The sequence below is a fragment of the Pedobacter foliorum genome (genome assembly GCF_013266735.1).
In the GTDB taxonomy this organism is placed as follows: Bacteria; Bacteroidota; Bacteroidia; order Sphingobacteriales; family Sphingobacteriaceae; genus Pedobacter; species Pedobacter foliorum.
On sequence record NZ_JABSNU010000002.1, the window covers coordinates 57,672 to 173,014 of the forward strand.

Here is a 115,343-nt window from a genome sequence, read left to right on the forward strand (position 1 = left end):
TTGGAGTAGTTATTGTATGAGGGGGAAATGTTATGCTAACTGTGTAATCGCCAGCAGCCAGGTTTTCTGGAACAATAATGTCATAACCTCCGTTATAGTTAAAGTTAATTTCAGCACTGGTACTTCCAATTTTTGCAGTAACTGGAGTTGTATCGTAGGGCGGTAAATTAGGTCCTGAGATATAGAATGAACCTCCAGGTAAGGTGACTTCTGTTGACATTACAGTAATTTCAGGAGGTAGAATTGTAAACTCTCCGGGTAAATCAATCTTTTTATTGTCTACCATGACAGATATTTTTGATGTTACCTTGTCTGTGGATGGTGCAAATATGAAAAGCGTACCCGAATATTGTGGATTTACAGGGTGTTCACCAAAAAATAAGTTAATATAATTTGAGTAACTGTATGGGTCCGATAGGTTATCTCCCGAAAAAGCAATATACGTTCCTATTGGTCCCGATTTTGGTGAAAAATCTTTAACATTAGCTAATATTGTAAAGCCATTTGAGGTAGATACTCTTTGGCCGGCAATAATTACTTCTACATTAAGTCCATAACCATTTGGAGCTGGAATCCCTTGAGGAACTTCAGCTATTATTTCTGTATCAGAAACAGATATTACTTTTGCTTTCGTATTATGAAACATAACAGTTACCGAACTATCGGATTCAGCATAAAATTTCCCTGAAATTTTAACAAGATCCCCTGATTTTCCTGAAGTAGGTGTAATGTTTCCAGCTTGTTGACTAGGTAAAGTGATCTGTATTAGTTTTCCTAGTGCGGTTCCTTTTTCGTCAGTTATGTATGCTCTAACATAAACAATTGGTGAATAGTAGGGACTACTTGTACTGAGGTTGCGAACTTCCTTTGTAAATTCACCCTGTGGTATGTTTTTACCTAAAGATATTTTTGTCCCCTTTCCTTCGCTAACATCAGACGTTAAGCTGTATATAAAACCATAGTCAAATGGGTTAAAATTGCCTTTGTTTACAATGCTACCTGTAAAAGTTGCTGCATTAGGTGCCAGTGCAGTAGCAGATAATGTTTGAATTTCAGGACCTGAAAGGTTGTCTTTTTTACAACTCTGTAGCTGAAAAAAAACGAATAGAGCTGTCGCAATTAATAATACATTCTTTTTCATATTGAGAACGATAATTAAAATGAATAACCAACACGAACACCATTTATTAGTGTCGGGCCAAATGTCGATGCCGATTTTTTGCCGGTATCATTGAAGTTGCTATTCGGTTGGCCTGTATTTGGATTTTGACCTGTAGATATTACCTCGATGTTTTTATATTCCGTTTTCGATATATTGAAGTTAAATTCATAACCAATAAAGAAATCCTTGGCAACATAAAAATCAAAACCTGCAATTAAGTTTAAGCCATAACGTGTGTATGCATTTTCTTGTAGCTGATTATAATAGTTTGGACTGTTCGGTATGTAAATAGTTTCGAGCCAACCATTTTTAATAGAGGTAGAAGAACCATTATCCTTAATTTCCTGACTTGATGATCTACTGCTTATTGAAAAGTCGGCTGCAACATAAGGAGACAATCGTTTGGTACCTTTAAAGTGCTTTTCTACACCAAAGTTAAATCCAATTAAAGTACTTTTTCTTTCATTGTTAATGAAAACACTTTGTGTACCATAAGGGTTGTTAAAATTTGCGGTAGAGTCTTTTTTGCTGACATTAAAACCTAATCTTAAAGCTATGTCGGGGCTAATAAAATATCTTACTTTAATTTGATTAAGAGAGTTGTTTAAACTTAAGTTTCCTTTGAAAGGATTGAAATTTAGCTCAGTAACTATAGAGCCTGTACTTGGTTTGAAAGGTTGTTGAGCTTTGTCAATTTTTTTTGATATTGTATCAACATTAATTTGTGAGGTTTGGGCATAGCATGCCGTGCTAGCAATTGCAAGTGCAATTGAAAAGAGCGTTTTCTTCATGTCGTTAATTTTTTTGCCAAATGTAGAAAAGAATTTATTCATAATTATTCTCAGAAGCTATTTAATTTAATTGTAAACTTTTGTGGTTGATAGCCAATTTTCGTAAAACAGTTGCGTAGTATAAGTAATAATCGTATCTTTGCCTCGCAAATAGTAACTCATAAATTATTTGCTATGCAACTCGATCCCAATAAATTTATCGCCGAAGGACTAACATACGATGACGTATTATTAGTACCTGCTTATTCTGAAGTTCTGCCACGTGACGTGGATACCGGAAGTTTCCTTACAAAAAAAATACGCATTAATGTTCCTGTAGTTTCTGCTGCTATGGATACTGTAACTGAATCTGGTTTGGCTATTGCCATTGCTCAGGCAGGTGGTATCGGTATGCTACATAAAAATATGAGCATCGAGCGTCAGGCAGAGGAGGTTAGAAAAGTAAAACGCTCAGAAAGCGGAATGATCCAGGATCCAGTTACTTTAAGTAAAGATGCTAAAGTTGCCGATGCTTTCCAGATTATGAAAGAATTTAAAATAGGTGGAATTCCTGTTATAGATTCTGATGGTAAACTGGTTGGTATCATTACCAATAGAGATTTACGCTTCCAAAAAGATATGCAACGTAAAGTTTCTGAAGTGATGACCAGCGAAAATCTGATCACCGCTGCTGAAGGTACAACCCTTTTACAGGCTGAAGAAATTTTACAAGATTATAAAATTGAAAAGCTTCCTGTAATCAGTAAAGATGGTAAACTGGCAGGATTAATCACTTTTAAGGACATTCAAAAATATAAAAACTACCCTAAAGCTTGTAAAGACGAACGTGGTAGATTACGTGTAGGTGCTGCTGTAGGTGTAGCTGCTGATAACATTGATCGCGTTGCTGCATTGGTACAAGCAGGAGTTGATGTGGTTACAGTTGATACTGCTCACGGTCACTCTAAAGGCGTTATCGATATGGTTAAGGCCATTAAAGCTAAATTCCCAGATCTACAGGTTATTGCAGGTAATATTGCAACTGCAGACGCCGCAAGAGCATTAGCTGAAGCCGGAGCTGACGCAGTAAAAGTTGGTATCGGTCCAGGTTCTATCTGTACTACCAGAATCATTGCAGGTGTTGGTGTACCTCAGTTATACGCAGTTTTTGAATGTGCACAAGCATTAATTGGCACAGGAATCCCTGTAATTGCTGATGGTGGTATCAAACAAACAGGAGATATTGTTAAAGCTATTGCAGCTGGAGCAAGCTCTATCATGGCAGGATCTTTATTCGCAGGAGTAGAGGAGTCGCCAGGTGAAACCATCATTTACGAAGGACGTAAGTTTAAATCGTACCGTGGTATGGGTTCTGTTGAAGCAATGCAACAGGGTTCTAAAGACCGTTATTTCCAGGACGAAGAAGACGTAGTTACCAAATTAGTACCAGAAGGTATTGTTGGTCGTGTACCTTATAAAGGAACATTGGCTGAGGTGATTTATCAATATGTAGGTGGTCTAAGAGCAGGTATGCACTACTGTGGTGCTGCTACGATTGAAGACTTGCAGAAAGCTAAATTTGTACGTATCACTGCAGCCGGAATGAGAGAGAGTCATCCACATGATATTTCAATCACTAAAGAAGCTCCAAATTATTCACGTTAATAATTTGATAACATAATTTAAAAAGCGTCTTGATCAATATTGATCAAGACGCTTTTTTTGTACACCACGTCATCCTGAATTTATTTCAGAACCTCTCGCCAACTATTCGAAACATGCTCAAGAGAGGTCCTGAAATAAATTCAGGATGACGACAGTCTCTTATTGTTTAGCCTGTTAACTGTCTGTTTCTCGTGCCAAATCAAACTCAACTTTGACAATAGTCTAACAGAGTCTGAGTTGAGCCTGAGGAGAGTCTGAGTTGAGTCTGACATGTTAACCACACTAAGCAATTTCTAATACCGATTTTATAGAAATTCGTCTGGCCCCAATTCCCAGGTCCACGGCTTTTTAAAATTCGAAAAATTCTTAAGCGTTTTAAACGTTAAATTCTGCTCAATAATCTCGTTTGCTGAATCTGTATTGCTCATTTTCCCGATAGTGATAATTCGCTTTTTGTTTACAAAATCATACTTTTTGCTATTCATATCCCCAGATCCACTATGGTAAGAGTAATTGCTTGCTTTGGTAAGTTGCCAGTCTTTGTCCTGATATTTAAAGCTGTAAGTGAGTTTCCATCTCCAATTTCCACCGCCTTCAAAAGCGAGGTTAAGTATATTGTCGGTAATTGCCAGCGGACGTAAAGGATCGCCCATAGCACCACCTTCTTCGGATCTTAAAACGAAATCATTGTTTTGGGTAACCAACTTATAGTTTCTGCCCGATTTAAAATAGACAGCAAGCATTCTGGGTCTTTGTGTTTCGGTAATGAGTTCGGTAGTATTATCTCCATATGCCCTGTTTTCTTTAACGGCAGCATAAAACTCATAGATCAAGGCTAAATCTTCAACCTTATCATTGTTTAAATCTCCGTAAACGGAATCTATAACTTTCCACTGTGCGGGAATGAGTGATTTTATTGTTTTTCCTTGTGGATTAAGAGCCGGATACTTAAAAGATTGAGCATACGTAGCAGAATAACAAAACAATAAAAGCGCAATTAGTCTTATTCTCATATTTCTATACAACGATTAAATATGATGATTTATTCTAATTATCGATTTAATAAAAAGCACAAAAGCCGGAATCCTCCGGCTTTTATGGGTATTAGCTATATTTGTATCGTGATTTATTGAACCACTTTACCGTCTTTGTCGATCTTAAGAGATCCTGATTCTTCACCTTTTTTAACGTTAATCAGATAATACTGAGACTTGTCTGCGTTAGTAACAAGAAACGCTGCAGTTGGCGTCCATTCTTTAGCCGGTTCAGCTTGTAAAGTTTTTTGAACCGCTTCTGGAAGGTCTTTCAATTCAACTGGAGTTTTTGTAGTACTATCTTGTCTTACAGCAACTTCTACTGAGTTTTTAATGTCGCTTGCTTTTACTGTTGTTAATCCGGCTACTGCTAAAAATGCTGCTGATAAAATGATCTTTTTCATAATACTTATTTTAAATTTTCAATTAAATATTCTTGTTAATTATGATTAAACTATGCTACATAATAGTGCCTGAATAGCGGTTTTTTGGCACGGAGCTGATTTTCAGTAGTTTATTTTGTTGAGGCTTTAGAAAAGTTGTGGAGTTCTTCTACAGTTTGTTGAACAAGGAAGCAGGTTAAGCCAAATAATTCTACCTTTGCATAAAAAAAGACCATGTCAATTACCTCAAACGAAGAACTTTTAGGAATGCAACAGATCAGTAATGCTGTAGCGGAAACCCTTAAACAGATGAGGGCTCGTGCTACTCCGGGTATGACTGCTAAAGAATTGGATGATTTTGGAGGAGCAATTTTAAATTCATTGGGCGCAAAGTCGGCACCAAAGCTTACTTACGATTTCCCCGGGTGGACGTGCATTAGTATAAACAATGAGATTGCACACGGTATTCCAACAGACGATAAAGTTTTAAAAGAGGGCGACCTTATTAATATTGATGTATCTGCGGAGTTAAATGGCTTTTGGGCAGATAATGGTGGATCTTTTATTTTAGGGGAAGATTTAAATGACCTTCAGCCGCTTGTAGATGCTTCTAAGCAAATATTGCGTAAAGCTATAAATCAGATCAAGGGAGGGGTAAAGATTGCAGATATCGGCAAATTAATTGAAACCGAAGCTCGTAAATCTGGTTATAAGGTGATCAAAAATCTTGCTGGACACGGTGTTGGCAGAAGTTTACACGAAGAACCACACGATATTTTGAACTGTTATGATAGATTCAATAATACCCGATTCAGAAAAAATTCTGTTGTAGCTATTGAAACGTTTATTGCCACTGCGTCAACTTATGCAGATCAGGAAGAAGACGGTTGGACATTGGTTGGGAATAAAGGGGGGTATGTAGCACAGCATGAACATACCATAATAGTTACTGACGGTAAGCCAGTTATACTTACCTCAGTAAATAACATTTGGGAATAAATTCGGGATGACGATATTATATAGCTAATCCTTTTTTACAAAGGATTAGCACCAACACCTTCGAAAGTAATCTTTACAGGTTTTATCAAACCGTTTTCATCAAATTCCATTTTTTCTATACAAGTAGCCCTGTGATTACCATGGGTTTCTCCTAATGGACGACGGTGGTATATAATGTAATAGTCGCCTGTTTTAGGATTTTTAATCACTGAATGGTGACCAGCGCCAGTAGCAATAGATGGATCTTGTTTTAATATCTTATCAATACGTGTGAATGGGCCTAATGGTGAGTCTGCTATTGCATAAGCTACAGAATAATCCGGACCAGTCCATCCGCCTTCAGACCACATGAAATAGTATTTTCCGTTTCTGATAAACATAAAAGGACCTTCAACATACCCCTTTGGAGTTACTTCTTTATAAGTTGTTCCATCAGGAAAAGGCACTATGCTTTTAAAGTCATCGCTCAATTTTACAACATTGCAATGCGACCAGCCACCATAAAATAAATAGTACTGTCCGTCTTTATCTTTAAAAACATATTGGTCAATTGGTTGTGCTCCGTTGTGAAATTTATCGATTAGTGGTTTTCCTATAAGGTCTTTAAACGGGCCATTTGGTTTATTTGAAACAGCAACTCCTATACCACCTAATTCATTATTGTTTTGAATATCGTTAGCACCAAAAAACAAATAATACTTGTTTCCTTTTTTGGTTATTGATGGCGCCCATACTGCTTTTTTAGCCCATTTAACGTTACTTGTGTCAAGAATATGTGGGTGTTTTTTCCACGTAACTAAATCCTTTGAGCTGTAAGCATCCATATAGGTTTGTGCTTCATATTTATCTGAGTAGGTGGGGTAAATCCAGTATTCTTTACCAAAAATTGCGCCTTCAGGATCTGCATACCAGCCTGGAAATAATGGGTTACCAGAAGTTTCTTTTGATTTTTTTTGTGCGGATAAGGAAAATGCTATGAACGAAAGGCAGAGCAAAAGGTAGTACTTCTTCATTTTAGTGTGTTAGGATAGTGTAATTGGTTCAATTTTAATTAGAACCTAAGGTATCATTTTATATCCTTTTTCACTAATACTCTATTAAATCCATAGATTTTATTTGTTTTTTAAATAAATGCAGTTACATTTGCTTTCAATTGATAAGAAACACAAACCAAACAATGGAAAAATTTTTACACTTAAAAAAAGAAATTGCGCTCTGCAGTCTAAATCAATTGAGATATTCTTCTCACTGTTGTTGCTGTTCCATGCAATAGCATTTCACGCTATAAATTATTAATAAAGACAGGATTAGCATCCTGCCTTTATCAGGGCACTCAGTACGCAACGCCAATCACTTACTGAAATGCCAACTCGTTTCAACCAATAGAATTTTATTAATTAAAACTTTTTAAAGTTATGCAAAATTTTAAAAAGGGTAGGCATTTCTATAGTGCTTATTCCTTGTTAAAAAAGACGCTGCTATTGAACAGCAGTATCGTGGTATTATTTCTGTTACCACTTATTTCTTTTTCACAAATCCAACCCCTTATTAACTCTACACTGAAAGGTCAGGTAGTAGATGCAGCCACCAAGCAGGGAATACCTGGAGTTAGCGTCCATATTATTGGAACAACACACACTGTACAAACGGATAACGACGGTAGATTCGATTTTGTAACAGGACAGAAGTTTCCATATACCTTAGAAATCCGATATATCGGTTACGAAAAAAAAGAAGTCGTGGCCAACGGAAGTCCGATTTTTATAGAGCTTAAAGAAGCCTCAAGTCAGCTTAATGATGTAGTAATTGTTGGTTATGGCAAGCAGGATAAGAAGGATCTGATCGGTTCAGTTTCAAAAATCGATCTAACCGGTGCTAAAACAATACCTGAGGCTAGTTTTGATGCTCAGTTACAAGGAAAAGGTGCGGGAGTACAGATTAACACAAATACAGGTGTTCCCGGTTCTGATGTATTTATTAGAGTAAGGGGAGCAACTTCTATTAACGCAGGTAATGATCCTTTATACGTGGTTGATGGTGTGTTTATTAATAACACAAGTCTTCAGAGTATTGCACAGGACAGGGCAACATCTCCGCTCGCGGATATAAATCCATCAGATATAGAGAGTATAGAAGTGTTAAAAGATGCAAGTGCAATTGCCATATACGGTTCCAGAGGGGCTAATGGGGTAATAATTGTAACCACAAAGCATGGCGACTATGGCCGTAAATCTAAAATTGATTTTAATGCATCTGAAGGAAGGGGCTGGGCACCAGAAGACCGAATCTGGAAAACAACAACCGGAGTTGAGCATGCACAACTGGTAAACGAATACAATAAGAATATGGGTAATGCACTCCCGTTCAGACCTGCCACTGAGATTATTAATGGTGTTCCTGGTCGTGGACTTCCGGAGCAGCAACCTACATACGATAGAATGAGCTATTTGAACAGAACAGCTGATCTACGTAATTATGATCTATCTGTCCAAGGAGGTTCTGAAAAAACAAGATATTATTTAGGTGGAGGTTATACTTATCAGGAGTCCATCTGGAAACCAATGTCGTTTGATAGGGCTAGTTTTAAGGTCAATATCGATCAGAAATTAAATGATAAAGTTACCATAGGAACCAGCAATACACTTTCTAAAAGCCACAGAGATCAGGCTCGTCCTGCAAATGGAGGTAATGGAACACTTTTGCAAGCTTCGCTAAACATACCAACCTATCTGCCCATTTTTGCAGCTGATGGAACCCCTCTTAAATGGGTGAATTTTGATAACATTGATGTATTGACCAGTAAGGTAAACCTTTGGTCGAACAGCTACCATTACATTGGAAACACTTATTTGGATATAGATATCCTTGAGAATTTAAAGTTTCACTCTAGTGTTGGTGTAGATTATAACAATTATGAAGAAAATGAGTATTGGGACACCCGAACTATTTTAGGGGCTTCGGGAGGTCGCGGTACGCAGGCAATAACGCAATCAAGCACTTTAATTAATGAGCAGACTTTATCTTATAATACTCAATTGGGCAAGCACGGTATTGGTGCATTAATTGGTAACACCTTACAAGGTGTTGAGATTAAAAATGTTTCGGCAACCGGAACCAATTTCCCAAATAACTCTTACACACAAATATCATCAGCAGCTACACAAACAGCAGCACAGTTTAGAACTAAAAGTGCATTGGCATCCTTCTTTTCGAGGTTAAACTACAACTATGATAAAAAGTACTATGCAGAATTTACAGTGCGTGCCGACGGTTCATCGAGATTTGGAAAGAATAATAAATGGGGTTATTTCCCTGCTATAGGTGCTGCCTGGAGAATTAATCAGGAGAATTTCCTGAAAAATGTATCAGAGATTAGCAACCTTAAATTTAGAATCAGCTATGGCCTTACCGGTAACCAAAGTGGTATTGATGATTTCGCTTCCCAAGGATTATGGAACGGAGGATATGGATATTCGGATAAGCTTGGTAGTAGTGAAGGACCTGGTATTGCACCATTGCAAATTGCGAATCCGAACTTAAAGTGGGAAAAAACAGCGCAGTTCAGTACAGGTTTAGATTTAGGCTTGTTTAAAGACAGACTATCGTTTGAATTTAATTACTACAATAAATACACAACAGATGTATTGCTTCAGATTGCGACACCAGCCACAACAGGTTTTTCATCTTACCTGACCAATTACGGAGAGATTAGTAACAAAGGGTTTGAACTGGTTATAAACTCTACTAATATTCAGACTACTGATTTTACCTGGAAAACCGATTTTAATGTATCCCAGAATATCAATAGGATCGAGAAAATACCAGCGGATATTCCATTTGCAGGTAGAGATCTGATCAGGTTACAGCAGGGAAGTTCTTTGTACTCATACTGGGTTTATAAACAACTTTACGTTGATAAAAACACTGGAGATGCAGTATTTGAGGACAAAAATGGTGATGGAAAAATTACTGCTGATGACAGACAAATTGTAGGCAATACCTGGCCTAAATTTTTTGGTGGATTTAATAATACGCTAAACTATAAAGGTTTTGATCTGGGTATTTTCTTTACCTACTCATATGGTAATAAAATCTGGAACCACAATAGAATGCTTGGCGAAACAGGAGGTACTCTTGATGCTAACAGGGTTTTATTAGCAAGTCAGCTAGATAGATGGACAACACCCGGACAGGTAACCAATACACCAAGATTAACTGCAGCTAATTATTCCAGACAAGAAAATAGTCGCTTCCTGGAAGATGGCTCATTCTTAAGATTGCGTGCACTTACAGTTGGTTATGTACTGCCAAAAGCACTTACAAAAAAGGCGAAAATAGATAAGTTAAGGATTTACCTAACAGGAAGCAATCTGTTATTATTTACCAAATATACAGGTGCCGATCCAGAGTCGAACCTTGGCACAGGTAACATTCAGGGTTATGATTATGGTACACCACCACAACCTCGTACCATTCAGCTTGGTTTAAACTTAACTCTATAATCGAACATTAAAATTATATACTGATGAAAAATTTAAAATACATTATAGTTTTACTAACTGCGGCATCAACTCTCATCTCCTGCAAGAAATTTTTAACCATAGATCCTATTAATGCAGTATCAGATGAGAACCCAATATTTGATAAAACATCAAGCGAAACAGCGCTAAGAGGGGTTTACAGACAATTGGCCTCAGCAGGTTATTATGGCGAAGGCTATGTTACACTAGGCTATTTTCCAAGTGGAGATATCAAAAACCTTACTACAGGAGGCGCGGCAAATCTTGTAAACGTAAATTTCAGAGCAGATGATACGAATTTCAATACTGCATGGTCCGCTATTTACATCACCATAAACAGAGCAAACAATGTAATTAGTAGAGTGCCTAAAGTACAGGATCCACTACTTACCCAACAATTAAAAGATCAATATGTTGGAGAAGCAAAGTTCATCCGTGCCTTAGCCTATTTTGATTTGGCAAGAGCTTGGGGTGGGGTGCAAATTGTACTTGAGCCTACTACTTCGTTAGAAAATCGCAGAGAAGTAAAGCGAAGTACATTGAATGAAACCTATGCACAAGTACTGAAAGATCTTGAAGATGCAGAGCAGTTATTGCCGAATACCCTTAACAGAATAAGAGCGACTAAACGCACAGTATGGGCATTAAGAGCCAGACTTCATTTGTATAAAAAAGAATGGGCATTGGCAGAAGAGTACGCTACAAAACTGATCAATCTTTCGTCTGACTATACTTTAATTAAACCGTATAGCGCGTGGTTTGCAGGTAATGCGCTAGGCACTTCAGAATCCGTATTTGAATTGGAGTATAGTGCAATTAATCCGAGTGCTATCAGGGCTCAAATGCAACACCCAACAAATGGGGGTACTTACAGGTATGCTCCTAATGATCGTTTTGTTCAATTACTTAATGATCCAAATATTTCTGGTGGTAGAAAAGCACTGATCGGTAGTGTAACACAAGGTGGAACCACCATTTGGTTCGGTAATTTATATTACAGATTACCCGCTACAGATCCTGCCTACATATTCAGGATTGCAGAGCTTTATTTGATAAGAGCAGAAGCAAGGGCTCATCTGGATAACTTGTCGGCTACAACAGGTGCTTTATTTGACCTGAATAAAGTGAGAGAACGTGCAGAAATACTTCCTTCAACTGCTGTAACGCAGGCGGATATTTTGTTGGCAATAGAGAATGAACGAAGAATAGAGTTTGCTTTCGAAGCACATCGTTGGTTCGATTTGGCAAGAACAGGAAGGGCAAAGGCTGTATTGGAAGCATTAGATCAAAATACACATGTAGAGGATTATGAGTACTTGTTCCCAATCCCGATAACCCAAATACAGTTGGATCATAGTTTAGATCCGAATCCAGGCTATTCGGGTAAATAATTTATTGTTAGACAGATAAACCATACATCATGAGTTTTTTTAATACAAATAATTCACAATGGTCCGGCAAGGAAAAGATTGTGTTGCGTTTCTTTATCCTCTATTTTATTATCCAGGTAGTTCCACTCGATTGGAAGTTTTACAGAGATCTTTTTTCTATAAATCCGATAGAGTTTTCTTTTTACGATCTGTTTAAACTTACTAAATATGCGCCTCAGTTCTTTTCCCTTACGGGATATGCCAACTGGGGTGTGGCAACTGTTCTAGCGGCCATAGGTACGTTAATTTGGGGCAATATAAAAAGAGAGTTTGATTACAATAGCCTTTATTATGGCTTAAGAGTAATACTGCGTTACAGATTGGCTATCGGAATAATTGCTTATGGATTTATCAAGCTTTTTCCATTGCAGATGCCGTATCCATCGTTAAGTAACCTGCACACCAATTATGGAGATTTCTTTGCATGGAAGATCTATTTTCATACAGTAGGTATAGCACAACCTTATGAAGTGTTTTTAGGTTTTGTAGAAATTCTTGCCGGACTGCTTCTTTTCTTCAGAAGAACGGTAACGTTTGGCAGTGGTTTAATTCTTGGTTTTATTGGAAATGTATTTGTTGCCAATATTGCCTATGATGCAGGTGAGCAGGTTTATAGTCTTTATTTGGTAATTATCGCAGCATTTCTTTTTGCTTACGATGCGCCACGTTTATATAGTTTACTTGCATTAGAGCGCCAAACTATAGCCAATAAGTTTACACCGTTATTTGCAACTAAAGGCATCCGTAACCTGAGGGTAGTTTTAAAAACAGCCTTTGTTGCATTTGTAATCTTGTTAGGAGGGACTACTTATGCCAATTATAGTAAAGAACCCTATAAAATACCCAAAAGCAAAGGACTGGCAGGAACGTACGGATATTATAACGTTAGAGAATTCCGGTTCAACAACCAGTTGATCCCTTATTCTACAACAGATCCAAACAGGTGGCAAAATGTGGTTTTCGAGAAATGGGCAACCGTCAGTATTAAAATAGCACGACCAATTAAGCTGGATCCATCAACTGGTGATGGGTATTTTGATAATGATATCGATAGGAATTATGAGTCGGCAGGAGTAGGAGGAAGGCAGTATTTTGCTTATACATCAGATACTGTCAATAAGAAAATTGTACTTAGGAATAAGAATAAAAACTATGCTGGAGAAGGTTTTACACTTGAGTATAAACAGCTAAATGATTCAACAATTGTTTTAACTGGGGTAAATGAAAAACGAGACTCAGTATCTGCAATTCTGGATAAGATAAATAGAAAGTATATGTTGTTTGAGGGTAGAAGAAAACCTGTTAAACTTTAAATCCCTCAAAAATGACTGTATTAGAAAATAACATACAAACATGGAATGGCTACGAAAAGTTCTCTTTTCGTGTAGCCTTCATATTTTTCTTTTTATTGGTAGTGCCATTAGATGCCGATTATTATCAACAATGGTTTACAACAGATTGGTCGCATCTACACATTCGTGATATTGGGAAGTTGAGCGGATCATCGTTTAGCCCAATTAAGGTTCAGCCCGCTCAACCGGGGTCTGGCGATCTTGGCTCTATTCAAGATTCGTCACTAGATTTTTTGAAGATCAGTGCAGAGAGTGCCAATTTTGGAATAGCAAGCTATATTAACTGGGGATTGGCATTTGTACTCGGGCTAATAGGAGCCGTGATTTGGTCATTGCTCGATAGAAAAACTACAAATTATCGAACCCTATATTATTTCCTAGTTGTTGCGGTAAGCTATTCTATGCTGATTAAACTACAAGGACTTACGTTTTCCAAAGTATTTCCAACGCAAATGCCAAATCTGGCACTTACACAATTAAATACCCCTTTAGGTGATTTTACCCATCAGAAGTTGTATTGGATACAGTTTAGCTTTGTTCATGGTTATGAGGTGTTTGCAGGATTAGCAGAACTTCTAATCATGTTGCTGTTGTTTTTCAGACAAACAAGAGCGGTAGGAGCTGCACTGGCAATTGCCATGGTTGGAAATATTGCAATTTCTAACCATACCTACGATGGAGGAATTCATTTGGCCGCCGCATTTTATGCATTAGGTGGTGCCTTTGTATTGTGGCGTTATCTGCCGAACATCTGGAATTTAGTGGTTAATGAAAAAGATACGAATCCTGCTATTTACCATTATCCGTTTGAAAAGAAATGGCAAAAATACTTCAGGCTTGCTTTTAAGTCATTTGTATTCCTGATGTTTTTTGTTTTAAGTGCCTACTTACACTGGCAAAATTACACCTACGATTCTTATAAGGTTCCTGCTCAGAAAGGCTTAACAAATTCGAGAGGTTTTTATGAAGTGACAGAGTTTAAACTGAACAACAAAACAGTACCATATTCTCCTGTCGACTCATTAAGATGGCAAAATGTAACATTCGAAAAATGGTCTACCATCTCGTTTACAGTCTTCAATACTTTTATGATTCATGGCGAGGCTGGTAGAGGCAAGCAATTTAAAGATGTAGATAGAACTTATGAGTCCGCCGGAACAGGTGGTGGAAGAAGACATTTTTACTACAAGGCTGATACCATAAACCATGTGCTTTATTTAGAAAACAAGAACAAGGTTTATAAGAATCAAAAGTTAAAGCTTAACTACTCAAGGCCAACAGATTCCAGGATCATCTTGTCAGGTTTAAACGAATATCAGGATTCCATTTATGTAGTGTTGGATAAGAAAGATAAAACATATCCACTTTATCAAAGTCGCAGGCAACCTGTTGTCTGGAATCCTTAACTAACCATTTATTAAAATAGTAAATCAAATGGAAGAAGAACCAATTATAGCAGAACCATCATATATATCCTATATTCAGGAGGTACCTCACGATCATAACGATTGGACCGAACTCCAAAAAGTAGCTTTTCGCATTGCATTTATCTACTTCGGACTGTTTTCAATTCCGCTTGATTTAGGGTTTTATCAGATGCTGATCAATATGGATTATGCGCATCTTAATTACAGACACCTTACCGAAATTGTCGCCTTTTTTAATCCTCAATTCATTAACATATTCTCTGAAAGTGGCTTTTTCGGGCCAGCTAGTTATATTAATTTACCCTTTGTACTTTTAATTGCTTTGCTTGGGGGCTTTATCTGGACAAAGCTTGATAAAGATAGAAAGGAATACCGATCCTTGTATTACTGGCTACGGGTTGTAGCTAGGTATAGAGTTGCATATGCAGGTATAGGTTGGGGTTATAAAAAGCTGTTTGTAATGCAGATGCCTACTCAAAATGAAGGATTATGGAATACTGAATTGATCGATTTCTTTGCTAAGCGACTTTATTGGGAGGTAATCAGTGTATCGCCAAGCTACGAAGTGTTTCTAGGCTTTGCAGAATTCATTGGAGGATTTCTATTGTTATTCAGACGCACCACAGGTATTGGTGCAGCCATTACTTTTGTGGTATTTGGAAACATAGCAATTTCTAATCATGCTTATGATATAGGGGAACAGGTGCCAAGTGCAGGTATGGCAATGCTGTCAATTTTTATTTTATGGTATGACATACCTGGGATATGGAGTCTGATTGTGAAAGAACAAGACTCAAGAATTGTACATTTTTACCCCGAGCTAAAAACAAAATGGCAGAAATACACAAAACGTTTCATCAAATATGCCTTTAACTTTGTTTTCGTTTTCCTGTTTTTTGTTTTTGAGGTGTATGCCTATACACATAACGACTTCTACAAAATTCCGAATACACCGGGCTTACCTAAATCAAGGGGCTATTATGAGGTTACAGAGTTCAAGCTAAATAATAAAATGCTCCCTTATTCACCTTTTGATCCTGTTCGCTGGCAGGATGTAACTTTCGAAGATTGGTCGTCTATGAGCTTTAAAGTTGCAGACAGGCCGCAGGATATTGAAATGTTTGCTGCAGGAAGTTATCCTGGAAACGAGGAGGTATACGACGGAAAATGGAGGATAGATTGGAGAGGAGATATTAGAAGATATGGCAAGCCTCACAAACGTAAAAAGCATGATGATTCAGTAAGAGACATTAATGTTACCTGGGAATTATCGGGTATAAGTGGAAGAATTTGGTATTATTACAAGGCCGATACCATTAATAATGTATTGTATCTGCAGAATAAAAACAAGTCAGACAGAGCACAGAAGCAGGTTTTGCATTACAGTCGTCCTACAGCAAACAGAATTATTTTGCAGGGCACCAATGAGTTTAAAGATTCTATTTATGTAGTGTTAGATAGGTCTGATAAAAAGTATCCATTATTGCAAAGGAGAAAAGGTAACTCGGAACAATAATTATATATTCCTACCTTCACAATGCAGTAATAAGACAGTTAAGTTAGAATAAATTATCAATAAGAAAGACATATAATATAGTGGGAAAACCAGATTTTGATGCAGTAGTTGTTGGTTCAGGACCAAATGGTTTAGCAGCAGCTATTGCACTGCAACAACAAGGACTATCGGTATTGATTATAGAAGGAAAGGATGAGATTGGTGGTGGATTAAGATCTGCAGAACTGACTTTGCCAGGCTTTGTACATGATGTTTGCTCAGCAATTCATCCTCTTGCAATTGGCTCTCCATTTTTTAATACGCTTCCACTTCAGGATCATGGCCTGTCATATGTTTTTCCCGATCTGGCAGCCGCCCATCCATTTGATGATGGTACTGCTGCTGTACTTGGCAGTTCTATTGAAGAAACGGCAAGGTTACTCGGTACCGATGAACAGGCTTATCTTAAATTGTTAAAGCCACTCGTTAAAGACTGGCCAAATATTGCAGCTGATGTTCTAGGGCCTTTGCATTTCCCTAAGCACCCTATTGCTATGGCCAAATTTGGCTTAAATGCACTTACCTCTGCTACTTTTTTAGCTAAACGATTTACCACTAAGGAAGCAAGAGGATTATGGGCAGGGATGGCTGCACACTCAATTCAACCGCTCTCTAATCTAACAACCTCAGCAATAGGATTAGTATTGATGGCTGCGGCACATTTAAAAGGCTGGGCTATTCCTGTGGGAGGCTCTAAAGAAATAGCTAATGCACTAGCTTCTTATTTTATCTCTTTAGGCGGTAAAATTGAAACAGGACGCTTTATAAAATCTTTAGATGAGTTACCATCTTCTAAAGCGGTACTTTTTGATGTAACACCTAAGCAATTATTACAGATAGCTGGTCATAAGTTTTCTGCCCTTTATAAATGGCAATTAGAAAGGTATCGCTACGGAATGGGAGTTTTTAAAGTGGATTGGGCATTAGATGAAGCCATTCCCTTTACTGCCAAAGAGGCAAGAAGAGCCGGAACAGTCCATATTGGCAATACCCTCGAAGAAATTACTTTGTCTGAAAAGCTTAGCTGGCAGGGCAAGCATGCAGAAAAGCCATTTGTATTGCTTGCACAGCAAAGCTTATTTGATACATCAAGAGCTCCAGAGGGTAAGCATACTGCTTGGGCTTATTGTCATGTGCCAAATGGTTCAGTAACAGATATGACCGAAACTATTGAGAAACAAATAGAACGTTTTGCTCCCGGTTTTAGAGAACGGATACTGGCAAAACATACCATGAATACCGCACAGGTTGAGGCTTACAATCCAAATTATATTGGTGGTGATATCAATGGTGGTGTAATTGATCTGGGACAGATTTTTACTCGACCGGCTTTGCGTAGTTCACCTTACCGTACTTCTGCAAAGGGTTTATATCTTTGCTCCTCATCAACGCCTCCGGGGGGAGGGGTACATGGAATGTGTGGTTATCATGCTGCAAAACGTGCTTTAAAAGACGTTTTTTCAATCTCAATTTAATATTTAATACAAAACAAAAACAATACACAAATCAAACTAAATTCTAATGTCAGAAACTAAAAAACTAAACATTCATGAAGACTGGGTAGTTGTTATCCTTGGAGCGCTAACAATTATTTTAACCCTTTCCGGACTCCTATTGCCAGTCCCGGTATTTAACTGGGCAAGCGTTGCGGATCTTTCATCATCAGTACTCTCTGTGTCTAATCTTGAGTATATCGGATTACAATTTATATTGGTAATTATCATTGCCGCATTGGGCGCTTTTTTAACTGGTAAATCTGTTAAAAGTGCTGTGATAACTTTCCCATCTGTTTACATTTTAACGATGGTTGCACTTGTGCTTGCTGGTAACAGTCAGGTTAAAGCATTGAATTTAGAAGCTGTGATTTTTAGTTTGGCTATTGGTTTAGCCATCAGTAACTTTTTTACTTTGCCGGAATGGTTTAAATCATCTTTATCTACAGAGCTATTTGTTAAAATAGGATTGGTACTATTGGGTACTAGCGTTATTTTCTCAGATGTATTAAAAGCAGGCTCTTTAGGCTTAATTCAAGCTTTGGTAGTGGTATTGTCTGTATGGTATTTTGCCTTTTGGTTATGTAAAAAACTAAAGATCGATGATGAATTAACTATGATGATCTCCAGTGCAGTTTCCATTTGTGGAGTATCTGCAGCAATTGCTACATCTGGAGCAATTAAAGGTGATTCAAAAAAACTATCGTATGTGATCTCTATGGTGCTGATTACTGCAATTCCTATGATGATTTTTATGCCTTATATTGCGGCCTATTTTCATTTTCCTCAGGCGGTTACGGGCGCATGGTTAGGTGGTAGTATTGATACTACGGGAGCTGTTGTTGCATCAGGATCATTGGTAGGAGAGGAAGCCTTAAAAATTAGTACAATTGTTAAATTCTCTCAAAATGTATTATTAGGAATCGCGGCATTTGCCATTTCAATATACTGGACCTATACACAAAATCCTGCCGGAAAAGACAAGGAAACTAAACCAACGCTTAAAGTGATCTGGGAACGTTTCCCGAAATTTGTAATCGGTTTTATTGGAGCTTCTTTACTGTTTTCATTCTTCATTACCCCAGAGGTAAATGCCGAAGTTAAAGGTAGCTTAAAGAACTTGCAGGGGCTTTGGTTTGTATTGGCATTTACCAGTATAGGGTTAGAGACCAATTTTGCAGATCTATTTGGTAAAAACAGCAAGAAGCCTTTCTATGCGTTTTTAATTGCTCAAGGTTTTAATATCATTATTACTTTGATTATTGCATTTATACTTTTTAAATAGAATAACAAGACATTGTTTCCGAGGCAGAGTTTTTACTCTGCCTCATTATTTACCAAGTGTTTTGATCCCGCATATTCAGAAGGGGTCATTCCGAACTGTTTAACAAAACATCTTCCAAATTGTGCCTGCGAGTTAAACCCAGTCAGGGAAGCAATCTTTAATATTTTATAATTCCCTTCAACTAGTAATTCAGCAGCCTTTTTTAGTCTGGTTATATTAATCAATTCATGAGGTGAAAGATTAGAGATAACCTTTATCTTTCTGTACAGCGTTGGCCTACTCATGTTCATAGCATCTGCAAGCAGATCTACGTCAAGCGATTTATTGTCAATATTTTTATTAATGATTTCATTTAACTTTTCAAGAAATGCTTCATCTGCTTTATTGTAGGCCATGCTTTTAATATGAACCAGAGGCGAACTTGCAAAGTAATTCTTAATCTTATCACGACTGGCAAGCAGGTTTGAAATCTGAGTAAACAAATGATCAGGAGAAAATGGTTTTTCCAGGTAAGCATCCGCACCAACTTCTAGCCCCTCTATTTTAGATTGTAGTGTGTTTTTTGCTGTTAGCAGGATAATCGGGATATGAGTATATTCCAGGTTATCTTTAACTGCCTTGCACAATTCATATCCATCCATTACTGGCATCATAATGTCACTAATAATTAAATGGATGCTTTTTTCTTTTAAGATGTTTAAAGCTTCCATTCCGTTGTCAGTCTGAATCACCTGAAAATCCTTAATTAATTTATCAGCTATAAACTCCCTGATCTCAATGTTATCCTCAACTAGCAAAATAACCGGGGATTCTATGTTCTTATTTTCATAGACAACCTCTTTAACTCCTAGAATTTCGTCTTGCAAGTCGGCATTTATTTTAAATTCCCTTTCATGATGTTTAGGTAAAACAAGCGTGAAGGTATTCCAAATGCCATCGTCAGTTTTAAGCTGCAATGTTCCTTCATGCAGTTCAGCTAATGAACGAGCTAAAGGCAAGCCTATTCCGGTGCCTCTTTGGTCTTTGTTACTTTGCATTCTATAGAATGGCTCAAAGATTTTTTTATGTAGGTTAAAAGGAATAAGATCTCCATCACTTTTTACTTCAATTTTAAAGGTATGTAAATCTGAGTTTAAAGCAATTGCAATCTGACCTGAAGAATATTTTACTGCATTGTCAATCAAATTACTTAGTATTTTATTTAGCGCTTCGGGATCTGCATAAGCATAAAATGGTTTCTCTGGTAAATTAACGCTTAACATGAGTCCCTTTTGTTCCATAGCAGATTTATATCTTAAGTAGTTTTCTTCCAACAACCTGCTTACATTAATGTTTACGAAATTGAGGTTAAAGCCTTTAATCTCTGTTTTTCTGAAGTCCAGTAGTTGGTCTGTTAGCTCAATTAACCTATTGGTATTCTTCTTCATTATTACCAGGTCTTCTGTAATAGCAGGTACTTCCTCAGCTTTTTTCATTACTTCCTCTAAGGGGCCTTTAATTAAGGTTAATGGGGTCCGAATCTCATGAGTAACATAGGTGAAAAACTCAATTTTAGCATGATACAGTTCTTTCTCTTTTTTTGATTCCCATAACTCAATTTTACGTTTATTTTTATTGCTTATGCGCTGATGATAATAGCGGATAGCATAATATATTCCAATTGCAATTGTTACTGCATAAAATAAAAAAGCAAGTGGGCTGGCCCATAGAGGAGGTTTTATAATGATTTTTAGCTCGGTAACTTTGTTGCTCCACACGCCACTGCTGTTTGTTGCTTTTAATTTGAATACATAAGTGCCCGGAAGCAAGTTTGTAAAATATACCTTCCTGTTAGTTTTTAAATAGGTCCAGCTTTTATCTAGCCCTTCCATTTTAAAGGTATACTCTGTCATTTCCGGTGCAGTATATCCCAATGCGGCAAAGTCTATGCTAAAAGTGGATTGATCATGAGCTAGCTCAATCTGGTCTGTAAAGTTAATTGAGCGGCTTAGCGGAGAATTCTTTTTATTAATTTCAATCTCTTTATTATAAATCTGAAAACCGGTAATGTAAACCGGTGAGACAAAATTATTCTCTCTGAACTGATCTGGAAAGTAACTAATTAACCCCTTTACGCTGCCGAAATACATTTTTCCGGTAGTGTCTTTAAATGCAGAGCTATAATTGAATTGGTCGCTCAGCAATCCATTTGCCTTTGTGTATGATTTAATTCGATTAGAGGCAGGGTTAAAGCATACAAGACCTCTTGAGGTACTTATCCAAAGATTTCCATTTCGGTCTTCGAGAATTTTATAGAATACATTACTTAAAAAGCCGTTTTTGCTGTTATATCTTTTAAAGTTTCTTTCCTTTTCGTTAAACTGGTTTAAACCATTCTCCGTGGCCACCCACAATCCTCCTTTTGCATCTACAAACGTGCTATTTACAGCATTAGAACTTAAACTTTTTTTGTTGTTTTCTTCGTATTTATAGTAGCCAGAGGTTTTCTGTTTCGGATTATAAAAGTATAATCCATCTCGTAGGGAACTTGCCCAGATAGTGCCTTGGTTATCTTCAATCAAATTTGAATAATGTAGATTGCCAGGCACTTCATTTAACAAAGTGAAATCATTGTGTGTTCTATTATAGCGGTACAAGCCAAATGAGGTGCCCACCAAAATTTCTCCTGACCGGGTTTTGAGCAGACTTTCAATAAAATTGCTTTTCAATTCATTTGGGGCATGCCCAGCACTATAATGTCTGATAACCTTCGAAGTTTTTATATTCATCACGTCCAGACCACGCTCAAAAGTACCAATCCATAGCTCATCATCTACAACAAGTAACCCGTGAATGTTTGTATGTGAAACGCTCGTCTTATCTCCTGTAGGTTTAAAATGCTCAAAATGACCTGTACTATGATTTAATTTATTTAGCCCTCCATCTTCAGTACCAATCCAGATGTTACCTTCTTTGTCATTACAGATTTCTCTAACAGCATATCCACTTAAAGTATTGCTTCCACCTTGTGGGAAAAATTTTTCGAAGGAAATGTATTGATTAGGATAGTAGTTTACACCGCCAAAATAAGTCCCAGCCCATATTCCACCTTCTTTATCTTTGGCTAAGGTATATACTGCATTGTCCGAAATTGAGTAAGGATCGTTAAACTGATTACGCAGATTGCTGTACTTGTCTGTTTTTACGTTGTAAATGAATAAACCGGATTCTGTAGCTATCCAATATTCATCATCATTTTTAGCAATAAAATCTCTTGCATAAATAGCAGTTTGATCTGAATTCGCAACTAAAATATCCTTGTAAGTTAGTGTGCTGGTATCAAAAGATTTTACACCTTGATTAGATGTCCCAATTAAAAAGAAACCTTTTCCAGTATCATACAGCTTCTCTATCCAGGCAGAGATGGTCGGTTTGGAATTGCTAAACACGTTATAGCTTTCAAACCTATCCTTTAAGTCGTTATATTTTTGGATAAAACCATCAGTTGTCGAAACCCATACCTCGTCGTTTGCACTAATACTTAATGATGTAGCTCCAGAATGTACCCTTGATTCAAAAGTATTTAACTTTTTGGTTTGTTCATTATACTTGCAGAGCATTAGCCCGGCAATGTACCAGATATTGCCTTTGCTATCTAGCTTAATGTCTCGTATATCTCTGTTTTTTGTTGGGGTTATAAGGTCAAAACTTTCATTTAAAGGATTGTATTTATATAGACCAAGTAGCGTGCCTACCCAAATGTTCTCATTTTTATCCTCGTACAGGCTATGTATAAAATTATTACCAATGCTTTTAGGGTTGTCGGGATCATTTCTAAAGATTTTAAACGTGTAACCATCAAATCTGTTTAGACCATCTTTAGTTCCAAACCATAAGAATCCTTTTCTATCCTGTAAACTGCAGATCACAGAATTATAAGATAAGCCGTTTTCGACTTGGTAATGTCTGAAGGTATAAGATTGTGAGAATGCTGAAATCAGCATACCCATGAGTAAGGATAATATCAATAAAAACTTGTTCAAGGCTATTTAATATTGGTTAACATAAAGATAGACCGAAAAAACCGGCAATAAGGAATCTAAATTCCCTATTCCTACTATTCTAGTGCCATTTGAGACAAATTGAACAATGTTTGATCAGTAAGATCAAATGTTAATTCCTCAATTAGCATAACAATTCATGGCGCTATGCAGTGAATTGAACCAACCAAATATAAATTATAAATGAGCATGAAAAAAAAATTACACTTTAGCAAAGAGTTAAAGCTCTGCTTTATTCTTAGTTCATTATTTATCCTCTGTTGTCAAGCTGTATTTGCACAGAGTAACGTAACCGGAACAGTATCTGATAAGTCCGGGCCATTAGTAGGTGTTGGGGTGCAGGTAAAGGGAGCGTCTGCATCTACGACAACAAATCAGAATGGCGTTTATACTATTTCCGTACCTAATGCAGGAAATGCTGTTCTTGTGTTTTCTTACATCGGTTTTACGACCCAGGAAGTTGCCGTTAACGGTCGGTCTACTGTTAATGCATCCTTAGTCGAGTCAGCATCTGATTTAAATGAGATAGTTGTTGTTGGTTATGGAACGCAGAAAAAGAAAGACCTTACAGGAGCTATCTCTATTGTAAAAGCTGCTGACGTTCAGAAGAGGCAAGGAACCACTGTTGCTGAATCATTACAGGGCTTAGCTACCGGAATAAAGGTAAGGGGAGGTGGGCAACCCGGATCAGAAGCCCAGATACAGATCAGAGGGTTAAAAAACTTTGGAGATAACAATCCATTATATGTAATTGATGGATTGGTTACCAGTGCAAACCGAGATTTTAATCCTGCAGATATTGAATCTATTCAAATTCTTAAGGATGCATCTGCTGCGGCTATTTATGGTTCAAGAGCAGCAAATGGCGTAATTATCATCACTACGAAAAAAGGTCTTGATGGTCCAATGAAAATAGAGTTTTCAGGAAAAAGTAGTGTGCAGACAATGCCTAGGTATGATGTTGCCGGGACTGAAGAGTTTTCCAGACTAAATTTTATGGCTTATGATAATGCCAAGGTTAAACGTCAGGAGCTAGATCTAAATACAAATACCGACTGGCAGGATGTTGCATTTAGAACAGGAAATGTACAAGATTACAATTTAAGTTTCTCGGGAGGAAGTAAAGATGCTTCTTATTTTGTTTCGGGAGGATATTTTGGGAATAAAGGAACTGTAATCAGTACCGATTTTGATCGGCTTAGTTTTAGAGTAAATACAAAGGGAACCAAAGGTATATTTACAATAGGAGAGAATTTGGCTATTAGTAGTTCTAAAGTCAACGAGATGTCAGGTAACCCAATAATCGATGTGATTCGTATGTTACCTACCATACCGGTTTACGATGCAAGTCACCCTGGAGGATATGGTTATGGAGATGAGTCAAAAGCCAGAACCTTTGGAACTAATCCGCTCGCTATAGCTAATCTTGAAGATCGTGTTAATCAAAACTTAAGAATCAGAGGTAATTTATTTGCCGAGCTGCAGTTGCTTAAGCCTTTAAAATTCAGATCAAGTCTTGGTTATGAAACCAGCAGAGATCATTACACCTATTTAAAAAAAGACGGATTCTGGACACTTAACCAGGCTTACGATCCCGCAATACTAAATGAGAATAGAGGAGAATCATCAACAGTTCTCATAGAAAACACACTTACTTTCAATAAAGAGTTCGGTAAGCATTCATTAACAGTTATCGGAGGACAATCTTATCAAAAGGATAATTATGCAATGATGTGGGGTACAAAACGTAATATTTTGCAGAACTCAACAACAGGTCATTATTACGATGTTTTAGATCAGGGGAATGAAGCGCTTACCGGTGGCTATAGGAACCGCTCAGATCTGATTTCTTACTTTGGTAGGTTAGAATATAATTATGCTGATAAGTATTTGCTAAATGCAGTTATCAGAACTGATGGTGTCTCTCGATTCGGTCCTGACTATAAATTTGGGAGTTTTCCATCTGTATCAGGCGCATGGCGCATTAGTAGAGAAGATTTTTTCAAATCATCATGGATTGATGACCTGAAAATAAGAGCTAATTATGGAACTTTAGGAAGTAGTGATATTGGTGCTTATGAGTACATGGCTTTTGTTAATACTTTCTCTGCAATTCCAATGGGGCCAAATCAAAACCTTCAGTCAGGTTCAACACAGGTACAGCTTGCAAACCGTGATTTGCATTGGGAAGAAGTAACCCAACAAAATTATGGTATTGATGCTGCTTTTCTTAATAATAAACTTTCAATTAGTGGTGAGTATTTTATCTCAAAAACAAAAGGAGTATTAATTCGTTACCCTTTGCTTATTTCAACAGGTAATGATGGTGGCAATCCTTTTGTAAATGGTGGTATATTGGGTAATAGAGGGTTTGAATTAACCGCAACTTATGCAGAAAGTTCAACTGAGTTTAAATACAATGTTACTGCAAACTTAACTACCCTGAATAATAAAGTTTTAGGCTTGGGTTACAACAAGAATAAAACATTTGTTGGGAATACAGTTACAGAAGTTGGTGAGCCAATTGGAATGTGGTATGTTTTGCAAACAGATGGATTATTCCAGAATCTTGATGATGTAAAAAATTATAAAAATTCTAAGGGAAAAATAATCCAACCCGGAGCACAGCCAGGAGATATTCGCTATAAGGACAATGATGGTGACGGCGAAATCACCAATAAGGATAAAGTAGTTGTTGGAAGCCCGTGGGCTAATTATGAATTGGGTTTAAACATAGGTGCATCGTATAAAGGGTTTGAATTTTCTATGGATTGGTTCGGCTCTTTTGGAGCAAAGGTATTTAACGGGCCAAGGAGTGTAATGGATAATTTCTCTGACAATTCTAATTACCGTGCGGGAGTTCAACCATGGACACCAGAAAACCCAAATACAACTGTTCCTCGTGCTTTTTATAGCAGTACAATCAATGCAAGGGGAGATACCGATCGGTGGCTTGAGAATGGAAGTTTTGCACGCATGAAATACATCGGTATTTCTTACAACATTCCAAATAAACTGTTAAAAAGAATAGGGTTTAACAATGCGAAGGTGATCCTTTCCGGACAAAACCTTATCACAATTACTAAGTACACTGGGCTTGATCCTGAATTTAGCAATAAAAGTGTTTTTGAAAAGGGATTTGACTATGGTGCATTTCCAAATTTAAGAACTGTATCTCTTGGTTTAAACTTCGGATTTTAATATTAGAAACATGAAAAAGATAATTTCAAAAATATTTGTGCTTAGTGCACTAGTCCTGATGTTCTCCTGTAAAAAGGATTTGCTAAACCAGGATAATCCAAATACATTAACTGTCGACCAGTTTTGGAAAACTGAAGGTGATGCCCAGAAAGGGGTAAATGCAGCTTATGCTATGTTTTACCAAAATGGTGGATGGAACAGATGGATATATTTTAGGCTTGATTTAACATCTGATGAAGGATGGAGTAATAGCCCATGGACTGAACTGGGCGATTGGACTCGTTTCCAGTACATTAATTATAATTTCTGGGAAGGGAATGTGAATACTTACAGAGACACCTACAAGGCGATTTTCAGATGCAATCAGGTGCTAACGTATGTGCCCGATATTCCTTTTACAGATGCTAAAAAGAAGGCTGAAATACTTGCGCAGGCTAAATTTTTGAGAGGTTTTTACTACTACTATGCGGCCATATTATGGGAGAACTTTCCTATTGTAACCACTCTTCAAAAACCAACTGATTTGCCTCAGCAAAGTTCTTTAGCTCAGGTTTGGGCACAAGTAGAAAAGGACCTTACAGAGGCCAGTGCTGATTTGCCTGAACAATGGACAGGAAATGAAATCGGAAGGGCTACAAAAGGAGCTGCGCAGGCATTATTAGGGAAAGCATTAATGCAACAACACAAGTGGTCTGATGCTAAAACCGCATTTGACTATCTTGTTACCGGCGCAGGTAAAAATTATTATGATCTTGTTGATTATAAAGATAACTTCAGGGCAGAAAACGAAAATAACAAAGAGTCTGTTTTTGAAATTCAGTTTTCTGATGTCAACAAAAATGCGGAAGGTGATGGTCCAAGTGCAAATGTGGGCAGTAACCGAGCTCAGTTTTTTGCACCCAGGAGTATTGGATGGTCAGATGGACAGGCCAGATTCTGGTTGGTCAATGAGTTTAAAAAAGAAAAAACTGTTGATAATAAAATTGATCCAAGATTAAGATATACATTGTTTTATCCTGGTCTTGAAGCTGATTTTGGCGATAAGATTTACGGTAGAAGTTGGGAGTGGGGAGCCGATGAAGCTTGGTTCAAAAAATACTCGAGAGATTATATGCGTAATAATGAAGATTATTTTAATCAGGTTAACAATAGGGTAATTCGTTATGCCGATGTTTTATTAATGTATGCTGAAGCATTAAATGAGCTAGGGCAAACAGCCGATGCTTATCAATACGTAAATCGTGTACGCACCCGAGCAAACATGGCCGCTTTGGCTACTGCTTACCCCACAATTGGAAATGATAAAGATCTATTCAGAGATCGATTGAAGGTTGAAAGGAGTTTAGAACTTTGTGGTGAAAGCGTTAGATGGGCGGATTTAAAGCGTTGGGGTGATCTTGATACTAAAGTGAATGTAGATAAAGTGGCATTACGCGATCCTGACTTTAAGAACTTTGTTGTAGGAAAACATATCAGATTACCATTGCCTCAGGTTGAAGTAGATAATAACACAAATCTTTCACAGAACCCTAATTATTAATTCAAAAACTATGTTTTTAAGAAGTGTAACCGTTATTCTACTATTGCAAGCTGTAATTGGTTGTAGCAAGAGCCAGAAAAAGTCTGAACCGAATATAGATAAGCCAGCACCTGTTATAACTACATTCACAAATCCTTTGCTTAGTAGTGGCCCCGATCCTTGGGTTATCCAAAAGGACGGGTATTACTATTACATGAATACCCAGGGAAGCCAGGTTTCTATACTTAAAACAAAAACGCTTTCGCAGTTAAATAGGGCAGAGGTTACAGTGGCCTATAAGGCACCAGCTACAGGTGCCGATTCAAAGAATATATGGGCACCGGAACTACATTTCCTGAACAATAAATGGTACATCTATTATACTGCAGGATCCTCAGGAGATTTAGCTACCCAGCGTATGTTTGTTCTCGAAAACAGTAGTGCCGATCCGACAAAAGGCGCCTGGGTTGTAAAGGGACAAATAAAGGATAATAATGCTGATTTCTTTGCTATAGATGCTACTGTATTTTCCAGTGATGGTAAAAATTACATCATCTGGAGCGGGCATATTTCGGCTTCTGATAATACACAGCGATTGTATATTGCTCAGTTAGCTAATGAACCATGGAAGATGGCAACAGCAAGAGTCGAGATTTCTACTCCTACATACGATTGGGAAAAGATAGGGTTGCCTTATGTAAACGAAGGCCCTGAAATTCTGAAGAACCAGAAAGGAAAAACTTTTCTTATCTTTTCTGCCAGTGGTTGCTGGACCGATGATTATTCTTTGGGGATGATTACTTTAAAAGATAATGGCGATCCATTGAAACCAATTGATTGGACAAAAACAGATAAGCCAGTGTTTACTAAAAAACCAGAAAATGGAGCTTATGGCCCTGGTCATAATAGCTTTTTCAAATCACCCGATGGAACGGAAGATTGGATACTTTATCATGCTAATCCCAGAGGGGGATTAGCATGTTCTAACGACCGTAGTCCGAGGATGCAGAAGTTTACCTGGAATGCCGATGGAACACCAAATTTTGGTGAACCTGTAAAAATTGATACGCCAATCTTAAAACCATCGGGTGAATGAGGGCTGTAATTCAAATTTTCGCGGCGGCACAGTTCTGCCTATTTTTATCTTTTGGATGTGGTAAAAAGAATGAAACGGTTGTTGCTCCGCAAAAATTATCTGTCAATAGTCATATCGAATGGGATTATAGCACCTTAAAAAAAGTTTCATCATCTGCCGCAGGCGAAAGGTATTGCGGGTATGCAAGGATGATTCAATTGCACGATCAATCGTTGTTAGCCGTTTATGAGGCAAGTGGAAATATTGTCAGCGTAAAAAGTACTGATCTTGGAGCTACCTGGTCGGCACCTGTTTCTGTTGCCCAACGTGCTGATGGAACAAATATGTCTGTGCCGGATATATTGGAGTTAAAAGACCACTCCTTACTTGCTTGTTATAATCCAAGACCATACGATATTTCCCCTGCCAGAAAGTTCGGTATTCGTACGAAGAAAAGCTATGATGGCGGATTAACATGGAAAGACGAGAAGCTGCTTTATGAAGCCGGTTATGAATTTAAGAATGGATGTTGGGAACCATCTGCAATACAATTACCTGATGGAGAGATTCAGCTATACTTTGCTAACGAAGGAGATTATCTCAATTCTGACGAGCAAAATATCTCTATGCTACGTTCCAGTGATAACGGATTAACATGGACTAAAAAAGCTGAGATTGTAAGTTTCAGAGCAGGGAAACGGGATGGTATGCCTGTACCTTTATTGCTTAATAATGGAAAAGAAATTGTTTTTGCTATAGAAGACAATGGCTTTGATGCTTTTAAACCTTACATCATCAGAAATTCTATAAAAGACAATTGGGCAAGTACAGTAGATGCCAACAGTACTAACCGAAGCTATGCACTAGCAGATAAAATTGACGACAAAATTTATGCCGGTGCGCCTTATTTAAGGCAATTAAAAAGTGGAGAAACTATCCTTTCCTATCAAGGTACAGAAGGCCGTACCAATAAAATGGAATTTGCAGACATGAAGGTTGTTGTTGGAGATGATCAAGCTCGTAATTTTAATAGAAAATCTACACCATTTATTATTCCTGCAAACAAATCTTGCCTATGGAGTAGCGTAACTGTTTTAAATGATAACACCATAGTAGCAGTAACCAGTACAAATGCTTATTCCAACCAATCTGAAATCTGGATGGTAAAGGGGCGTCTGGTGCAAGATCCAATAGCACTTGCGGATCCTACTATATTTTTGGACAATGGTACTTACTATCTCTACGGTACAAGCAGTGATAAGGGATTTGAGGTTTACGAATCATCGGATTTAAAAAGCTGGAAAGGGCCGGTTGGTAAAAACAACGGTTTAGCTCTTGTAAAGGGAGAATCTTTTGGTAGTAAGGGCTTTTGGGCTCCACAAGTTTTTAAGCATAAAAACAGCTATTACATGGCATATACAGCTGATGAACAAATAGCCATAGCAAAAAGTGATAGTCCACTCGGCCCTTTTAAGCAAGAACAGATAAAATCTCTTTCAGGCATTGGCAAACAGATTGATCCTTTTGTGTTTTTTGATACTGATGGTAAAACGTATATGTATCATGTGAAACTTAAGGAAGGCAATAGGATTTTTGTTTCCGAAATGAAGGCTGATCTTTCAGATGTAATACAACAAACCACCAAAGAATGTATTAATGGAGAGCTACCATGGGAAAATACAGAGAAAACAGATTGGCCAGTTACTGAAGGCCCAACAGTAATAAAACATAAAAATCTTTATTATATGATCTATTCTGCAAATGATTTTCGCAATAAGGATTATGCAGTAGGTTATGCGACTTCAACTTCCCCTATAGGACCGTGGAAAAAATATGCCGGTAGTCCAATTATAAGTAGAGAAAAGCTAAAGTATAATGGAACGGGGCATGGCGATTTGTTTACTGACAAAGACGGGAATTACAAGTACGTAATGCATACTCATCATTCTTCTGTAAAGGTATCACCACGGTCGACCGGAATTATAGACGTAAAGTTTGCCAATGAAAAAGGGAGCGAAACCGATGTGTTGGAAGCTGATAAATCAACATTTAAGCTTCTTTATACTAGCGCTGCTGCCAAATAATTGCACCAAATTTAATAACCATATACAATGAACAAATTACTAAATTTTAACTAGAACCACTTAAAATGAGAAACCTAAAAAACTATTACTTAGCATTATGCCTGCTTGCACTCACGTTTCAGTCATGCGTGCAAAAACAAGCTGAACAAACATCGCAAACAGAACAAAAACCCAGAGAAATATGGACTGTTGAACAGGCCAATAAATGGTACGAACAATGGGGATGGTTAAGAGGTAGCGATTTTATACCTAGTACCGCAATTAATCAATTAGAAATGTGGCAAAAAGAAACTTTTGATCCTACAACTATTGATAAAGAATTAGGTTATGCAGAGGGAATTGGCATGAATTCAATGCGCGTTTACTTGCACCATGCAGCTTGGCAACAGGACAAAGCGGGGTTTAAAGATAGGGTAAAACAGTATCTTGATATCGCAGATAAACATCACATGTCGACATTGTTTGTGCTATTTGATGATTGCTGGAACCCAACCTTTAAAACCGGAAAACAGCCTGAACCAAAAGTTGGAATCCACAACTCTGGCTGGGTAAGAGACCCGGGAGATTTGTATTATCAGGATTCAACCTTGGTTGATTCCCTTGAAACTTATGTTAAAGATGTATTAACGACATTTAAAGATGACAAGCGCATTGTGCTTTGGGATCTTTATAATGAACCTGGAAACTCAGGATACGGAAACAAGAGTATGGATCTGCTGAAAAAAGTATTTGAATGGGGACGTACAGTTAACCCTAGTCAACCACTTTCTGTGGGTGTATGGAAGCTTGATCTGAAAGAATTGTCAGATTATCAGATTCAAAATTCTGATGTTACCACTTACCATAATTATGGAGATGTAAAAGACCACCAAAAGTGGATTGATACGCTTAGAAGTGTTTCTAAACGCCCTCTTATTTGTACTGAATACATGGCCAGATCAAGAAATAGCTTGTTTAGTAACATTATGCCCATCCTTAAAAAGGAAAATATTGGGGCTTACAACTGGGGCCTAGTTGCCGGAAAAACCAATACTATTTATGCATGGGATAGTCCAATGCCTGACGGAAAAGAACCTAAACTTTGGTTTCATGATATTTTCAGAAAAGATGGTAGTCCATATAAAAAAGCAGAAGTTGATTCTATAAAAATGCTTACAGGTAAACAGTAAGTACAGAAAACGTAGTTTTTCTTAAAATTACAGTAAAAGAGGGCATCCAAAAAGGCGTGATCGTAATTCTGATTTTATTTCAGAATCTCGCAAATACTATTCGAAACCTGCTTGAATGAGGTTCTGAAATAAATTCAGAATGACGATGAGTAGTATCAAATAGTAATTAAGCCTTTTTGGACACCCTCTTTTTGTTTTAAGTAAATTGGGGTTGTAGTTGGCCCTTGTTGTTCCCTGATGCACACCTTGACCGCACCTCACGCGTAGCTTCTGCGGGCTTTCTGCGGGAAAAAGTCCCTTTTTGTGCACCAGGTCCGCAGAAGCTGCGCAGAAGTTACGCAGAAGCCCGAAGCGAAGTATTATAAAAGGTCTTTAAGAACTGGAAAATAAATGCAACTAAAAAGTATAAATTATTGTATGTTCATTGATGAAAAATCAGCATACTTTGTAAATGGGGCCATTTGATATAGATAATCAAACTTTAAATGATCTGGAGATATTTGAAAGTGCTTCAAATGAGAAGAGCATTTTCTCTTTTTTTGATTTTACATCAACAATAGGTGGGAAAGAGAAATTAAGAAGTCTTTTTAATCATCCCCAAACTGATATTCAGATTATTGAAGAGAGAAAAAGTCTAATTGGATATCTAATGAAGTGTGATAAAACTATAGCATTCAATAAAGAATCTCTTGATTTTATTGAATATTATTTACGACAAAATGATAAGCCACGGCAGGCAGCAACTTTGGATATTATTGGGGTTACTACCAGATTTTTCCTAAAGAATAATCAAGAACAATATTTAAGGCAGCGCGGTGCTCAGGAAGTATTAGAACTGATTCACTTATTGTACGATTTTTGCAGTGAATTAATTATCGACGTAGCTCCTAAATTACTACAGACACTCAACGAAAGAGTTCACGGAATTATAAACAGACAAGCCGATATTAAGCGTCACAATCAATTAAGACCTAAAACATTTAAACTCTTTGAATTGGAGAAATATGATTTTCTAATAAGAAATTCAGAGGTTTTAGAAATTAAGGAATTGCTTGAAATTTGTTATTCACTAGATGCTTACTTATCAGTAGCAAAATCTGCAAAAACTTATAACTTATCATTTCCTTTATTTATAAAATCAAATGATAGATCAATTGAAATAAAGGGGGTATTTCATCTTTTTGTGAAACATCCAGTACCTAATGATATCTATTTTAATACTGATAAGAATATTTGTTTTATTACAGGAGTAAATATGGCAGGCAAGTCTACACTCCTCAAATCTGTTGCAATATCCATATATCTGGCCCATTTGGGCTTTCCTGTTCCAGCTGAAAGCATGGAAACAAGTATTTTTGATGGCTTAATTACTACGATCAATCTTTCAGATAATTTGAATCAAGGATATAGTCATTTTTACAATGAGGTATTAAGAGTAAAACATGTTGCTCAAAAAGTAACTGCATCAAAAAATATGATGGTTATATTTGATGAGTTGTTTAGAGGGACAAATGTAAAGGATGCATACGATGCTTCACTCTCAATTATAACAGCATTTAGCCAAATCAGAAATAGTTTTTTTATCATTTCTACACATATTGTTGAAGTGGCTAAAGAGCTTAATAAAAACAATAATATTAACTTTTGTTTTCTGGAAACCTCAATGGTTGATGGAAAACCGATGTTTACGCATAAATTAAAAGAAGGCATTACTGATGAGCGAATGGGTATGTGGATAATAGAAAATGAGGGGATAATGGAAATATTGAACGGTAAAAGCATATCGTAGTAAATAAATGCCTGCCAGATTTAAGTATTTATGGTAATTTTGTGCAATTACAATTAATAAGGAAGTAACTCGGTGAGTTTAAAACAACACACCGTTAAATATAAATTTAAAGTGAATATGAAAAGAGTAGTAGTAACAGGTTTGGGCGCTGTAACCCCTGTGGGAAATACAGTAAATGAATTTTGGGACAATATAGTTGCCGGCAAAAGCGGCGCAGCTAAAATTACAAAATTTGATACCTCAAAATTCAAAACCAATTTTGCTGCTGAAGTGAAAAACTTTGATGCCGAAGCCTACATTGATAAAAAGGAAATTAAAAAATATGACCTGTATACCCAATACGCTATTGCAGCAAGTGATCAGGCTATTAAAGATTCAGGATTAGATTTTACTACAATGCCTGAGACTGAACGCTATGAAGTTGGTGTGATCTGGGCATCAGGAAATGGTGGTATTGGTACTTTTGAAGAACAATTAAAAGAGTATCACCTGGGTGATGGTACCCCTAGATTTAGCCCATACTTTATTCCAAAAATGATTGTTGATATTGCAGCTGGTGTAATTTCTATACGTCATAAACTTCATGGGCCTAATTATGCTACGGTTTCGGCCTGTGCATCTTCTAATACCGCAATTATCAGTGCTTTTGATACCATTCGTTTAGGTAAAGCCAATGTTATGGTTGCTGGTGGATCTGAGGCAGGTATTACTGAGTCTTCAGTAGGTGGTTTCAATTCAGCACATGCGCTATCAAAAAGAAATGATGATCCGGAAACGGCTTCACGTCCGTTTGATGTTGACAGAGATGGTTTTGTAATAGGTGAAGGTGCTGGTGCTTTGATTTTAGAAGAACTGGAACATGCTCAAAAAAGAGGCGCACATATTTATGCGGAAATTGTTGGCGGAGGTATGGCAGCAGATGCTTATCACCTTACCGGTACTCCTCCGGATGGCTTAGGCGCATCTTTAGGTATATCTAAAGCACTTGCTGATGCAGGAATAACTCCTGATAAAATCGATTACATTAACGCACACGCAACTTCTACAGGCTTAGGAGATTCTGGAGAGTTAAGCGGGATTAAAAAGATATTTGGCGATTTGCCTGTTAAAATTAGTGCGACTAAATCTATGACCGGGCATTTGCTTGGTGGTGCTGGCGCAATAGAAAGTGTAATTAGCATACTTGCCATTAGAGATGGTATTATTCCTGGAACTATCAATACTAAAAACCTTGACCCTGCGATTCCGCAAGGATTAAATATTGTGTTGGGTAAATCTATTCATCAGCCAGTTAATTACGTGCTGAATAATACATTTGGTTTCGGTGGTCACACTGCAACTTCGGTGTTTAAAAAATATGAAGCATAGTAGGTAGCTAATTGTTTAGGTAGGATTTTTATCTAAATACGTTATGTATTTACGTAGGGTCGTCATCCTGAATTCATTTCAGGATCCCGTTTGAGCAGGTTTTGAATAGCATGTGTGGGATCCTGAAATGAATTCAGGATGACGACTTTATCATTTTAACACGGCATTATACCAAAGCCCGAATTGGTCTTTTGTTCTCCTAAAAATAAAGATATAACTTGGGCGCATAAATATAACTTAGTCGTAAGAATTTAACTTGGCTACATGAATATAGAATTCAATAAGAATGAAGATGTTAACAAACAGTCGGTTTATGAATTAAAAACACGGCTGAGAAAGATATATAAAGGTGGAGGGGAGAAGAATGCAGCTAAACAAAAGGACAAGGGGAAACTATTGGCAAGAGAGCGTATCTCTTACCTAATAGATAAAGAAAGCGAGTTTTTAGAAATCGGAGCTTTTGCTGCCGATGAAATGTATGCTGAGCAAGGTGGCTGTCCATCTGCAGGTGTGGTATGCGGTATTGGCTATGTGTCGGGTAGACAATGCATGATTGTTGCCAATGATGCAACTGTAAAAGCAGGTGCTTGGTTTCCTATGACTGCTAAGAAAAATCTTAGAGCGCAGGAAATTGCCATGGAAAACAGGTTGCCTGTAATCTATTTGGTAGACAGTGCAGGGGTTTATTTACCGATGCAAGATGAGATTTTTCCCGATAAAGAACATTTTGGTAGGATGTTCAGAAACAACGCCTTAATGTCCTCTGATGGGATTGTACAAATTGCTGCAATAATGGGTTCTTGTGTAGCAGGAGGTGCTTATCTACCGATTATGAGCGATGAGGCGATGATTGTTGATGGCACAGGTTCTGTGTTTTTAGCTGGATCTTACCTCGTTAAATCGGCAATTGGCGAAGATGTAGATAATGAAACTTTGGGTGGTGCTACTACTCATTGCGAAATTTCTGGTGTTACCGACTATAAGCATCCTAATGATCAGGCTTGTTTGGATAGTATTCGCAACATCATGAGTATGTTAGGTGCGCCTCAGGTAGCAGGATTTGATAGAATTAAACCTGTATTGCCAAAGCTTGATCCCGAAGAAATTTATGGCATACTACCCGAAAACAGGGAAAAACCTTATGATATGCTCGAGGTAATTCATCGTTTGGTAGATAACTCTGATTTTGAAGAATATAAGCAGTTATATGGACAAAGCATCATATGTGGATTAGGAAGGATTGATGGCTGGGCGGTTGGTATAGTTGCGAATCAGCGTAAAGTTGTTAAATCTAAAAAAGGAGAAATGCAGTTTGGTGGAGTAATTTACTCTGACAGTGCTGATAAAGCTACACGGTTTATCATGAACTGCAATCAGAAGAAAATTCCTTTGGTGTTTTTACAGGATGTTACCGGTTTTATGGTCGGTAGCAGATCTGAACATGGAGGCATCATTAAAGATGGTGCTAAAATGGTAAATGCTGTTGCAAACTCTGTTGTGCCTAAGTTTACCATTGTGGTAGGAAACTCTTATGGTGCAGGTAATTATGCAATGTGTGGTAAAGCTTACGATCCTCGATTGATTTATGCATGGCCAAGTGCTAAGATTGCGGTAATGGGTGGCTCACAGGCCGCTAAAGTGTTGTTGCAAATTCAAGAGGCATCACTAAAAGCCAAAGGAGAGGTAATTACACCGGAAAAAGAAGCAGAGTTGTTAAAGGAGATCACCGATAGGTATGACAGTCAGACTACACCATATTATGCTGCGGCAAGGTTATGGGTAGATGGGGTTATTGATCCTTCAGAAACCAGAAAAGTAATTTCTATGGGGATAGAGGCTGCTAATCAATCGCCTATAAAGAAGCAGTTTAGTGTAGGTGTAATACAGACCTGATCGGATTTATAATTTAGAAATCACAATGTTGCACTTGTTGTGTACTACCGTTTGATGGATAGCAGGATAAAGCGTAATTTTGTATTTTAATAAGAAAGAAACATATATGTCAGAAGAAATAGAACACGTTAAATGTTTAATTATAGGTTCAGGCCCTGCAGGATATACTGCTGCTATTTATGCAGCTCGTGCAGATCTTAAACCGGTTATGTATACTGGTATGGAGCCGGGTGGTCAATTAACTCAGACTACCGATGTTGATAATTTCCCGGGTTACCCTGGTGGTATAATGGGCCCTGAGATGATGGAAGATTTCCGTAAGCAAGCTGAGCGTTTTGGAACTGATATCCGTTTTGGATATGTAAGTTCTGTAGACTTTTCATCTTTGCCTCATAAAGTAGTAGTTGATGAGATTAAAACCATCACTGCTGATACTGTAATTATCTCGACAGGTGCTACAGCCAAATGGCTTGGTTTACCTAGTGAACAACAATATAATGGATTCGGTGTATCGGCATGTGCGGTATGTGACGGCTTTTTCTTTAAAGGACAGGACGTAGCTATAGTTGGTGCCGGTGATACTGCTGCTGAAGAAGCTACTTACTTAGCTAAACTTTGTAAGAAAGTATACATGATTGTGCGTAGAGATGAATTCAGAGCTTCAAAAGCGATGGTACATAGAGTATTAAATACGCCAAATATTGAAGTAATCTATAACTCAGAGACTAAAGAGATTTTGGGTAATGGTAAAAATGTAACTGCCGTAAGAATCGCAAACAATCAAACAGGTGTAGAAACTGACTTGCCTGTTGAAGGTTTCTTCGTAGCAATTGGTCATAAACCAAATACGGATATCTTTAAAGGATGGCTGGATATGGATGAAACTGGCTATTTGAAAACTATCCCTGGAACTACTTTAACGAATATTGAAGGTGTTTTTGCTAGTGGAGATGTTCAGGATCATTATTACAGACAAGCGGTTACAGCTGCCGGTTCAGGTTGTATGGCTGCTCTGGATGCAGAGCGCTTCCTTGCTGCTAAAGAACATGAAGTGAAAGAAGTGATATAATTAACACTTTAATAAATATATAGGCAGAATCATACGATTCTGCCTTTTTTTTGCTCATCTTTTTATAAGATTTTTTATCTTGGGGCTTGATTTAAAATAAATTATTTAACCTAACACATGAAGAAACTATTATCAGTTGCTCTAGTGGCATTTATGTCTGTTGGTGCTTTTGCACAAACGGATGCCAACATGGGCATTATTCCGGCACCAGTATCTGTGAAAAAGAAAAGTGGGTCGTTTAAGCTGGATAAAACCGTTGTATTGATGTCTGCAGATGCAGCCAATGCAAAGATGGCAGATTTACTAAATGCCTCCATTACCACCAAGGCAGGATTTGCACTGAGAGAGACAAAAGCTTTAAAAGCTAATGAAAGAGCAATTGTGTTAACTTCGGCAGGTGCTGATAAATTACCGGCAGAAGGTTATACTATTGACATCACTGATAAAAAGATCACTGTAACAGGTAAAGAGGCTGGTTTATTCTATGCGGTTCAGTCGATGATCCAATTGATGCCGGAAAAGAAAAACAATGAGGTAACAATCGGTGCCGCAGAAATTAATGATTATCCTCGCTTTAAATACAGAGGAATGCACCTTGATGTAGGTCGTCATATGTTTCCGCTAGCCTTAATTAAAAAGTACATCGATTTGATGTCTCAATACAAATTGAACAATTTCCACTGGCATTTAACCGACGACCAGGGATGGAGAATTGAGATTAAGAAATATCCTAAATTAACAACTCTTGGTGCAACCAGAAGTGGTACCATTATCGGTCATCACCCGGGTGTTGGTACAGATAATAAAGAGTACAAAGGCTTTTATACTCAACAAGAAGCTAAAGAAGTTATTGCATATGCAGCAGCAAGATTTATTAATGTAATCCCTGAAATTGAAATGCCAGGACATGCTTCTGCGGCTATCGCAGCTTATCCTGAATTGAGCTGTTTCCCTGACAGAGATACTTTTGTTGATGCAAAAACACCTTGGTCAGGTTCTAGAAAAGGAAAACAAGTACAACAACAATGGGGTGTATTTGATGATGTTTTTGTTCCTAGCGACAATACCTTCAAATTTTTAGAAGATGTAGTGGATGAGGTAATGGCAATTTTCCCATCTAAATATATTCACATTGGTGGTGATGAAAGCCCTAAAGAATACTGGAAAGAAAGTGAGTTCTGCCAGAACTTAATTAAAAAACTTGGTTTAAAGGATGAGCATGAATTGCAAAGTTATTTCATCCAAAGAATTGAAAAACACATTAATGCAAAGGGTCGTTCTATCATTGGATGGGATGAAATTCTTGAAGGTGGTTTAGCACCTAACGCTACCGTAATGTCTTGGAGAGGTACTGAAGGTGGTATTGCAGCTGCAAAACAAAACCATGATGTGATCATGACCCCAGGTGGGCCAATTGGACTTTATTTTGATCATAAACAATCAAACTCTGTTGATGAGCCAACAAATATTGGTGGTTTAGCACCGTATTCTTTGGCTTATGCTTATGATCCAATGCCAAAGGAATTAACTGCAGATCAGCAGAAACATGTTGTTGGTGTACAAGCTAACCTTTGGACTGAGTACATCGAGACTCCGGCAAAAGTTGAGTATATGGTTTTACCAAGAATGTTCTCATTAGCGGAGATTGCATGGAGTAAGCCTGATCGTAAAGATTTTAAAAATTTCTCTGAGGAGCGTATTCCTGTACATTTGGCTAGATTAGATAAAACCAATACTAACTACTGGGTTCCAACTCCACTAGGATTAACAGCTGATAAAGTAGTGAATGGTGAAGATTTCAGTATTGAGCTGAAAGCACCAATACCAGGCTCAAAAATCTACTATACTTTAGATCTTACTCGTCCATCTGAAACAGCTAATTTAGTTGATAGTCCAGTTAAGGTGATTGTTCCAAAAGGAGAAAAACGTGTTTTAAAAACCATTGTAATTGCTCCAAGTGGTAAACGTAGTGTTGTTACTGAAACAATTTTGAACAATGGTGCTCCGGATGTAAAAACTAAATAGTAGTTTGCATTGTAAAACTTTGTATTTACATTAAAAAGTAAACGATGAAATTGATGAAATACTTAATAAAGCAGTCCCTTTTATTTTCGGGGCTGCTTTTATTAGCTTCCTGTGGTGATTCTACTAAGAAAGATGAAACTGTAAAGCAAAATAATACAGCTGTAGAAAAGCCAAAAGGTCAGTTCGCCTTTTATAAGGATATAGAAATAAGACCGGGTATCAATTTTGAGGTGGTAAGTTGGGGTAAAGGAGTTGATAGCCTAGGAGGTTACCTTATACTAAGGTCAGACTCTCTTAAAAACAGTTATAAGTCATTATCTAATGAGCGTAAAGGTATTATAACCGATTCCTGGAACATGGATCTGGATAATGATGGTAATCCTGAGATTTACATCGAATTGTTGAGTAAGAAAAATGTTCTGGACCTCAATGTTTACGAATATGCTGATGGTGGTTTTAACAAAATCAGCTTCCCGGGATTAAGTGATAATGCAAAAAAGAAATATGCCGGAAATGATAAGTTTGTGATTAAGGACGGTAATCTTTTCCGCACTTTTCCTATTGTAAATTCAAAGGACAGTACTGAAAAAGACGGTACTTTAAAAACGCTTCAATACCGACTTAGCGGTAATAGCTTCTCAGTTTCTGAGGTAAAAGAATAAGTCTATATTAATTTATTGGTTTTGGCCACATTTATGGCGTCAGCTTTCGAGTTGACGTCTAACTTAATGTAAATGTTCTTTACATGAGTTTTAACAGTTTCTACATCAATAAACAATTGATTAGCTATCTGTCCTCTATCTTTTCCTTCTGCTATTAATTCCAGTATCTGTGTTTCTCTTTTAGTAAGTGGCGAGTGTTGGTTCTTTTGAAGCGACATGATAACCTTCTTTGAAACATCAGGACTCATAGGGCCTCCACCATGCATTACCTCTTTAATGGCGTCAATTATTTTTGATGAAGGAGTGTTTTTAGTGAAATATCCAGAAGCTCCATTTGCCAAAGCATCAAGTATTATTTTTTCGGTTTCATAAACGGTAAGCATAATGATGTAAACATTGGGTAGCATCTTTTTTAACAGAGGCAAAGCATCAATTCCATTTGTTCCTGGTAGTTGTATATCTAGTATGATCACATCTGGATTGTCTTTTGCAATCTTAAGCTTTGCCACATCAAATGAAGCATATGCATTTACTACCGTATATGGAGAGGTGTTGTCAATTAGGTAGTGATAACCTTCTCTAATGGTTTTATCATCCTCAATAATTACAATTCTTGCGGCTTCCTGGTTATGCATTTTTAAAATGTTTTAGAGTCGAAAAATTAACAAGTAAAAGTACATTCGTTCCCTTGTCATTAGAAGTAATATTTAAATCAGCATTAATTCTCTTAGCTCTCACATACATATTGTTCATTCCATGCCCATCTTTAGCGTGTTCTATATCAAAACCAATTCCATCATCCCGAAGTGTAATTAACAGCATTCCATTGTTTAGTCTGGCTTCAAAATTAATTTGTTTTGCTTTAGCGTGTTTCAGTGCATTATGGATTGACTCTTTGAATATCATCAATATGTTTCTGCTCATATCTAGTGATAGCTTTGTGTCTTTATTGTTGAGGTTAATATCATATTTAAATAGGATAGGAGTCTCATTAACCATCTCCTGACCAAAATCTTTGATGTGGTTTAAAACCTGACTTAATGAATCGTTTTTGGGATTAAGTGACCACAAGATATCTTTAGTTCCGTTGTACAACTCATCCACATTGCATCTGATTTTTTTTAGAATGTTTCTTTTTTCTGTGTCGTCATTATCAATCATACTTCCCAATACCTCTGATAGCACTGTAATTCGGGTTAGTTTGTTGCCTAAGTCATCATGGAAATCTTCCGCGGTCTGCTTTCTGATCTTAAATTGTTCTTCCAGCTTTATCTGTAGTCTTAATTTACGTTTACGTTCATTGAGGGTCAGGATTATATATACCGCCAACAGGATTAATAAGAGAATAAATACGATAATGAAAAATTTAAAAATAGGGGTTTGGTAGTATGGCATCAGTATTTCAAAAGAAACTGATGCTGTATTAACTGATGAAAGTCCGTCTTTCGTTACCGCCTTTACTTCGAAAGTATATTTTCCAGGTGGGATTGCGGTAAAATTCATTGAAGAATTGTTGCTTGGCTGGCTGTACTTATTATCTAAGCCAATTAATCGGTATTTATACATTACAGCACTAGGGTTACTTAGGTAAATACCGGTGTAATTGATATTGATGTGGTTGTGGTAGTAAGGCAGTGTAAGTACACCCTTAACGTATTCTTGCTTGTAATTAGGCGATACGTTTATAGAATTGATGTAAATGTAGGGATTAACTTTTTTCTCAGAGCTTGGGTTTATTCCATAAACAATAACGCCTTTGGTAGTGCCAATCCACACATTGTTGTCGTGCTGAAGTATCGCATTTTGGTTGCATTCAACTAACAGTTCATCTTGGTTATTTGGTTGTATGATAGAAAAATCTTTACTATTAATTCTATCAATACCTCTTCCGGTTCCTAACCATATTGTCCCTCTTTTATCTTCTAATATACTATAGATATGATCGGAGGCAAGTCCTGATTTTGTATTAATGAACCTGGTTGTTCCGGTTTTAACATTCCAGACTAATAACCCATAATCAGCAGTTCCAAAAAGTACGTAATCTTTGTGCTTAAGCATACAAAGTATGCTGGAGCCTGATAATCCCTTAATGTTTAATGGAGTAATTGTTTTTTTGTTGACGATTAACCATGCTCCATCTTGAGTGCCTGCAACTATTGAGTCGCGCCCAAGTTCCATTAATCCACCTCCAAATTGTTTGGTTACTCTATTGAATTTTCTGCTTTTAACATCAAAGGTTAAGCATCCATAACTGGTTGATAGCCATATTGTGCCGCTGCTATCCTCAATCATCGCATTGTAAGCCACATGTTCCTTTTCAGTATCCATACGCTCCATTCGCTGGCCATTGTGCATCCAAAGCCCGCCACCCGGAGTACCTATCCATACATTGCCTTTATGATCGTTGTATAAGAAATTAATGCGGTATGAATCGGGATTTTCTGAAGGGATTTTTATGCTTTTAATTTTTTGATTCTGCTTGTATTCATATAAGCCACCATATGAACCTAACCATATTGTTCCGGGAGTTGGACCATTGGCAATTGACATCACAATTCTACTATCTATTCCTTGTGTTTCATCAAATGTTACGTAGCTATTATTGGTAAATCTAAATAATCCCGAACCATCTGTTCCCAGCCAAATGTTGTTCTCTATATCTTTAAATATTTCATTAACAATATTGTCGGTAAATCCATTGTTAGAGTTGAAATGGAAAAGGTTGGTGGGAGTGATGCAGTAAGCTCCGCTGTTTGTACCTATCCATACCGAACCTTTGCTATCTTGAGCTATAGAGTTGCATTTGGTTGTGATTTCATTGTAAGCTTTGCTAATGATGTTGTTCTGCGCAATATAGATGCCTTTTGGAGTTAATAGCCATAGTTTTCCTACATTAAGTTGGTCTACTAAAATATCTGTAACGATTAGGTCTTTAATTTTATCATTTAAAGGCGAGCGCAACCATTTGCCTTTTTCCAAATGATATATTCCCTTGCCGTAAATGGCTACCCAAATATTGCCGGAATAATCTGTTTTAAGGGCAGTAACTACTTCGGAGGTATCATTTGAAATAGCTATTGGTTCATCCTTTTCGGCATTAATTAAACGCTTGCCTTTTAGGCCGTAGACAATCCCATTCTGATCTGTGGCTAATACATTTACCCATTTTTTAGTATCAGCATAATTGCTGAAGCTATTGCCATTGTATTTTGAAAGGCCTCTGGCAGATCCTATCCATATTTCGTTGTTTTTCCCTGCTGCTAAAGAAAGAATGAAGTTGCTGCTTAGTCCACTTGTTTTAGTGTAATTGATAAACTGTTTGCCATTAAAACAGCTGAGCCCACCAAGTGTTGAAATCCACAATCGACGCTTGCTATCCTGCGTAATGGCAGTTACCTGTGATTGCGTAAGTCCATCCTCTATGTCATATTGTTCGAAATTGTAACGCTGAGAAAAACCATCGAAACAATAGATGAAAAGGATGAGAAAAAGTATTAATAGCTTTTTGCCCACTGGATATAGAAATAGTAAGTTAATCTGACTGTAAATATATTTATCAATATACTATTAAAAAATCACCCTTGAAGGGGTATTTTTTTCATTTACCTCAATATACCCCTTTAGGGGTGAAAAGAAACACGATATCCCGGTTTAATTTTGACTAGAAACTTTGATCATAGAAGTTGATTAATTGGAGCGTTTGATGATGATTTAAGGATTTGAATTTGAGTTGTATACGTTAATTTAATTGTGATGGATAGTAAGAAAATACTTGTTGGTAATAATGAAATTAGAAGCGAAACTTCTTATAATACCAGCTTCACCGGCCTAACTGGAAAGTACTCCATCAATATGGTATTTAATGGGGCGGCTGACTATAAATTGGGTAAAAGAGATTTACGGTTGCATCCGGAGAATTTCATCTTTTTAAACAGTAACACCAATTACTCCAGCAGGATTGATTCGACAACACAAGTAAATTCACTTTCTATATTTTTTGATCCTTATTTTGTAAGGGATTTTGAGTACTCCTTGAACGATGAAAGGCTATTATTGGATAGTCCGTTTAACTTTAAGTATGAATCCCCGGTTTTTGTAGAGTCTATTTATCCGTTGCAGGGTGGGTTAAAAGATAACCTGATAAATTTAGGCTCACTTATCAATAGTAATTCAACTAACCAATTGCTTCTAAATGATTGTCTTCATAACTGCTTGCTTAATTATTATAGTATTTACAACGCTGAGGTAGTAAATAGAACAGCCTCATTAAAGTTTCATAGCTATATTACCAAATCTGAGATATTAAGGCGGTTGTCTATTGCCAAAGATTATATCATTAGCAATTACAATAAAAACATCCGGCTGGATGATATTGCACAAATGGCTTGTTTGTCTGTAAACCATTTGCTACGAACTTTTAAGCAAGCATATCAACAGTCGCCTCATCAGTTTTTAACAGCAATCAGATTACAGCAAGCTAAATACTATCTAAAGAATACAGACTACCCAGTTAGTGAGATTGTGGATATGGTGGGCTTTGAATGCCCAAGTTCGTTTATCAGACTATTTAGAAATTCATTTAAAGTTACTCCCGGCCAGTATAGATAACCTGTGCCGTATTTTAAGGTGCTTTTATAGCACTTCACAAATGTTTAATTGAAAAGAATAAAAAAAAGATCATGAAAAGGAAAATCCTATTGTGTGTGGCGATACTCAGTATCTCCTTCACTTCTGCATTTGCTGATAATGGTAAACCAGCAGCAAGTGTGAATTTAAAATCAAGCTCTGTAATAGAGGCTTACATTGATGCGAATGTGCACTGTAATGCCGCATTGCTTAATCAGGTGATGCATAATGAGGCTGTGTTAAAAATAACCAGGCAAGGCAAAATTGTTGAGCAAACTAAAAAAGAATTGGTAGATTTTTACAAAAAAAGAGGTGACATTACATTGAATTGTACCCCAAATTTCGAAATCTTATCAAGTTGTGATTGCGTCGTTATGGTAAGGGTAGACTTTAAATATCCTCTGTTTACACAACAAAACTATGTAACTATTGTAAAAGATGAGGAAGGCGTTTGGAAAATAAGTCAGATCAACAGATTTAATGGATAAAGAAACTTGGTGATTTTCGCTTATCCTTAATAAAGTACCCGTCTTATATTTGAATCAGGAAGCCCACTAGTAAATTTGGATAGATTTAAATTTGGGTTAGTTAATAATAGAAGTCATCCCTTAGGTAGGATGACTTTTTTTATGCCTGTTCTTTAAATTGACTACTAATACGTTCGAATTTCTCAATCAGAAGATCTAAACGTTCTTTCTCCCTTTTTAAATATGCTTTGCGCAAAAAGGTTGCACATAGTGCCATCCAAAAAATTGTAAAGGCAGATATTCCGATTTGAAACCAAAGGTCCAGATTGTTAAGCATCTCGTAGAAATAAAGTATAAAGCCAAGACACAAGGCTGCGGCATAAAACCAATACAGCTTATTGTAGATCGAGAACTTATTTAACTGGTAAATCTTTAGTTGTGATAGGAATTCTTTTGGATGTTGAGTGAAATCATTCCGTGATATTATTTTGTAATCTTTATATAAAATAAAGGTAGATACAGCTATAGCAATAATGATGATGCTTAAACCGGCCTGTGTTGTCCATGAAGTGAATGGGAAGAATATCAAGAGTGCAACGAGCGCTGCAAATGAGATAATCATTCCAAAAATGTTCAATAGAGACCTCGTTTTAATGCCTGATACCTCTTTTTTTGCTTGCGAAAGCATTTCCTCAGATGAGATTTTTACCTCAACCGAATGCGACTGCCAAAGCGATTGTATATGATCAAATTCCTGCATGCTGATTGTATAATTCTGTAAGTTTTTGTTTAATGCGATGAATTTTTACTCTAAGATTCCCTTCACTGATACCAGATATGTCTGCTATTTCATTATAAGGTAATTCATCGAGTACCATTGTAATTATGAGGCGATCGTTTTCTTCTAATTTTGATATTGATTTATAAAGCAGCGCAACCTGTTCGTTTTTTTCTGAGAATTCCTCCGGACGGTTTTCTATAATATTGTCTGTAAGTTCATCTTTAGCCTGCCTTTTTTCCGACCTTAAGTAGGTTAAGCAGGTATTAACAGCAATACGATAGATCCACGTCGAAATCAAAGATTTATTACGGAACTTGTCTAAATTTTGCCAAACTTTTAAAAACGTTTCCTGAAGTAGGTCATTGGCAGAGTCTTCATCGCCAGTATAACCATAACATAAATGGAATATTTTCTTGGAGTTTGTGTCGAAAATTTGTTTAAATAACTGGTCCTTTTGTTCCACTAAAATTAAGTTGATAACCCTTAGAGGTTATTTATGGTTGATTGTTACTACTAAAATGCGAATTTAATTGGTTTATCAACAAACTTTATGGAATAATTTAATTGTTGTAGTTTTACACCCACAGAAAACATTAATTTAAGATAGATGTCTAAAAACAACGGATTAACATTCTTTATCTTTTTAGCTTTAGTATTGGGAGTTGCTCTTGGATACTATTTAAATGTGAGTTCATTCGGTACTTTCAATGATAATATTGCTAATGCGGATAACAGAGTTAAAGCTATAGATGCTCAGATTATCAAAATTAAAGACTCTACTGCAACAGCTTTTCTTGAATTAAATACGGAGAAAGTTGCACTAGAGAAGGTTCGTCATGAAAATGAAGTTTTACGGGAAAAGAAGCTGGAGCCACTTACACTGTTAAGTGATATTTTTCTTCGTCTTATTAAGATGATTGTTGCTCCTCTTGTTTTTTCTACGCTTGTAGTTGGCGTTGCAAAGGTTGGCGACATAAAAGCTGTAGGTAGGATAGGAGGAAAAACCATGCTTTGGTTTTTGAGCGCTTCTCTTTTGTCGCTAGTGCTTGGATTAATCATGGTTAATATTTTTAAGCCTGGTGAAGCTATGAATTTACCATTGCCTCCAAGCAATATAGATACAGGTATTCATAAAGTTGCATTATCCTTAAAGGATTTCATCTCTCATATTTTTCCGAAAAGTATGGCAGAAGCAATGGCTACCAATGAAATTCTTCAGATAGTAGTATTTTCATTGTTCTTTGGTGTAGCTACAGCTGCAATTGGAGAAAAGGGGCAAATCATTATCAAGTTTTTTGATGCTGTGGCACATGTGATTTTAAAAGTTACTGGCTATGTAATGAACTTTGCACCATTTGCGGTATTTGGAGCGATGGCAGCAATTGTGGCAAAACAAGGTTTAACCGTATTGTCTACCTATGCATTGTTTATCGGAGAATTTTATTCTACTATGTTATTGCTATGGGTGGTGTTGATCATAATTGGATTTTTTATTCTTAAGTCGAGGGTATTTAACCTGATGAGCAGGATGAAAGAACCTGTTCTTGTAGCTTTTAGCACAGCTAGTAGTGAGGCTGCTTACCCAAAAACGATGCTTCAATTGGAACGCTTTGGGTGTAAAGATAAAATTGTAAGCTTTGTTTTGCCTTTAGGGTATTCTTTTAATCTTGATGGATCGATGTTGTATATGACCTTCGCCTCATTATTTATAGCGCAGTCATATGGTATACATTTGTCTTTTGAACAGCAGATAACCATGCTTTTGATTCTGATGCTGACAAGTAAGGGAATAGCGGGTGTTCCAAGAGCATCTTTAGTAGTAATTGCAGGTACCATTGCAACTTTTAATATTCCGGAAGCCGGATTGGCTCTTTTGATAGGTATAGATCCATTGTTGGATATGGGAAGGTCTGCAACCAATGTTATAGGAAATAGCTTGGCTACAGCCGTTGTGAGTAAGTGGGAGGGTGACCTTACCGAACCATTAGATTAAGTAACAAATAATAAAAAACGATTAATATGACTTCCAAAGGGAAAAAGATTTTTTTAGCGCTAAGTATAGTAGTGCCTTTCCTAATTTATTGCATTGTGTATTATACCCCAATGATAAAAAATGCACCTTTCAGATCAGCCGATTTTGTTTCGTTTGAATATAAATGGGGAGTAGGGAAGACCCTTGCCAATAGTTATAATTCTGCTACCGGTGATTATCAATACCTAAACGACAAGGATTCTTTAGTTAAGACTCATGTGAAGCTTAGAAAGAACGATATGATCTATTTGCACAGTAAGGCAAATGAGTTGGGCTTGTGGAATTTCCCTGATGTAATTGCAAATAGCGGATCTGATTTGAATTCGCCAAAGACACTGCGTTATGAAATTCAGTTTAATTACAAAACCAAGTCGAAGAAAGTAATTTATTTTACTGATTACAATGAAATACCTAAACTAAGAGACGTTGCTGCTCAAATGCAAAAGCTCATTGGGCAAAGCATCAATGATGCTGAAGAACGTTACGGGAATAAAAAGTAATTCTGTTGTGGATTTAGAAAAATTAATTCTATATTTGCACCTCGATAAAAATAAACAATTTAAAATAATAAATATTTAACAATGTACGCAATAGTAAATATAGCAGGACAGCAATTCAAAGTTGCAAAAGACCAGCACCTTTTTGTACACCGTTTGCAAGGAGATGAAGGCGCTAGTATTGAATTTGACAATGTATTGTTGGTTGAAGATGGTGGTAAAATCACTGTAGGAGCTCCTACTTTGAAAGGTGCTACAGTTTCAGCTAAAATCGTGTCTCATTTAAAAGGTGATAAAGTAATCGTTTTCAAAAAGAAACGTAGAAAAGGTTACAAAAAGAAAAACGGTCACCGTCAGTATTTCACTAAAATCCAGATTTCTGGTATCAGTTTATAATTAGTTGTTAAACAAGGATTACCAGGTTAATCAGGTAATTATTAAAATATAAAACAATGGCACATAAAAAAGGAGCCGGTAGTTCGAGAAACGGACGCGAGTCGCATAGCAAACGCTTAGGTATCAAGATCTTTGGTGGTCAAGATGCTATCGCTGGAAACATTTTAGTACGTCAGCGTGGTACAAAACATCATCCAGACAAAGGAGTAGGTATTGGTAAAGACCATACTTTATTCGCTTTGGTTGATGGTACTGTAATCTTCAAAAAGAAACAAGATAACAAATCTTATGTTTCTGTATTACCTACAGTAGCTAAAGAAGTTGTAGAAAAAGCGCCTGCTAAAAAAGCACCTGCTAAGAAAGCTGCTGCACCTGCAAAGGAAGCTGCTGCTGAAAAAGCACCTGCAAAGAAAGCACCTGCTAAAAAAGCTGTTAAAGCTGAAGTAGAAGCTAAAGCTGAATCTGCAGAATAATAAGATATTAACCTTATAAAAAAAGGGTTTCAACATACGTTGAAGCCCTTTTTTTATAATTACTTTTCTTGAGTTTTTTGTAAGTGATGCTTTGATGTCTCTTGAATTATTGCCCCTTTAACTCTTTCATTTTAATTGCCATTAATTCCTGTTCTAAGGACTCTATGGTTTTTTTAAATCCAGCGAGTGATTTTTCAAGGTTACTGATTAGAGATGGGACCTTGTTGGTTGGCTCAGGGTTTTCAATATCACTAGTTTCCCCATGTAAGATCCATTCGTAACTTTTGCTATAATATCTAGCGATCAAATGCAGTGTGTCAAAAGTGGGATACTGATTTCCTAATTCTATTTGTGAATAGTTACTTCTGGATATATTCAATATGCTAGCTATACTCGCTTGAGATAGATGGTGATCTATTCTCAAATTTTTGATCCTTTCTCCAATAAGTACTTTTGACAGTATTTCTTGCATAGTTGATTTATATTGTGTTGATTTGTATATGGTCGAATTAGAAACCTCTTAGCTGGTTACAAATTCCAAACCATAAAATGAACTGGGATAATTATTAGGGAAGAATTGTTCCATAGACCTTATTTGTATTAAGCTAAGGCTTATAAAGTGATTTAAAAAACCGCGTATAAAATGAATTGTGGGCAATATAATAGTTTAGATAAGATTAACAATGCAGGTTAGTAATGTATGGGAGCATTCATCTTGTTCATTTTTTCTAATTGATAGAAAATTTGAAATAGTATTTTTCAAAATTGTTCCTGATAATAATTTACGGGAATTTATTGCTGGTTTCCCTAAAATTGGGGACAATGTTGAGGAAATAATTGCGCAAATCTATAAATATAAATTCTTAAAACTACTTGAAAAGTGTTTTAAGAATAATTGCTTCAGTATCGACATGAGAATTCCGGTTGAAAACGGAGGCGTTGACTTGCCCTTTCAAATTGTGTTTACTCCTTTAATGAAAGGTAAGATAGAGTGCGTGGTTTGCACTGTTATAAAGAATCACCAGCGTTTAGATCATTTAAATAAGCTTAATGATTATTCACATCTTACTTCTAATCAATTACGCTCGCTTACTGTAAATGTATCTAATCTGTTTAATGTTACTAGCTATAGCCAGTTAAATGGTTATGATGTTTCAAAAATAAATCAATTACTAAGTGATGTTAATTATCAGGCAAAAAAATTGGATGCTGCAATCAAGGAGCTTTGTATGAATCTTGGTAAATCCGCAAGTAATAATCTTTTAGAAAAGGACTCTGCTAAGCAAGGGAAGAAACATGTGGTGCTTGTTGATGATGATCTTATGACTATTAAAGTGCACCAAGCATTGATAAGAAATCAACATAAAGAAAAGCATGTTGTCTTGTTTAATAATCCCGAAGCCGCACTTGGTTACATAAGGCAGAATAAACCGGATATTATTCTTTTAGATTTACATATGCCTAATATCGACGGTCTTCAGTTTTTGCAAATGATGGACGACAACAATATTTTTATTGATGTAGTTGTCGTCTCATCCTCTGTTGATCCAGTTGATAGAACCACTGCAACCTCGTTCCCTTTTGTAAAGAATTTTATAACTAAGCCACTAACGAGTGAAAAGGTGAGATTAATATTTGATAATTAATACTCTCGGCTCATTAGCTCTTCCGCTAACGTAATAATTTCTGATTTTCTGGATTCTTGTGCAGTAATCTTACTTAAAGCTGTAAATGCTTTGTCCAGGTAACTTTTCATTTCCTGTGTAGCTAGCTCTCTGATCTTATAGCTATGATATAAATCAGTAATGTTTTTGATCTTATCTTCCATGTTTTTGTTGGTGAACTGATCTGTAAGTATGATATGATCCTCTTTGCTTACAAGTTCCTGTAGTTTTAGTAACAGGAAAGTTTTTTTGTTTGCGATGATATCACCAGCTATCTGCTTTCCAAATTTCTCAGGGTCGCCAAACACATCCAGTATGTCATCCTGAAGTTGAAACGCAATTCCAAGGTTCTCTCCAAAAGTATAAATAAGATCAGCTTCTTCTGGTGTTGCTTTTGCAACAATTGCACCTAATTTCATAGCTCCGCCTAGCAGGACAGCTGTTTTAAGGCGTATCATATCAATATACTCCGGGATACTTACATCACCACGGTTTTCAAACTCCATGTCAAGTTGCTGACCCTCGCAAACACCTTGAGCAGTAGCATTAAAAGTATTTAAGGCAGGTTTTAATACGCTTACATCAACATTTGTGATGTGCTTGTTGGCTTCAACCATCATTACATCTCCGCTGAGTATAGCTGTATTGGTGCCCCACTTTTCATGTACAGTTTGTTTGCCTCTTCTAAGAGGGGCATTGTCCATAATGTCATCATGGATAAGTGTAAAGTTGTGGAAGGTTTCAATAGCCATAGCTGCCGGTAATGCTTTAATCACATCGCCGCTAAATAGATCAACTGCCATTAGTAGCATGGTTGGTCTTACTCTTTTGCCTCCTAAGCTCATAATATAGCTTATGGGCTCATATAAGTTGCCAGGATATGTTGGGTATTGGATTTCGCTTATTGCTTGCTCTACGTGCTTTAATAATTCTGAAGGAGAATGCATTCTTTTTATTGTTGTTATCTAATCCTGTACTAAAATAAAATCTATTTGACGTTTAGCCAGATCTACTTTCTTTACTTTAACTTTTACCTCGTCGCCTAATTGATACTTTTTCTTTTTACGTTGGCCTACTATACAGTAGTTCTTTTCGTCAAGAACATAGAAATCATCAGAGATATCACGAAGTCTTATCATTCCTTCGCATTTGTTTTCAATGATCTCCACATACATACCCCATTCAGTAACTCCTGAGATAAGGCCCATGAAAGTATTTCCAATGTTTTCTTCAAGATACTCAGCCTGTTTGTATTTAATAGAGGCGCGCTCTGCATCAGCCGCACGTTTCTCCATTGTTGAGGAATGAGATGCTGCTATTTCATATTCCTCTTCATTTGCTGATTTTTCGTTGTTTAAGTAAGCAGCTAGAAGTCTATGTACCATAACATCGGGATATCGCCTGATAGGGGAGGTAAAGTGGGTGTAATGATCAAATGCCAATCCGTAATGACTGGTCTTTTTGGTCGTATAAACAGCTTTTGCCATAGAACGAATGGCTAGTTGTGTTAGCACATTCTGTTCTTTTTTACCTTCAACATCTTCCATCAGGTAATTCAAAGATTTTGCAATCTCTTTGTCCGATTTCATATTGATCTTGTAACCAAAACGCGCTGCAAAAAGCGCGAAATTACCAAGGTTTTCAAGGTTAGGAGAGTCGTGAGAACGATATACAAAAGTATATTTCTGTTTGCCTTTTCCTTTTTTTGCAATAAACTCAGCTACCTTTTTGTTAGCAAGCAGCATAAAGTCTTCTATAAGCTTATGGGCATCTTTACGTTCTTTAACGTACACGCCAATTGGTTTGCCGGTATCGTCAAGTTTAAATTTAACCTCGGTACTTTCAAAGCTAATGGCGCCATTTTTAAACTTCCTGTCGCGTAATATATAAGCCAGCTCATTAAGTTTAAGGATTTCATCAGTGTAATCACCTGCCTTAGTCTCAATTACTTCCTGAGCTTCTTCATAACTAAAGCGTCTGTTCGAATGGATTACTGTGCGACCAAACCATTCTGTAATTATGTTTGCTTCCTTGTCGAGCTCAAACACAGCAGCAAAACAAAGTTTATCCTCATTAGGACGTAAGGAACATACCCCATTACTTAAGCGTTCAGGAAGCATAGGAATCACACGATCTACCAAGTAAACTGAGGTAGCTCTTGAATATGCTTCTTTATCAAGGTGGCTGTTCGGTATAACATAGTGAGATACATCTGCGATGTGTACACCTATCTCAAAATTTCCATTTGGTAATGTTTTAAAGGAAATGGCATCATCAAAGTCTTTCGCGTCAACAGGATCGATAGTGAATGTTACAGTCTCTCTAAAGTCTTTACGTCCTTTTAAGTCGGCTGCCGTAATCTCTTCCGGTATTGCATTGGCTTCCTTTTCAACTTCAGGAGGGAATACAAGTGGAAAACCAAACTGCGCCAGGATGGCATTCATTTCCGTGTTGTTCTCACCCTGCTCGCCAAGTATAGTGGTTACTTTTCCAATTGGATTCTTGACACCTTCAGGCCAATCGGTAATGCTTACTTGTACTTTTTGTCCATTTTTAGCACCATTAAGGTCGCTTAAAGGAACAAAAATGTCATGAAGCATTTTACGGTCATCAATATTTACAAATGCAAAACGATCAGAGATTTTTATTACTCCAATAAAATCTGTTTTAGCACGGGTAATGATTTCAACTACTTCACCCTCATTTTTACGACCACTCTTTTTGGCATAGATATAAACCTTTACCGTATCACCATTTAGTGCATTGTGAAGTTTGCGGGCTGATACAAAAATATCTTTCTCAAACTCGTCCTCAGGCACTACAAATGCAGAACCATCAGCAGTCATGTCTACCTTGCCGATAATAAAAGTCTTCAAATCCTTTAGTTTGAATTTTCCTTTTTCAGGTTCTAAGAAAATACCTTTTCTCGATTGCTCTTTTAGCACTTCAAGAATTGTTTCTTTTCCGGCAGGATCTGTTATATTTAATTTAGCGGAAACCTGTTTGTAGTTTAGGGCTCCATTGCCATTTTTCTCGAGTACATCACTAATCAATTGTATTAAAACAAGTTCTAAGTGCGATGATTTCTTTTTTGCCATAGTAAAAATATGAATCACCCGAAGGTAACAATTTGAACCGATAGATTGTTCTATTTTGTACCTTTGATTAGGTAGCTATACAACATAAAATGATAGAAGACAGAGAAAGAAAGACCGGCAAGGAATTGCTAATGATCCTTATAAAGGCAGTAATTTGTTTACTGTGGATTTATTTTGATTTCAATAATCCACAAATCTATAGAGACTATCCTGACTTGGCGAAAGTAGCGGGCGCTTTAATGATTTTTCTAGGGCCAAGTCTGGTAGTCTCTATCATTAGATTAGTAATTATTTATTGGTACATCAAAAAGCATAAATTTAAGAGTAACATCAAGGATAATTTCATTCTGGGTATCAACAGGATTGAGTCAATATTAAATACTGTATTCTTTATACTGGCCTTAACTTCATTCTCGGATCGGAAATTAGATGAACTAGTATTTAGTGTTTCCATTGTTGCTGCAGCATTGGCGGTTACATTTAAAGACTATGTAGCCAATATGATCAATGGCCTAATTATCATGTTTTCGGATCGACTTTCATTAGGAGATCACATTAAAGTAGGGGAGCATGAGGGTAAGATATTAGACATTACGCTAATTAATATGATCTTGCAAAATGAAGATAGCGATATGGTCATTATTCCCAATTCCCTGGCTTTTAGTTCTGTTATTGTAAACCAGTCTAAGCAAAACATCAAAAAACTAAGTATTGAGTTTGAGATGTCTCTGGCTAATGGCTATACACCAGAGTTTATAGAAAATCACTTAAATAAAGCTATAGAAAATTATTCAGACAATGTGATGCCCGGAGGCCTTACCGTTAAAACCATAGCAATCAATAAAGATGTAGTTATTTTTAAAGTGATGATCTTATTGAAAAGATATGATAAGGTTAAAGAAAGAGAGATCAGAAGGGCAATTAATACCACGTTGATTAGACTATCTGCTGTTTTGAAAACTGATTAAGAAACAACGTCGAAAGAATCTTAATTATATTAAAGATGCCGAGCCTGGGATGGATGCTATGAGCCTCCGGGTATATTCTGCTTGCGGATTGTTATAAATATCGTCGGGATATCCTTGTTCCTCAATCTTCCCTTTATTCATCACAATCATTCTATCAGAAATATGCTTTACCACGGCAAGATCATGAGAAATGAAGATGTAAGTAAGTCCAAATTCTTGTTGTAACTGTCGTAATAAATTCAATACCTGCGCTTGCACTGAAACATCTAGAGCAGATACTGATTCATCGCAAATAATAAAACGGGGCTGTAAGGCAAGGGCTCTGGCGATAACAATTCGCTGGCGCTGCCCTCCAGAAAACTCGTGTGGATACCGGTTAAAATGTTCAGCTTTTAAATCTACACGTTCCAATAAGCTCAATACGTGATTCTTCCGTTTTGCATCATTATCAAATACCTGATGTACTTGTAAAGGTTCCATTAATGCATTGCCTATAGTAAGCCTTGGGTTTAAAGATGAATATGGGTCTTGAAAAATTATCTGTACATCCCTTCTCATTCCCCGAAGGTCTCTTCTGTTTAAAGAAGTGATATTATTGCTATCAAAGATAATCTGTCCGGATGTAGGTTCAACCAGTCTTAAAATACTGCGACCTAAAGTAGTTTTTCCGCATCCTGATTCACCTACCAGACCAAGCGTTTCCCCAGGAAAAACATTAAAGCTTATGTGATCAACGGCCTTTACATAATCGGTGGTTTTGCCAAATAAGCCCTTCCTAATTGGATACCAGGTGCAAAGATCCTTAACCTCTAATAGCGGCTTTTGAGTATAAAGATCAGCTCTTCTCTGAGCTATTTCAGCAGAAGTATAATTATTTTGCTCCATTAAGTAGGCCATTGCGTGATCAGCATCTTCATTCAGAAAGTCGGCCACTACCGGTAACCTTTTTAGTAGTTTATTTGGTGCTGGTCGGCAGGCAAGTAAGCCTTTGGTATAAGGATGCTTGGGGTGGAGAAAAATCTGCTCAGCGGAACCTTGTTCAACAATTTCTCCCTTATACATAACGGCTACTTCGTCAGCAATTTCACTAATAACAGCAAGATCATGAGAAATGAATATCATTGCCATATCGCGCTCCTGTTTAAGTTTAAGTAGTAGCTCCAGGATTGTTTTTTGAACTGTTACATCAAGTGCTGTGGTTGGTTCATCAGCAATTAAAATTTCAGGATTACAGCTAAGCGCCATAGCAATCATTACCCTTTGCTTTTGTCCACCGGAAAGCTGATGAGGATAGCTGTCAAATATTTGTTCCGGCCGAGGCAACTGAACTTCTTTAAATAGTGCAATGGTTTTATCTTTTGCAGTATATTTATCGAGCTTTTGATGTAGTACAATAGCTTCTTTAACCTGAGCCCCGCATGTAAATACAGGGTTTAAGGAAGTCATAGGTTCCTGAAAGATCATTGCAATTTTATTGCCTCTGTATTTTCTAATTTCTTCAGCCGTTAGGTTTAGCAGATTGATTTTATCAAACTCTATTGTGCCACCAATTTTTGTGCTTTGCGGGTCATGAAGTCTCATGATAGAGAAAGAGGTAACGGATTTCCCAGATCCCGATTCTCCGACAATACCGAGTACCTTACCTTTTTCGATAGAAAAGCTTACATCGTTAACTGCTTTAAGCCAGGTTTTATCCTCTTTATTTAGAAATTGTATGTCGAGGTTTTTAACGTTCAGCATTGATTTAACGGAACAGATTTTCAGGGTGAAAATAATTGCCATCAAGATAAGGATTTTATCGTCTAAATCCATCTGATTGTGCTATTTTTGCAAAATGGAAAGAGAAATCCTTGATACCAAGCGTAAAGCCCTAAAGATTAACTTAAATCCCAGGATTTACGGGACCTTCGCAGAGATAGGTGCAGGACAAGAAGTGGCGCGTAATTTTTTTACTGCAGGTGCAGCTTCCGGTACGGTTGCAAAAACAATGTCGGCCTACGATATGACATTTAGTGATGCAATTTACGGTGTGGAAGAGTCTGGTAGATACGTAAGTAAATCTAGACTATTGAAGATGTTAAATCACGAGTTTGATTTATTGACTGAAAGATTGAGCGGAGAGAAGTATGATGACAGAACTTTTTTCGCCTTTGCAGATACAGTAACTACACTTAACTATAATAAATCCAACGATCCACATGGCTGGATTGGACTTCGTTTCCAATCAGAACCTGATGGAGAGCCCAACGAAATATTTTTCCATGTACGCCTACTTGATACTGATGCTGCATTACAGCAAAACGTATTAGGGATAATTGGTGTTAACCTTGTTTACGCAGCGTTCTACTACAATCAGGATCGCAAAGCGATGATCGAATCGCTGGCCGATAATTTAACTGTTGGTTCAGTAGAGATTGATCTGATCTCGGTAAACGGCCCGGTATTTAAAGGCGCAGATAACATTTTGTTAAACCTTTACCTGATTGTTAAAGAGTTCTCTGATGCTGCTATTTTTGATTCGCAAGGACAACCTTGCTTACCTAAAGATTTGCTGTATAAAAAGGACATTATGATTTTGCGCACAAAATACGAGCAAAAATCACATCCAAATTTTAGCATGCTTAACAAAGCAGTCGATCAATTTGTTAAGACTGAAAATGTACAGGAAGATAATCTTAGTGTGCTGATAGAGGTATTGATGACTAACGTGTTGTCAACCGGAGATGAGTTACATGAATTAGACCTTAACTCTGTTGCGAAAAGAGCAAAAGAAATGTGTAAAACCGGAAATAAAGTAATTGTTTCCAACTTTACCCGACACAATAAATTGGCTAAATATTTGGATCGTTGCCGTCCAAAAAGTGTAGGTATTTCTACCAATATCAATAACCTTAAGTTTGTGTTTAATTCAACTAACTTTGGTGAAAACTACAGCAGTCAGCTGTTAAGTTATGTGAGTGATATGTTTAGCAAAAACGTAAAGCTTTTTGCTTATCCATTCCTTGATAAGAAAACAAATGAAGTTGTTACATCTGCAAATATGCCTGTAACTCCCGATGCGAAACCTTTATTCGACTTTCTTATTCTAAACGGGTATATCGAAGATATTCAGGATTATAGTGATGATGATGTAAAAACAGTTTAAAAGAAACTGTTTTTACAAAATACTATAAATCTTTGTATGGGTTTTTAATTGCAATTCCCATTAATCTGTCAGGATGTTCAATTGGTTTAAAACCAAATTGGGCATATAATCCATGGGCATCCTGAGTAGCCAGCATATACCTTCTTAACCCTTGCAGGTCTTTATGGAAAAGCATTAGCGACATCAGCTTTTTTGATAAGCCTTGTCCTCTATATATTTCTTCTACATAAACATCAGCCAGGTAGGCAAAGGTCGCCTTATCCGTTATCCATCTGGCAAAGCCAACCTGTTTAGTGTCTTTGTAAATTCCAAAGCACAAAGAGTTCTCTATAGATCTTTCAACAATCTCTAAAGGGATATTTTCTGCCCAGTAAGATTGGGTGCTCAGATAATGATGAATAGCAATAGGATCTATTTTATTCTTATCATCTGAAAAGATAAAACCATGATCTTCAATTTCCATTAGTTCCTCATGTTAATGAATTGCAAAGGTTGTCCAAAATCTTCTTTACGGCAAAGTGCAATTACACCTTGCAGGTCATCAATACTTTTACTTTGTACGCGAACCTGATCATCCATCATAGATGCCTGTACTTTTAAGCCACTGGCTTTTATTTTTGCAACAATCTTTTTTGCAGTTTCTTTATCTATACCTTCTTTAACGGTAATCTCCTTGCGGATCATATTACCTGATGCATATTGTTCTTTGCCGAAATCCAGACTTTTAGCGTCAAGATTCTGCTTTATCATTCTTGAAATTATAGAGTCTTCTATAGCTTTTAAGCGCATATCGTCCTCTGTAACTATGGTAATTACATTGGTCTTTTTATCGTGGTCAATAGTGCTTTTTGAAGTACTGAAATCATAACGGTTAAGGATCTCTTTTTTTGCGTTATTCATTGCATTATCAAATGTTTGAGCATCTACTTTACTTACAATATCGAAAGTGGGCATGATTATAGCTTTATAGTGAAAAATATATTAGATTTAAGTGAAAATTGATTTCCTGTACAAAAAAACGAAATTATTACGATAGTTGCGACAATCCATAAGCTGTAACATTAAAACTTAGAACATATGAAAACCAATAACTCAAAGGTGCAAAAAAAAGGCTCAAAAAAGGCAGCTAAAAAAGAATTAGAGAAAAGTTTGAGAGAGAAATTTTTGGAAGTTGTAAAACATCTGGGGCATGATGCTGAAAGGATAGGTAAGGATATTGAAATTGCAAGTAAGTTTGTAGCCAAAAAATTAGCTAAGAAATTTAAAGAAGTAAAATCAGTTGTAGACCATAAAGTTGATGAGGTAGTTGCATCAAACGAGCCGGTTGTTAAAAAGGTTGAAGAGCTAAAGAAAAGTACATTAAAGGGAGCTAAGAGTGCTAAGAAAGTTGTAGAAAAAGCAGTTGCAAAAGCAAAACCTGTTGCGCAAAGCGTTAAAGTAGCAGCAATTGCTACAGAAGAAAAGGCGGCTAAAGCAATTTCAAAATCAATACCTGATGTAGCAGCTAAAGTAGCAGAAAAGACTGCTCCAAAACCGGCGCCAAAAGCAATTGCCAAACCAGCAGTAAAAGCAGTAGCAAAACCAGCGGCTAAACCAGCGGCAGCAAAACCCGTTGCTAGTAAAGCACCTGCTAAGAAAGCAACTAAACCTGCTGCACCAAAAGCAACTACAGAAAAGACAAAATAACAATCTGGGGTTTATAAGCAGATTGAGGGTTAAGTTTGAATTTAATAATTGAGTAATAATTAACAATTACTTAACAATAGAATTCGCAGTTTTGAGGAACAATAATATTTAATGAAAAAAAGGGCGCCGTTTCTAAATAGAGAGATCAGTTGGTTATATTTTAACGAGCGGGTTTTACAAGAAGCTGCCGATGAGACAGTACCGCTCATAGAACGGATAAAATTTTTATCTATCTTCTCATCAAACCTTGAAGAGTTTTATCGGGTAAGGGTAGCAACTTTAAGTCGACTATCTAATCTAAATGATAAAGCAAAGGCCTTGCTGGGTTTTAATCCTAAAAAGGTTCTAAACGAAATAAAGAACATTGTTGTAAAACAGGAGCGCAAGTTCGAACAACTGTTTCAGGCAACATTAATGAATGAACTGGCGCAGAACAGAATCTTCATTTTAAACGAAACTCAGCTAAACGTTTCGCGCGGAGAGTTTGTGCGTAATCATTTTAGAGACAGGATACTATCAAACCTGGTTCCTATTATGATTGATTTGGAAAAGCCATTTCCAGAACTTAAAGATCGGTATTTGTATTTCTTCGTTCGGCTTTCAAAAAAGACATCAAAAAAGAGTGAGAAATATGCGTTAATAGAGCTGCCACCAGACTTGCCGAGGTTTCTTGTGTTACCTGAAACTAATGGACTTAAATTTATCATCCTTGCAGAAGATATAATTAAGTATTGTTTGGATGATATTTTCTATGTTTTTAACTATGATATCATAGATGCTTATTCTATTCAGGTGACCAGAGATGCAGAGCTTGATATCGATAAAAACGTAAGCGATAAGTTTGTTGAAGACTTGAAATTGAGTTTGGACAAACGGAAGAAAGGTAAGCCGATGCGTTTGCTTTATGATACAGAAATGCCGTTTGATATGCTTACCGTTCTGGTAACTAAACTTAAAGTAGAAGCCGAAAGTTTAATCCCGGGAAACAGGTATCATAAGTTTGGTGATTTTATTGCTTTTCCTAACGTAGGATCTAAAGACCTGGAGTATGCACAAAACGTACCTTTAAAAGTTGCTGGTTTACATCGTACAGAAAGTATTTTCAATAAGCTAAGCGAAAGAGATTATCTAATCAATTTACCGTATCAATCTTACGATTATATCATTCTGTTTTTACGCGAAGCGGCAATTGATCCTAAAGTAACCGAGATCAACATTACGCTGTATCGATTGGCAGAAAACTCCAGAGTTGTAAATGCATTAATCAATGCAGCTAAGAATGGTAAAAAGGTTCATTGTTTGGTTGAATTGAAAGCCAGATTTGATGAACGGGCAAATATATTCTGGACAAGCAAATTAGAAGAAGAGGGGGTACATGTTAATTACGGACTAACGGATTATAAAGTACACTCAAAAATCTGCCTCGTAAAAAGAATGGAGAAGGGAAGGGCAGTTTATTACGCCAATTTAGCTACCGGTAATTTCAACGAGAAAACGGCTAAGCTTTATTGTGATCATAGCATCTTTACCTCTAAAAAGGAAATCACACTTGATTTGCTTAAGCTTTTTAATGCCCTGAATAAAAGAATGGTAATAAAAGGATTTAAGCATTTGATTGTTTCTCCGCTTGAATCAAGAACCAAAATTTACGGACTTATAGAGAGGGAGATAAAGTTTGCAAAACAAGGTAAAACGGCTTATCTGATCTTAAAGGTAAATAGCCTTGCCGATGAAGGTATAGTGGAGAAGCTTTATGAAGCTAGTAATGCCGGCGTAATTGTTAAACTCATAGTTAGAGGCATTTGCACTTTGGTTCCGGGTATAAAAGGCTTCAGTGAAAACATTACGGTCATCAGCATTATTGATAAGTTTCTGGAACATGCCAGGGTTTTCATATTTGGCAATAATAATAAAGAAGAAATGTTTCTTTCGTCAGCAGATTTGATGAGTAGAAATTTTGAACATAGGGTAGAAGTAGGCTTTCCGGTTTTAGATGAAGAAGTAAGACAGGAAATTAGAGATATCATTGAATTTCAGTTACAAGACAATGTAAAGGCAAGAGATATAACCCGCCTAAACAATAATAAATACCATAAAAACAGACTCACAACAAAAGTTAGGGCGCAGGTGCAAACCTACAATTACTTAAAAAATAAACATCAATAAAGCAATGTTAAGATACGCTGCAATAGATATAGGTTCAAATGCTGTAAGGTTATTGATTGCCGATATCTCAAAAACGGAAAAAGGCTATAGTTATAAAAAGAATACTTTAGTTAGGGTGCCATTAAGGCTTGGAGATGATGCGTTTCTTGATCAACGATTGTCAGATCGTAAAGCAGAAGACCTTATTAAAACAATGAGTGCCTTTAAAAACTTAATGGATGTTTATCATGTAACTGAATACCTGGCTTGTGCTACATCAGCAATGCGCGAAGCAGAAAACGGTGCTGAAGTAATAAAAAGGATAAAGGAAATTACAGACCTCAACCTCGAGATTATTGAAGGTCAGCGTGAAGCAAATATCATATACGCAAACCATATTGAAGAGAATCTTGATGCTAAAAAGAGTTACCTTTATATTGATGTTGGTGGTGGTAGTACAGAACTTTCTGTTTTTGTAAACAAAGAACCAGTTGCTTCTAAATCTTTTGATATTGGAACCATTAGGATTCTAGATAATCAGGATAAAGATGAAACCTGGGAAGATATGAGACTATGGGTTAGGGAAAACACTAAGAACCTTAAAAATGTAGCGGGTATTGGAACTGGTGGAAACATCAACAAGCTGTTCAGAATGTCTGATGAAAAAGAAGGAATGCCTTTGTCGTTTTTAAAACTTAAGGGATTATATAACCAATTAAACGGGCATTCTTTAAAGGAACGGATCAGTGTATTTGGGCTGAACCCTGATAGAGCAGACGTAATTATCCCGGCCTGCGAGATTTACATCACCTTAATGAAATGGACAGGTATTAAGCAAATCTATGTACCTAAAGTTGGATTGGTAGATGGAATAATTAACTTGTTGATTGAAGAGAACTTAAAAACTGAAGCCTACGTATAGGCTTAAAGATAAACAAGTGCAAGGTATGCACCATGGTGACTAACCGAATTGGGGTTAGTCATTTTATAATCAGGAGGGGCTTGATCGGTTATTTTAACCCTAACCTTTTCAAGTTCCTCCTGTTTAGTAGAAGCTATGGTATGAACATAGTTTTTATCGAAATTGCTTTCCGTAAAATATACCTCATCTTCATAAGAAACTTTTCCTGTAGCCTTATCATTGTAAATAATCAGGTTGTTGCATTTAAGCTTAAGCGGAGCAAACTCACGAATCTTAGTCTCCCTTGAATAGATTTTGTAAGCAGATTCCTTCATGCTCCACAGCAACCAAACCATAAGAGAAGAGCAAATACCAGAGGTGATCATAAATTGCTCTTCGTTATTGAAAATCTTATCCAGATAGCCTTTTCTTTTCCAATTGCTATCAATAACAGCTTGTTCCAGATCAACTATATCATTGCCTATCATTTTGTTTTTAGCTTATCTTCAATAATTTCTATCGCAGCATTTACATTCAACATGCGTTCCATCGAGAGGTTATCTATTTCTATATCAAATTCCTCTTCCACATCTAAAATTACATCAACCAGATTCGCAGAATTGATCTTCAGATCTTTAATGAAATCTGTGGTTTCATTTATTGAGGCTACTGCATCCTTATCTTGCGCATAGGTGGCAATAATAGGGGTAAGCCTTGCTATTAATTCTGCTCTGTCCATATTTTATTTAGCGTATTTTTTTAAGATAATACAAGCATTTACGTCCCCAAAGCCAAAGCTTGCCTTGGCCACAATATTAACATTTGTGTTCAACAATTGTTGTGGAATTTTATTGAAATCTATAATGTCAGTTATTTCAGGATTTAGATCCTCGCAATTGATATTGGGGAATACAAAATCCTGATGCAATTGTAATATTGAGGCGATGCATTCAATGCTTCCGGCGGCGCTTAGGCAATGGCCTATTGTTGATTTTAATGAGTTGATATAAGGGAAATCTTTGTTTTTTCTGTCCAGTGCAATACTCCAGTTTTGAATCTCTGTCGCGTCTTTGGCGGTTGCAGTAAGGTGCCCATTTATCGCGTCAATTTCACTGGCTTTAATACCGGCATTTTGCAAGGCCCCTTTAATACAACGTTGTACAGCAATACTGTTTGGAGCTGTCATTGTTCCGGAACCTCTCTGACCGCCAGAGTTGATATGACCACCCAGTATTTCGGCATAGATTGTTGCACCTCGTTTAAGCGCGCTATCTAAGGATTCTAAAACCAAAGCTCCTGCGCCACTTCCGGGTACAAAACCACTTGCACTGGCACTCATTGGTCTTGATCCCTGCTTTGGAGATTGGTTATGTTTATAGGTGCAAACTTTCATAGCGTCGAAACCAGCCCATATATAAGGTCCACTGTCACTTGTGCTACCAGCAAGCATCTTCGTCGCCTGACCGGTTTTAATTCGCTCATAGGCCATTAAAATGCTTTCTGTTCCGGTAATGCAGGCCGATGAGTTAGTGGTGGTTTGATTGCCAAGACCAAGCTTGCCACCAAGGTAGGCGCTAATGCCACTGGCCATAGTTTGTACCACCACGGTACTGCCAAGCTTTCTCAGTTGCAGTTCATCAACTTTATAAATAGACTCTCTGAATTTATCTATGCCAGAAGTGCCAGTTCCAAATATTGTTCCGCTGTCCCAATCAGGTTCATCACTGTCTTGATTGATGTCGAGTCCGGCATTTTTCCAGGCATCCATACCGGCAATTACGCCATACAGGATGCCTGTGCTGTTGAAATTTCTTAGCTCTAAAGGACTAAAATATTGAGCAATAAAATCATCTGATAGCTCAGGTTTACCTGCTATCTGACAAGAAAACTGCAATTGTTCTAACTGAGGGTCATGATTTATACCCGAAGTGCCATTTTTAATGGCCTCCGTAAATGCAGTTAAGCCAACTCCATTTGGGGCAACAACACCTAATCCGGTTACAACAACTCTGTTATGCATTCATTTTATTGGTTACCATTCCTGATATAGTGCCTTTACAAACTACTTCATGTTGTTCATTTATCATTTGTACTGTACAGTTTAGTTTTTTAAAGCGGAAGTATACTTTTTCGGCAATAACCTTTACTTTTTCTCCCGGAAACACAGGTTTCATAAAGTCGATGGCAGTGGAGGTAAGCATTACGTGTCCCGGTACACCGCCTTCGGCACTTCCTGTAAGGTATATGCCTAAACAAACTAGGCCAATTTGAGCCATGGTTTCTGTTAAAATTACTCCTGGAGTAACAGGGTGATCTTTGAAATGGCCTTTGTAAAAGTCGAGGTCTTTATCGAAGGTGAAAGTACCACTTGATCCATTTTCATCTATGTGGAGTAATTCATCTACAAATAAAAATGGTTTTGAGTAAGGTAAGTGGGTTAAAATTTCTTCTTTATTCATGTTAAATTATTCTTTGCTAATATTAATGTAAAACTAAATAAAATCGCCCGCCCTGCCTAGTGGTTACTTTACCATTTCAACAATATCCTTTGCGCAGAAAAGCCTGGTCCAAAGCTTAACATCAAACCCAAATCCCCGGGTTTTGGCTCACCCTCCATAAATCGTTCTAAAACATAAAGTACTGTAGCGCTCGACATATTCCCAAATAACCTTAAAACAGCTTTAGTGTCTTCAATGTTCTTCCCTAATTTACCAAATAGATCGTCAACAAGCTGTACAATTTTTTTACCTCCCGGATGAAAAATCAAATGATCAATATCATCAATCATCAAATTGTGTTTTGCCAAAAAGGGATGGATTATATCCGGGAAATGACTTTCTATTGTGTCAGGAACATTAACATCTAAAACCATTTGCAATCCGCTATTTACCAGTTTAAAACCCATCATCTGCTCTGCGTTGTAGAAATGATACATTTCATCCGCAATAATTTCAGGCCCTACATCATCAACATGAGAAGAAAGCAATGTACACGCTACACCATCACCAAAAATTGCAGCACTAACAATGTTGGTCATAGAAAAATCGTTTACCTGAAACGTAGCTGTAGGCGATTCGTATGCAATGATAGCAGCTCGTTTTCCAGGGTTAGATTTCAGAAAGTTATTTGCGTATATCATACCCGAAACACCGGCGGCACAACCCATTTCTGTAACCGGTAAGCGAACTATATCTTGCTTTAATTTTAAATTATTGATGAGGAACGCATCCAACGATGGAATCATAATACCTGTACAGCTTACGGTAATTAAGTAGTCAAGGTCCTGAGCTTGCCACGAAGCTTTTTCTAGAGCTTGTTTTAAACATGCTGTGCCAAGCTTTATTCCTTCCCTAACATATATGTCATTCCTTTGTTCAAAAGTCAAATCACTAAAAACTTCTTCCGGCGACATGATGGAATAACGCTGATCTACTCCTGCGTTTTCAAATATCTTTTTTACTTTTTTAATAAAGCGTTCATCTTGTCCACTTAACCATGAATCTAAAAAGGGAACAATCTCTTCAGTTTTTCTTGAATACTGGGGCAGCAGCTTACTAACGGTTTTGATCTTGACGCTCATGGGAGATTTTTATGGTTTTGCTAATCGAAAGTTGGAATGATCCATTGATACCGGAATGCCCATTTCCATTTTATGGTATGTTTTTTAAAGTTCAACGCTTTGGAATAGGATAGGAGGTCTTGCTTTTTAAATCCTCTGAGTATTGAAACCAATCCGTCATCTTTAGACATCTTATTGAGCCTGAAAACAAAGCATATTAGGGTAAACAAATAATATGCAACAGCGCTTCTATGTAAATCATTAACAACAATGCCTATCCTTGCTTGTTTTCTAAATCCACTCATTAGTTTTAGGATTTCCGCATCTTTGAAATGATGAAGTGTTAATGTGCAAAGGATAATATCATACTTTTTGTATTGTTCAATTTCATCGAAAATATCTGTACATACGTAGCTGATGTTGGAGTAGTTTTTGGACAACTGCCGGGCGTGGTTAACGGTATAGCTGTTGGCATCTATTCCTACCAAATTAAACTTTAAGTTGTTGTTGGTAGCGTAGCTTGCCAACGTTCTCAACATATCACCATTGCCACAACCTACATCTAAAATGCTGATCTCCGCTGGTGTATGGTTTTTAATTAAAGAATTTACCCCCTGCAGTGTCACCTTATTTCCACCTAGCAACCTGTTTATGCTTGCAATTTTGTCTAAAGCATCCCTTAATATTTCTCCTTCCATAGAGAAATTGTCCATTATTTCAGGCTCTTCGCTTCTTCGACTGGTGTTTACAAGCATTTAGATTATCGGTTTACCGTGGGTCTTTTTTATTATAGCAGGTAATATTAAAGGGAATTTAATCAATAGATTTAACAATGGAGCAAACAGTTTTTCTTTTCTTATAATACATGATAAGAGTTTTCCAACAGCAAGTCTTTTTTTAAAATTCCGATTCCATTCTTTTTTATAGCTGCTTTCAAATACAGATCTGGAGGAGATTGTTCCGTTTAAAAATTGAATGGTTAATTCAGCACAAATTTTGGCACTATGTATAGCCATCGCCATGCCGTTTCCGCAAAGTGGGTGGATTAACCCTGCGGTATCTCCAATCATCAAAACATGATTAAAGACCGGCTCTTTTTTCTCAAAAGAAACCTGACTTATCGTTAATGGCTGATCAAATAATGGAACACATTTTTCAAATATCTCTTTTAGCTGAGGGTTCTGATAAAGCACCTGCTTTTGAAAATCTGCAATGTTTTTGTGAGTTTTAAAACTTTGGTAATCTGTTAGGTAACAGATGTTGATAACACTATTCTCTACTTTAGATACCCCACAATAACCTCCTTTGAAATTATGAAGCGCAACCAAATCATCAGGGAAATCTCCATTGTAATGTGCTTTAACCGCAAGCCATGGCGACTTTTTTTGAATAAATAGCCGTTCCATTTTTTGATCTAGAGAAGAGCGCTTCCCATAGGCGCCAATTACTATCCTGGCATTGAGTAAGCCGCTTTTTGTTGTGCCAACGCTAAAAGTTTCATCTTTAAAATCTATTGAGGTTACTAAGTCGGTTATAATATCACACCCATTTTGCAAGGCCTTTTCGTTAAGGAAATTATCAAGCGTAAACCTGCTAATTCCAAAGCCACCAAGCGGCAGCTTGCTGTGTATTGTTTTTCCTGAAGCAGATGAAATTGATAATCGGTTAATTGTTGTCGGCTCGAGTTGAGCAGGATCGAGATCAAGCCATTTTAAATAGGGCAGAACCTCATTAGAAATGTACTCGCCACAAACCTTATGATGAGGGTAGGTGTTTTTCTCAATTAGTGTAACCTTAAACCCGAATTTTAAAAGGTGAATGGCATAAGTTAAGCCAGCCAAACCACCACCAACTATAATTACGTCATTTTCGGATTTCATAGTGCGTAATGGGTTTAGTAATTACAACACTATAAAAGTCGATATTGTTCGTTAATAATTATGTTTCAATTTTAAGAATCTTAAACATTAAACTCATCTAATGAATAAGGCAACTCTTCGCAAAGAAAGCCGTACCTCATTAAAATTTTTCTCACAGCAGGAATATAAGATCTGGCACTAACTACTCTCAATATTTTATCCTCATCCTCGAAAGCAAAGGTCCAGTTTTTTGTGCCAAGCAAATTGTCCATTTTGTGTTTTATGGTACTCAGATCATGCATATCCCGTACCGAAGTTTTAAAAATAGTAATGTCCATCATTTTTATTTATTGGGTCTCTGGTTACCCGAACTTAATAGTTATTTAAAGATGATTTATTTGTATGTATTAGAAAAGAGAATTTGTGCCGAAACGGACAAAAATGAAGTTGAATAGTAATAACTATTTCCTGGCAAGCCAATCTAGAAATTGAGGAGTCTTTTCTTTACTTATGGTGATGGTTTCCTTAAACGGTACAGAAAGGTTTATGATCAGTTTGCGAGAGAAAAAGTGAGCGGCATCTTTAACAGCAGCTCTGTTCAACAGGCATTGTCGATTAACCCTGAAAAAATCGTCGCCACACATACGTTCCAGCTCTTCCATTTTTTTATTTACACCATACATCTTATCATCAAATGTAAATAAGCATGTCTCTTCATGTTTAATGTAAAACAAGGCAATATGCTCCATTTTTATGGGGATGATCTTGTCTTTAAGTGTAACTAAAATAGAAAATGCTTTCTGTTGAGGTTTGTTTGCAAATAGATCAAGAATAGAATCGTAAGAAACGGCCGAAGTAGTAAATTCCTTGCGTAAGGTTTGATATTTTTTTAAAGCCTGTTCAACTGTCGAAGAAACAATCGGCTTTAGTATATAGTCAATGCCTGTTGTACGGAAAGCGTTAAATGCATATTCATCATAAGCAGTACAAAAAATGATTGGCGCTGTAACCTCTACAGATTTAAATATATCAAAACTTAACCCATCACCGAGTTGAATATCACTAAAGATCAGATCAGGCATAGGGTGCATTCTAAAATAGTGAATAGCTTCTTTTACAGAACCTAAGGTTGTAACAATCTGAGCATTAGGTTGTAGTCTAATGATCAGGTCAGCAAGATCCTCAGCTGTTATTTTCTCATCTTCTATAATTACAATCTTCATGTTTTAATATTTTTAAGCTAACAGAAAAGGTAAGTCCATCGTCTCTGATGTCAACTTCGTCGCCGGATAACAGGTTATATCTTTCCGCAAGATTGGCTAAACCACTTCCTGTAGAATATTCCTGGTTTGATTTAAGCTGAATGTTATTGATTACGCTTATCCACTTGCCATCTTGTCTTATGGTTATATTAAGTGGGGCAGCATCCGTAAGTTCATTGTGTTTAATCACGTTTTCCAAAAGTGGCTGAAGAGAAAAGACCGGAAGCACAAGACCTAAACTTTCTTCTTCCTGAATATCTAAATTAAAGCGCAATGCATCACCAAACCTTACTTTTTGCATTTCAAGGTAATCTGCACATAGTTTAAGCTCATCATGTAGTGGTGCTATTCCAGTTTTATTAGTTGATATAGACACGCGTAGAAAGTCGGACAAGCGGATTAAATAATCTTCAGCTTTTTCAGGACTCCTTTTAATTAGTGATTTTAAAATGTTGAGTGCATTAAAAAGAAAATGTGGGTGTATTTGCTGAAGCAATAATTCATTTGCAGCCTGAGATCTTGCAGCAATTAAACGTGAGTTTTCCAGCTGTACCTGAGTGTTGAAATCCTGTACGATAATAAAGTTTTGAAGGAGAAGGGCAATAGCATTAATCACGAATCCTTGTATGCTAAGGTACAAGTAGATGATATTCCCTTTTACTTTAAATGGCGTTCGTTTAAATATTAGGTCGTGACTGCTAAGGTATTGACCAAGCCAATAGATGAATAAAATGACAACGGTACTCATTGCAAAGCTTAGCACATAAAACCAAGCTGGACATTTACTTAAGGTTGGTGTTTTTTCGTCTCTAAAAATCACTAATAAGCCAATATTGGACAAACATATCATTATCATAAGAAGGATAAAGAACACCGATTTTTGCAGAGCAATATATAGTTGTCCATCTTCTATAAAAGAGGAAAGCATTAAAAAGAAACTGACCGCTATAGAAAAACAGCAGCTTATTCTGACTAAACTTTTAACAGGAAGTTTCGTTTTCATTTTGTGCAAATATATTCATGATTGGCGAAGAACTTTTATTTTATCACAAAGGCCGCGTTTATGTTGAAAAAGGGAGCCGATATTTTGGTTCTCGACCTATAATCATTTATCTTTTCATTTACTTTTATCAGACGGGTCGACATCGAGTTTTTGTAGCCTCCTTTTAAACCTAATAGCAAGTTTTTCTCAAATAGATAATCATATCCCAGATGCATGTAAATATCGGTTGAAAGCCATTCGTAATTCCCTGACCTGAACTGCATTTGAGCATCTTGTTTTAGAAAAAAGGAATTGCCGTTAAGTTCAACACCAGTGCTAACCCAGCCATTTAATGTACTGGATCTTCTAAATATAATTTTTTGAGGAAGTACTGCATCCAATTCCCAAAGACTATTAGTGAATTTATGCCAATAAGAGAATAAAGGAAAGAAGGGGACGAGGCTCGACTGGTCTAAATTTACAAAAGCACCTAAAGTGGTTAAAGTTTCAGGGCTTGCTTTTAAGATCATTGAAGTTGAAAAGGAGCCGGTTAGTTTTTTAATGCCAATGAAATTTGAGCTTCCAAACAGGAAGGAAACTCTGTGGAAGATAGGTCTGTTGAACAATTTACCACTATACATTACGGAAAAGGCGGCATCAAAATCATCTGTGTTCCAGTGTGATTTGCGGTATAAATCAGGAGTGGTTTTGTTAAAGTAAGTTGTGTTTTCACGCGTGTATGTAATACCTGCGTGCATAGAAAGTTTGTTTTTTGAATAAAGAGGAATGATGGTTGAAATATTGAAACGATTGGAAGAAAGTTCTCCCTCATGCTCCAAATTGCCATTTTTAGAATATACTTTATAGTCAGAATCGCCGAAATAATCTTTTTGAATAGTTACAAGTTTAAAAACAGGATAACGTTTTTGAATCGTTTTATTTTTTTCAAGTGTATCCTGCGCACATAAAGTGCTTGTGCCGGTAACCAACGATAATGACAATAATAAAATCCTCATGAAATTGTGTTTCCACAAAAATGAATGCTTAGGAGGATCAATTAAAGGTGTTTAGTGCCGAAACGGACAAAACAATACCTGAAGTGTCGGTGTATTTTGATTTGTTTTTAAAGATGTGATAAAGAAGGGAAGATACTTTTAAAAATCATAGCATCTTAATGATCTCATTTTTCTCATGTTTCTAGGCCCTAAATAAATACCTACAGAAAATTCATGACTACCATAATTGTAATACTGTAGCTTGTTTAGCGAATAGTCATAAGAATAGCCAATTCTTAAATTCTCTGTTGCAAAAAGCTCGAACATCATGCCTAATGCATTTTTTTTAGTAAGGTTGTTTTGCAGATACTTTTTATTGTACAAAGGAACAGTTGTTCTGTAAAAGCCACCAATCCATACTTTTTCATTAAGCAGGAGGAAGGCATTAACGTCAAGAGAAGTTGGACCTTTAATATCGTCTTTTAATAAAATAACAGGTTTTATAGCCCATCCGTAACTAATGGGTATCATAGTTCCTGCTGTTAAAAATATGTGGGGTTGAGGAACAGGAACAAGAAGGTTGTTACTATAGCTCTTTGCTGCCCAGCTCGCTATGAGGTTACTTGCAGAAAGTCCGGCAAAGTATTTTTCATTAGAATAGAAGATTCCGGCTCTGGCATCAGGGAAAAACCTCGATTGCATTCCATCCGGGATAATTTCGTCACCTGGATCTATAGCATCTAATTTATCACCATCAAGGCTAAGTTGCATTACGCCTGCCGCTAAACCAAAAGAGAGTTTAGAGTTTTCATCATAACCCAATTGGATTTTATAGGCATAATTGGCATATGCAGAAAGGTTCTTTTGAGCACCTATTTTGTCGTTTGAGGCAATAAATCCAAGACCGACATCACCTTCTTCAATAGCACCATCCACTGCCACAGAAACTGTAGTTGGTGCGCCCCTTACGCCAACCCATTGGGCGCGGTAAAAAGCTTGTATATAAAGTTCTTTTTTATAACCTGCGTAAGCCGGGTTAATATGAATGGTATTGAAAATGTATTGCGTAAACTGACTGTCTTGTTGTGCATTAGAAGTACAAACAATTCCGATAGATATAAAAAATAGGAGTAAGATTCTCTTCATTATTGTCTGCCTCTTAATAAAGTGATGTATCCCTTATATATTTTCCATTCATTACCTATTTTCAGTTTTAACAGGTAGAAGTAAGTACCCTCATTAAGTCCACGGCCAGTCCACTCATTATTGTATCCTTTTTTAAAGTAAACGGTTCCTCCCCATCTGTTTAGGATGGTGATTTCATTTTCATAGTGGTCTATGCCACGTATAGTAAAGGTTTCATTTTTTCCATCTCCGTTTGGCGTAAATACGTTTGGAATAAAAATATCCGACACTACTGTTGTTGCGGTAGAGGTATTGTTAGCTAGAATAGGATCTGGTTCATTTGCCGAAACTGTAGCCGTGTTTATAATTTCACCAGGTTTGATTGCCTTTGTTTTTATTCTTAAATCGGCAGATTCTCCGTTTTCCAGTTTGTCTATTTCCCATAGAACGGTTCTGGTAGCAAAGCTATACCTTGCACTACTGCCTGCAGTAGGGGTGAGCTCTTGAAACTCTACTTCTGGAGGTAGTTGATCGGTAACTTTGATATTAGTTGCCTTGTCGCTTCCATTATTTTTTACGTTAATGGAATAGTTAAATGCGTCGTTTAGTGATAGTGCGCGGTTGTCTGATGTTTTAGTAATCATCACATCGGCACTTAGTAAGTTTACTGGTGGGCCTAAAACAATGACTTTGTCAGAAACATCTGATTCACAGCCTCCTGAATTAAAGGATACTACGGTATAGATACCAGGGATGGTAACAATGTATTCGATAGTCGTAGCATCCGGTATAATTTGATTGTCTTTAAACCATTGGTAAGTAGATGCGTTAACAGAATTTGCCCGCAACTTTAAAGTACCTCCCGCAGGGAGATTCACAGTTTGCGGATCAGCAGCTTGCGCAAAGCATGCCGTTGCACTGAGCAACAGCATACTTGACACAAAACTTATTTTTCTGTTAAACATGAATACTGAAATAATTAATCTAAGAAACTGATATAGTTGGTGTACCAGGTTTTGGAGTAACTTTTATTGTCGTGCTTCCGGTTTCTTCACATGGTGTTCCTGTAGATCCTTTCACTAGCTTGCCTCCTTGAGCTACATATTTAGCTTTTGATGTAATGGTATAGGTACCCACAGTAGTACTAGTCATGTTAAATTTTGTTTGATCAGTAGCATCAACAGTACCTGCATTAGTAGTAGATCCTGACCAATCATAAGCAAAATCCACACCTGCAGGAAGAGTATTGCCTGCAGTAACAGCAGCAGCAGCAGTTACTATTGTTTTAGTAGTATTTGTTGATCCAGCCTCACAATAGGTTGAACTTGCTGGTGTTAGAGTTACTTCAAATGGAGGTAATAGGTAAACATCTATAGCCGAAGATACATCACCGGTACATCCACCTGGAGCAGCACTAATAACATGCGATTTCCAAAAATGCTCACCAGCACCTGTAAGATCTGTGCCTCCTGTTACTATTAGAGCTCCAGTTTCCGTTGCTGATACTACTTTTTCAACTACAGCGGAGCCTGCGATAGGTACTCCTGCGGCATCAACTTTCTGCCAAAATACTCTATCTCCTGTGGCCAATGTATAGTCAGGGTTGGTATAACTAAGAGTTACTGATCCTGTTCCGCAGATATAAATATCTGGAGTTGCAGCTAAAACACTTACAGGTAATACAAAAGCAAATAGTAGTGCTATTGTTAATTTGATTTTTGAAATTTTCGTTTTCATGATTATTTTTTGTTTAAGTAAAAAATGTGATTATTGAGTTGAAATATGTGCTTGTCCAGGTTTTGTATGTACCACTACATTAAAATTTATTGGGGCGCTTATACAGCCATTTCCGTTTCTGACAGTAAGAGTGCCTGAATAAGTTCCCGCTGCAATATTTGCAGGAACAGTTATGCTTATGGGAGATGATGGTAATGTAGAAAATGGAACGTCCGAAAAACCTCCGGTTTGCGCTAAATTACCCCATGTTATACTATATACTGTTGGGTTTGCAATTCGTGCAGAGTAACTTAAAGAAGTGTTAGTAATCTCTTGACAGACAAAAGGGGTACTTCCTAAAGTAATGGATGGTGATGGGTTTACCGTTACTATGACTCCTTCTGTATTTGTACAGCCATTTTTAGTTAGATAGTAAACATATGTAACTATTATCGGTAGTGATGTGGTATTGATTAATTTTTCGCTTATTGATCCAATGGATTCATCAGTAACAGCAGCATTACTTAAGCCAGGGACAGCAGCCCTAGTCCACGTAAATGTAACGTCATCTGTAGTGCTTTCAGGAGTATAATTAAAAATTGTATTACTACAAATTGGGGACGGAGTTTGTGTTGAGCTAAGTTTTGGTATTGGATTAACAGTTACTTTAATTTCAAAATCTTTAGAACATCCATTTACAGTTAAATTATAAATATAAATTACATCAATTGGTAAAGTTGTTGTATTAATTAGTGTTTCATTTATTGGTCCTGAATTGGGGGTTGTAACCGCACTATTACTTATTCCTGAAACAACTGCCCTTGTCCAAGTTAAAACCGTTCCATTTATTGAGCTAATAGGATTATAATTAAAGACTGTATTGCTACAGGTGGCAGTTGGTAAAGGAGATATTAGTGTTGGTGTTGCTTTAACGACTACCGTTGCTGTTCCTGTTTGACTTTGCACACATTGAGTTGAACTGTTGTCCTTTACGCTAATTAGGTTATAGATAAACGATCCAGATACGTCGGTAGGAGCGGATAGGCCTACTGAATTTCCAGTAGTGGTAGAGACGGTTTGGGAATTGCCCCCATTAATGTTGTAAGTGAAAGTATATGGTGCTGTACCGCCATTAGCAGTAAAAGTAATTGATGGAGCCGTTGCATCTTTGCATATTGAGGCTGTACCTGAAATTGTAGCTGTAGGCAATGGATTTACAGTAACTGCAACGGACACGCGTGGGCTTTTGCATGTGCCATTTGTGGCTTCTACATAATAAGTATCACCGTTAGCCGATGGTGTAGCCGTAGTATATGTTGTACCTGTAGATAGGGATGTTCCGCCCGAAGCAGTTGCGTACCAATTGTAAGTTAACCCTGCGGTTGGATTTGAAACTACAAATACTCCTTTTGCATCAGAGCATATCGCAGCAGCAGTTGGGAGCGGAGAAACAGGTAAATCATTTATCGTTATATTTACTGCGCCTCTAGTTAGTAATTTGCAGCCAAACCTTACTGGTTGAATGTAAAATGTTACTGTGCCTGTGTAAGAAGTAGTATTAATTGTTGTTCCAGTAATTAAATTTCCACCAACTGGCGCATCATACCATTCAAATGTAGTACAGTTATCAGTTGGCGTGGGCAGTGTAACTAGATCTCCCTTACAAACGGAGATATTATTATCAATGGTAGGTGCGGAAGGGAGTTTTGTGTTTGTTACACGCTGAATTTCATGTATATTGATTGTTGTTAATACGTTTGCTAGCCCGCCGTTAAGAATTTCTATTCTGTCATAGGGCTCAGGCGTAGGTGCTAAGATAATAGCGGCTCTTGTGTTGTTTGCTAATAATTTGATTGATAGTAGATTGCTTGATTGATCTAGGGGAGGGCCAACAGGAGAAGCCCCTAAATATCTTTGTATTGAAAAGCCGGTAAGCAGGTTTACACCAAGTAGCGATGCTCCCGTAGATACAATTATTTTTATTGAGTCGCTCGGTAAACTTGGACTTGAAAACATAACTAGTTCTCTGGCTTGGGCCAATAGGCCAACACCACTAAACATTACAGCATATGAGTTTATATCGCCATCTATAGATTTTAGTGCATCAGATACCCCAACACTGACATTTAAAGCGCCGATACCAAGATCTTTTACACCATATAGTACATCTACAACGTCCCCTTTGGTACAATCAACAGCAGGTGTAGGTTGGGTATAATAAGCATCAAAAATTTGTGCGTTTTGTGCTAAGCTTAATAGTGAGCCTAAAACAATTCTAACACCCCTATATGCTTTTGGGCCTGTACTGGTTGATGGGGTAATTGTAAATTCGAATGTATTGTCGCCAGGTAATAATTTTAATAAGGATGCATTAATAATTTGCGGGGTTCCAATCTCTGATCCGTCACTGTTTATACCAACTATTGATAAATTTGGAAGTAAAGAAAGAAGTGCTGCTGATAAACCTAATTTTACTGTAGCCGGGGTTCCTGCATTAACTTGGCTACTCCAAAAGAGATCTTGAGTTACAGTTCCAACACCTAGTAATCCTAGTCCACTAGTCATAAGTGAAGCAGTAGCTGGATTCCCATCTACGGCATTATCTTTATTTGTAACATTTCCAGTTATTACGCTTGACCAGGTTGTGGAATTGGCATAAACTCTTTTAGTTAAAGTTGGACAGATTGTTCCATCGTAAACCGTAACTGTAGCTGTTCCAGAACTAGAACAGGGGCCATTTGTAGAAATAACATTGTAGGTGTATGTTCCTGGGGTAGAAAATGGGCCGACTGTTGCAACACCTCCAGAAGAGGTAATTTCGGTCTCAGTTTGGTCATACCACTTTATTGTAGATCCAGGCGAAACAGCAGTCAATGTTACACTGATTCCTGGATTTATTGCGGAGGCCGATTGTATTATGGAAAGGGGAGCTGGTGAAGTAATTGTAATATCAAGACTTTGATCACTATAGCAGCCAGTAGGCAAGGTATATCTTACCCAATATTTGTTTACACCAGGAGGAGGTGTCACTGTTGTAGATGTTAAAGCCGCTCCACCTTGTGCAGTTGACCACAAATATGTGCCCCCAGCAATATTTGAAGTTGGATTTAGTGTAGTTAAATCTATTGAATAACCAGCGCACCATAATTGGTTTGGAATTGATGTTAAAGTTGGGGTTGGTAATATTGTAACGGCAAATGTTTGTGTGTTTTCGCAGCTAGTAGTTAGATCTTTAGTTGTATAACTTATAGTTACATTTCCACTTTGATGTGTAGTCACTTTACCATTCGCATCAACCTCTGCCTTAGTGGGATCATTACTTGTCCAAACACCGCCAGATGTAGCATTTGTTAATGTGATAGTAGATCCGTTGCAAACGGAGTTAAGCCCTGTAATTGGGCTGTTTTGTGGTAATGGCAGAGATTTTACTTGAACATTGTATCTTAATTGATTGCTGCAACCTGATTTTACTCCTTCAACGTAGTAGTTGGTAGTTGTTCCATTAGTTAATCCTGTAACAGGATAAGATGCGCCTGTAAAAATGGGGCTTCCTCCTGAAGCAACACTGTACCAATTATAAGTTACTCCACTTTCGGGGTTTTGAATTTTAATTGTAGCTGCGGTTCCACATATATTCAATAGGCCAAGGATAGAGGCATTTTCTATCGAAATATTGGGTACTTTTTGCACCTCAACTATATTTAGTCCACCAGTAAGGCTAAGTAGTCCTCCAAGCTTAAATTGAACCCTGTCGAAAATTCCACTAGGAACAAAATCAAAAGTGTATTGCGTTTGTCCTGTCAATGTTATATTTAGCAAACTCCCTAGTACAACAGGGCTTCCAACAGGATTGGCTCCATTAAAAGCTTGCATAGACATATTTCCTAGAACGGCAATACCCCCAGGAAGTATGAATGAAGTTCGGATAGCATCACCTGTATTGGAGTTTTCAGGGAAATAAATAATTTCTTTTGCTTCACCTAATAAGGTTACGTTTAAGTTAGCAGATGTAGTGATATTGCCATCAATAGCATAGCCAGGGGTTTGGATCGAACTTAAAAGACCTGTTTCAGTGGAGGTAGCAAATGGTAATCCACAGTTAGAAGGATTTGTTACATTATAAAATGCATAGTATAGATTTGCCTTGTTATTAGTTGATGATAATAAATTGTAGTTTAGTTTTATGGTAATAGAATTAAAGGTATTGGTAGAAGTTATTCCTATAAAATAGTTGTTGTCAGGAGAGTTAAATATTAGGGGAGAGGGAATAGCAACAGGTGATCCCGAATTGGCTGCCGTAATTGTAATGTTGTCAGCCGAACTTACTTTTATGTATACTGTCTGGTTGGCAGGAACGGTTGTACTGAATCCCAATTGAATTGAAGCGGCTCCACTAAGTGCCCCAACTGACATTTTTGCAAATAGTTCATTAGAAGATGCTGCATTTCCCTCATCAGTTACTCCAGAATTTGAGCTTATGACATTGTTTGCATATATTCTTCCTTGCCCCTTAACCTCTCCTCCAAAAACCATCAACATCACTGTGAACAGTAATGCTAAACTTGGAAAGGATGAACGGCAAATTTTTAACACTATGAGCGGTAAATTAGTTTAACCTATACTATCTGTGAATAATTTTTAGGACAAATAATTACACCGTTGTATAGTTTAACAAACTTATTACAGTTCCTTCAATGATTTTCGTTCATTACATTCAGTTTGACCAATCTTATGCTCCATGCTTTAAGAGTGGAAATTAGTTTTTGGGTGATTTTTTTGTTTTTAATATATTGTTTTACAGGTTGTTTTGTTTGATGGTTGAGTTCATTCATTTTGTTCACAATTAAGCCTTAAACAAAGTTGTTTCTATTCACTTATTCTGTTGATCAATTTTCTGCCTAAATTATACTAGATGCCCTAGATTTTCGTTCAAAAATCAAATCCGCGTGCCAGCGTAATCAAGGAACTTTATAGCAATTTTTCGAAAATAAAAAAGGGATTGTCTTTTCTTTAATTGAAAGTTAACATGAATAATATATTGTGTGTTTTTTTGGACAGAAGCTTTAGCCTGCTTTCGCTGTTTTGCATAATCTTTTTAACATAATTAGGTCTCGTAAGGACCATATTTCGTGCTGGGAGCCAGAACAGATTAGTCAGGGGATGAGCAGGAGTTTGGCAGGGGCAACTCAGGCGATTTACCTCACGCTGGCCTGAGAAGAGCCTGAGAGACCCCTCAGAAAAGCCTCATTATTCCCTACGGGGAATACAAGCGGTTCCGACTGGGTACACAACAGAAGTAACAGAAAGAAGTAGATTTTTTTCCTAAAACGGAGGGGGTGGGGGCGAAAGCACAACTGTTACAATTTTAAGAGTATCAGAGTTCCCAGTTTGCCAATCAGTATACCCAAAATATTGATCACCTCTTAAAAACATGCTGTCATATGAATCAAGAAACTGATTAAATAATGCGTTATATATTGTGTACTCTTCCTTGTCATCCAGATACATTACTTGCAGTCCATCGATTACCATCAAATTAACAGCATAAGGTATAAACTTGTAGTCATTAAACTTGGTTTCAATGGTTTCTTTAAGCTCCTTAAAGATCGATTCGAATTCTTTAAATGGGGATGCTGTTACTATATTTATTGAAGGATAATGCATTGGGTAAGCACCATCGCCTTTCTCAATTATGAAAGTCTCATCCACACCATAAATTGTGAAAAAATTACCGACTAAACTTATTGCAAAGCTCAGCTTTTTTACGGTTTTGAAAGTTTCTGTTTCGGTTTGTTCAATTATTATATCGGCACTATAACTAGGAGCTTGTCCGTAGGTAGTTCCTATTACTTCCAAATTATAGTGTTTACTGATTTCCTCTGTGAATTGAGTCCATGACTTATATGTTTCTGCTTCATTAATAGCACTACCTAATTTGGTGCCCAGTTCCTTTATCCCAGGGTAGTCAAAGTATGCATTTGATATTCGCTTAATTCCTATCGGATAAATGTGCTTAATTGCTTCGTAAATAGGCCAAAAATCCTGATTGTGGGTGTTAAAAGAAAAATTATGCTTCATAAGGTAAGAGCTGGTGGGATTCTACGAAACAAGATAAGAAATATATTTTTACCTTATGTAAGGGAAGTTATGGGAGGAGGAGGTTGTATGATGTCGTGTAGCTTATAACGTCTCGATTTCTTTGATGGAAAGGCCTGTGGCTTCAGCAATTATATAGAATGCAATATCTTTGTTTTTGAAATTACGGGCAATTTGCTTTTTTTCTTCCAAAGCCTTGGCGCGCTCTAAAAGAGTGCCTCGCTCAATACCTTGCTCAACGCCTATTCTTTTGCTTCTTTCTAATGAAATCTCTCTAACACCCATAGGTTCAGTTATTCCAGTTAGTTGTTCAGCTTCTTGTTCAAATTTAATCATCATCTCCTTTTCTGGAGGAAGTAGCCTGTTGAACCCTTTGTCGAGAAAGATGAATTCTTTTTTCAAGTCTGTTTGCTCGGATATATATATATATATATGTCGGTTAGGAGTCAAATATATATGGGTTTTGGATTAAGAAACAAATAAATACTTTTCTTGATTATCTGATTGTATGTTGTTTTTGGTAGAAGTCAATAATTTGAAAGTATTGACAAAAACTTATAGCACTACCAATGGCATCCTAAATAAGCCAAAAAACTTGAATATGGGTATTGAAAGAGAAATTATGCTTCATAATATAAGAGCTGGTAGAATTTGACCAAGGCAAGATAGAAAATGTATTACTGATATCAGAACCTATTAAGGATGACCTTTTTGAGTTAATTGCTGTGATGTAAGTGTTTGTTTATTAGTCTTGTATGTGGTTTCGTGTTTTCTGTATGTTAACCGGACTGGTCTTAATTGGGTGAAGAATTTATAATTCTTTAATCTTTTTGATGTATTGTCTTAATAAACAAAGTTTAGTTTTGCTAAACAAATAAAAAAGTTTATTTTTACTAAACAAATCCAAATAAAGTTTATATTTACTAAACAAAATACCAAACAACTACAAAACAAATACCAAGCAAACACTAAATAAACAATCACCAAACAAACAAACACCAAGCAAACAAACAACCACCAACCAACCAATCATCAAACAAAGGAGTGTAGGGCTCTTTAGATAAGTAACAAGTAATAAGTATAAAAGGAATAAGGAATTCTTGCTGATAGAAAAGTATACCTGTTCCCTAAACAAATTTTGAAAGAATAAATTATGGAATTACTACCCAAATGTATTTGGAAAACTATGTTTCTTTTTCTCGTATTCCTCGGAATATCGAAAGTACACGCACAGGATACCCTGGTGGTAGATAGTGTGGTATTATCCAACCGAAGTGGTCTTGAGAATGTTTTACAAGGCAACATAGCCGGATTAAGGATAAAAAGCTGGTCAGGTACTCCTGGTGCCCAGTCCATCATTAATCTTCGCGGATTAAACCTGGATCCAACGGATCAATCTACGATGCCACTTATTATGATTAATGGTGTCCCCATTATCTCAAGTCCATCAAATGTAACCGGAATCAACCCCCTTAGTTATTTTTCTTCCGATCAGATTGAACGAGTCGAAGTCATTAAGGAAATAGATCTCCTTGCTAAATATGGGGTATTGGCGGCAAATGGAGCGCTTAATATCATCATGAAAGAAGGGAAGACCGGAGCTATTCATGTTAGAGGAAGTGCTTTTGGCGGAGCCAACTTCTTGCAGGACATGGACCACCAAAAAGATGCTTTCTATAATTTCAATACCAGCGGCCGTAGGGCAGTTTATGGGAACGGAGGCATAGTTAATGAGCAAAATATAGTTGTTGATGGTGGTGGCGATTTCGGTTCTTATCTGTTTGGTTTAACAAATTATCAGGATAAAGGCACAATAAAGGGTTCCGGATTTGGACGCCAGTCTTTATTTCTAAACGCCAAGTATAATATTTCAAAGGAGTTTTCGGTACATTTCTTTAATAACCTGGCACTTGCGAACAGGAATGGCCGCTATGCAGGAGAATTTAATCGCGATCTTCTTCTTCCTGTTGTTAACGATGAGAGTTTCTTCATGAATAAGAATAGAAATATCGGGTTGGTTTCTTCTATGGCACTCAATTATCAGTTTAGCCCTAAGTTTAAAATCAGTTCGGTAGCCGGATTGTCTTATGAAGGTGCTAGTCGCGATATGTATGTTCCTTCAAATGTATTAGATGGCAATATTTACGCAGCAAGCGCTGCATATAAGAGACAGTTACTTACCGTAAATACTTCCTTAAACTATCTTCATGATTTCTCCGACGCCTTAAAATTAGACATGACGATCGGAAACGAGCTCAGAAACACCGATAACAGATTGACTTCGGTGGATGGGAAGCGCAGTCTGGAAAACGGAGGCTCTAATTATGTAAAAGTAGTTACCGGGTACAATGCAAGTCAGACAAATGCATTTTCGGATCACGAGATGGAAAAGCTATTTTCCTTTTACGGAATCTGGAAATTCAAATATAAGGAAGACATGACGGTAAACATGGTTCTTCGTACAGATGGAAGTTCATTCTATGAAAAGAAATGGGCGTTATATCCGGCGTTAGGTATTCATTATGATTTGAAAAACAGCTTAAAAATACCAGTTAAAGTTAATGCTTCAATCGGTAAAACCGGAATATTGAATAAACCGGAGATTTATAGAGGACAATTGGAGGGATATGGAGATTATTTCGGTGGTAATGAATTAGGTATAGGCCTGCTTTATCCGGCTTTTCAAGATGCAAAGAGTATAAATGTTTATCAGTTTGATGCCGGAGTTGCAGTGGATATTAATCGATCCATGAACTTTTCTGTTAATTATTTCAATAAGATTTATAAGGATTTTATCTACCAAAGATACTTGCCTAATATTAATGGTATTGATTATCAATATGAAATGGGCGGATCACTTGGCCTTTCAGGATTTGAATTTAATCTTGATGGAAAATGGATAAACAAGCGCGACTTCAGCTGGTCTAGTAACTTGAATATAGCTGCCTATAAGAATAAAGTAAGGACCATGCCTGCCGATATTAACAATACCAATTTAGTTCACCTGAGCACGCTAACAGAGGGGGATGCTTTAACTTCCTTAGTTGCCTATCAAGGTAAACAACTAAAAATAATTGGTAACAGTGAACCTAAGGCCTTTGGAGGTATTAGTAATACTTTGAGGTATAAAAATATTTCGGCCAGCATGACATTAACTTATGCATGGGGTGCAGATGTTTCAGCTGAATCTTTTACAAGTAAATATTACGCAGACAATGTAGGCAACGACTTTCCACTTAAAAATGGTGAAAGCCCGTATTACACCACCAGTACAGATGCTAACGGTCGTACCATTTATCAAGGAATTAGACAGGTTGAAGACGGAAGTTTTATTCGATTGAATAAGGTAGCTGTTTCCTACAATTTCGGTTCTATGTTTAAACGTATGGCATCAATTAGTGATGTGGTCGTGTTTGTTCGTGGAGATAACTTGCTTACACTGTCAAAATATAGCGGCGTTAATCCGGAAGAGAATATCGCCGGAATTAGGAAAAGCGACTTGAGTTTTACTGGTACCCCACTGTCATCTTCGGTTGTATTGGGTTTGAAATTGGTTTTTTAACATTGATGATATAAAAAATGGACTATATGAAATTTTGGAAGTTCATCCCGATCGTAGCACTAACTCTCCTTTCTTCGTGTAAGGATTCCCTGACGATCGATGATTTAGAAAACAGGACTGTTGCTAGCGGCTATTATAATTCGTCGCAACGAGTAGAACAAGCTGTTATTGGGGGGTATGTTAATCTTAGGAGAGCATTATTGGCTAATTATGCCTGGGTAATGTATGGTGAGGCACGAACAGGAGATCTGAACGTTGCCGTTAACTACCAGCAAGCGGTAGCAAACCAACAGCTTACTGTCGATCAGCGTAATGTGAAACAGCTTACTGACTGGGGATATTTCTACGATGTGATAAAAGATGCAAATGATGTACTTGATATAGTAAATAAGGCAGATGCTGGTGTGCTAAATACCTATCATCGCAATTTGTATAAAGGTGAAGCATTGGCACTCAAATCTATGGCTTATTTCTACCTTGCCCGAATCTGGGGAGAGGTTCCCTCTGCCGAAAAGAATAATTTCGGATTGCGTCTAACTATCCAGGAGTCGGTTACTCAGGCGGCCACTTGGGCTACAGAAGCTCAAGGACTTTTGCCTTGGTTACATATCAATGATGATGGTATCGAAAGCTATGCTTTAACGGCTGTGAGATTTAATAAAACAGCAATTAGCTCACTCTTGGCTCAGGAGGAATTATGGCTTGGTAAATCACAAAATGCATACGACATGCTGAACAAGACATTTACAGTAACTACCCGTGATAGTATATCCAATTTCGGCTTATCGGTTGGGGTAGATAGGCGGACTGAGATTCCTAAATTACCTCTGGATGAATCTATTGTAAGTATGCCTCTGGATAGGTTTAATGAGATTTATCCTGCGGGAGATGGCCGCCGCCAAATGTTTAATGTTTCAACCAGCGATAAGAAAGCTACGCTGATCACTCAAAATGCAGATATAATGGAACTTCTGCCTGCACGTGAGTTGAACCTGCTTTTTGCGGAGGCAGCCTGGAGAAGCGGACGCCTGGAAGAAGGGAAAACGTATCTGGTAAAGGCAGCGGTCGGAGCAAAGGAAGATTATACCGCCTTAACCGAAGCAACATTTGCAGATGCACTTTTACAAGAACGCAGACGCATGCTGGTTGGTGGTGGACAGCGCGTTTTCGATCTGATCAGGTTTGGTAAAGTAAGTACATATATCCCGGTATTTACCGAAAGCGATGTGCAAAAAGGAGCTGCCTATTGGCCGCTTTCAGCGAACAGCTTAAAGAATAATTCATTGAGTCAAAACAGTTATTGGTTATCGAAAAATTAAATCTAATGAAGACATTAATTAAAATAGCTTGTTTTCTTTTCGCAGTATTGATGATTCCTGTGAGTGTAATGGCTCAATCGGTGAAGACCGGTAAGGTAATTGATCAACGCGGAGAAACGGTGGTCGGGGCGACAATTAAAGTACAAGGTAAGAACGTAGGGGCCGTCACTGATGCGTCAGGAAATTTCCGCTTGCAGCTGAGTGTTGGCGATGTATTACTCTGTTCGTATATAGGCTACCTGCCTGTTAAGATAGTTTATAAACGTGATGCTGACTTAACCATCCGTTTAAACGAAGACAGTAAAACACTCGGAGATGTGCTGGTTGTAGGTTATAAAAGTCAGTCCAAAACAGAGATCACAGGTTCGGTCGCTTCTGTGAAGATGGATAAAATAACCGAAACTCAGGCGGCTGAGTCTTTCGAATCATTATTGCAGGGAAGAGTAGCTGGAGTTAATATTCAGCTGAATTCCGGTGAACCGGGTGCTACTCCTGTAATCATCATCAGAGGTTTGGCAGCGGTAAGCCGCGATGATGCATCGCAGATGTCTGAGCCTTTGTATGTAGTAGATGGAATTCCAATCATCTCAAAAACAAGTAGTGAGTTTGCAGTTACCAGTACCAACGTACTGGCTGATCTTAACCCAAGTGATATTGAGGATGTAGTTGTTCTGAAAGATGCTTCTGCTGCTGCTATCTATGGATCTAGGGCGGCTAATGGGGTAATTTTGATAACTACCAAAAAAGGAAAAACGGGCAAGCCTCAAATCAACCTCAATATCCGTACAGGTGTTAATATCGTTCCACAATTGCTTGATGTGGCAGGCGGTAATAAAGAGCGTGAGCAGGTAGCACGTCTTTACAATCTTTATGCGCCCTATGGCACATTTATGCCTGCTATGTATACTGATGTAACCAATCCTTTCTATCACAATTCATCAGATTGGCAAGGTTACTTGTATAATACATCAATTACTCAGGATTACAATGGTTCGATTCGTGGTGCTGGCGACTTTGGTCAGTATAGTATCAGTTTGGGATATATGGATAACGTAGGAATCAAGTTTAATACTGGGTTCAAAAGATATAGTACTATGGCCAGTACTACTTTTAATGCTTTTAATAAAGCCTTGATTATAAATAATACACTTGCAGTTTCGCGCACAGATAAGACCAGGCCACCTGGGGCGCTTGGAAGCAATTACTCATCCTTACTTCCACTTCCTAACAATCCGGCTGTAAAAGGTGCAGAAGTATACGAGTCAGGAAACATTGCTGATGTTAATGACCGTGTACGTTTTAGTTCAGATGCTACGTTGAACATAACAAAGGACCTAAGTTATAAAGCCAGTCTGAGTATGGAATACCTTCGCGCGATGAAGGATTCTGTTGGAGAATCTAGACGTACGCTGAGAGTGGCAAACAGAAGTGCAGTAGGAGAAAACCGAAACCTGCTTTTTCAAAATACAGTAACTTATGCGCCTAAGTTTGGAGATGGGCACAGCCTTAGTATTCTGGTAGGGCAAAGTGCGGAGAAACTGGAGTCTAAAATTACTAAGGTAAGCAGTGTAAGCAGTGCTCAAACCCTTTCGCAAACCGTTAATTGGCCAAATGGAGGCAGTATTGGAAGTAGCGATTATACGGCCAATACATTAATGTCTTACTTCAGCCGCATGGATTATTCTTACAAGCAAAAGTATTTGGTTGGAGCTTCCATTCGTACCGATGGGTCTTCTAAATTCGGTAAGGCTAACCGATGGGGTGTATTCCCCTCTGTTTCGGCAGGATGGAATTTCAGTAAAGAAAAAGGTCTGGCTGATTTGAGCTGGCTAACGAGTGGAAAAATACGGGGAAGTTATGGACTATCCGGAACGACTTGGGACAACGATTATCTTGCCTTAGGTTTGATGGACGGTGGTCAACTTGATCAGTACAATTCCCTTATTCAGATTACTTATGGTGGAATGGGAGGTTTTACACCTACCTGGAAAAATGGATTCAAAAATGAGAATCTTACCTGGGTTAAAACTTCAATGGGTAATATTGGTTTAGATCTATCCTTATTCAAGAATAAGATTGAATTCATCTTTGATGCTTATGAGAAACTGACCAAAGGATTGCTGTTAACCACCTCACTGCCTACCACTTCAGGGTATAACGAGGTTTACCGAAACGCAGCAAACGTGCTCAACAGAGGATTGGAATTTACGTTGAATACCAATATGGAACTAGGCCCTAGTGTTACCTGGAGCACAGGTTTGAATTTTGCCTACAATAAAAATCGTGTTATAGCACTTCCCGACGGAAATGCTGACATTATTAAAATCAGTACTTCGGGCCAGGACTTTGGATCGATCGTTCGTACTGGTGCCCCTCTTAATGGATTCTTTTTTTATGAATCACAGGGGATTTACCAGGCAGAAAGCCAGATTCCAGTAAACCCCAAAACAGGTAAAAGATTAATTGGATTGCAAAACAAGGCACTAAAGGTCGGCGATCGTAACTTCAAAGATCAGAATGGCGATTACAAGATAGATGTTGCCGATCGTGTATATTCCGGAGACCCAAACCCGAAATGGACAGGTGGATGGACAAATGATTTATCCTATAAAGGATTCAGTTTGAATGTAGTTTCAACTTTTGTTATAGGTAGAGATATCGTCAATAACCAGTTGCTGGACAGGCTTAAGCTAGGGAAGAATTTTGCCGGAGGATCCTCTCTTCCAAACTTTGATAATTATGCTATCTGGGAGAAAAGTGGCGATATCGCCAAGTATCCTACCTTAAACCCTTGGGGTGATGCTTCGCAAATCATCAACTATGATTCAGAATACGTTGAGGACGGGTCTTATTTCAAAATCAAATCGGCGACTTTGTCTTACAACTTTACAAAGAAACTGTGGAAGCATCTTCCTTTTGATAGAGCAAGAGTTTATTGCACGATGGACAACGTGGTTACTTTCCAAAAATACAGTGGTCCTGATGCAGAATTGGTTACAATAGATGGTTTCGACGATTCTAAAGGCTATCCGATGAGAAGAATGGTCTTGTTTGGGATTTCTTTAGGCTTATAATTTATAAAAAATAAAAAGATGAAAAATAAGATAATTACCATGTGTCTGCTCATTTTGATCCTTACAGGGCCAAGCTGTAAACGTTGGCTAGATGAGCTCCCTATCAATACGGTTACAGAAGATCAGGCTTGGAAGACGGGAAGTGATGTTGAGGGCGCAATAGCTTCGGCCTTTGCTATTTTCCGCAGAGGATTGTCTGGATTAACGAAAGACGATACCCCATCAACTACACGTAATGGGTCGTGGGGCGACTATTATTTCTGGGGTGATGCACGTTCGGGTGATTGGATTACTCCAAACAACGACGGGGATTGGCAAGCTGGTTTCCAAAATCATTTGATCCAGCGAACTGAGCTGGAGCCAATGACAAACTGGAGACTCTTTTATCGTACAATTGAGCAATGCAATCTTGTACTTGAGAAAATCCCAAGTATTAACGATGGGCTAACACAGGAAAGAAAAACCCAACTAATAGCTGAGGCTCATTTTTTGAGAGGAATGGCACATTTTTACGCTGCGAGAATTTGGGGAGATGTACCTATAAATCTTAAAGCCCGTAATGTGGATCCTATTGGCAGAGAGCCTCTTAAGGCTGTTATGGAGATGGTTGTTAGTGAGGCTGATCTGGCTATTCCTAACCTTCCATGGCAGTATAAAGGGACAAGGAAAGAGTCTATGTCGAGAGGTACAAAAGGTGCGGCTTTAGCTTTAAAGGCACATGCATTGATGTGGCTTAAGGATTACCAGGGTGCTTCGAATGCCATGAAAGAAATTATGGATTCCAACATTTTTAAACTGGTAACCATGGATGGATTGAGAGTTTTATTTAATACAGGAGAGTCGGAAGAGGTAATATTCGAGATGTACTATGATGTTAAAAAGGGCGAGTATTCAGACTACTATGGTCACATTATGACCTATTATCTAATGAATCCTTATACCTCAAGAGGGGAACTGTCATTGGCTGTGCCTAAATCAAAGATTTTAGAAATTTATCCTGACTATGCTAAAGATAAATCGGATAAAAGAGTTCCGGCATTTTTTGAAAGTATTGATGTTTCAGTGAGCAACAGTGAGCTTCGCCCAGTATTGCCTGATCCGCTACAAAATGGTGAGCGCGCAATCATGTTTGCTAAATTTAGAAAGGTAAAAGACAGAACTTACAATTTAATGGATGCACCGGTTCCAATTTTCCGATATGCTGATATATTGCTTTTAAAGGCAGAAGCTGATGCTAGACTTAACCGCATCAGCGATGCGCTTGAGAACCTGAACAAGGTTCGGTTGCGAGCTGGCATTCCACTTTTCACGAGAGATGATCAACCAGTAGTGATTGATGAGATTCTAGAAGAAAGGCGGAGAGAATTAATTGGCGAGTTTCATCGTGTTTACGATTTAGTTCGTGTGGGCCGTCTTCATGAATTCAATCCATTTATCACCGCGCAAGGTGAAAAGGATGGAGCTGGATTTTTTCCGGTCAGCGACGAAGCTTTCGCAAACAATCCAAGAATGGAACAAACTTATTACTGGCAGTTTAATCAATAACCTCAAAATACGCAGTTGAAATGATAAAATTAATTAAAGCAATCGCATTCATTGGAATCCTAATTATTGTAGGATGCAATGACAAGTATTTTGCCGATGGAGGTAATCTACCCATCGACCATTCTGGGGCTCTAGGAGTCTCCACTATGGATTACCTGAAAAGTAAAAGTGAGTATGATACATTGTCTAGGCTCATCACCCTCACTGGCTTGGAAGAAGCTGTTAACGCAAAAGGAAATACATTTCTGGCACCAAGGGATTATTCAATACATAATTATTTTAAATTGATATTCCCGGATCCTACAAAGCAACCCGAAACATTAGATGCTATTCCTGCTGAAGAGATGGTCAAGATTACTCAGATTCTAAAGAATTACATCATTCCTAATGAAGAAATAGTAGGCAGTAAATTGTCGAAAACATACAGTTATGTAACAACTTTAGGCGGTACAAAAGCTCGGTTTAACATTGTGCAGGATGATTATTTGGGTAATGTAAACTTGGGAGCAAAGTTCATCATCTTTTCTTTGAACCTTAGTACCTCGGATCAGTTTACATTTTATATGCCGGTTGATGTTGCAACATCAGACTTACGTTCTACGAACGGGGTGTTGCATTTACTGAATTCTAACACACATATTTTTGGATTTAATTAGAGTAAAGGAGATGAAACGCAAAAGAAAAATAGCAAGGGTTTTAACAAGTACCATCTTAGTATGCGGATCACTATTGATGAGTGCCTGTACTAAAATTCCACAAGAGGGAAGTATAGCCCCGGATATCACCTATAAAAACAGAAAGCAATATGCAACTTCAGGCTTAGAGCAGAATATAGGCGTTTTTCAGACCTCAACTTCTACACTGCCGCTGAATTTTGAAATTGTAGATATTAAGGAGGTTAGTGGTAAAAGCATAAGTGCCTTAAATGAGAATATAGCAATTGTTAAGTATAAAGCACCCATTATAGGTAACGAAAGCCCTGCAGAATTGGCTTTGAAAACAGATACGGTAATGACCCCTGCATTGAGCATAAACAAATATACTGGTCAGGTAGAAGTTTTGGAGGGCAATAAGATTCCGGCAGGGGAGTACCACTTTAATATTAAGGTAACTAACCAATCGGGTAGTAAGATATTGCAAGATGCACTTGTGATAGAATTTAAAGAGTTTGAGGTGAAAACATGGGCGTCTGGAATGCTAAAGCAACCTGAAATAGAACGTGTTGGAGATACACCTAACCAAATTCGGTTTGTAGGATATTTAGATGGTGCTCCACTTGCCGGCGACCAGATTGATTTTACGAAAAACCGTGCAGCAGGGTTTAAAGGAACATTTGTGAACGATGCAAATGATGGTGAAATATGGAGCGTGAATTTTCCGGTAAAAGAGGCAGATACTTATTGTACCTGGAGAATGGTGAGTTCCTCTGGAGGAACCAATACAGTAAGTTATGAGGCATTCAATTTCAATTTTGTGATAGGCCTTCCTGGTAGTTATGTGATTCGATTATATAAATAAAGAAAAATGAAAAGCTTTTTTAAATATTCCCGCTTAATGCTGACGGTCTGTCTGATGACCGGTCAGTTTGCTTATGCACAGACGGGCAAAAGCAAAAAGATCCTTGTGATTGGAGTAGATGGTATTATTAATTCTGCCATTGATTATGCTTCAACACCCGGTATCGACAAGCTTACTGCAGATGCATCATACAGTATGAATGGCTATGGAGGTATTCCTGCATATGCAAGTTCAGGTTGGGCAACAATGCTTACCGGTGTTTCTTCTGATAAACATGGAGTAACAATAAACAAATCTTTTGCTGGGAACAAGTTTGCCCAATACCCATCTGTTGTTAGCAGAATTAAGTCTGGTGCTCCGGCTATTGTGTTGGCTTCTGTGGTTCGCACACCTGAAATCAACACGTTATTAAATCAAGCTGCTGATCATAAATTTCAGTTTGGTTCTGATGAGGATGTTTACAAGAAATCTGTTGAGATGTTGAAGCTCCCGGAAATGGGTGCGGTATTCTTACAGTTTAGTAGTCCATCAGAAGTAGGAGCGGATGTTGGATATCAGCTTCGTCAGGCCAGGTATATATTAGCCATCCAAAAGATCGACGAGTACGTGGCAGGATTACAAGCTGCTATTCAGTCACGTAGTGGTTATGCCAATGAAGATTGGGATATTTTCTTTGTCTCTACACACGGAGGAACAGAGTCTGGGGTGCCTCAGAGCACTAGTCCTGAAGAGGTTAATGTACCTATTATTCTTTCTGGAGGTGAGCTGGACAATAAGGAATTGGTTGGAGCAGCATTGCCTCCTCGTGAAAACGCTGATAACATCCTTACTATCAATAAAGCGGCTTCGGGCGATAGAACTTATGTACGGATTCCTATTAAGGGTACGGCACTACAGGGCATGAATAAATTTACCATTGAGACCTGGATAAAAGCGGGCGCTAATTCAAGCGATCCTTCGATTATAGGTGATAAAAACTGGGATTCAGGTGGTTTGCCGGGTTTTACCATTTGTAGAAGTGGATCAAACTGGAAGATTAACATTGCCAACAATAAGTCAGAACGTTATGATGTGGGGTCGGGAAAAACGATTGAAGATGGTAATTGGCATCACCTGGCTGTTACGTTTGATAAAACTAAATCAATTAAGATTTATCAGGATGGTGAAAAAGTAGCGGAATCTGTTTTAACCTACAAGGATGGAGACAATATGGCTTCACCATTCGATTATCTATGCCTTGCACAAGATGGAACACAGACCTATAGTGGTGGAGCACCAAACTGGGCAGGTTCTTTTAATGAGGTAAGGATATGGACTGACGTACTTTCTACTGAAACTATCCAAAAGTATATGTACCTCCGCAACATTGAAAGCAGCAATCACCCAAATAGGACTGCGCTGAACCTTTATCTAAAAATGGACGATGTAAGGGGTACCGTGGTGAGAGATTATAGCGGTAAAGGAAACAATGGTGAACTGGTTGGGGCTGCTAGTGAACGTCACCCGTATTATCCTATTGGCCTTACAGATGTATCTGTAAATATTTTGGGTCACATGGGGATGCGTGTTGATGGCAGCTGGGGATTGGAAGGAAGTGTACTGAAGTCGAACGTTCCGTTTCGTCTTTTTAAAGTGAACAACTAACATTTAATGATATGGCAAAGAAATTGAATTTGAAATTCGCCTTTACTATGCTGGTTGCATTGATTGGCACTCTAGGAATGAGCTCCTGCAAGAAGGAGCTTCTGCAGCAGGGAGGACTTAATCCTGGACAGCTCGTTGCGGGCAGGATATATGGGACCTGGGCAAACCCAAAGGATATTGTTACTCCTAAAAATGTGCCTGCAGATGTGTTTGGCGCGATGCGTTTGGTATTTACTACTGATGAAGCAGGTAATCCATCTAAATTCATGGCACAGGACTGTCCGGTAATATTTGGTAATACTACTGGTACCTGGGGAGTATCCGGAGATGAAAATAAAGCTAAAGTTACGCTCACGAGTGTTGAGCCCGTTAATGATTTCGATGTAAAAGTATCCTCAACTTCCCTGATTCTTTCATTTTATATGGGATGGGAAAATACGGATACCAAGGAAACAGGAAAAGGAAACTTTAGCGTTACGCTGACCCGTCAGTAATACTGATCTGAAATAAATATTTTGAACCAATTCCAATAGAAAACAGGGATATGAAAATAAATAATACTATCAAGAAATTTGTTGCACCGTCAGCATTAATCATGCTTTTTGCTGTATTTTTCACGTCATGCAAAGAGAAATTTGACTATACAGTTGATACTGGCAACCCGGTTGTGATTAGTTATAATCCAACTTCAGGAGTGGAAGCTGTTGCAATTACCAGCAATCTGGTAATCACATTTGACGAGATTATCAAAAAAGGAACAGGGGGAATCGTAATTACCGGAAAAACAGGTACAAAACGTATAGATGTTGCCTCTGATGAAGTTACCATTGGAGCAGATAAGCGCGTGCTGATCATTAATCCGGAAGACTTTGAGGGAGATGAAGAGTACACCGTTAGCCTGGAAAAGGGAATCGTGACAGATCTGTTGGGGAATGCCTATATGGGTATGCCTGAAGGATTCACGTGGACCTTTAAAACAGTAGGGAAAAGTGGTCTTCCGCTAACATCTCTTAGTCCTATACCGGGGAGCACAGATGGTTCATTGCTTAAGCTGGAAATGACTTTTGCTGCGGATGTAAAAAAAGGAGCAGGAAATATCACGGTGTTCCAGTCGCCAGGTAACCAAAAGATTGCAGAATTGGCTGTTACCAGCCCCGCAGTTGTGATTGAAGGGAAACGCGTAACTATTAAGCTGCCGGCACCTCTGGAATTCTCTACAAGTTATTATGTACTTGCCGATCCGGGTACGATTACCGATGCCAACGGGAAAGCATTTGAAGGGTTTGCAGAACCTACTTCATGGAGTTTCACAACAACAAGCGGTAGTGCAAACGCATTGATTGCACATTTACCATTGGACAATGATCTGTCGGATATTAGTGGAAATAAGTTAGATGCAATGCTTGGGGAAACAGCCAGTGGCAAAATTACCTTTGTTACAGATGCTGTTAGGGGAAGAGTTGCTTCATTTGCTGCGGGCTCTTATGCTGTATTACCTAAACACAACTTATTGAGACCAGGGCTTAGTCAAAGTTTCAGCTTTAGTTTTTGGGTAAAAGTGAAGGGCATAGGATCGGATCCTGCAATCTTCTCTAACTCTAGTTGGGATAGTGGTGGTAACCCAGGTTTTGTGTTAGCTACTGACGGAGGAGACACCTATACAGGAGCATCAGGTAGAGGCTGGTTGCTTAAGATAACTGGTGATGCTGCGGGAGCAAGTAACCGGATGGACTGGAGAGCTGGTGAAACTACACCAAAAGCCCCTCCATTGTCTGATGATAAATGGCATATGGTGACAGCTGTACTTGATCAGACAGCTAAACGACTGCATGTATACATTGATGCAACTGAATATATACAGGCCACGAAACCTGCCAGTTACGACCTTAATACCTTGCTAGGCCCACTTTGGGATTCAAAGAATGATTATCCATTTACAATTTGGGAAGATGGAACAGGACTTTACAATGCAGGTGATGATACCAGAAAAACGTTAACCGGTTTAGTAGATGATGTAAGGATTTACAAGAAAGCACTGAGTACCGCTGAAGTGGCAGGGCTATATGTAGCTTACTAAAAGTAATTGACTGATAAAAGAATAGATATGAAACGTATTTTAGGTATATGTGGGATTTTGTTACTGGGCTGCATGAAGTTGCAAGCCCAGCAACTACCAAAGGGTAAACCATTGTTTGAGCATGTAGTCATCATCGGAATTGATGGATTCAGTAGCGAGGGGCTAATGAAGGCTGATGCTCCTGTGATGCATAAGATGATTGCTGAAGGAGCTTTTAAGTATGATGCAAGAACAGTATTGCCATCATCAAGTTCTTCGAACTGGTCAGCTATGATTCTTGGCGCAGGCCCTGAAATCACTGGGATTACTTCAAACGACTGGAAGCCTGATGGTAAGGGGATGAAGCCTGTTGTGGTTAATAAAGTGGGCCGTTCACCGAGTATTTACGATATTGTACGTCAGCAGCGCCCTAAGGCAGAGCAAGGGGTTGTTTTTCACTGGGATGATTATGGTCGCTTATTACAAAAAGAAATGGTTAACCATTATGAGCATGCTGAGACAGAAACTGAAGCCGCTGTGAAGTTTTCAGAATATATTGCTGCCAAAAAACCTGTTTTTGCATTACTTCATTTAGATCATGTTGACGGTGCAGGGCATAAAAACGGGCACATGTCTGCAGCTTATTTACAATCTATTGCCAAAGCAGACAGCTTAATAGGAATGGTTTTAAAATCGATTGAAAAGTCGGGAATGAAAGATAAGACCTTGGTGATGATTGTTTCTGATCATGGAGGGATTAATAAAGGGCATGGCGGAGAATCTGCGGAAGAAATCACCATCCCGGTTATTTACTACGGACAAGGAGTTAAAAAAGGATATAAAATACAGCAACCTGTATACCAATATGATGTGGCGGCTACTGTGGCATTTGCCTTGAACCTAAAGGTTCCTTATTCATGGACATCGCGTCCTGTAAAGGCTGCTTTTGTTGGTTTTAATGAGCCTGAAAACCTATCTGTTGGGCTTGAATAGAGTGTTGTTTTTAAATTATGAATAATCCAATAATATGCATTTACATCAGTCAGATATCGTAGCAAAAGTTGATGAAATATTCAGCATGTATGAAAAATATGGAAATGAGGAATATGGGGAGGATGTAACCCAGTTGATGCACATGATGCAGTCAGCAAATTGTGCAATCAAAGAGGGTGCTTCCAATGAAATGGTGATTGCTGCTTTTCTGCATGATATAGGTCATTTTTTAGAGGGTAAAGAAGATATGGGGGGATACGGTAGGCAAGATCATGACCATCTGGGTGCAGAATATTTACTGAATTCCGGTTTCCCGGAGCGATTAGCAAAATTGGTAAACAGTCATGTGAGCACAAAAAGGTACCTCACTTTCAAAGACCAGAATTATTTAAATGAGCTTTCGGAAGCCAGTAAGATCACCCTGAAATTTCAGGGTGGCCCTATGAGTGCCGCTGAAGCACTCGCTTTCGAGGCAGATCCTATGAAAGACCTTTATATTAAGATTCGTTTGTGGGATGACCTTGGAAAAGAGACCGATCTTTTGGTTACTAAGGATGAGGTAATGAACATGAAACAAAGGGTTACAGATTACCTTATGCAAGTACACGAGGTAAGAGAATAAGAAAGCTATTTATATTGCCATGAGGATTGGAAAGAATATATACCAATTTTCTTGAAGCGACCTTATGGCAAGTTCGACTGTGGAGCTAGTACTTGTTTTTCTTAGCATATTTTTTCTGTGCTGCTCTACTGTTGATCTGCTGATGAATAGCGAATCTGCAATTTGACCGCTGTTTTTTCCTTTTACAAGATGACTGAGGATTTCTTTTTCACGTTTGGAAAGTATGGTTTTACTGATTTTACCAACAGATTTCCCTTTTGATACATCATAGTAGCTTGGCTCGCCTTCTAAGCCAATAAAAGATAAGGTCGAGCCATTCTCTTTTTTTAAATGACTAATAACTGTATGAACATCTAGAACTCTGATTACAGCTCCTTTTTCGTTAGTTTGTATAGTTATGGCTTGCTGTAAAATACGGATATTCTTACCGTCTTTGCGCCTTATTCTATAGTCGTAGCTTACTTTGTACTTTAAAACCTTGTCAGCAGGAAGTTGGTTAAAAAAGGCGGTAACCTGGTTTTCGAAATCAAGAAAATAGGGTAGATCATCAGGATGTATATTCTCTAAAATAAAACTAAGCGTAAACTCTTCCTCGGAAGACAATCCTAAAATTTTTGTGACCGAATTGCTTGTCCATTCTACTTGGGCAGTAGGGCAATTGAATATGAAGTAATAGAAATCCCCTACATGAAAAATGTTTAGCATTTTTTTATACAACTCTATTTCCTGAGAAGGGGATTCATTTTTGTTGTATTTGGCTATTTTATACCAGATTTCTTTGGTATTGTCATTTTTAGCGGGTTCAATATCTACCATTTTTCAAGTTTGATATAAAGTATTAGCTTGTGCTAAAGGATAGTTTGAATTATAGCTAAAGCAAAGCGTTACATTGTACAAATGTAACAACCCCAGACTATGTAAAAAATACACCTTTAGGCGTATTTAAATGTAATTAACCTAAATTAAACCCTGTAAAATACAAGATTTAATGAGCTGAGCCGTGTTTTTACACTCAGATTTAGCTAAAATATTATTTCGGTGTTTCTTAACTGTAAGGGCACTTATAAAGAGTTTTTCAGCTATAGTATTGTTATTTAGTCCCTCGGCAATATATTTTATGATATCTATTTCTCGTTTGGAGTATTTTGGTGCGTTTTGATTGTTGTTTCCCGCATTTAAATTCATGTAGGAGGGTTCATTATCTAATCCGATAAGGGAAAATTGATAGGTATTGGAGTTGCTCAGATGGTCAATTCGTGTGTGGATGTTTAAGGATTTTCCATAACCTCCGTCGCTATCCAGCGTTAACATTAAAGCCTGATGATTCATTAATGCATATTCGCCATTTTTCATCCGTGCGCGAAAGCTATAATTCATTTTGTACTTTAACATTTTTTCTCTTCCCACATTTTTGTAGAAAAAATCGGAAATTAATGATTCGGTTTTTGCTACAAAATCTACGTCTTCCGGGTGAATAGCGTTAAGTACATCATTAAAAATTACGGTTTTGGGATCAAAGCCATGCATCTCATAGATAGAAGGACTAACATTTGATAATGACATGTCATAGAAATCTATTACGTAATAATAAAAATGGCCAGTACTTATTATAGAATTTGTTAAATCATCAAAGCTTATTTGAGGAAAAGAAGTATTCTCTTTGGCTTTGTTTTCCGCAGAAAACCAAACCTCATGAAGTTTCTGTATTTCAGTGTTCATTAAATTGGGAGGCATTTAGATAATACTAAAATACTGATTTGTTACTTATGATGCCAATTTGTTTAGAATCTTTTGTCTCCTGTCACAATTTACCCCTCTAATTGTCAGTTATGCCCTCTGTTAATTGCATTTAAGTGTAGTAACTTAGTATAGTTAAATTGCTTAATCCTAAAGCTTAAAACCTATGAAAAATTTAATTTATCCCTGCTTAACGCTCAAAGGTAAAATTGCAGAGGCATCTGATTTTTACATCCAAACATTTGGTGATGGAAAAGTTAGTCAAACCTCACCCTTTGTAATTCAAATTGAATTAAGTGGACAAAAGTTTATGCTACTTAATGATGGGCCATCTTCAACACCTAATCCGGCTATTTCGTTTATGGTTATGTGCGAAAGTGGAGAAGAAACCGAAAACTACTGGCGTAAATTGATAGATGGCGGAAGTATTTTAATGCCTCTTGATAGTTACGATTGGAGCCCCAAATACGGTTGGGTACAAGATAAATTTGGCGTTTCCTGGCAATTGTATACTGGCGATAAACCAAATGCCTCACAGAAGTTTTGTCCTACATTAATGTTTACCGGTGCCAAGGTAGGAGAGGCTGCAAATGCATTGCATTTTTACACCAAATTGTTCCCTAATTCGAATGTTGAGGGCATTATGAAATACAGTGAGACCGATGGTGATAATGTTGATTTTGTGAAACATGCTCAATTTACGATTAATGGCCTTGTAGCAATGGTCATGGATAGTTCTGCGGGCCATAAATTCGGCTTTAACGATGCCATTTCGTTGGTTGTAGAGTGCGAAACACAAACCGAGATTGACAAATATTGGGAACAGTTAACAGCAAACGGTGGACATGAGGTTGCTTGCGGTTGGTTAACTGATCAGTATGGTATTAGCTGGCAAATTATACCAAAAGCACTAGGTAAATTGGTTAGCGATCCTGAACGCGGCCAAAGGGTAATGGGGGCGTTAATGAAAATGAAAAAATTGGTTATAGCAGATCTGGAAAACGCTTAGTATTTATAGGCTTGCCTAAATTCCAAAAACTCTGGTTAATTCCTCTGAGCTTATTTTGCCATAGTTTTCAAATAGGTGATTCACTATCTCTGCCTTTTGTTTCTTTTTATCATTTGAATCCGATGCCATTTTAATCAATTCTATTTGTTGTACCAGCATTTCTTTACTAACTAGTATGGGGTAGAATTTGGCTATTATAGACGATTTAGCCTCTCCATTGGCATTTGATTGATAGCATAAAATTACCTGATCTTTAATCGGTCCTGATTCTGTTGAAAAAAGCTTGTTAGAGAAAATGAGCCCATTTTGGCTATGCTCTATTTTTCGAGTTATTGTAGTGTTGTCTGCCGTATATTGTACAAAAAAAAAGTTCGAATTATCTAGTTTATAAGACGGTTTAATAGCTAATGGTTCATTTTCAATTAGCAAGATACGATCTTCAGTTTCGGAAGATGAAAAATAGGTTTCTGGGGTATTGCCTTCCGACATAATAGATCGGGTACTTAAATGATGAGTACCTGAAGCAGGGACAAGATTTGCTTTAAGGACCGCTAAGAGTTCGCCCTTGCTATCAATTTTTGCTGTTTGGGCTGTAATGTCAAAGCGCCCCTTTCCTGGGCTTATACACGATATTTTTGATGTCTTATCACCAAATATAAGTTTGTCGTCTGGGTTAAGTGCATCTCCAACCTTTACCGGGCTTTTTGTTCGGCTTAATATCACTTTACCCTTTATAAAAGTAACATAGTATTTTTCGGCAGGAGAAAACACTGTTGTAAATGTTAAGAGGAAGACTAGAAGTAAATTTTTCATAATTATTTTTCGTTAAAATAAGATTCACGTAATTCTATGACCCAGGTTTTGAATTGATTCTTACTCCATTCAGCCTGTCTTAGTCGTATTATATATCGGATTAAATTTATGTAAAGTGTTAGAATTAATACCTGGATATGGATGTTGAAGAAAAAATAGGAACAGACTGACAATACCGATAGGTATGTAGCACTTACTAATAAAGGGCCTAACCACTTTATGTTTTTAACCTTTACATCATCGTCTTTTGGAAAAAGCATCAGTCTGGAGAAGGCTGTATATGCAACTATCAGGAAAATAATCCAATACCAGGTTATTAAATGATATCCGGACTTTAAAGTGAGGTAAACATTTAACAAAATCAACGTTCCAGGAGTCGGACCGAAAACGGTTTCATGGATGTCACTATTAAAATCTCCCATCACAATGATTCTATTAGCCAAAAAATCGCTTGCAATTATTTCATCTGGGAGAATAAGCAAATCTGATAGACTTACAACTGGATATTCCCCTTGTTCAAATAACTCATGAGACCTGATCTGATAGTCAATTATTATTGAGTTTAAACTTGGCTTATTATTATCCCAGTGCCAATCCTCAGTGTAAGAAAAAGCCCTTTTCTCCAGTTTCTCGTACATGTAGACAGGGATAGTTGGTTTGTTGTCATCCTGAAATAACTTGAACTTTAGAAAACCCTCACTGGCCCTACTGTAATCTGCTATTGCATTTGGGACTTCGATGTCCAGTTTTTCAACTTTACTGTCATCATCGAAATGAGTTGGGAAAACAATGTCGTTTATTCCTTTAACACTGTTTTTTAGCAAGCTGTCATTTTCTGATACACCTTTTAGAAAAACATCGCAGATGGTGAATCTTACTAATTTTTGGTGCTTTTTTAATATTGTGAAAAACTGAGCTAGTTTAGCGCGGTCAGTAATAACTTCATTTCCTAACGCATCTTTAAGCGGGATTAGTGCCTTGTCATATGCCAGATTTATAAATAAGAAATCCTTTTTAGGAGGGTCTTCATCAATTTGTAAAACAACCCGTTTTAGTATTGACGACCATTGGATAAGCATTCGTTCATCGCCATAACTGTAATCTGTATTTACCCAGAAAACAGTAAGAACAAAGAGAACAAAAGCATGAAGAAAACTTATTAGCCATTTAATCCATGTTTTCATTTCTTGGTAAATATAAAATCTCCGCCTACGTGCCCAGCCAGTTCAAGCGTGCCATATCTTGGTTCCGTTTTCGATTCCGTCATCACTGCTTCAATAATCTGGTTGATGAACATTTTTTGCGCGGTCAGGTATTTCTCTTTGTTATCACTCAATGCCTTTACCAAGTACTTCATAAATACGCTTACATCAGGTACCTCGGTGTCGTTTCCAGAGGTGATGGCAACTCTTGTAATTTTGTTTTCCATTTCTTTGATAGCCGGAGGTGCATCTTTTAGACCCCGGGTTTTGAATACCGAACCAGAAAAACAGGCGTCTGTAATAAGTAAAGTGTGTCTGGAGGGGAGCTTTGCAATAAGGTCCAGCACATCCTTATTAGGCAACCAGGTATTTATATCTTTATATTTAGCATCTGTTAACAACCAATACCCCTTTTTTTCTTTTTCTACCCAAATGCCATGGCCGGCATAAAAAATCAGCAGATTATCCTCAGGCTGCAAAGTGCTGGTCAACTCCATCAATTGCCTTTTAATTTCTTTATTCCCCGGATTAAACAGGGTTAAAATGTTACTTTCAACAAAATTATAATTGCTTTTAAGGATCAGTTTTAATTTGATGGCATCAGCAATAGGATTTTCCAGGGAAGGAATACTGCTATCGTCGTAGTTTTGTGCAGCAATCAACAAACAGTAATTCTTACCTTCCTGTGTAATAACCGGACTGATTTCATTGCCGGCAACCTGGGTAATCTTTTCAATTTCAAAAACCAGTTCCCCGTTATTACCCGATGCATCTTCTGCTACCAAGGTAAATTTATTGATTCCATCGACCAGCCTTACATCCCCCCAAAAATCACCACCATTCTGTGCATATATTTTGTTGCCATTGATGGTTACACTTTTAAGACCTGATGGGTCTTTTGCGACTCCTTTGATCATGACAGTTGCTTCCGCAGCGGTAATTTTAAGGCCTCTTTTAATATCAGGTTCGGTAATGACAATTTCAGGTGGACTTTTATCAGATTTTGCTTCTTGTACCAGGTGACTTTCCAACTGGGCCAATCCGTTTATTGCAGGCTGGTAATCATCTTTATACAGTAACGCAAGCTCATAATCTGTTTGGGCTTTGGTGTAATCCTTTAAGCCAGCATGAGCTTCGGCTCTCCCAGTCAGGTATCTGTACTTTGCCCATGAACCAGATGTTTCATTTATTATCAGGTCATTATACTTAAACTCAAAGGCAGCTTTAAATTTAGCTATGGCAGGTTCATAAGCCTTTGCAGCTAATTCGATAAGACCTGAAGTATAAGCAACATCGGGAATTTTCTCGGAAAAAGAAGCTTCTTTAAAAGCTATTCTGGCCTGGGCAACATTGCCCATTTTTGCGTAGGCTTGAGCCTTAGTCAACTTTGCCTTGTCTCTCCAGTACCTGGATATTCCTTTGTCTTCTTTTCCTACCCTGTCGCATAAAGCAATGGCCTCTTCGTATTTCTCTTCGGCCAACGCAAGCCTGGCACTGAGATATACAGGTGATAATTGCCGATCCCCATGTCCCCGCTTTCCTTCATAAAATTTATTGAGCGTATCTATGCAGTGCCGTGCAGCTGTAAAATCACCAGACTGTATAGCCATTTCTCCGAAAGCGGTATATTTATCACTGGTTAACAGCCCACTATTGGTTACCTGGCCAAGCATATCGGTAACTAAACCACCCAATTTTTCCAGGGCACGGTAATCATTCAACGTCTGTTTTAGGTCTCCGTCAAATACATTTGCCGATGCCCGATCATTATAAGCCCGAATCAAGAACTTATCTACAGACTGGTATGTGTAACGGCGTACTATATTCCCTTCATTTTCTACGAGGATGCGGGGGTACCCCCTTATCACTTTCAAAATTAAATCCCATTCTGCATTTGCGCCCTTGATATCTCCAATCTTCATTTTATGTTTAGGAAAATCACTCAGTGAATTTAGCAATGGGTAAGTGGTTATCGATTCCCGGTATTGCTTATCTGCAGTAACATAATCTCCTTCTTTCCAGCTTTTTTTAGCTTGCTCATAAAGTTTATATGCTTTTTTATGAGCTTCAACATCTTTATCTCTTTCCTCTCCAGATTGTGCAAATACCTGCATAGCTATGCAAATCATCAAACCTCCCAGTAATAATGTACCTTTTATCTTTTTCATTTCTTATTAAATATAAAATCACCCTCAACATGCCCCGCCAATTCCAATGTACCATATCTGGGTTCTGTTTTCGATTCTGTCATCACCGCTTCAATAATTTGGGTAGTAAACATTTTTTGTGCAGACAGATATTTATCCTTGTTTTCGCTCAAAGCTTTTACCAGGTACTTCATAAATACGCTTACATCAGGCACCTCAGTATCATTACCAGAAGTGATGGCTACACGCGTAATTTTGCTGTTCATTTCTTTCAACGCCACAGGAGCATCAGCTCCAATACTACGGGATTTAAAAACAGAGCCTGAAAAACAGGCATCAGTAATCAAAAGTGTATGTCTCGAAGGTAATTCCGCAATCAGATCCAATACCTGTTTGTTTGGTAGCCATGTATTTACATCATTTCGCTGTGCATCTGTAAGCAGCCAATAACCTCTTTTCTCTTTATCTACCCAAATACCGTGACCAGCATAAAAGATCACAAGGTTGTCTTCAGGTTGCAAAGCTTCTTTTAATTCCAGGAACTTCTTTTTAAAATCATCGCGTTGCGGATTAAACAGACTATAGATATTATCCTCCCCAAAATTGTAACTGTTCTTAAGGATGAGTTTTAGCTTTATTGCATCAGCGATAGGGTTTTCCAGGGAGGGGATTGTTGAATCGTCATAGTTCTGACTGGCAATAAATACGGCATAGTTTTTACCCTGTTTTTCTGTTACCGCTATAGGTGTTACTGCAATTGGTGTGGCGGCTTTTTCTATTTCGAAAACTTGTTTGCTTATATTTTCCGCCAGGTCGGTTGCTATAATCTCAAACTTGTTTACACCATCCGCTAATGCGACTGTTCCCCAAAAATCACCTTCCTCTTTTGAATATATCGTCTGTCCGTTAATAGTGGCAGATTTTAGACCCGAAGGGTCTGAAGCAATTCCCTTGATCATGATATCTTTTCCGACGGCTACAACTTTCAACCCTCGCATATTGGTGGGTTCTAATATCTTTATTTCTGGACCGGTTTTGTCGGCTTTACGGGCCACAATCTGATTTCCTTCCAGTTTGGCAAGACCATCTAATGCAGGTTGATAATTGGGATTATAAATCAATGCAGCATCGTAGTCCTTTTTAGCATTACCGTAATCTTTTAAACCCAGGTAAGCTTCAGCGCGGTAAGTGTAGTACCGAAATTTCCCTCTTCTTTCAATTTTATTCAAGGCAATTTTGCCTGGCTTCATCGCCTCGGTAAACATTGGAATCGCCTGGGCATATTCTTTCTGACTCAAAGCTAATAATCCCTGATAGTATGTCAGGGATTCCCAAACTAATATCCTGTCAATTTCCTCAATACTTTTCTTTAAATTTTCTGTATCACCTTTTCCAAAGTAGGCAAAAGGGAGCATTGATTTAGACATTTTTTTGGCAAGCCTGTAATCTTCTCCTTCAACACTAATTCTGTTAAGCCTGGAAATAACCTCATCATATTTTTTTTCTAATAACAAGCTGTAAATTCCTGACACAAAAATGCCACGCTTATAATCTGCTTTTTCAGCGAGTGATTTTATAGTTTTGAGATTTTCTAAATCGCTTGTTTGATAACATGCGTCAATTGCCAACCAACAAGATGTTTGCTGCAAATACGTAAATGACTTTGCAGTTCGTGATTGCAAATGTTCAATAGCCACTCTTATTCCCACAGCAGGGTCACCCATATCAAGATTACTTACAGTTTGAGTATAAAAATTGACCTCGAGGCTACCTTCCCGACTGTCCTTGCTACTTAAATTCTGTTTTTTAAAACTTGCAATCAAAGCATCCCAGCATCTATTTGCACCTTTAACATCACCAGACTTTAATTTTTCAAATGCAATGGTCGACAACTTTGCAACCGGAGCCTTTTCATTAGCTTCAAATAATAATTTGTCCGCTTCCAGTATTTTTCCTTCTTTTCGTAATTTATCGCTTTTGGTAATTAATTCTCTTGACTCCCTGGCTTCATTTCCTGACTGAGCTAATAAATCGCCTGTACAAAACATTAAAAGCAATATTGTTAATAGTTTTATTTTCATTTTCTTACTTCTTAATAAATATAAAATCTCCTCCCTCATCACCGGCTTCTTTAATCTCTCCATATTGCGGTACTTGTCCATTTGCGCTATTGTTGATTACAGCCTCCCTAAAGCTTGAATACAACCTTTCTGCTGATAAATATTTGGCCGTATTTTGCATAAGGCGTTTTACCAGATATTCAATGAATACGCTTTTATCAGGCACTTCCTTTAATGTTCCGCTAGTCATTGCTTTTCGACTCTGCATGTCATAAAGCTCTTTTATGGCTTTTGGCGCACCAGTTAAAATAGCTCGGCTTTTAAAAATACTCCCAGCAAAACAAGCATCGGTAATGAGCAATGTATGTTTGGATGGAATGGCAGTGAGATACTCTTTTAAATCGGCATTGGTAACCCACGAAGAGCGGATTGATCTCCCTGCATCAGAAGGAAACCAATATCCTTGTTTTCGTGCAGGATCCCATAAGCCATGGCCTGCATAAAAGATCAGAACATTATCTTCAGGTGTTATTTTATGTGAAAGGGTTTCTAATGAACTAAATAGTTCTGCACGTGTTGGATTTGTTAATAAAGTAACATTTTCCTCATCAAAAGTATAACCCGTAGTTAGTATGTTGTGTAATGATTTTGCATCCGCAATGGGTTGATCCAAATCGGGAATACTTTCGTCATTATAGTCTTGAATGCCAATAATAAGCGCATAATATTTGCCTGTTGAGCTTATGGTTTTTACATTTACGGGTACAATTGGCACTGGTTGCGGGTCTTTACTGGCAGGATTTCTATTAATAATAAAGTCAAATTCTCCAGTATTCATCATCCCGTCGGTGGCCTTTACTTTAAGCTTATTGTCGCCTGTAGCTAGCGTGATGTCTGCAGAGAAGTTTCCTGCTCCGTCTATCCTGGCATTAATGCCGTTTACCTGTACTCCTTTAATACCGCTATTATCAGTAGCTGTTCCGGTTACTGCAATTTTACTTCCGCTTTGAACTACTTTTAAACCACGAGTAACAACAGGGTTGGTGATGGTAATTTGAGGTGGGGTTTTGTCTGAACCTGCAAATGCTGCAGCAATAGATGGGGGAGGGGATAGCAGATAATTTATCTTCAAATAGTCAACGCCAAGTGTAACGCCTTCGCCAATGTCAAACCCAATATTACTGCCATACATTTCGATACCTGTTTTTTTAAATACAACTACATCATTAATGAAACAGACTACAGATGAACCTACACGTACAATCTTTATTTTATTGTATTGCCCTGGTTCTGATTTCACCGCTTTGGCCGCAGTTGTATCTTCAACTTTTGTATAGATATCAGACTTGTCGAAAGAAGTAAAGGCGACCACTCCATTGGACGAGAATACAAAACTATTATTTACAGAAGGTTTGCTTGGAAGACCTCCAAAGATAATTCCAAATGTTGATCCCTGGTCTCCACCTTTTATACGTGATATGGAAGCCTCTATGCTAAAATCCCGACTAATATCCATGTCAAAGTTTAGGACCTTTTCAAAGAATTTGTTTGCATTTTCTTCATTCAATAGCAAAAAACCAGAATCTGTTCTAACGGTAAAATTATCTGTAGGTTCTTTATCCCAGCCATCTGGGGTAGTAAAATCGGAATGAAATATTAATTCTTCATTTGCGTTGGTTTGCGCAAATAAAGAATTTAAAGAAGTAGCTGCCATCAGTAAGAACAGCATTAACCTAAATTTTTTCATGTTTAATTAATTATTGGTGTCCCATTTCTACCATCATTGGTACAATACTTTTCCCTTTGCTAAATCCATCAAAGGCAATTTTATCATTGGAGAATTTGATGTTCCCAGCTTCAACTATTTTTTCCTCAAGAACTTTAAAGATTCTTTCATTGAAACTGCCTTCACTAGTCTTGATTTTTGAAATGAGGTCATCAATATTTAATTCATCTTTGCTGTATAATACACATAGCAGATCTTTTCCCGGCTTGTCATCAAACTCTATGAAATGATCTTCATCAGGAATGGCGACATCATTTTTTTTGTCGGTAAGTGCGGCACTTATGCCATCTTCATAAGGGAAAATTTTGGTGATTTCATTACTCAGGTCGGTACTGATTGCGTAAACATACGCAGGCTCATTGTTAGAAATGTAAATACGAAATCTGGTTCCTGAATTATACGTGGATTTGGTTTGATAAATAGATAAAGGGCCGGTGGTTGACTTTGCAGGAGTTACTTTTAAACCTCGAGTTGAAGTTAGCAGTGTAACAGGCATATCTGCATTGTTAGCAAGAGTTAATCTGATACTGCCTGAAAGATCTGCAATTGTAGGTGAAGCCTCCGGTAGATCTATAAATTCATATGCATATCGGGTGAATTTTGCAAAATCTTCATACCTGACCCAGGTATAACCCTTATTTCCCCACCTGGTTCCCCAACTGTTCTGAACTTCAAATGCTCCGCCAAATTGGTCATCACTATAACCAACCACGCACATAGCATGACCGCCGTAACTTTCTAAAGGTTGTTCTGTAGGAGTCCATACTTCTTTTGCACTCATAAATGAATTCGGACAAATCATACCAAATACTACTGGTTTTTTCTCAGAAATAGACTTTTTTACAGATTGAATTTTTAGTTGAGAGGAAGCTCCAGCATCAAAAAGACGCATATAATCCTTGATTTTGGAGGATTTAGCAAGTGCCAGCTGACTTTCTGTAATGGACGGGGTACATACAACGGGCAAGTCCTTGTAATAAATTGCCCCTTGCTGTTTCATTATTTCCATAGCGTAGGAGATTACCGATCCCCCAACACATGAATTGTCATTAGGTTTAAGCATCCGGAATAAAAATGCCGGAGCATAAGCATTATCAGTTATCGTTTTTTGATCTAACCAATTATTTTTAATTGCCTCAACAATGGTTTTGCCACAATAGGCAACTGCCCATGAAGTACAGGTGCCATATGAACCCTGGTTACCGGGAGTAGGGGTATATGCTTTTATACTTGCTGATGGAGGTAAAACTGTTAAACTTCGGGTGAGTTTTGCTTTTTGTGGAACCGAAGCATAAACTTCGTCGTTAAAATCCATGCCTGTAACATATTGGGCATGAGTAGAATTAGTAAGGATTGCTAATGACAATAAGCAAATGAGAGGTATTTTTTTTGTCATAAACTAAAATACCCAAAATCAAATGCATAAAAAATACCCATTTATGGGTATTTTTTATTTAAATCTATTTGTCAATTTGGATCTATTATAAAGACGCTAATGTGGCTTTTATGGTTTTATCTAATGCGCGTTGTACCGCATCTTTATATAAAGCAAAATTAGCCAGACGAGCTTCTTCTGAGTCACTTTCTCTGAGTGCTTTTTTGCCATCTTTTACTTCCTGTAACTCATTTTTGTGTAGATCACCAAATGTTTCAGGTTCTTTGTTTTTTAATATCCTCACAGTGTGTGAATATTGCTCATGAATATCAATAAGAATTGCTAAATTCTTTTCATCATAATTGTTTATGCCAACAGTTTTTGTTGACAGCTTTTCAAGCTTTCCTCTTTCTTTTGCGTAACCCATAATTGTTGCAATATACCAGTTCTGTTTCAGAATTATACTATAGCTGAAAACGTGTGTTAAGTTTATAATAAAAACTCATGAAAATTATCTGGAGTAATTATTTTAGTCTCCGTATCCGGATAGGCATCTAAGAATGTTTTAGGGAATTTAGTTTTACTTTTTACATTCCATTTTACTTCATAAGCATTCATTAAGCCGTTGCGCTCTTCAATATAATCAATTTCCTGTTGGGCATGCGTACGCCAGAAATATTGATTACAATTAATTTGCTCATAAGCAAGGAATTTAACACGTTCGCTAACTATGAAATTTTCCCAAAGTGCTCCGATGTCCTGACGTAATACTGCTGGGCTAAATTGGTTAATGACGGCATTTCGAAGCCCATTATCATAAAAATAAAATTTGCGACTCTTTTTTAATTCATTACGTAAATTTCGACTTAATGAACTAAGTCTGAATATGATAAAGGATTTTTCTAATAAGTCTATATATTTTTCTGTAGTTTGGTTATCTAACCCTGTCAACTGCCCTAATTCATTATACGACACTTCACTACCAATTTGAAAAGCAAGCGCTTGTACTAGCTTTTCCATCTTATCTGGTTTTTGGATTCTTTCCCATGTAAGAATATCTTTATATAGATAGCTACTGGAGAGCTGCTTTAAACGCGATTCTTCTTCCCCAGGATTATTAACAATTTCTGGATAATAACCATAGATTAATCTATGGTTTAGTAAACGTTTCTCTTCGAGAAGCCCATGATGGTTAACCATTTCAGAGAATGAAAACGGATATAAATTGTATTCCCATTTACGACCAGTTAATGGTTCATTAATACTATTTGCAAGTTCAAATGCCGATGAACCAGTAGCGATTACTTTTACCTCTTTAATTTGATCAATAATTAGTTTTATACATAGTCCTATGTTTTCTATCCGTTGAGCTTCATCAATAACCAATGTTCGCGCCTTTCCAATTAGAGATCTTAAAAGACTTGATGTTGGGTTAGATAACAATGCACGAATATCTGCGTCATCACCATTCCACCATAATACATCAGTTTTAAAGTTGGATGATAGTTGTTGCAATAAAGTACTTTTGCCAACCTGGCGAGGCCCAAGTAATATGATGGCCTTTTCATCGTTTAAGCGGTGCTTGATTGATTCTGTTATTGCTCTTGAAATCATGAATTTTGCGATTACAATCGCAAATATAATATAAATTTTGCGATTGTAATCGCAAGTTTAATGATTTTTTGTAGCAATTATACTATAGCTGAAAATGTCTATCGAATAGTTGCTCAATTTTTAGAATGGAGATTCGTCCTTTTCTGCCTGGACAAACCTCTTTTTCAAAAAACTGAGGGGCATAATAGTCTAGTTTTTTTATCTCATTTTTTGTGATCAGATACAGGTAAATTTCTCCTCCGTCGTAAATATAACTTCCAGTTCTATTGCCATCTTTATCAATACATGCATGGCCATCAACATAGTCATCGGCTAATTGCCAGGGTTTTTCCTTTCCAAGGTTTTTCCAAAAATTGAGGAGTTTTTTACGGCTAAAATAAACGGGTTGGAAATAAATATTGACATCAATTGGGACTAAATTTACAGCGACATAATTCCTATGTCTAATTTTCAACGCTACTGAAAACGGAAGTTTAATCCTCTTATCCAATCGGGGAAGGGCTTTATATGTATAGGCCGTTATGGTGTCCGATTTTTTGCTTAAAATATAATAAGGTGAAAGCGGAAGCCAATTGGATGAATGCTGAAAAATAATTGTGCTATCGGCATTGGCCTGAAGAAACAATTGTAGCTCGTTTGGCTTCTCTTTTTTTTGTGCAAATACTGCAAAACTGATAGTGCCTAAAAGGAACTTTAATAACAGCGATCTGAGATTCATTAATGTGTAAGTCGAAGTTAAAGAAACGTATTTTTTTGCTATAAACAGAGAACTTTTGGAGCAATTAATTGTAAAAGATAATGTCGGCAATTTGACAATTGAATTTCAAGAGTTTAGAATTCTCTGTATATCTTTGAGCCTTAATATTCTTACCAATGAAAACCGCCAACATACTAACTATTAATAAACTGCTATTATTTAGTTTATTAAGTGCTGTGATATTGAATTTCGCTGCACTATCTGCATACGCTCAAACAAATGATAAAAGTGACCCATCCCCTATAAAGTTTCCAACTCCAAAGGGAATTGAGAATCAGCTTTTTTATTTGCAAAGAGATCCAAATACCAACACTATTATTTGTGAATTAAATGCTAATACAAATGGTGAAGTGGACAGAACGGAACCAATTCTTGTATATTGGATTCGCTACGGCGATAGTGGCGAGAAAAAGGATTTAAACTATATCCAAAGGAAATTCGCTTATGGAATTCAAGCAAAAGAAATAGGTAAAGATCATTTTGAACTTAGGTTTGTATCTCATAAAAAACTACCGATGTATCTGCTTAGATCTGATAAGGATAAAAAGTTTCATGTTTACGTTACCGTTAACAATAAAAAGATTCAGCTCGACAGGATTTTTGTGCGAATAGAAGGTGGTTCATTTTGGCTCCCAAATGTTAAATATGTTGAGCTAAAAGGCATCAACACTGAAAACAACGCTGCGGTTTTAGAACGAATAAAAGTTTAAGAAAGACTGTACTTTCCTACTTCTGATCCATCATCCTTTAGCATAACTAAATCCAGCGTTTTACTATCAGCTTTTATTTTAATAAGGGTACGATTTCCATCTTTCGGTCCGCCACCAATAATAACAGGGTAGGGGTGTTCCGCGGATGGAGGCCAAACGCCGTAAGTATGCGTGTGGCCTGAAATTACCATGTCTATTTTGTGCTTTTTAAACAACGGAGCAAACAATTCCTGGCAATGCATTGGTCCATGCCAATCTCCCGAATGATACAAAGGAATGTGCATCATAACCACTCGGAATTTTGCCTTTTTATAGGCGCTTGATTTCATGATTTCCTCCAGCCATTTTGCTTGCTCTTTGCGGTAACCATCAAAGTCTACAATTCCGGCATATACTGGGTGATCGTCTGGCTTATCTTCGCCGGTATCTAATACAATATTAAAAACAGGCCCCCACTGATAAGCAAAGTAACCCTTGTCGTCTTTAGTAGAAAAATAGTCCTTTAATTCACGCGAAAACTTCCCTCTGGTTTCATGATTACCACGAACAAACATAAATGGTTTTGTGCTGGCAAATACATCTGTAGATGGCTTCAGCATATTGTCAATTATCTGTTGCTCATCCTTTTGGAAATCAAAAATATCACCATTGAAAAATACATAATCGTAGTCCTCGGTGTTTAATTTTAAAAGGTGTGGAATTGAGGCCGGACGATCATGTATATCGTTTAGTACGAGCCAGGATACTGACTCAGGGTTTGCTTTAGGTGTGTTAAAGGAATAGGTTTCACTGGTTATTGTATCTCCGTATTTTAAAGAATAGGGTTGGAAATCTGTAATTTCCTTAGATAAAACTCGATAGCTGTATTTTGTACCTGGTTTTAGGTCTTTTAATTTAACAAAGTTGATTCTGTTGTGAGCATCTACAAGACCGTCGGTTACATGGTGAGCTTTTAAATTTAGATTGGTTCCCTCACCATATTCAACCCAGCTATAACAGAGTTTGTTAGTTATCCACCTTATTGTCATGCCTTCTGCTGATGGTAATTGCAGATAAGGTTTAGTTAGAAAAACATGTCCATCTTCTGGAATTGCAGCAAAGGATTTTAGTACTTCGGCTGAACTGCTACCGGGTAAAAAGGCAGCTAGTGAACCTAACATTCCAACTTTTGAAACATTTCCTAGAAATTGTCTGCGTGGCAGGGCATTGTTTTCTTTTTTCATTACGAATAGGGGGGTGGTTCGTTTGGTGTTTTAATTGCAAGATAGTAAAATTTAGATATTTTGCTAATGCACCTCGCCATCCTGAATTTATTTCAGGACCCCACAAGAGAAAGGAAACCCTGCTAGTGCGATGAAGCCCTGATAGGTGAGGGGTCCTGAAATAAATTCAGGATGGCGAGGTGCATAAAAAAGGCAACACGTTGGTGTTGCCTCAGTATAATTGTTGTTTATTAACGAATTATCTATCTCGTACTTGTTAGTTATCTAACAAGCTTGCTGCTGCATCATCAAGAAACCAGGTAACACTACCATCAACAGGGTTGATTAATTGTGAAGGATACAATTTTGTATTCTTTTTAGGTGCTTCAATAACGTGTTTTACAGCTTGAGCCTTTGACTCCCCAAAAACAAGGAATGCAATGTTTTTCGCCTTGTTAATAAGTGGTGCAGTAAAGCTGATTCTGTAGGTCGAAAGCTTTTCAACAAACACTGAATCTATTTCTACTTCTTTATTGTCAAGAATAGTAGTTCCTGGGAATAATGAAGCGGTATGTGCATCATCACCCATTCCTAAAAGGATAAGATCGAATATGATATCTGCACCGTTAAAATGAGCAGATATAGCTTTATTGTATTCAATCGCAGCCTTTTCAGGAGCCAAAGTAGTATCTACATAAAATATATGATCTGCAGCAATATCTAACGGATCCAGGATTGCTTTTTTAGCCATTAAGCCGTTGTAGCTTTCGTGGGTAGGCAATACATTACGCTCATCGCCAAAGAAGAAATATACTTTAGACCAGTCAATTTTATCGCGATAAGTAGTTGCTAATAACTCGTACAACGCTTTCGGAGAATTACCTCCGGTTAATACAAAATTAAAGCAATCATTTTCAGCGATTGACTTGTTGGCAATAGTTACTATGTAATCTATCAGATCCTCAAATAATTCGCTTTGAGTTTTATAAATTAATAAGTTCATTATTCTTTATTTAGTGGTAAAGCAAACCAGTGGAAACCATCTCTTGCGATTAATGCTTCAGCGTCTTCTGGTCCCCATGAATCTGCTGTGTAATTAGGGAAGCTTAAAGATTTTTTGCTTTCCCATGCGTTGATTACAGGCATTAATAATTCC

General features: G+C 37.5%; 92 protein-coding genes (2 of these 92 cut by a window edge). 45 read left to right on the plus strand and 47 right to left on the minus strand.

What is annotated here, in order from left to right; translation table 11 throughout:
* Positions 1-1,141 carry the 5' portion of an IPT/TIG domain-containing protein gene (locus HQN83_RS04105; RefSeq protein ID WP_173088936.1) on the minus strand. The gene continues 518 nt to the left of window position 1, outside the view, so the window shows 1,141 of its 1,659 coding nt (coding positions 1-1,141); the start codon lies at positions 1,139-1,141; its stop codon lies off the left edge, out of view.
* Positions 1,142-1,155: 14 nt separating this feature from the next.
* On the minus strand, positions 1,156-1,953 hold the full coding sequence (locus tag HQN83_RS04110) for a hypothetical protein (RefSeq protein WP_173088938.1): 798 nt from the start codon (positions 1,951-1,953) through the stop codon (positions 1,156-1,158).
* A gap of 174 nt (positions 1,954-2,127) precedes the next feature.
* On the opposite strand from HQN83_RS04110, the gene guaB reads away from it, so the two are divergent.
* Positions 2,128-3,597: an IMP dehydrogenase gene (guaB, locus tag HQN83_RS04115; RefSeq protein ID WP_173088940.1), complete on the plus strand. Its 1,470-nt coding sequence runs from the start codon at positions 2,128-2,130 to the stop codon at positions 3,595-3,597.
* A 305-nt stretch (positions 3,598-3,902) separates the two neighbouring features.
* On the opposite strand, the gene HQN83_RS04120 is transcribed toward guaB, so the two are convergent.
* Positions 3,903-4,610 carry a hypothetical protein gene (locus HQN83_RS04120; protein WP_173088942.1) on the minus strand — a complete coding sequence of 236 codons (708 nt, stop codon included), beginning with the start codon at positions 4,608-4,610 and terminating at the stop codon, positions 3,903-3,905.
* Between the two features lie 113 nt (positions 4,611-4,723).
* Entirely contained in the window at positions 4,724-5,035 is a 312-nt protein-coding gene (locus HQN83_RS04125; RefSeq protein WP_173088944.1) for a hypothetical protein, read from the minus strand.
* Positions 5,036-5,248: 213 nt separating this feature from the next.
* Between HQN83_RS04125 and map the strand changes: the two genes are divergently transcribed.
* Positions 5,249-6,013: a type I methionyl aminopeptidase gene (gene map / locus HQN83_RS04130; protein WP_173088945.1), complete on the plus strand. Its 765-nt coding sequence runs from the start codon at positions 5,249-5,251 to the stop codon at positions 6,011-6,013.
* A gap of 35 nt (positions 6,014-6,048) precedes the next feature.
* Here the strand turns inward: map and HQN83_RS04135 are convergent, their stop codons facing one another.
* The gene (locus HQN83_RS04135; RefSeq protein ID WP_173088947.1) at positions 6,049-7,026 is read right to left on the minus strand and encodes a glycoside hydrolase family 43 protein; all 978 of its coding nucleotides are present in this window, start codon (positions 7,024-7,026) and stop codon (positions 6,049-6,051) included.
* A gap of 402 nt (positions 7,027-7,428) precedes the next feature.
* On the opposite strand from HQN83_RS04135, the gene HQN83_RS04140 reads away from it, so the two are divergent.
* The 7 genes from HQN83_RS04140 to HQN83_RS04170 all read left to right on the plus strand — a co-directional run bounded on the left by HQN83_RS04140 (position 7,429) and on the right by HQN83_RS04170 (position 19,075).
* Complete coding sequence (locus tag HQN83_RS04140; RefSeq protein ID WP_173088949.1) at positions 7,429-10,515, plus strand: SusC/RagA family TonB-linked outer membrane protein; 3,087 nt, start codon at positions 7,429-7,431, stop codon at positions 10,513-10,515.
* 23 nt (positions 10,516-10,538) lie between these two features.
* Complete coding sequence (locus HQN83_RS04145; protein ID WP_173088951.1) at positions 10,539-11,924, plus strand: RagB/SusD family nutrient uptake outer membrane protein; 1,386 nt, start codon at positions 10,539-10,541, stop codon at positions 11,922-11,924.
* A 29-nt stretch (positions 11,925-11,953) separates the two neighbouring features.
* Positions 11,954-13,276, plus strand: coding sequence for a DoxX family protein (locus tag HQN83_RS04150; protein WP_173088953.1), 1,323 nt, complete (start codon positions 11,954-11,956; stop codon positions 13,274-13,276).
* Positions 13,277-13,287: 11 nt separating this feature from the next.
* Positions 13,288-14,721: a hypothetical protein gene (locus HQN83_RS04155; protein WP_173088955.1), complete on the plus strand. Its 1,434-nt coding sequence runs from the start codon at positions 13,288-13,290 to the stop codon at positions 14,719-14,721.
* Positions 14,722-14,749: 28 nt separating this feature from the next.
* Positions 14,750-16,258 carry a hypothetical protein gene (locus HQN83_RS04160; protein WP_217277323.1) on the plus strand — a complete coding sequence of 503 codons (1,509 nt, stop codon included), beginning with the start codon at positions 14,750-14,752 and terminating at the stop codon, positions 16,256-16,258.
* 80 nt (positions 16,259-16,338) lie between these two features.
* On the plus strand, positions 16,339-17,772 hold the full coding sequence (locus HQN83_RS04165; protein ID WP_173088957.1) for a phytoene desaturase family protein: 1,434 nt from the start codon (positions 16,339-16,341) through the stop codon (positions 17,770-17,772).
* Positions 17,773-17,818: 46 nt separating this feature from the next.
* Positions 17,819-19,075 (plus strand): YeiH family protein, encoded by a 1,257-nt coding sequence (locus tag HQN83_RS04170; protein WP_173088959.1) that lies wholly within the window; start codon positions 17,819-17,821, stop codon positions 19,073-19,075.
* A gap of 32 nt (positions 19,076-19,107) precedes the next feature.
* Here the strand turns inward: HQN83_RS04170 and HQN83_RS04175 are convergent, their stop codons facing one another.
* The gene (locus HQN83_RS04175; protein ID WP_246254284.1) at positions 19,108-23,058 is read right to left on the minus strand and encodes a hybrid sensor histidine kinase/response regulator; all 3,951 of its coding nucleotides are present in this window, start codon (positions 23,056-23,058) and stop codon (positions 19,108-19,110) included.
* Between the two features lie 246 nt (positions 23,059-23,304).
* On the opposite strand from HQN83_RS04175, the gene HQN83_RS04180 reads away from it, so the two are divergent.
* From HQN83_RS04180 to HQN83_RS04230, 11 genes are all read left to right on the plus strand, one after another.
* Positions 23,305-26,316, plus strand: a complete 3,012-nt coding sequence (locus HQN83_RS04180; RefSeq protein ID WP_173088961.1) for a SusC/RagA family TonB-linked outer membrane protein — start codon at positions 23,305-23,307, stop codon at positions 26,314-26,316.
* A 10-nt stretch (positions 26,317-26,326) separates the two neighbouring features.
* A complete protein-coding gene (locus tag HQN83_RS04185; protein ID WP_173088963.1) occupies positions 26,327-27,856 on the plus strand; it encodes a RagB/SusD family nutrient uptake outer membrane protein in 1,530 nt (509 codons plus the stop codon).
* Between the two features lie 10 nt (positions 27,857-27,866).
* Positions 27,867-28,931, plus strand: coding sequence for a glycoside hydrolase family 43 protein (locus HQN83_RS04190; protein ID WP_173088965.1), 1,065 nt, complete (start codon positions 27,867-27,869; stop codon positions 28,929-28,931).
* Positions 28,928-30,994: a family 43 glycosylhydrolase gene (locus tag HQN83_RS25260; protein ID WP_246254286.1), complete on the plus strand. Its 2,067-nt coding sequence runs from the start codon at positions 28,928-28,930 to the stop codon at positions 30,992-30,994. Before HQN83_RS04190 ends, HQN83_RS25260 begins: the two co-directional genes overlap by 4 nt.
* Positions 30,995-31,059: 65 nt before the next feature.
* Complete coding sequence (locus HQN83_RS04200; RefSeq protein ID WP_173088967.1) at positions 31,060-32,163, plus strand: cellulase family glycosylhydrolase; 1,104 nt, start codon at positions 31,060-31,062, stop codon at positions 32,161-32,163.
* 451 nt (positions 32,164-32,614) lie between these two features.
* Positions 32,615-33,952, plus strand: coding sequence for a MutS-related protein (locus HQN83_RS04205; RefSeq protein WP_173088969.1), 1,338 nt, complete (start codon positions 32,615-32,617; stop codon positions 33,950-33,952).
* A 117-nt stretch (positions 33,953-34,069) separates the two neighbouring features.
* Positions 34,070-35,320 (plus strand): beta-ketoacyl-ACP synthase II, encoded by a 1,251-nt coding sequence (gene fabF / locus HQN83_RS04210; protein WP_173088971.1) that lies wholly within the window; start codon positions 34,070-34,072, stop codon positions 35,318-35,320.
* 264 nt (positions 35,321-35,584) lie between these two features.
* Positions 35,585-37,213, plus strand: coding sequence for an acyl-CoA carboxylase subunit beta (locus HQN83_RS04215; protein WP_173088973.1), 1,629 nt, complete (start codon positions 35,585-35,587; stop codon positions 37,211-37,213).
* A 106-nt stretch (positions 37,214-37,319) separates the two neighbouring features.
* Positions 37,320-38,282 carry a thioredoxin-disulfide reductase gene (gene trxB / locus HQN83_RS04220; protein ID WP_173088975.1) on the plus strand — a complete coding sequence of 321 codons (963 nt, stop codon included), beginning with the start codon at positions 37,320-37,322 and terminating at the stop codon, positions 38,280-38,282.
* 117 nt (positions 38,283-38,399) lie between these two features.
* The gene (locus HQN83_RS04225) at positions 38,400-40,307 is read left to right on the plus strand and encodes a beta-N-acetylhexosaminidase (protein WP_173088977.1); all 1,908 of its coding nucleotides are present in this window, start codon (positions 38,400-38,402) and stop codon (positions 40,305-40,307) included.
* A gap of 53 nt (positions 40,308-40,360) precedes the next feature.
* The gene (locus HQN83_RS04230) at positions 40,361-40,969 is read left to right on the plus strand and encodes a hypothetical protein (protein ID WP_246254287.1); all 609 of its coding nucleotides are present in this window, start codon (positions 40,361-40,363) and stop codon (positions 40,967-40,969) included.
* Positions 40,970-40,971: 2 nt separating this feature from the next.
* Here HQN83_RS04230 and HQN83_RS04235 read toward each other — a convergent pair whose 3' ends face one another.
* Together HQN83_RS04235 and HQN83_RS25425 are read right to left on the minus strand one after the other, a co-directional pair.
* Complete coding sequence (locus HQN83_RS04235) at positions 40,972-41,604, minus strand: response regulator (RefSeq protein WP_173088981.1); 633 nt, start codon at positions 41,602-41,604, stop codon at positions 40,972-40,974.
* A complete protein-coding gene (locus HQN83_RS25425) occupies positions 41,597-44,482 on the minus strand; it encodes a ligand-binding sensor domain-containing protein (protein WP_317172488.1) in 2,886 nt (961 codons plus the stop codon). The genes HQN83_RS04235 and HQN83_RS25425 overlap by 8 nt, the downstream gene beginning before the upstream one ends.
* Positions 44,483-44,722: 240 nt before the next feature.
* Here HQN83_RS25425 and HQN83_RS04245 point away from each other — a divergent pair, with 240 nt between their 5' ends.
* Both HQN83_RS04245 and HQN83_RS04250 read left to right on the plus strand, forming a co-directional pair.
* Positions 44,723-45,577 (plus strand): helix-turn-helix transcriptional regulator, encoded by an 855-nt coding sequence (locus HQN83_RS04245; RefSeq protein WP_173088983.1) that lies wholly within the window; start codon positions 44,723-44,725, stop codon positions 45,575-45,577.
* Between the two features lie 71 nt (positions 45,578-45,648).
* Positions 45,649-46,083, plus strand: coding sequence for a nuclear transport factor 2 family protein (locus tag HQN83_RS04250; protein WP_173088985.1), 435 nt, complete (start codon positions 45,649-45,651; stop codon positions 46,081-46,083).
* Between the two features lie 139 nt (positions 46,084-46,222).
* Here HQN83_RS04250 and HQN83_RS04255 read toward each other — a convergent pair whose 3' ends face one another.
* Positions 46,223-46,822 (minus strand): hypothetical protein, encoded by a 600-nt coding sequence (locus HQN83_RS04255; protein WP_173088987.1) that lies wholly within the window; start codon positions 46,820-46,822, stop codon positions 46,223-46,225.
* A complete protein-coding gene (locus tag HQN83_RS04260; protein WP_108203788.1) occupies positions 46,809-47,306 on the minus strand; it encodes an RNA polymerase sigma factor in 498 nt (165 codons plus the stop codon). Before HQN83_RS04260 ends, HQN83_RS04255 begins: the two co-directional genes overlap by 14 nt.
* Before the next feature lie 144 nt (positions 47,307-47,450).
* Here HQN83_RS04260 and HQN83_RS04265 point away from each other — a divergent pair, with 144 nt between their 5' ends.
* From HQN83_RS04265 to rpmA, 4 genes are all read left to right on the plus strand, one after another.
* Entirely contained in the window at positions 47,451-48,836 is a 1,386-nt protein-coding gene (locus tag HQN83_RS04265; protein ID WP_173088989.1) for a dicarboxylate/amino acid:cation symporter, read from the plus strand.
* A 26-nt stretch (positions 48,837-48,862) separates the two neighbouring features.
* Complete coding sequence (locus HQN83_RS04270; protein ID WP_173088991.1) at positions 48,863-49,375, plus strand: hypothetical protein; 513 nt, start codon at positions 48,863-48,865, stop codon at positions 49,373-49,375.
* Positions 49,376-49,456: 81 nt separating this feature from the next.
* A complete protein-coding gene (gene rplU, locus HQN83_RS04275; protein ID WP_074605730.1) occupies positions 49,457-49,768 on the plus strand; it encodes a 50S ribosomal protein L21 in 312 nt (103 codons plus the stop codon).
* 56 nt (positions 49,769-49,824) lie between these two features.
* A complete protein-coding gene (rpmA, locus tag HQN83_RS04280; protein ID WP_173088993.1) occupies positions 49,825-50,241 on the plus strand; it encodes a 50S ribosomal protein L27 in 417 nt (138 codons plus the stop codon).
* Between the two features lie 106 nt (positions 50,242-50,347).
* On the opposite strand, the gene HQN83_RS04285 is transcribed toward rpmA, so the two are convergent.
* Positions 50,348-50,713: a helix-turn-helix domain-containing protein gene (locus tag HQN83_RS04285; protein ID WP_173088995.1), complete on the minus strand. Its 366-nt coding sequence runs from the start codon at positions 50,711-50,713 to the stop codon at positions 50,348-50,350.
* Positions 50,714-50,924: 211 nt separating this feature from the next.
* Between HQN83_RS04285 and HQN83_RS04290 the strand changes: the two genes are divergently transcribed.
* On the plus strand, positions 50,925-51,887 hold the full coding sequence (locus HQN83_RS04290) for a response regulator (RefSeq protein WP_173088997.1): 963 nt from the start codon (positions 50,925-50,927) through the stop codon (positions 51,885-51,887).
* On the opposite strand, the gene HQN83_RS04295 is transcribed toward HQN83_RS04290, so the two are convergent.
* Entirely contained in the window at positions 51,884-52,852 is a 969-nt protein-coding gene (locus HQN83_RS04295) for a polyprenyl synthetase family protein (RefSeq protein ID WP_173088999.1), read from the minus strand. The genes HQN83_RS04290 and HQN83_RS04295 overlap by 4 nt on opposite strands.
* Positions 52,853-52,870: 18 nt before the next feature.
* Positions 52,871-55,003, minus strand: coding sequence for a ribonuclease R (gene rnr, locus HQN83_RS04300; RefSeq protein WP_173089001.1), 2,133 nt, complete (start codon positions 55,001-55,003; stop codon positions 52,871-52,873).
* Positions 55,004-55,092: 89 nt separating this feature from the next.
* Between rnr and HQN83_RS04305 the strand changes: the two genes are divergently transcribed.
* Positions 55,093-55,971 carry a mechanosensitive ion channel family protein gene (locus HQN83_RS04305; protein WP_173089003.1) on the plus strand — a complete coding sequence of 293 codons (879 nt, stop codon included), beginning with the start codon at positions 55,093-55,095 and terminating at the stop codon, positions 55,969-55,971.
* A gap of 24 nt (positions 55,972-55,995) precedes the next feature.
* Here the strand turns inward: HQN83_RS04305 and HQN83_RS04310 are convergent, their stop codons facing one another.
* Complete coding sequence (locus HQN83_RS04310) at positions 55,996-57,711, minus strand: ABC transporter ATP-binding protein (protein WP_173089005.1); 1,716 nt, start codon at positions 57,709-57,711, stop codon at positions 55,996-55,998.
* Between the two features lie 94 nt (positions 57,712-57,805).
* Between HQN83_RS04310 and HQN83_RS04315 the strand changes: the two genes are divergently transcribed.
* Positions 57,806-59,116, plus strand: a complete 1,311-nt coding sequence (locus HQN83_RS04315) for a nicotinamide mononucleotide adenylyltransferase (protein ID WP_173089007.1) — start codon at positions 57,806-57,808, stop codon at positions 59,114-59,116.
* A 22-nt stretch (positions 59,117-59,138) separates the two neighbouring features.
* On the opposite strand, the gene HQN83_RS04320 is transcribed toward HQN83_RS04315, so the two are convergent.
* A complete protein-coding gene (locus HQN83_RS04320) occupies positions 59,139-59,579 on the minus strand; it encodes a GNAT family N-acetyltransferase (protein WP_173089009.1) in 441 nt (146 codons plus the stop codon).
* Positions 59,579-60,070: a YajQ family cyclic di-GMP-binding protein gene (locus HQN83_RS04325; RefSeq protein WP_173089010.1), complete on the minus strand. Its 492-nt coding sequence runs from the start codon at positions 60,068-60,070 to the stop codon at positions 59,579-59,581. The genes HQN83_RS04320 and HQN83_RS04325 overlap by 1 nt, the downstream gene beginning before the upstream one ends.
* Before the next feature lie 123 nt (positions 60,071-60,193).
* Between HQN83_RS04325 and HQN83_RS04330 the strand changes: the two genes are divergently transcribed.
* The 3 genes from HQN83_RS04330 (at position 60,194) to HQN83_RS04340 (ending at position 63,869) form a co-directional block, all read left to right on the plus strand.
* A complete protein-coding gene (locus tag HQN83_RS04330) occupies positions 60,194-60,802 on the plus strand; it encodes a histone (protein ID WP_173089012.1) in 609 nt (202 codons plus the stop codon).
* Positions 60,803-60,913: 111 nt separating this feature from the next.
* The gene (gene ppk1, locus HQN83_RS04335; RefSeq protein WP_173089014.1) at positions 60,914-62,968 is read left to right on the plus strand and encodes a polyphosphate kinase 1; all 2,055 of its coding nucleotides are present in this window, start codon (positions 60,914-60,916) and stop codon (positions 62,966-62,968) included.
* 4 nt (positions 62,969-62,972) lie between these two features.
* Positions 62,973-63,869, plus strand: a complete 897-nt coding sequence (locus HQN83_RS04340; protein WP_173089016.1) for a Ppx/GppA phosphatase family protein — start codon at positions 62,973-62,975, stop codon at positions 63,867-63,869.
* A 2-nt stretch (positions 63,870-63,871) separates the two neighbouring features.
* Here the strand turns inward: HQN83_RS04340 and HQN83_RS04345 are convergent, their stop codons facing one another.
* The 17 genes from HQN83_RS04345 to HQN83_RS04425 all read right to left on the minus strand — a co-directional run bounded on the left by HQN83_RS04345 (position 63,872) and on the right by HQN83_RS04425 (position 81,844).
* Positions 63,872-64,336: a 4'-phosphopantetheinyl transferase family protein gene (locus HQN83_RS04345; protein ID WP_173089018.1), complete on the minus strand. Its 465-nt coding sequence runs from the start codon at positions 64,334-64,336 to the stop codon at positions 63,872-63,874.
* Complete coding sequence (locus tag HQN83_RS04350; protein ID WP_173089020.1) at positions 64,333-64,587, minus strand: acyl carrier protein; 255 nt, start codon at positions 64,585-64,587, stop codon at positions 64,333-64,335. Before HQN83_RS04350 ends, HQN83_RS04345 begins: the two co-directional genes overlap by 4 nt.
* Before the next feature lie 3 nt (positions 64,588-64,590).
* Positions 64,591-65,868: a beta-ketoacyl-[acyl-carrier-protein] synthase family protein gene (locus tag HQN83_RS04355; RefSeq protein WP_173089022.1), complete on the minus strand. Its 1,278-nt coding sequence runs from the start codon at positions 65,866-65,868 to the stop codon at positions 64,591-64,593.
* A complete protein-coding gene (locus tag HQN83_RS04360; protein ID WP_173089024.1) occupies positions 65,861-66,307 on the minus strand; it encodes a 3-hydroxyacyl-ACP dehydratase FabZ family protein in 447 nt (148 codons plus the stop codon). Before HQN83_RS04360 ends, HQN83_RS04355 begins: the two co-directional genes overlap by 8 nt.
* Positions 66,308-66,375: 68 nt before the next feature.
* On the minus strand, positions 66,376-67,428 hold the full coding sequence (locus HQN83_RS04365) for a type III polyketide synthase (RefSeq protein ID WP_173089026.1): 1,053 nt from the start codon (positions 67,426-67,428) through the stop codon (positions 66,376-66,378).
* A 20-nt stretch (positions 67,429-67,448) separates the two neighbouring features.
* Positions 67,449-68,162 carry a methyltransferase domain-containing protein gene (locus tag HQN83_RS04370; RefSeq protein WP_173089028.1) on the minus strand — a complete coding sequence of 238 codons (714 nt, stop codon included), beginning with the start codon at positions 68,160-68,162 and terminating at the stop codon, positions 67,449-67,451.
* Positions 68,163-69,287, minus strand: a complete 1,125-nt coding sequence (locus HQN83_RS04375) for an NAD(P)/FAD-dependent oxidoreductase (RefSeq protein ID WP_173089030.1) — start codon at positions 69,285-69,287, stop codon at positions 68,163-68,165.
* An 80-nt stretch (positions 69,288-69,367) separates the two neighbouring features.
* The gene (locus HQN83_RS04380) at positions 69,368-69,607 is read right to left on the minus strand and encodes a hypothetical protein (protein WP_173089032.1); all 240 of its coding nucleotides are present in this window, start codon (positions 69,605-69,607) and stop codon (positions 69,368-69,370) included.
* A gap of 120 nt (positions 69,608-69,727) precedes the next feature.
* A complete protein-coding gene (locus HQN83_RS04385; protein WP_173089034.1) occupies positions 69,728-70,489 on the minus strand; it encodes a LytR/AlgR family response regulator transcription factor in 762 nt (253 codons plus the stop codon).
* Positions 70,464-71,531 carry a sensor histidine kinase gene (locus HQN83_RS04390; protein ID WP_173089036.1) on the minus strand — a complete coding sequence of 356 codons (1,068 nt, stop codon included), beginning with the start codon at positions 71,529-71,531 and terminating at the stop codon, positions 70,464-70,466. The genes HQN83_RS04385 and HQN83_RS04390 overlap by 26 nt, the downstream gene beginning before the upstream one ends.
* 35 nt (positions 71,532-71,566) lie before the next feature.
* On the minus strand, positions 71,567-72,526 hold the full coding sequence (locus HQN83_RS04395; RefSeq protein ID WP_173089038.1) for a hypothetical protein: 960 nt from the start codon (positions 72,524-72,526) through the stop codon (positions 71,567-71,569).
* A 138-nt stretch (positions 72,527-72,664) separates the two neighbouring features.
* Positions 72,665-73,651: a PorP/SprF family type IX secretion system membrane protein gene (locus HQN83_RS04400; protein ID WP_173089039.1), complete on the minus strand. Its 987-nt coding sequence runs from the start codon at positions 73,649-73,651 to the stop codon at positions 72,665-72,667.
* The gene (locus HQN83_RS04405) at positions 73,651-74,595 is read right to left on the minus strand and encodes a T9SS type B sorting domain-containing protein (protein WP_173089041.1); all 945 of its coding nucleotides are present in this window, start codon (positions 74,593-74,595) and stop codon (positions 73,651-73,653) included. The genes HQN83_RS04400 and HQN83_RS04405 overlap by 1 nt, the downstream gene beginning before the upstream one ends.
* Positions 74,596-74,614: 19 nt before the next feature.
* The gene (locus tag HQN83_RS04410; RefSeq protein ID WP_173089043.1) at positions 74,615-75,367 is read right to left on the minus strand and encodes a hypothetical protein; all 753 of its coding nucleotides are present in this window, start codon (positions 75,365-75,367) and stop codon (positions 74,615-74,617) included.
* Positions 75,368-75,397: 30 nt separating this feature from the next.
* On the minus strand, positions 75,398-79,939 hold the full coding sequence (locus tag HQN83_RS04415; protein WP_173089045.1) for an Ig-like domain-containing protein: 4,542 nt from the start codon (positions 79,937-79,939) through the stop codon (positions 75,398-75,400).
* Between the two features lie 729 nt (positions 79,940-80,668).
* Positions 80,669-81,424, minus strand: coding sequence for a hypothetical protein (locus HQN83_RS04420; protein WP_173089047.1), 756 nt, complete (start codon positions 81,422-81,424; stop codon positions 80,669-80,671).
* Between the two features lie 102 nt (positions 81,425-81,526).
* The gene (locus HQN83_RS04425; protein WP_173089049.1) at positions 81,527-81,844 is read right to left on the minus strand and encodes a hypothetical protein; all 318 of its coding nucleotides are present in this window, start codon (positions 81,842-81,844) and stop codon (positions 81,527-81,529) included.
* A gap of 751 nt (positions 81,845-82,595) precedes the next feature.
* Here HQN83_RS04425 and HQN83_RS04430 point away from each other — a divergent pair.
* Genes HQN83_RS04430 through HQN83_RS04480 form a run of 11 tightly spaced genes read left to right on the plus strand, consistent with a single transcriptional unit; the run spans position 82,596 to position 97,775 of the window.
* Positions 82,596-85,004 (plus strand): TonB-dependent receptor plug domain-containing protein, encoded by a 2,409-nt coding sequence (locus tag HQN83_RS04430; protein WP_173089051.1) that lies wholly within the window; start codon positions 82,596-82,598, stop codon positions 85,002-85,004.
* A gap of 26 nt (positions 85,005-85,030) precedes the next feature.
* Entirely contained in the window at positions 85,031-86,323 is a 1,293-nt protein-coding gene (locus tag HQN83_RS04435) for a RagB/SusD family nutrient uptake outer membrane protein (protein ID WP_173089053.1), read from the plus strand.
* A gap of 5 nt (positions 86,324-86,328) precedes the next feature.
* The gene (locus HQN83_RS04440; protein ID WP_173089055.1) at positions 86,329-89,397 is read left to right on the plus strand and encodes a SusC/RagA family TonB-linked outer membrane protein; all 3,069 of its coding nucleotides are present in this window, start codon (positions 86,329-86,331) and stop codon (positions 89,395-89,397) included.
* A gap of 18 nt (positions 89,398-89,415) precedes the next feature.
* Positions 89,416-90,942, plus strand: coding sequence for a RagB/SusD family nutrient uptake outer membrane protein (locus HQN83_RS04445; RefSeq protein ID WP_173089057.1), 1,527 nt, complete (start codon positions 89,416-89,418; stop codon positions 90,940-90,942).
* A gap of 20 nt (positions 90,943-90,962) precedes the next feature.
* Positions 90,963-91,598 carry a fasciclin domain-containing protein gene (locus HQN83_RS04450; protein WP_173089059.1) on the plus strand — a complete coding sequence of 212 codons (636 nt, stop codon included), beginning with the start codon at positions 90,963-90,965 and terminating at the stop codon, positions 91,596-91,598.
* A 10-nt stretch (positions 91,599-91,608) separates the two neighbouring features.
* Positions 91,609-92,460, plus strand: a complete 852-nt coding sequence (locus tag HQN83_RS04455; protein ID WP_173089061.1) for a DUF5007 domain-containing protein — start codon at positions 91,609-91,611, stop codon at positions 92,458-92,460.
* Between the two features lie 6 nt (positions 92,461-92,466).
* On the plus strand, positions 92,467-94,104 hold the full coding sequence (locus HQN83_RS04460; protein WP_173089063.1) for a LamG-like jellyroll fold domain-containing protein: 1,638 nt from the start codon (positions 92,467-92,469) through the stop codon (positions 94,102-94,104).
* 11 nt (positions 94,105-94,115) lie between these two features.
* On the plus strand, positions 94,116-94,598 hold the full coding sequence (locus HQN83_RS04465) for a hypothetical protein (protein ID WP_173089065.1): 483 nt from the start codon (positions 94,116-94,118) through the stop codon (positions 94,596-94,598).
* Positions 94,599-94,648: 50 nt separating this feature from the next.
* Positions 94,649-96,181 carry an Ig-like domain-containing protein gene (locus HQN83_RS04470; RefSeq protein WP_173089067.1) on the plus strand — a complete coding sequence of 511 codons (1,533 nt, stop codon included), beginning with the start codon at positions 94,649-94,651 and terminating at the stop codon, positions 96,179-96,181.
* Positions 96,182-96,208: 27 nt separating this feature from the next.
* Complete coding sequence (locus HQN83_RS04475; RefSeq protein ID WP_173089069.1) at positions 96,209-97,153, plus strand: alkaline phosphatase family protein; 945 nt, start codon at positions 96,209-96,211, stop codon at positions 97,151-97,153.
* 34 nt (positions 97,154-97,187) lie between these two features.
* Positions 97,188-97,775: an HD domain-containing protein gene (locus HQN83_RS04480; protein WP_173089070.1), complete on the plus strand. Its 588-nt coding sequence runs from the start codon at positions 97,188-97,190 to the stop codon at positions 97,773-97,775.
* Positions 97,776-97,784: 9 nt separating this feature from the next.
* On the opposite strand, the gene HQN83_RS04485 is transcribed toward HQN83_RS04480, so the two are convergent.
* Together HQN83_RS04485 and HQN83_RS04490 are read right to left on the minus strand one after the other, a co-directional pair.
* A complete protein-coding gene (locus HQN83_RS04485) occupies positions 97,785-98,591 on the minus strand; it encodes a LuxR C-terminal-related transcriptional regulator (RefSeq protein ID WP_173089072.1) in 807 nt (268 codons plus the stop codon).
* A gap of 141 nt (positions 98,592-98,732) precedes the next feature.
* Positions 98,733-99,494, minus strand: coding sequence for a LuxR C-terminal-related transcriptional regulator (locus HQN83_RS04490; RefSeq protein WP_173089074.1), 762 nt, complete (start codon positions 99,492-99,494; stop codon positions 98,733-98,735).
* Between the two features lie 184 nt (positions 99,495-99,678).
* Here HQN83_RS04490 and HQN83_RS04495 point away from each other — a divergent pair, with 184 nt between their 5' ends.
* Entirely contained in the window at positions 99,679-100,521 is an 843-nt protein-coding gene (locus HQN83_RS04495) for a VOC family protein (protein WP_173089076.1), read from the plus strand.
* A gap of 15 nt (positions 100,522-100,536) precedes the next feature.
* On the opposite strand, the gene HQN83_RS04500 is transcribed toward HQN83_RS04495, so the two are convergent.
* From HQN83_RS04500 to HQN83_RS04540, 9 genes are all read right to left on the minus strand, one after another.
* Positions 100,537-101,334 carry a hypothetical protein gene (locus HQN83_RS04500; RefSeq protein WP_173089078.1) on the minus strand — a complete coding sequence of 266 codons (798 nt, stop codon included), beginning with the start codon at positions 101,332-101,334 and terminating at the stop codon, positions 100,537-100,539.
* Positions 101,335-101,336: 2 nt separating this feature from the next.
* Positions 101,337-102,518: a CHASE2 domain-containing protein gene (locus tag HQN83_RS04505; RefSeq protein ID WP_173089080.1), complete on the minus strand. Its 1,182-nt coding sequence runs from the start codon at positions 102,516-102,518 to the stop codon at positions 101,337-101,339.
* Positions 102,515-104,704: a caspase family protein gene (locus HQN83_RS04510; RefSeq protein WP_173089082.1), complete on the minus strand. Its 2,190-nt coding sequence runs from the start codon at positions 104,702-104,704 to the stop codon at positions 102,515-102,517. The genes HQN83_RS04505 and HQN83_RS04510 overlap by 4 nt, the downstream gene beginning before the upstream one ends.
* The gene (locus tag HQN83_RS04515; protein WP_173089084.1) at positions 104,701-106,764 is read right to left on the minus strand and encodes a caspase family protein; all 2,064 of its coding nucleotides are present in this window, start codon (positions 106,762-106,764) and stop codon (positions 104,701-104,703) included. Before HQN83_RS04515 ends, HQN83_RS04510 begins: the two co-directional genes overlap by 4 nt.
* Positions 106,765-106,768: 4 nt before the next feature.
* A complete protein-coding gene (locus HQN83_RS04520; protein ID WP_173089086.1) occupies positions 106,769-108,490 on the minus strand; it encodes a caspase family protein in 1,722 nt (573 codons plus the stop codon).
* Between the two features lie 10 nt (positions 108,491-108,500).
* Positions 108,501-109,925 carry a C1 family peptidase gene (locus HQN83_RS04525; protein ID WP_173089088.1) on the minus strand — a complete coding sequence of 475 codons (1,425 nt, stop codon included), beginning with the start codon at positions 109,923-109,925 and terminating at the stop codon, positions 108,501-108,503.
* Positions 109,926-110,010: 85 nt separating this feature from the next.
* Complete coding sequence (locus tag HQN83_RS04530; RefSeq protein WP_173089090.1) at positions 110,011-110,331, minus strand: hypothetical protein; 321 nt, start codon at positions 110,329-110,331, stop codon at positions 110,011-110,013.
* A gap of 62 nt (positions 110,332-110,393) precedes the next feature.
* Entirely contained in the window at positions 110,394-111,518 is a 1,125-nt protein-coding gene (locus HQN83_RS04535; protein WP_173089092.1) for an ATP-binding protein, read from the minus strand.
* 82 nt (positions 111,519-111,600) lie between these two features.
* Positions 111,601-112,236 (minus strand): hypothetical protein, encoded by a 636-nt coding sequence (locus HQN83_RS04540; protein WP_173089094.1) that lies wholly within the window; start codon positions 112,234-112,236, stop codon positions 111,601-111,603.
* Between the two features lie 155 nt (positions 112,237-112,391).
* Here HQN83_RS04540 and HQN83_RS04545 point away from each other — a divergent pair, with 155 nt between their 5' ends.
* Positions 112,392-112,985: a DUF4833 domain-containing protein gene (locus HQN83_RS04545; RefSeq protein ID WP_173089096.1), complete on the plus strand. Its 594-nt coding sequence runs from the start codon at positions 112,392-112,394 to the stop codon at positions 112,983-112,985.
* Here HQN83_RS04545 and HQN83_RS04550 read toward each other — a convergent pair.
* The 3 genes from HQN83_RS04550 to zwf form a co-directional block, all read right to left on the minus strand.
* Positions 112,982-114,208 (minus strand): purple acid phosphatase family protein, encoded by a 1,227-nt coding sequence (locus tag HQN83_RS04550; protein WP_173089098.1) that lies wholly within the window; start codon positions 114,206-114,208, stop codon positions 112,982-112,984. The genes HQN83_RS04545 and HQN83_RS04550 overlap by 4 nt on opposite strands.
* Before the next feature lie 256 nt (positions 114,209-114,464).
* The gene (gene pgl / locus HQN83_RS04555; protein ID WP_173089100.1) at positions 114,465-115,190 is read right to left on the minus strand and encodes a 6-phosphogluconolactonase; all 726 of its coding nucleotides are present in this window, start codon (positions 115,188-115,190) and stop codon (positions 114,465-114,467) included.
* A protein-coding gene (zwf, locus tag HQN83_RS04560) for a glucose-6-phosphate dehydrogenase (RefSeq protein WP_173089102.1) crosses the window boundary here: on the minus strand, positions 115,190-115,343 show its 3' portion. The gene runs 1,358 nt beyond the window's last position; only the last 154 of its 1,512 coding nucleotides appear in the window; its start codon lies off the right edge, out of view; the stop codon is at positions 115,190-115,192. The genes pgl and zwf overlap by 1 nt, the downstream gene beginning before the upstream one ends.

What these genes read in the sequence shown, in the direction of transcription:
- HQN83_RS04140 (WP_173088949.1), top strand. Translation starts at nt 7,429, where the DNA reads ATGCAAAATTTTAAAAAGGGTAGGCATTTCTATAGTGCTTATTCCTTG.
- HQN83_RS04230 (WP_246254287.1), top strand. Translation starts at nt 40,361, where the DNA reads ATGAAATACTTAATAAAGCAGTCCCTTTTATTTTCGGGGCTGCTTTTA.
- HQN83_RS04320 (WP_173089009.1), bottom strand. Translation starts at nt 59,579, where the DNA reads ATGGAAATTGAAGATCATGGTTTTATCTTTTCAGATGATAAGAATAAA.
- HQN83_RS04345 (WP_173089018.1), bottom strand. Translation starts at nt 64,336, where the DNA reads ATGATAGGCAATGATATAGTTGATCTGGAACAAGCTGTTATTGATAGC.
- HQN83_RS04530 (WP_173089090.1), bottom strand. Translation starts at nt 110,331, where the DNA reads ATGGGTTACGCAAAAGAAAGAGGAAAGCTTGAAAAGCTGTCAACAAAA.
- HQN83_RS04525 (WP_173089088.1), bottom strand. Translation starts at nt 109,925, where the DNA reads ATGACAAAAAAAATACCTCTCATTTGCTTATTGTCATTAGCAATCCTT.
- HQN83_RS04395 (WP_173089038.1), bottom strand. Translation starts at nt 72,526, where the DNA reads ATGAGGATTTTATTATTGTCATTATCGTTGGTTACCGGCACAAGCACT.
- HQN83_RS04470 (WP_173089067.1), top strand. Translation starts at nt 94,649, where the DNA reads ATGAAAATAAATAATACTATCAAGAAATTTGTTGCACCGTCAGCATTA.
- HQN83_RS04380 (WP_173089032.1), bottom strand. Translation starts at nt 69,607, where the DNA reads ATGATGGACATTACTATTTTTAAAACTTCGGTACGGGATATGCATGAT.
- HQN83_RS04545 (WP_173089096.1), top strand. Translation starts at nt 112,392, where the DNA reads ATGAAAACCGCCAACATACTAACTATTAATAAACTGCTATTATTTAGT.
- HQN83_RS04365 (WP_173089026.1), bottom strand. Translation starts at nt 67,428, where the DNA reads ATGAGCGTCAAGATCAAAACCGTTAGTAAGCTGCTGCCCCAGTATTCA.
- HQN83_RS04520 (WP_173089086.1), bottom strand. Translation starts at nt 108,490, where the DNA reads ATGAAAAAATTTAGGTTAATGCTGTTCTTACTGATGGCAGCTACTTCT.
- HQN83_RS04125 (WP_173088944.1), bottom strand. Translation starts at nt 5,035, where the DNA reads ATGAAAAAGATCATTTTATCAGCAGCATTTTTAGCAGTAGCCGGATTA.
- HQN83_RS04145 (WP_173088951.1), top strand. Translation starts at nt 10,539, where the DNA reads ATGAAAAATTTAAAATACATTATAGTTTTACTAACTGCGGCATCAACT.
- HQN83_RS04475 (WP_173089069.1), top strand. Translation starts at nt 96,209, where the DNA reads ATGAAACGTATTTTAGGTATATGTGGGATTTTGTTACTGGGCTGCATG.
- HQN83_RS04325 (WP_173089010.1), bottom strand. Translation starts at nt 60,070, where the DNA reads ATGCCCACTTTCGATATTGTAAGTAAAGTAGATGCTCAAACATTTGAT.
- HQN83_RS04465 (WP_173089065.1), top strand. Translation starts at nt 94,116, where the DNA reads ATGGCAAAGAAATTGAATTTGAAATTCGCCTTTACTATGCTGGTTGCA.
- HQN83_RS04180 (WP_173088961.1), top strand. Translation starts at nt 23,305, where the DNA reads ATGAAAAAAAAATTACACTTTAGCAAAGAGTTAAAGCTCTGCTTTATT.
- HQN83_RS04265 (WP_173088989.1), top strand. Translation starts at nt 47,451, where the DNA reads ATGTCTAAAAACAACGGATTAACATTCTTTATCTTTTTAGCTTTAGTA.
- HQN83_RS04455 (WP_173089061.1), top strand. Translation starts at nt 91,609, where the DNA reads ATGAAACGCAAAAGAAAAATAGCAAGGGTTTTAACAAGTACCATCTTA.
- HQN83_RS04305 (WP_173089003.1), top strand. Translation starts at nt 55,093, where the DNA reads ATGATAGAAGACAGAGAAAGAAAGACCGGCAAGGAATTGCTAATGATC.
- HQN83_RS04330 (WP_173089012.1), top strand. Translation starts at nt 60,194, where the DNA reads ATGAAAACCAATAACTCAAAGGTGCAAAAAAAAGGCTCAAAAAAGGCA.
- HQN83_RS04190 (WP_173088965.1), top strand. Translation starts at nt 27,867, where the DNA reads ATGTTTTTAAGAAGTGTAACCGTTATTCTACTATTGCAAGCTGTAATT.
- HQN83_RS04485 (WP_173089072.1), bottom strand. Translation starts at nt 98,591, where the DNA reads ATGGTAGATATTGAACCCGCTAAAAATGACAATACCAAAGAAATCTGG.
- rpmA (WP_173088993.1), top strand. Translation starts at nt 49,825, where the DNA reads ATGGCACATAAAAAAGGAGCCGGTAGTTCGAGAAACGGACGCGAGTCG.
- HQN83_RS04490 (WP_173089074.1), bottom strand. Translation starts at nt 99,494, where the DNA reads ATGAACACTGAAATACAGAAACTTCATGAGGTTTGGTTTTCTGCGGAA.
- HQN83_RS04370 (WP_173089028.1), bottom strand. Translation starts at nt 68,162, where the DNA reads ATGCTTGTAAACACCAGTCGAAGAAGCGAAGAGCCTGAAATAATGGAC.
- HQN83_RS04360 (WP_173089024.1), bottom strand. Translation starts at nt 66,307, where the DNA reads ATGAATAAAGAAGAAATTTTAACCCACTTACCTTACTCAAAACCATTT.
- HQN83_RS04270 (WP_173088991.1), top strand. Translation starts at nt 48,863, where the DNA reads ATGACTTCCAAAGGGAAAAAGATTTTTTTAGCGCTAAGTATAGTAGTG.
- HQN83_RS04200 (WP_173088967.1), top strand. Translation starts at nt 31,060, where the DNA reads ATGAGAAACCTAAAAAACTATTACTTAGCATTATGCCTGCTTGCACTC.
- map (WP_173088945.1), top strand. Translation starts at nt 5,249, where the DNA reads ATGTCAATTACCTCAAACGAAGAACTTTTAGGAATGCAACAGATCAGT.
- HQN83_RS04150 (WP_173088953.1), top strand. Translation starts at nt 11,954, where the DNA reads ATGAGTTTTTTTAATACAAATAATTCACAATGGTCCGGCAAGGAAAAG.
- HQN83_RS04215 (WP_173088973.1), top strand. Translation starts at nt 35,585, where the DNA reads ATGAATATAGAATTCAATAAGAATGAAGATGTTAACAAACAGTCGGTT.
- HQN83_RS04400 (WP_173089039.1), bottom strand. Translation starts at nt 73,651, where the DNA reads ATGAAGAGAATCTTACTCCTATTTTTTATATCTATCGGAATTGTTTGT.
- HQN83_RS04235 (WP_173088981.1), bottom strand. Translation starts at nt 41,604, where the DNA reads ATGCATAACCAGGAAGCCGCAAGAATTGTAATTATTGAGGATGATAAA.
- rnr (WP_173089001.1), bottom strand. Translation starts at nt 55,003, where the DNA reads ATGGCAAAAAAGAAATCATCGCACTTAGAACTTGTTTTAATACAATTG.
- HQN83_RS04355 (WP_173089022.1), bottom strand. Translation starts at nt 65,868, where the DNA reads ATGCATAACAGAGTTGTTGTAACCGGATTAGGTGTTGTTGCCCCAAAT.
- HQN83_RS04505 (WP_173089080.1), bottom strand. Translation starts at nt 102,518, where the DNA reads ATGAAAACATGGATTAAATGGCTAATAAGTTTTCTTCATGCTTTTGTT.
- HQN83_RS04110 (WP_173088938.1), bottom strand. Translation starts at nt 1,953, where the DNA reads ATGAAGAAAACGCTCTTTTCAATTGCACTTGCAATTGCTAGCACGGCA.
- HQN83_RS04495 (WP_173089076.1), top strand. Translation starts at nt 99,679, where the DNA reads ATGAAAAATTTAATTTATCCCTGCTTAACGCTCAAAGGTAAAATTGCA.
- HQN83_RS04435 (WP_173089053.1), top strand. Translation starts at nt 85,031, where the DNA reads ATGAAATTTTGGAAGTTCATCCCGATCGTAGCACTAACTCTCCTTTCT.
- HQN83_RS04285 (WP_173088995.1), bottom strand. Translation starts at nt 50,713, where the DNA reads ATGCAAGAAATACTGTCAAAAGTACTTATTGGAGAAAGGATCAAAAAT.
- HQN83_RS04550 (WP_173089098.1), bottom strand. Translation starts at nt 114,208, where the DNA reads ATGAAAAAAGAAAACAATGCCCTGCCACGCAGACAATTTCTAGGAAAT.
- HQN83_RS04245 (WP_173088983.1), top strand. Translation starts at nt 44,723, where the DNA reads ATGGATAGTAAGAAAATACTTGTTGGTAATAATGAAATTAGAAGCGAA.
- rplU (WP_074605730.1), top strand. Translation starts at nt 49,457, where the DNA reads ATGTACGCAATAGTAAATATAGCAGGACAGCAATTCAAAGTTGCAAAA.
- HQN83_RS04390 (WP_173089036.1), bottom strand. Translation starts at nt 71,531, where the DNA reads ATGAAAACGAAACTTCCTGTTAAAAGTTTAGTCAGAATAAGCTGCTGT.
- HQN83_RS04350 (WP_173089020.1), bottom strand. Translation starts at nt 64,587, where the DNA reads ATGGACAGAGCAGAATTAATAGCAAGGCTTACCCCTATTATTGCCACC.
- HQN83_RS04500 (WP_173089078.1), bottom strand. Translation starts at nt 101,334, where the DNA reads ATGAAAAATTTACTTCTAGTCTTCCTCTTAACATTTACAACAGTGTTT.
- HQN83_RS04175 (WP_246254284.1), bottom strand. Translation starts at nt 23,058, where the DNA reads ATGCTGATTTCAGCATTCTCACAATCTTATACCTTCAGACATTACCAA.
- HQN83_RS04375 (WP_173089030.1), bottom strand. Translation starts at nt 69,287, where the DNA reads ATGAAATCCGAAAATGACGTAATTATAGTTGGTGGTGGTTTGGCTGGC.
- HQN83_RS04540 (WP_173089094.1), bottom strand. Translation starts at nt 112,236, where the DNA reads ATGAATCTCAGATCGCTGTTATTAAAGTTCCTTTTAGGCACTATCAGT.
- HQN83_RS04445 (WP_173089057.1), top strand. Translation starts at nt 89,416, where the DNA reads ATGAAAAATAAGATAATTACCATGTGTCTGCTCATTTTGATCCTTACA.
- HQN83_RS04510 (WP_173089082.1), bottom strand. Translation starts at nt 104,704, where the DNA reads ATGAAAAAGATAAAAGGTACATTATTACTGGGAGGTTTGATGATTTGC.
- HQN83_RS04310 (WP_173089005.1), bottom strand. Translation starts at nt 57,711, where the DNA reads ATGCTGAACGTTAAAAACCTCGACATACAATTTCTAAATAAAGAGGAT.
- HQN83_RS04340 (WP_173089016.1), top strand. Translation starts at nt 62,973, where the DNA reads ATGTTAAGATACGCTGCAATAGATATAGGTTCAAATGCTGTAAGGTTA.
- HQN83_RS04225 (WP_173088977.1), top strand. Translation starts at nt 38,400, where the DNA reads ATGAAGAAACTATTATCAGTTGCTCTAGTGGCATTTATGTCTGTTGGT.
- pgl (WP_173089100.1), bottom strand. Translation starts at nt 115,190, where the DNA reads ATGAACTTATTAATTTATAAAACTCAAAGCGAATTATTTGAGGATCTG.
- HQN83_RS04410 (WP_173089043.1), bottom strand. Translation starts at nt 75,367, where the DNA reads ATGAAAACGAAAATTTCAAAAATCAAATTAACAATAGCACTACTATTT.
- guaB (WP_173088940.1), top strand. Translation starts at nt 2,128, where the DNA reads ATGCAACTCGATCCCAATAAATTTATCGCCGAAGGACTAACATACGAT.
- HQN83_RS04535 (WP_173089092.1), bottom strand. Translation starts at nt 111,518, where the DNA reads ATGATTTCAAGAGCAATAACAGAATCAATCAAGCACCGCTTAAACGAT.
- HQN83_RS04170 (WP_173088959.1), top strand. Translation starts at nt 17,819, where the DNA reads ATGTCAGAAACTAAAAAACTAAACATTCATGAAGACTGGGTAGTTGTT.
- HQN83_RS04250 (WP_173088985.1), top strand. Translation starts at nt 45,649, where the DNA reads ATGAAAAGGAAAATCCTATTGTGTGTGGCGATACTCAGTATCTCCTTC.
- HQN83_RS04460 (WP_173089063.1), top strand. Translation starts at nt 92,467, where the DNA reads ATGAAAAGCTTTTTTAAATATTCCCGCTTAATGCTGACGGTCTGTCTG.
- HQN83_RS04155 (WP_173088955.1), top strand. Translation starts at nt 13,288, where the DNA reads ATGACTGTATTAGAAAATAACATACAAACATGGAATGGCTACGAAAAG.
- HQN83_RS04295 (WP_173088999.1), bottom strand. Translation starts at nt 52,852, where the DNA reads ATGCATTCTCCTTCAGAATTATTAAAGCACGTAGAGCAAGCAATAAGC.
- HQN83_RS04405 (WP_173089041.1), bottom strand. Translation starts at nt 74,595, where the DNA reads ATGTTTAACAGAAAAATAAGTTTTGTGTCAAGTATGCTGTTGCTCAGT.
- HQN83_RS04440 (WP_173089055.1), top strand. Translation starts at nt 86,329, where the DNA reads ATGAAGACATTAATTAAAATAGCTTGTTTTCTTTTCGCAGTATTGATG.
- HQN83_RS25260 (WP_246254286.1), top strand. Translation starts at nt 28,928, where the DNA reads ATGAGGGCTGTAATTCAAATTTTCGCGGCGGCACAGTTCTGCCTATTT.
- HQN83_RS04450 (WP_173089059.1), top strand. Translation starts at nt 90,963, where the DNA reads ATGATAAAATTAATTAAAGCAATCGCATTCATTGGAATCCTAATTATT.
- trxB (WP_173088975.1), top strand. Translation starts at nt 37,320, where the DNA reads ATGTCAGAAGAAATAGAACACGTTAAATGTTTAATTATAGGTTCAGGC.
- HQN83_RS04205 (WP_173088969.1), top strand. Translation starts at nt 32,615, where the DNA reads ATGGGGCCATTTGATATAGATAATCAAACTTTAAATGATCTGGAGATA.
- HQN83_RS04515 (WP_173089084.1), bottom strand. Translation starts at nt 106,764, where the DNA reads ATGAAAATAAAACTATTAACAATATTGCTTTTAATGTTTTGTACAGGC.
- HQN83_RS04430 (WP_173089051.1), top strand. Translation starts at nt 82,596, where the DNA reads ATGGAATTACTACCCAAATGTATTTGGAAAACTATGTTTCTTTTTCTC.
- HQN83_RS04160 (WP_217277323.1), top strand. Translation starts at nt 14,750, where the DNA reads ATGGAAGAAGAACCAATTATAGCAGAACCATCATATATATCCTATATT.
- ppk1 (WP_173089014.1), top strand. Translation starts at nt 60,914, where the DNA reads ATGAAAAAAAGGGCGCCGTTTCTAAATAGAGAGATCAGTTGGTTATAT.
- HQN83_RS04385 (WP_173089034.1), bottom strand. Translation starts at nt 70,489, where the DNA reads ATGAAGATTGTAATTATAGAAGATGAGAAAATAACAGCTGAGGATCTT.
- HQN83_RS04315 (WP_173089007.1), top strand. Translation starts at nt 57,806, where the DNA reads ATGGAAAGAGAAATCCTTGATACCAAGCGTAAAGCCCTAAAGATTAAC.
- HQN83_RS04135 (WP_173088947.1), bottom strand. Translation starts at nt 7,026, where the DNA reads ATGAAGAAGTACTACCTTTTGCTCTGCCTTTCGTTCATAGCATTTTCC.
- HQN83_RS04185 (WP_173088963.1), top strand. Translation starts at nt 26,327, where the DNA reads ATGAAAAAGATAATTTCAAAAATATTTGTGCTTAGTGCACTAGTCCTG.
- HQN83_RS04120 (WP_173088942.1), bottom strand. Translation starts at nt 4,610, where the DNA reads ATGAGAATAAGACTAATTGCGCTTTTATTGTTTTGTTATTCTGCTACG.
- HQN83_RS04420 (WP_173089047.1), bottom strand. Translation starts at nt 81,424, where the DNA reads ATGAAGCATAATTTTTCTTTTAACACCCACAATCAGGATTTTTGGCCT.
- fabF (WP_173088971.1), top strand. Translation starts at nt 34,070, where the DNA reads ATGAAAAGAGTAGTAGTAACAGGTTTGGGCGCTGTAACCCCTGTGGGA.
- HQN83_RS04255 (WP_173088987.1), bottom strand. Translation starts at nt 46,822, where the DNA reads ATGCAGGAATTTGATCATATACAATCGCTTTGGCAGTCGCATTCGGTT.
- HQN83_RS04290 (WP_173088997.1), top strand. Translation starts at nt 50,925, where the DNA reads ATGCAGGTTAGTAATGTATGGGAGCATTCATCTTGTTCATTTTTTCTA.
- HQN83_RS04480 (WP_173089070.1), top strand. Translation starts at nt 97,188, where the DNA reads ATGCATTTACATCAGTCAGATATCGTAGCAAAAGTTGATGAAATATTC.